The organism is Stenotrophomonas sp. CASM110, assembly GCF_049384345.1.
Taxonomy (GTDB): Bacteria; Pseudomonadota; Gammaproteobacteria; order Xanthomonadales; family Xanthomonadaceae; genus Stenotrophomonas; species Stenotrophomonas muris.
This window is the reverse complement of the sequence record NZ_JBMRGI010000014.1, coordinates 1-114,199: the sequence shown is the minus strand read 5'-3', so window position 1 is coordinate 114,199 and position 114,199 is coordinate 1. Positions and strand designations below refer to the sequence as shown.

At 63.8% G+C, this 114,199-nt stretch carries 104 protein-coding genes, 1 tRNA gene and 3 pseudogenes (1 of these 108 cut by a window edge); 45 read left to right on the top strand and 63 right to left on the bottom strand.

The genetic code is table 11. The annotated features are described in order from the left end of the window. Positions 1–376 carry the final stretch of a sensor histidine kinase gene (locus VG561_RS13850; RefSeq protein WP_423179687.1) on the top strand. The gene continues 953 nt to the left of window position 1, outside the view, so the window shows 376 of its 1,329 coding nt (coding positions 954–1,329); its start codon lies beyond the left edge, outside the window; its stop codon occupies positions 374–376. 146 nt (positions 377–522) lie between these two features. Here VG561_RS13850 and VG561_RS13845 read toward each other — a convergent pair whose 3' ends face one another. Together VG561_RS13845 and speA are read right to left on the bottom strand one after the other, a co-directional pair. Next, positions 523–843, bottom strand: a complete 321-nt coding sequence (locus VG561_RS13845; protein ID WP_005411369.1) for a DUF6122 family protein — start codon at positions 841–843, stop codon at positions 523–525. Positions 844–880: 37 nt separating this feature from the next. Beyond that, complete coding sequence (gene speA, locus VG561_RS13840) at positions 881–2,770, bottom strand: arginine decarboxylase (RefSeq protein WP_014648708.1); 1,890 nt, start codon at positions 2,768–2,770, stop codon at positions 881–883. A 191-nt stretch (positions 2,771–2,961) separates the two neighbouring features. On the opposite strand from speA, the gene speE reads away from it, so the two are divergent. Then, positions 2,962–3,816: a polyamine aminopropyltransferase gene (gene speE / locus VG561_RS13835; protein ID WP_008268330.1), complete on the top strand. Its 855-nt coding sequence runs from the start codon at positions 2,962–2,964 to the stop codon at positions 3,814–3,816. A gap of 124 nt (positions 3,817–3,940) precedes the next feature. On the opposite strand, the gene VG561_RS13830 is transcribed toward speE, so the two are convergent. After that, the gene (locus tag VG561_RS13830; protein WP_168708244.1) at positions 3,941–4,846 is read right to left on the bottom strand and encodes an aspartyl/asparaginyl beta-hydroxylase domain-containing protein; all 906 of its coding nucleotides are present in this window, start codon (positions 4,844–4,846) and stop codon (positions 3,941–3,943) included. 436 nt (positions 4,847–5,282) lie between these two features. Here VG561_RS13830 and VG561_RS13825 point away from each other — a divergent pair, with 436 nt between their 5' ends. After that, positions 5,283–5,942, top strand: a complete 660-nt coding sequence (locus tag VG561_RS13825) for an RIO1 family regulatory kinase/ATPase (protein WP_032958814.1) — start codon at positions 5,283–5,285, stop codon at positions 5,940–5,942. Positions 5,943–6,067: 125 nt separating this feature from the next. On the opposite strand, the gene VG561_RS13820 is transcribed toward VG561_RS13825, so the two are convergent. Further along, positions 6,068–6,406, bottom strand: coding sequence for a P-II family nitrogen regulator (locus VG561_RS13820; RefSeq protein ID WP_005411374.1), 339 nt, complete (start codon positions 6,404–6,406; stop codon positions 6,068–6,070). A gap of 155 nt (positions 6,407–6,561) precedes the next feature. Between VG561_RS13820 and ubiK the strand changes: the two genes are divergently transcribed. Then, positions 6,562–6,813 (top strand): ubiquinone biosynthesis accessory factor UbiK, encoded by a 252-nt coding sequence (gene ubiK, locus VG561_RS13815; RefSeq protein ID WP_005419983.1) that lies wholly within the window; start codon positions 6,562–6,564, stop codon positions 6,811–6,813. A gap of 126 nt (positions 6,814–6,939) precedes the next feature. Continuing rightward, positions 6,940–7,374, top strand: coding sequence for an NAD(+)--rifampin ADP-ribosyltransferase (arr, locus tag VG561_RS13810; RefSeq protein WP_329768128.1), 435 nt, complete (start codon positions 6,940–6,942; stop codon positions 7,372–7,374). On the opposite strand, the gene VG561_RS13805 is transcribed toward arr, so the two are convergent. The 4 genes from VG561_RS13805 to VG561_RS13790 all read right to left on the bottom strand — a co-directional run bounded on the left by VG561_RS13805 (position 7,367) and on the right by VG561_RS13790 (position 9,161). Further along, positions 7,367–7,813, bottom strand: a complete 447-nt coding sequence (locus VG561_RS13805; protein WP_423179686.1) for a DUF4279 domain-containing protein — start codon at positions 7,811–7,813, stop codon at positions 7,367–7,369. The two genes, arr and VG561_RS13805, sit on opposite strands and share 8 nt — an antisense overlap. Positions 7,814–7,939: 126 nt before the next feature. Then, positions 7,940–8,092, bottom strand: a complete 153-nt coding sequence (locus tag VG561_RS13800; RefSeq protein WP_322540415.1) for a hypothetical protein — start codon at positions 8,090–8,092, stop codon at positions 7,940–7,942. Between the two features lie 24 nt (positions 8,093–8,116). Next, on the bottom strand, positions 8,117–8,662 hold the full coding sequence (locus VG561_RS13795; RefSeq protein WP_143570820.1) for a hypothetical protein: 546 nt from the start codon (positions 8,660–8,662) through the stop codon (positions 8,117–8,119). Positions 8,663–8,762: 100 nt separating this feature from the next. Further along, a complete protein-coding gene (locus VG561_RS13790; RefSeq protein WP_329768126.1) occupies positions 8,763–9,161 on the bottom strand; it encodes a hypothetical protein in 399 nt (132 codons plus the stop codon). 454 nt (positions 9,162–9,615) lie between these two features. Here VG561_RS13790 and VG561_RS13785 point away from each other — a divergent pair, with 454 nt between their 5' ends. Together VG561_RS13785 and VG561_RS13780 are read left to right on the top strand one after the other, a co-directional pair. Continuing rightward, on the top strand, positions 9,616–10,815 hold the full coding sequence (locus VG561_RS13785; protein ID WP_329768125.1) for a phosphoribosyltransferase-like protein: 1,200 nt from the start codon (positions 9,616–9,618) through the stop codon (positions 10,813–10,815). A 181-nt stretch (positions 10,816–10,996) separates the two neighbouring features. Beyond that, entirely contained in the window at positions 10,997–12,244 is a 1,248-nt protein-coding gene (locus tag VG561_RS13780) for a reverse transcriptase family protein (protein WP_329768124.1), read from the top strand. Between the two features lie 227 nt (positions 12,245–12,471). On the opposite strand, the gene VG561_RS13775 is transcribed toward VG561_RS13780, so the two are convergent. Further along, positions 12,472–12,837 (bottom strand): hypothetical protein, encoded by a 366-nt coding sequence (locus VG561_RS13775; protein ID WP_053495275.1) that lies wholly within the window; start codon positions 12,835–12,837, stop codon positions 12,472–12,474. Positions 12,838–12,892: 55 nt separating this feature from the next. Next, positions 12,893–13,495, bottom strand: a complete 603-nt coding sequence (locus tag VG561_RS13770) for a DUF998 domain-containing protein (RefSeq protein WP_329768123.1) — start codon at positions 13,493–13,495, stop codon at positions 12,893–12,895. A 643-nt stretch (positions 13,496–14,138) separates the two neighbouring features. On the opposite strand from VG561_RS13770, the gene VG561_RS13765 reads away from it, so the two are divergent. Together VG561_RS13765 and VG561_RS13760 are read left to right on the top strand one after the other, a co-directional pair. Then, the gene (locus tag VG561_RS13765) at positions 14,139–14,495 is read left to right on the top strand and encodes a hypothetical protein (protein ID WP_329768122.1); all 357 of its coding nucleotides are present in this window, start codon (positions 14,139–14,141) and stop codon (positions 14,493–14,495) included. Between the two features lie 45 nt (positions 14,496–14,540). Then, positions 14,541–15,071 carry a cold-shock protein gene (locus VG561_RS13760; protein ID WP_329768121.1) on the top strand — a complete coding sequence of 177 codons (531 nt, stop codon included), beginning with the start codon at positions 14,541–14,543 and terminating at the stop codon, positions 15,069–15,071. Positions 15,072–15,411: 340 nt separating this feature from the next. Here VG561_RS13760 and VG561_RS13755 read toward each other — a convergent pair whose 3' ends face one another. The 5 genes from VG561_RS13755 to VG561_RS13735 form a co-directional block, all read right to left on the bottom strand. Then, entirely contained in the window at positions 15,412–15,681 is a 270-nt protein-coding gene (locus VG561_RS13755; protein ID WP_329768120.1) for a hypothetical protein, read from the bottom strand. A 78-nt stretch (positions 15,682–15,759) separates the two neighbouring features. Further along, positions 15,760–16,167, bottom strand: coding sequence for a hypothetical protein (locus tag VG561_RS13750; RefSeq protein ID WP_141750818.1), 408 nt, complete (start codon positions 16,165–16,167; stop codon positions 15,760–15,762). Between the two features lie 26 nt (positions 16,168–16,193). Beyond that, a complete protein-coding gene (locus VG561_RS13745) occupies positions 16,194–16,634 on the bottom strand; it encodes a hypothetical protein (protein ID WP_329768119.1) in 441 nt (146 codons plus the stop codon). Between the two features lie 42 nt (positions 16,635–16,676). Beyond that, the gene (locus tag VG561_RS13740; RefSeq protein ID WP_134709220.1) at positions 16,677–17,015 is read right to left on the bottom strand and encodes a hypothetical protein; all 339 of its coding nucleotides are present in this window, start codon (positions 17,013–17,015) and stop codon (positions 16,677–16,679) included. 110 nt (positions 17,016–17,125) lie between these two features. Next, positions 17,126–17,524, bottom strand: coding sequence for an Imm10 family immunity protein (locus VG561_RS13735; protein ID WP_101766221.1), 399 nt, complete (start codon positions 17,522–17,524; stop codon positions 17,126–17,128). A 754-nt stretch (positions 17,525–18,278) separates the two neighbouring features. On the opposite strand from VG561_RS13735, the pseudogene VG561_RS13730 reads away from it, so the two are divergent. The 5 genes and pseudogenes from VG561_RS13730 to VG561_RS13710 form a co-directional block, all read left to right on the top strand. After that, a pseudogene (locus VG561_RS13730) lies at positions 18,279–19,326 on the top strand (YifB family Mg chelatase-like AAA ATPase); the annotation flags it as partial. 376 nt (positions 19,327–19,702) lie between these two features. Further along, a complete protein-coding gene (locus VG561_RS13725; protein ID WP_164124060.1) occupies positions 19,703–19,900 on the top strand; it encodes a hypothetical protein in 198 nt (65 codons plus the stop codon). 1,798 nt (positions 19,901–21,698) lie between these two features. Continuing rightward, the gene (locus VG561_RS13720; protein ID WP_115875109.1) at positions 21,699–21,968 is read left to right on the top strand and encodes a helix-turn-helix domain-containing protein; all 270 of its coding nucleotides are present in this window, start codon (positions 21,699–21,701) and stop codon (positions 21,966–21,968) included. A 1,435-nt stretch (positions 21,969–23,403) separates the two neighbouring features. Next, on the top strand, positions 23,404–27,183 hold the full coding sequence (locus tag VG561_RS13715) for a hypothetical protein (protein WP_423179685.1): 3,780 nt from the start codon (positions 23,404–23,406) through the stop codon (positions 27,181–27,183). Positions 27,184–27,401: 218 nt separating this feature from the next. Next, the gene (locus VG561_RS13710; protein WP_164241597.1) at positions 27,402–28,025 is read left to right on the top strand and encodes a tyrosine-type recombinase/integrase; all 624 of its coding nucleotides are present in this window, start codon (positions 27,402–27,404) and stop codon (positions 28,023–28,025) included. A 114-nt stretch (positions 28,026–28,139) separates the two neighbouring features. Here VG561_RS13710 and VG561_RS13705 read toward each other — a convergent pair whose 3' ends face one another. From VG561_RS13705 to VG561_RS13680, 6 genes are all read right to left on the bottom strand, one after another. Further along, the gene (locus tag VG561_RS13705; protein ID WP_164124062.1) at positions 28,140–28,505 is read right to left on the bottom strand and encodes a hypothetical protein; all 366 of its coding nucleotides are present in this window, start codon (positions 28,503–28,505) and stop codon (positions 28,140–28,142) included. Further along, positions 28,502–28,945: a hypothetical protein gene (locus VG561_RS13700; RefSeq protein ID WP_164124063.1), complete on the bottom strand. Its 444-nt coding sequence runs from the start codon at positions 28,943–28,945 to the stop codon at positions 28,502–28,504. The genes VG561_RS13705 and VG561_RS13700 overlap by 4 nt, the downstream gene beginning before the upstream one ends. Before the next feature lie 650 nt (positions 28,946–29,595). Continuing rightward, positions 29,596–30,111: a hypothetical protein gene (locus VG561_RS13695; RefSeq protein WP_164124064.1), complete on the bottom strand. Its 516-nt coding sequence runs from the start codon at positions 30,109–30,111 to the stop codon at positions 29,596–29,598. A 314-nt stretch (positions 30,112–30,425) separates the two neighbouring features. Continuing rightward, the gene (locus VG561_RS13690) at positions 30,426–31,220 is read right to left on the bottom strand and encodes a DUF6602 domain-containing protein (RefSeq protein WP_313470026.1); all 795 of its coding nucleotides are present in this window, start codon (positions 31,218–31,220) and stop codon (positions 30,426–30,428) included. Positions 31,221–31,535: 315 nt separating this feature from the next. After that, positions 31,536–32,015, bottom strand: a complete 480-nt coding sequence (locus VG561_RS13685; RefSeq protein ID WP_115875139.1) for a DMT family transporter — start codon at positions 32,013–32,015, stop codon at positions 31,536–31,538. 8 nt (positions 32,016–32,023) lie between these two features. Further along, a complete protein-coding gene (locus VG561_RS13680; RefSeq protein ID WP_423179684.1) occupies positions 32,024–33,421 on the bottom strand; it encodes an amidohydrolase family protein in 1,398 nt (465 codons plus the stop codon). A 140-nt stretch (positions 33,422–33,561) separates the two neighbouring features. Here VG561_RS13680 and VG561_RS13675 point away from each other — a divergent pair, with 140 nt between their 5' ends. After that, positions 33,562–34,467: a LysR family transcriptional regulator gene (locus VG561_RS13675; protein WP_115875143.1), complete on the top strand. Its 906-nt coding sequence runs from the start codon at positions 33,562–33,564 to the stop codon at positions 34,465–34,467. 191 nt (positions 34,468–34,658) lie between these two features. Here VG561_RS13675 and VG561_RS13670 read toward each other — a convergent pair whose 3' ends face one another. Further along, positions 34,659–35,285, bottom strand: coding sequence for a cation transporter (locus VG561_RS13670; protein ID WP_164124066.1), 627 nt, complete (start codon positions 35,283–35,285; stop codon positions 34,659–34,661). An 85-nt stretch (positions 35,286–35,370) separates the two neighbouring features. Between VG561_RS13670 and VG561_RS13665 the strand changes: the two genes are divergently transcribed. Both VG561_RS13665 and VG561_RS13660 read left to right on the top strand, forming a co-directional pair. Then, the gene (locus VG561_RS13665; RefSeq protein WP_115875147.1) at positions 35,371–35,781 is read left to right on the top strand and encodes a MerR family transcriptional regulator; all 411 of its coding nucleotides are present in this window, start codon (positions 35,371–35,373) and stop codon (positions 35,779–35,781) included. 72 nt (positions 35,782–35,853) lie between these two features. After that, complete coding sequence (locus tag VG561_RS13660; protein ID WP_197576656.1) at positions 35,854–37,830, top strand: TonB-dependent receptor plug domain-containing protein; 1,977 nt, start codon at positions 35,854–35,856, stop codon at positions 37,828–37,830. Between the two features lie 57 nt (positions 37,831–37,887). On the opposite strand, the gene VG561_RS13655 is transcribed toward VG561_RS13660, so the two are convergent. Next, positions 37,888–38,346: a cyclin-dependent kinase inhibitor 3 family protein gene (locus VG561_RS13655; protein ID WP_258870158.1), complete on the bottom strand. Its 459-nt coding sequence runs from the start codon at positions 38,344–38,346 to the stop codon at positions 37,888–37,890. A gap of 591 nt (positions 38,347–38,937) precedes the next feature. Between VG561_RS13655 and VG561_RS13650 the strand changes: the two genes are divergently transcribed. The 5 genes from VG561_RS13650 (at position 38,938) to VG561_RS13630 (ending at position 45,264) form a co-directional block, all read left to right on the top strand. Then, on the top strand, positions 38,938–40,200 hold the full coding sequence (locus tag VG561_RS13650; RefSeq protein WP_423179683.1) for a site-specific integrase: 1,263 nt from the start codon (positions 38,938–38,940) through the stop codon (positions 40,198–40,200). A gap of 209 nt (positions 40,201–40,409) precedes the next feature. After that, entirely contained in the window at positions 40,410–41,933 is a 1,524-nt protein-coding gene (locus VG561_RS13645; RefSeq protein WP_331601391.1) for a hypothetical protein, read from the top strand. Beyond that, positions 41,930–43,972, top strand: coding sequence for a hypothetical protein (locus tag VG561_RS13640; RefSeq protein WP_164124071.1), 2,043 nt, complete (start codon positions 41,930–41,932; stop codon positions 43,970–43,972). The genes VG561_RS13645 and VG561_RS13640 overlap by 4 nt, the downstream gene beginning before the upstream one ends. 148 nt (positions 43,973–44,120) lie before the next feature. Continuing rightward, positions 44,121–44,603, top strand: a complete 483-nt coding sequence (locus VG561_RS13635) for a hypothetical protein (protein ID WP_164124072.1) — start codon at positions 44,121–44,123, stop codon at positions 44,601–44,603. Positions 44,604–44,718: 115 nt separating this feature from the next. Next, positions 44,719–45,264, top strand: a complete 546-nt coding sequence (locus tag VG561_RS13630; RefSeq protein ID WP_423179682.1) for an ATP-binding protein — start codon at positions 44,719–44,721, stop codon at positions 45,262–45,264. A 25-nt stretch (positions 45,265–45,289) separates the two neighbouring features. Here the strand turns inward: VG561_RS13630 and VG561_RS13625 are convergent, their stop codons facing one another. The 4 genes from VG561_RS13625 to yidA form a co-directional block, all read right to left on the bottom strand. Further along, positions 45,290–45,724 (bottom strand): NUDIX hydrolase, encoded by a 435-nt coding sequence (locus VG561_RS13625; RefSeq protein WP_111205634.1) that lies wholly within the window; start codon positions 45,722–45,724, stop codon positions 45,290–45,292. A 93-nt stretch (positions 45,725–45,817) separates the two neighbouring features. Next, positions 45,818–46,207 carry a hypothetical protein gene (locus tag VG561_RS13620; protein WP_111205635.1) on the bottom strand — a complete coding sequence of 130 codons (390 nt, stop codon included), beginning with the start codon at positions 46,205–46,207 and terminating at the stop codon, positions 45,818–45,820. A gap of 177 nt (positions 46,208–46,384) precedes the next feature. Then, the gene (locus VG561_RS13615) at positions 46,385–48,703 is read right to left on the bottom strand and encodes a TonB-dependent receptor (protein ID WP_423179681.1); all 2,319 of its coding nucleotides are present in this window, start codon (positions 48,701–48,703) and stop codon (positions 46,385–46,387) included. A 580-nt stretch (positions 48,704–49,283) separates the two neighbouring features. Continuing rightward, positions 49,284–50,117, bottom strand: a complete 834-nt coding sequence (yidA, locus tag VG561_RS13610; protein WP_142235086.1) for a sugar-phosphatase — start codon at positions 50,115–50,117, stop codon at positions 49,284–49,286. A 149-nt stretch (positions 50,118–50,266) separates the two neighbouring features. Between yidA and VG561_RS13605 the strand changes: the two genes are divergently transcribed. Then, positions 50,267–50,929 carry an exopolysaccharide biosynthesis protein gene (locus VG561_RS13605; RefSeq protein WP_032958795.1) on the top strand — a complete coding sequence of 221 codons (663 nt, stop codon included), beginning with the start codon at positions 50,267–50,269 and terminating at the stop codon, positions 50,927–50,929. A gap of 131 nt (positions 50,930–51,060) precedes the next feature. Here VG561_RS13605 and VG561_RS13600 read toward each other — a convergent pair whose 3' ends face one another. The 3 genes from VG561_RS13600 to VG561_RS13590 all read right to left on the bottom strand — a co-directional run bounded on the left by VG561_RS13600 (position 51,061) and on the right by VG561_RS13590 (position 53,323). Further along, positions 51,061–52,371, bottom strand: a complete 1,311-nt coding sequence (locus tag VG561_RS13600) for a PQQ-dependent sugar dehydrogenase (protein ID WP_423179680.1) — start codon at positions 52,369–52,371, stop codon at positions 51,061–51,063. Then, on the bottom strand, positions 52,364–52,804 hold the full coding sequence (locus VG561_RS13595; protein ID WP_041863928.1) for a DUF2231 domain-containing protein: 441 nt from the start codon (positions 52,802–52,804) through the stop codon (positions 52,364–52,366). The genes VG561_RS13600 and VG561_RS13595 overlap by 8 nt, the downstream gene beginning before the upstream one ends. Before the next feature lie 108 nt (positions 52,805–52,912). Then, positions 52,913–53,323 carry a hypothetical protein gene (locus tag VG561_RS13590; RefSeq protein ID WP_142235084.1) on the bottom strand — a complete coding sequence of 137 codons (411 nt, stop codon included), beginning with the start codon at positions 53,321–53,323 and terminating at the stop codon, positions 52,913–52,915. A 248-nt stretch (positions 53,324–53,571) separates the two neighbouring features. Between VG561_RS13590 and VG561_RS13585 the strand changes: the two genes are divergently transcribed. Beyond that, positions 53,572–55,338, top strand: coding sequence for a S8 family serine peptidase (locus VG561_RS13585; protein ID WP_049408020.1), 1,767 nt, complete (start codon positions 53,572–53,574; stop codon positions 55,336–55,338). Next, on the top strand, positions 55,338–55,916 hold the full coding sequence (locus VG561_RS13580) for a hypothetical protein (protein ID WP_014648726.1): 579 nt from the start codon (positions 55,338–55,340) through the stop codon (positions 55,914–55,916). The genes VG561_RS13585 and VG561_RS13580 overlap by 1 nt, the downstream gene beginning before the upstream one ends. 259 nt (positions 55,917–56,175) lie before the next feature. Here the strand turns inward: VG561_RS13580 and VG561_RS13575 are convergent, their stop codons facing one another. The 5 genes from VG561_RS13575 to cyoA are packed head-to-tail and all read right to left on the bottom strand — an operon-like array spanning position 56,176 to position 60,721. Then, positions 56,176–56,856 (bottom strand): SCO family protein, encoded by a 681-nt coding sequence (locus VG561_RS13575; protein WP_014648727.1) that lies wholly within the window; start codon positions 56,854–56,856, stop codon positions 56,176–56,178. A gap of 11 nt (positions 56,857–56,867) precedes the next feature. Continuing rightward, complete coding sequence (cyoD, locus tag VG561_RS13570; protein ID WP_006399830.1) at positions 56,868–57,200, bottom strand: cytochrome o ubiquinol oxidase subunit IV; 333 nt, start codon at positions 57,198–57,200, stop codon at positions 56,868–56,870. 1 nt (position 57,201) lies between these two features. Next, positions 57,202–57,837, bottom strand: coding sequence for a cytochrome o ubiquinol oxidase subunit III (cyoC, locus tag VG561_RS13565; RefSeq protein ID WP_423179679.1), 636 nt, complete (start codon positions 57,835–57,837; stop codon positions 57,202–57,204). Next, on the bottom strand, positions 57,834–59,810 hold the full coding sequence (cyoB, locus tag VG561_RS13560) for a cytochrome o ubiquinol oxidase subunit I (RefSeq protein ID WP_032958781.1): 1,977 nt from the start codon (positions 59,808–59,810) through the stop codon (positions 57,834–57,836). The genes cyoC and cyoB overlap by 4 nt, the downstream gene beginning before the upstream one ends. Before the next feature lie 5 nt (positions 59,811–59,815). Next, positions 59,816–60,721, bottom strand: coding sequence for a ubiquinol oxidase subunit II (gene cyoA / locus VG561_RS13555; protein WP_014648731.1), 906 nt, complete (start codon positions 60,719–60,721; stop codon positions 59,816–59,818). A 182-nt stretch (positions 60,722–60,903) separates the two neighbouring features. Between cyoA and VG561_RS13550 the strand changes: the two genes are divergently transcribed. From VG561_RS13550 to VG561_RS13535, 4 genes are all read left to right on the top strand, one after another. Further along, positions 60,904–62,319 carry a PLP-dependent aminotransferase family protein gene (locus VG561_RS13550; protein WP_262093680.1) on the top strand — a complete coding sequence of 472 codons (1,416 nt, stop codon included), beginning with the start codon at positions 60,904–60,906 and terminating at the stop codon, positions 62,317–62,319. Positions 62,320–62,390: 71 nt separating this feature from the next. Then, positions 62,391–62,651, top strand: coding sequence for a hypothetical protein (locus tag VG561_RS13545; RefSeq protein WP_262093681.1), 261 nt, complete (start codon positions 62,391–62,393; stop codon positions 62,649–62,651). Next, positions 62,651–63,250 carry a DUF6436 domain-containing protein gene (locus VG561_RS13540; RefSeq protein WP_032958773.1) on the top strand — a complete coding sequence of 200 codons (600 nt, stop codon included), beginning with the start codon at positions 62,651–62,653 and terminating at the stop codon, positions 63,248–63,250. The genes VG561_RS13545 and VG561_RS13540 overlap by 1 nt, the downstream gene beginning before the upstream one ends. Positions 63,251–63,259: 9 nt before the next feature. Beyond that, positions 63,260–64,774, top strand: a complete 1,515-nt coding sequence (locus VG561_RS13535; protein ID WP_180835006.1) for a PLP-dependent aminotransferase family protein — start codon at positions 63,260–63,262, stop codon at positions 64,772–64,774. Positions 64,775–65,140: 366 nt separating this feature from the next. Here the strand turns inward: VG561_RS13535 and VG561_RS13530 are convergent, their stop codons facing one another. From VG561_RS13530 to VG561_RS13520, 3 genes are all read right to left on the bottom strand, one after another. After that, on the bottom strand, positions 65,141–66,442 hold the full coding sequence (locus tag VG561_RS13530; protein ID WP_262087793.1) for an aminotransferase class V-fold PLP-dependent enzyme: 1,302 nt from the start codon (positions 66,440–66,442) through the stop codon (positions 65,141–65,143). Beyond that, positions 66,442–68,844 carry a TonB-dependent receptor gene (locus tag VG561_RS13525; RefSeq protein ID WP_262093682.1) on the bottom strand — a complete coding sequence of 801 codons (2,403 nt, stop codon included), beginning with the start codon at positions 68,842–68,844 and terminating at the stop codon, positions 66,442–66,444. The genes VG561_RS13530 and VG561_RS13525 overlap by 1 nt, the downstream gene beginning before the upstream one ends. A 217-nt stretch (positions 68,845–69,061) precedes the next feature. Beyond that, positions 69,062–69,463: a hypothetical protein gene (locus tag VG561_RS13520; protein ID WP_014648738.1), complete on the bottom strand. Its 402-nt coding sequence runs from the start codon at positions 69,461–69,463 to the stop codon at positions 69,062–69,064. 186 nt (positions 69,464–69,649) lie between these two features. Between VG561_RS13520 and VG561_RS13515 the strand changes: the two genes are divergently transcribed. The 3 genes from VG561_RS13515 to VG561_RS13505 are packed head-to-tail and all read left to right on the top strand — an operon-like array spanning position 69,650 to position 72,296. After that, a complete protein-coding gene (locus VG561_RS13515) occupies positions 69,650–70,477 on the top strand; it encodes an AraC family transcriptional regulator (protein ID WP_197561240.1) in 828 nt (275 codons plus the stop codon). 13 nt (positions 70,478–70,490) lie between these two features. Beyond that, complete coding sequence (locus tag VG561_RS13510; RefSeq protein WP_423179678.1) at positions 70,491–71,570, top strand: alpha/beta hydrolase family protein; 1,080 nt, start codon at positions 70,491–70,493, stop codon at positions 71,568–71,570. Between the two features lie 54 nt (positions 71,571–71,624). Further along, positions 71,625–72,296 (top strand): VOC family protein, encoded by a 672-nt coding sequence (locus tag VG561_RS13505; protein WP_169411277.1) that lies wholly within the window; start codon positions 71,625–71,627, stop codon positions 72,294–72,296. A gap of 1 nt (position 72,297) precedes the next feature. On the opposite strand, the gene VG561_RS13500 is transcribed toward VG561_RS13505, so the two are convergent. The 3 genes from VG561_RS13500 to VG561_RS13490 form a co-directional block, all read right to left on the bottom strand. After that, positions 72,298–73,698: a TPM domain-containing protein gene (locus VG561_RS13500; RefSeq protein ID WP_423179690.1), complete on the bottom strand. Its 1,401-nt coding sequence runs from the start codon at positions 73,696–73,698 to the stop codon at positions 72,298–72,300. A gap of 2 nt (positions 73,699–73,700) precedes the next feature. Continuing rightward, positions 73,701–75,539, bottom strand: a complete 1,839-nt coding sequence (locus VG561_RS13495; RefSeq protein ID WP_169411275.1) for a M3 family metallopeptidase — start codon at positions 75,537–75,539, stop codon at positions 73,701–73,703. A gap of 73 nt (positions 75,540–75,612) precedes the next feature. Continuing rightward, positions 75,613–76,125 carry a hypothetical protein gene (locus tag VG561_RS13490; protein WP_032958753.1) on the bottom strand — a complete coding sequence of 171 codons (513 nt, stop codon included), beginning with the start codon at positions 76,123–76,125 and terminating at the stop codon, positions 75,613–75,615. Positions 76,126–76,207: 82 nt separating this feature from the next. Here VG561_RS13490 and VG561_RS13485 point away from each other — a divergent pair, with 82 nt between their 5' ends. Then, entirely contained in the window at positions 76,208–76,834 is a 627-nt protein-coding gene (locus VG561_RS13485) for a YiiX/YebB-like N1pC/P60 family cysteine hydrolase (protein WP_053495303.1), read from the top strand. Positions 76,835–76,888: 54 nt separating this feature from the next. Here VG561_RS13485 and VG561_RS13480 read toward each other — a convergent pair whose 3' ends face one another. The 3 genes from VG561_RS13480 to ubiA all read right to left on the bottom strand — a co-directional run bounded on the left by VG561_RS13480 (position 76,889) and on the right by ubiA (position 80,020). Further along, positions 76,889–77,053: a hypothetical protein gene (locus VG561_RS13480; protein ID WP_005414774.1), complete on the bottom strand. Its 165-nt coding sequence runs from the start codon at positions 77,051–77,053 to the stop codon at positions 76,889–76,891. Between the two features lie 273 nt (positions 77,054–77,326). After that, positions 77,327–78,751 (bottom strand): short-chain fatty acid transporter, encoded by a 1,425-nt coding sequence (locus tag VG561_RS13475; RefSeq protein WP_181454184.1) that lies wholly within the window; start codon positions 78,749–78,751, stop codon positions 77,327–77,329. A gap of 375 nt (positions 78,752–79,126) precedes the next feature. Continuing rightward, complete coding sequence (gene ubiA, locus VG561_RS13470) at positions 79,127–80,020, bottom strand: 4-hydroxybenzoate octaprenyltransferase (RefSeq protein WP_005411493.1); 894 nt, start codon at positions 80,018–80,020, stop codon at positions 79,127–79,129. A 149-nt stretch (positions 80,021–80,169) separates the two neighbouring features. Between ubiA and VG561_RS13465 the strand changes: the two genes are divergently transcribed. Beyond that, positions 80,170–80,246 (top strand) — tRNA-Arg (locus tag VG561_RS13465). An 82-nt stretch (positions 80,247–80,328) separates the two neighbouring features. Here the strand turns inward: VG561_RS13465 and VG561_RS13460 are convergent. The 13 genes and pseudogenes from VG561_RS13460 to VG561_RS13400 form a co-directional block, all read right to left on the bottom strand. Continuing rightward, a complete protein-coding gene (locus VG561_RS13460; RefSeq protein ID WP_053495183.1) occupies positions 80,329–80,778 on the bottom strand; it encodes a hypothetical protein in 450 nt (149 codons plus the stop codon). Beyond that, positions 80,775–81,209 (bottom strand): hypothetical protein, encoded by a 435-nt coding sequence (locus VG561_RS13455; protein WP_046433006.1) that lies wholly within the window; start codon positions 81,207–81,209, stop codon positions 80,775–80,777. Before VG561_RS13455 ends, VG561_RS13460 begins: the two co-directional genes overlap by 4 nt. A gap of 957 nt (positions 81,210–82,166) precedes the next feature. Continuing rightward, positions 82,167–82,664 (bottom strand): hypothetical protein, encoded by a 498-nt coding sequence (locus VG561_RS13450; protein ID WP_423179677.1) that lies wholly within the window; start codon positions 82,662–82,664, stop codon positions 82,167–82,169. A gap of 563 nt (positions 82,665–83,227) precedes the next feature. Continuing rightward, positions 83,228–83,491 carry a hypothetical protein gene (locus VG561_RS13445; protein ID WP_164077373.1) on the bottom strand — a complete coding sequence of 88 codons (264 nt, stop codon included), beginning with the start codon at positions 83,489–83,491 and terminating at the stop codon, positions 83,228–83,230. Between the two features lie 264 nt (positions 83,492–83,755). Beyond that, entirely contained in the window at positions 83,756–84,121 is a 366-nt protein-coding gene (locus tag VG561_RS13440) for a hypothetical protein (RefSeq protein ID WP_111205652.1), read from the bottom strand. A gap of 773 nt (positions 84,122–84,894) precedes the next feature. Continuing rightward, positions 84,895–85,191, bottom strand: a pseudogene (locus tag VG561_RS13435) (hypothetical protein); the annotation flags it as partial. Positions 85,192–85,864: 673 nt separating this feature from the next. Further along, positions 85,865–86,242 (bottom strand): DUF6869 domain-containing protein, encoded by a 378-nt coding sequence (locus VG561_RS13430; protein ID WP_134967363.1) that lies wholly within the window; start codon positions 86,240–86,242, stop codon positions 85,865–85,867. A gap of 262 nt (positions 86,243–86,504) precedes the next feature. Beyond that, positions 86,505–86,960, bottom strand: a complete 456-nt coding sequence (locus tag VG561_RS13425) for a hypothetical protein (protein WP_164077372.1) — start codon at positions 86,958–86,960, stop codon at positions 86,505–86,507. Positions 86,961–87,012: 52 nt separating this feature from the next. Then, positions 87,013–87,580 (bottom strand): annotated as a pseudogene (locus VG561_RS13420) (RHS repeat protein); the annotation flags it as partial. Between the two features lie 562 nt (positions 87,581–88,142). Next, complete coding sequence (locus VG561_RS13415; RefSeq protein WP_239508259.1) at positions 88,143–88,679, bottom strand: hypothetical protein; 537 nt, start codon at positions 88,677–88,679, stop codon at positions 88,143–88,145. Positions 88,680–88,994: 315 nt separating this feature from the next. Next, positions 88,995–90,350: a Gfo/Idh/MocA family protein gene (locus VG561_RS13410; protein ID WP_169411271.1), complete on the bottom strand. Its 1,356-nt coding sequence runs from the start codon at positions 90,348–90,350 to the stop codon at positions 88,995–88,997. A gap of 65 nt (positions 90,351–90,415) precedes the next feature. After that, complete coding sequence (locus VG561_RS13405; protein ID WP_423179676.1) at positions 90,416–93,391, bottom strand: TonB-dependent receptor; 2,976 nt, start codon at positions 93,389–93,391, stop codon at positions 90,416–90,418. A 134-nt stretch (positions 93,392–93,525) separates the two neighbouring features. Further along, the gene (locus tag VG561_RS13400) at positions 93,526–96,885 is read right to left on the bottom strand and encodes a TIM-barrel domain-containing protein (RefSeq protein WP_169412616.1); all 3,360 of its coding nucleotides are present in this window, start codon (positions 96,883–96,885) and stop codon (positions 93,526–93,528) included. Between the two features lie 322 nt (positions 96,886–97,207). Between VG561_RS13400 and VG561_RS13395 the strand changes: the two genes are divergently transcribed. The 6 genes from VG561_RS13395 to VG561_RS13370 all read left to right on the top strand — a co-directional run bounded on the left by VG561_RS13395 (position 97,208) and on the right by VG561_RS13370 (position 104,537). After that, positions 97,208–98,362, top strand: a complete 1,155-nt coding sequence (locus VG561_RS13395; protein ID WP_423179675.1) for an SIS domain-containing protein — start codon at positions 97,208–97,210, stop codon at positions 98,360–98,362. After that, positions 98,355–99,293, top strand: coding sequence for an ROK family protein (locus tag VG561_RS13390; protein WP_046433033.1), 939 nt, complete (start codon positions 98,355–98,357; stop codon positions 99,291–99,293). Before VG561_RS13395 ends, VG561_RS13390 begins: the two co-directional genes overlap by 8 nt. A 16-nt stretch (positions 99,294–99,309) precedes the next feature. Continuing rightward, complete coding sequence (locus VG561_RS13385) at positions 99,310–100,644, top strand: D-tagatose-bisphosphate aldolase, class II, non-catalytic subunit (protein ID WP_423179674.1); 1,335 nt, start codon at positions 99,310–99,312, stop codon at positions 100,642–100,644. A 33-nt stretch (positions 100,645–100,677) separates the two neighbouring features. Beyond that, positions 100,678–101,454, top strand: a complete 777-nt coding sequence (locus VG561_RS13380; protein WP_014038836.1) for a DeoR family transcriptional regulator — start codon at positions 100,678–100,680, stop codon at positions 101,452–101,454. Beyond that, complete coding sequence (gene nagA, locus VG561_RS13375) at positions 101,451–102,566, top strand: N-acetylglucosamine-6-phosphate deacetylase (protein WP_423179673.1); 1,116 nt, start codon at positions 101,451–101,453, stop codon at positions 102,564–102,566. The genes VG561_RS13380 and nagA overlap by 4 nt, the downstream gene beginning before the upstream one ends. A gap of 192 nt (positions 102,567–102,758) precedes the next feature. Continuing rightward, positions 102,759–104,537: an MFS transporter gene (locus VG561_RS13370; RefSeq protein ID WP_423179672.1), complete on the top strand. Its 1,779-nt coding sequence runs from the start codon at positions 102,759–102,761 to the stop codon at positions 104,535–104,537. Positions 104,538–104,589: 52 nt separating this feature from the next. Here the strand turns inward: VG561_RS13370 and VG561_RS13365 are convergent, their stop codons facing one another. The 6 genes from VG561_RS13365 to VG561_RS13340 form a co-directional block, all read right to left on the bottom strand. Further along, positions 104,590–105,060, bottom strand: a complete 471-nt coding sequence (locus VG561_RS13365; protein WP_142235064.1) for a SecDF P1 head subdomain-containing protein — start codon at positions 105,058–105,060, stop codon at positions 104,590–104,592. After that, positions 105,057–105,608: an HdeD family acid-resistance protein gene (locus tag VG561_RS13360; RefSeq protein ID WP_014648758.1), complete on the bottom strand. Its 552-nt coding sequence runs from the start codon at positions 105,606–105,608 to the stop codon at positions 105,057–105,059. The genes VG561_RS13365 and VG561_RS13360 overlap by 4 nt, the downstream gene beginning before the upstream one ends. A 58-nt stretch (positions 105,609–105,666) precedes the next feature. Next, the gene (locus tag VG561_RS13355) at positions 105,667–106,362 is read right to left on the bottom strand and encodes a ComF family protein (protein WP_126411480.1); all 696 of its coding nucleotides are present in this window, start codon (positions 106,360–106,362) and stop codon (positions 105,667–105,669) included. 93 nt (positions 106,363–106,455) lie between these two features. Beyond that, positions 106,456–107,796, bottom strand: a complete 1,341-nt coding sequence (locus VG561_RS13350) for a chloride channel protein (protein WP_014648760.1) — start codon at positions 107,794–107,796, stop codon at positions 106,456–106,458. A 123-nt stretch (positions 107,797–107,919) separates the two neighbouring features. Beyond that, a complete protein-coding gene (locus VG561_RS13345) occupies positions 107,920–108,480 on the bottom strand; it encodes an HAD family hydrolase (RefSeq protein WP_197605272.1) in 561 nt (186 codons plus the stop codon). A 115-nt stretch (positions 108,481–108,595) separates the two neighbouring features. Next, positions 108,596–109,216: a DUF3658 domain-containing protein gene (locus VG561_RS13340; protein ID WP_414611551.1), complete on the bottom strand. Its 621-nt coding sequence runs from the start codon at positions 109,214–109,216 to the stop codon at positions 108,596–108,598. A gap of 103 nt (positions 109,217–109,319) precedes the next feature. Between VG561_RS13340 and bioB the strand changes: the two genes are divergently transcribed. The 5 genes from bioB to bioC all read left to right on the top strand — a co-directional run bounded on the left by bioB (position 109,320) and on the right by bioC (position 114,158). Next, positions 109,320–110,363: a biotin synthase BioB gene (gene bioB, locus VG561_RS13335; RefSeq protein ID WP_414611532.1), complete on the top strand. Its 1,044-nt coding sequence runs from the start codon at positions 109,320–109,322 to the stop codon at positions 110,361–110,363. A gap of 67 nt (positions 110,364–110,430) precedes the next feature. Then, the gene (bioF, locus tag VG561_RS13330) at positions 110,431–111,654 is read left to right on the top strand and encodes an 8-amino-7-oxononanoate synthase (protein ID WP_423179671.1); all 1,224 of its coding nucleotides are present in this window, start codon (positions 110,431–110,433) and stop codon (positions 111,652–111,654) included. A gap of 18 nt (positions 111,655–111,672) precedes the next feature. Next, a complete protein-coding gene (gene bioH, locus VG561_RS13325; RefSeq protein WP_142235063.1) occupies positions 111,673–112,452 on the top strand; it encodes a pimeloyl-ACP methyl ester esterase BioH in 780 nt (259 codons plus the stop codon). A 29-nt stretch (positions 112,453–112,481) separates the two neighbouring features. Then, positions 112,482–113,261 carry an SDR family oxidoreductase gene (locus VG561_RS13320; protein WP_014648765.1) on the top strand — a complete coding sequence of 260 codons (780 nt, stop codon included), beginning with the start codon at positions 112,482–112,484 and terminating at the stop codon, positions 113,259–113,261. 12 nt (positions 113,262–113,273) lie between these two features. Beyond that, positions 113,274–114,158: a malonyl-ACP O-methyltransferase BioC gene (bioC, locus tag VG561_RS13315; protein WP_014648766.1), complete on the top strand. Its 885-nt coding sequence runs from the start codon at positions 113,274–113,276 to the stop codon at positions 114,156–114,158. The last annotated feature ends 41 nt before the right edge of the window (positions 114,159–114,199 follow it).

Below are 114,199 nucleotides of genomic sequence, written 5' to 3'. Positions count from 1 at the left end.
TGGCATCACGTTCACGGCGGCAGGCATCGATCCGGCGCTGCAGTTCGCCGGCGCCAGTGCGGATCTGGAGGAGATGCTGGGCAACCTGCTGGACAATGCCGGGCGCTGGGCGCAACAGCAGGTCACTGTCGAAGCGGAAACCAGCGAAGGGCAGCTACGCGTCGAAGTGCGCGACGATGGCCCCGGCCTGGCCGCAGACGCGCTGGAACGCGTCACCCAGCGTGGTGTGCGGCTGGACGAGCGCGAAGGCAGCAGCGGGTTGGGCCTGGCGATCGTGGGCGATATCGCTGCCAGCTATGGCGGGCGGTTGCAGCTGGAGAATGCGCAGCCGGGCCTGCGTGCGACGTTGTGGTTGCCAGGCATCGTCAAGCAATAGATCGACCTGGATGCGCCGTTGTAGAGCCGAGCCCATGCTCGGCTCGGGGCAGTGCGAAACGGAGCCGAGCGTGGGCTCGGCTCTACAGGCAGCGCGAAGAGCGCCGACCAAGGTCGGCATCTACCAGAGCAGGTGTTCGCTGCAAATCAACGGTGATGCATCCACCAGCAATCAATCGCGTCCAGCACGATGTGGATGATCAGACCGATACCGAACAACCGCGTTTTCTTCGGCACGCACAGCCCGGCATAGACCGCGATGGCCGGTGCGGTGTGCAGCGGGTGGAACCCGATGCTGCAGCGGTTCGGTGCATAGATCGGGTCGGCCAGCAGATGGTCCAGGTCGATGATCCAGCCCAGCAGCATCAGCAGCCACGCCGAGGCAAAGCGCTTGCGCCAGAACAGCCATGCCAGCAACGCTGGCACGGCGGCATGCAGGAACAGGTGGAAGATCGCGCGCGCGCTCATCGGCAACGGTGGCGCCGGGCAAACCCGGCGCCGTCCATCACACCAGCGGTTCGTCGGACAGGTAGGTGTAACCGGTCAGGCCGGCTTCCAGCGCGTCCGACAGTTCCTGCGCGCGTTCCGGCGACAGCTGCGCTGCAGCCACGCGCTGCGCATAGGTCGCACGCAGTTCGTCCAGGCGGTAACCCACGTAATCCAGCATCACGTCGGTGGTGTCGCCGCGGCGCTGCTGGGTGATGGCGTAGCCATCGGCATCGGCCAGCACTTCCACCGCGTCGGTATCGCCGAACAGGTTGTGGATGTCGCCCAGGATTTCCTGGTAGGCGCCGACCATGAAGAAGCCGATGCGATAGCTCTCGCCCGGCCTCATCTTGTGCAGCGGCAGCGAGCTGTCCAGGCTCTCGTTCTCGACATAGGTTTCCACCATGCCGTCCGAGTCGCAGGTCATGTCGGCGATGATGCCGCGGCGGTCCGGGGTTTCATCCAGGCGCTCGATCGGCACGATCGGGAACACCTGGTCGATCGCCCACACGTCCGGGATCGATTCGAACACGCTGAAGTTGACGAAGTACTTGTCGACCAGGCGCTCGTTCAGTTCGTCCAGCACCGGGCGATGGCTCTTCTCGTCGTAGCTCAGGCGCGCGCGCACGCCGTGGGCGATGGCGTAGAACAGGTCGTCGATGCGCGCACGCTGCGGCAGATCGATCTGGCCCAGCGCGTAGCTGGCCAGGCCTTCGGCATGGAAATGCTGCGCTTCCTGGAACAGTTCCACCGCCGGGCGCACGTCCAGTTCGTCGTGGATCTCGCGCAGGTGGCGGATCGCTGCCGGCTCGTCGTCGTGCTGGTCCGGCACGCGGCCTTCCTGTGCCTCTTCCACTTCCGACACGTTGGCGATCAGCACCGCGTGGTGCGCGGTCATTGCGCGGCCGCACTCGGTGACGATGCGCGGCGGGGTGAGGCCGAACTCTTCGCAGGCATTGGCCAGCGGCTGCACGATGTTGCTGGCGTAGGAATGCAGGCCGTAGTTGATCGAGCAGAAGCTGCGCGAACGGGTACCTTCGTAATCCACGCCCAGGCCACCACCCACGTCGACGTGGGTGATCTTCGCGCCCAGGCGCGACAGCTCCACGAAGTAGCGGGTGGCTTCGCGCATGCCGTTGGCGATGTCGCGCACGTTGGAGATCTGCGAGCCCATGTGGAAGTGCAGCAGGTTCAGGCAGTCGGCGTACTCGGTGTCACGCAGCGACTTCCACAGGTCCAGCAGCTGGCGCGGCGACAGGCCGAACTTGGCCTTGTCGCCACCGCTGTTCTGCCACTTGCCGGCGCCCAGCGAGGCCAGGCGCATGCGCACGCCCAGGCCCGGCTTCACGTCCAGCGCCTTGGACTCTTCCAGCACCAGCTTCAGCTCGGACGGCTTCTCGATGACGATGAAGGTCTGCAGGCCCAGCTTGCGGCCGATCAGGGCCAGGCGGATGTACTCGCGGTCCTTGTACCCGTTGCAGACGATCAGGCCACCCGGGCGGGACAGCGCCAGCACGGCCATCAGTTCGGGCTTGCTGCCCGCTTCCAGGCCGAAGCCTTCGCCGTGGTGGCTGGCCAGGGTGCCGGCCACGCCGCGGGTCTGGTTGACCTTGATCGGGTACACGGCGGTGTAGCCGCCGCTGTACTCCCAGTCCTGCTGGGCCTGGGCGAAGGCCGCCTGCAGCTTGCCCAGGCGCTGGCCGAGGATGTCCGGGAAGCGCACCAGCAGCGGCAGCTTGGCACCGGCCGCGCGCGCAGCGTCCACCACCTTGGGCAGCGATACCACCGGGCCGTCCGCCCCGGTCGGTCTCACCACCATGTGCCCGGCCTGATCCACGTCGAAGTAACCGTCCGCCCAATGCGGGATCGAGTAGGTCTTGCGGGCTTGGTCGAGGGACCAATCGGTCATTTCAGTCGGCCTTGTTGGCAATAAAAGGGGGGGCATGATAACGCCTATATGCCCACAGGTTCGTTATCATGCGCGCCCGCGCCCGTGACAGGTTCCAACCTGAACGGGCCGATCCGTCCGGATGTGGCATCTGTGCCACGCGGCCCCGCCCGCCAGCCCGGCTCCACCCCTCCGAACAGGACTGTTTTCCAATGACTGACAGCAACAACTGGTACATCGAACACTTCGAGCGCACCGGCTCGGCCATCGGCTACCGCATCACCGGCAAGCTGGACGAGGTGCAGTCGCCGTTCCAGAAGATCGAGATCTTCCAGACCACCGACTGGGGCAACCTGATGACCATCGACGGGGCCATCATGCTGACCAGCAAGGACAACTTCTTCTACCACGAGATGATCAGCCACCCGGTGCTGTTCACCCATGCCGCACCCAAGCGCGTGGTGATCATCGGTGGCGGCGACTGCGGCACCCTGCGCGAAGTGCTCAAGCACAAGGGCGTGGAGAGCGTGACCCAGTGCGACATCGACGAGCAGGTCACCGTGATGGCGCGCAAGCACTTCCCGGAACTGTGCGACTCCAACGACGACGCCCGCGCCGAGCTGCTGTTCGACGACGGCGTGGCCTACATGGCCAACTGCCCGGCCGGCAGCGTGGACGTGGTGATCGTCGATTCGACCGACCCGGTCGGCCCCGGCGAAGGCCTGTTCAACAAGGCCTTCTACGAGAGCTGCTTCAAGGCCCTGAAGGACGACGGCATCCTGGTGCAGCAGTCCGAATCGCCGCTGATGCAGCTGGACCTGATCAACGAAATGCGCACCGAGATGGGCAAGGCCGGCTTCGGTTCGTTCAAGACCCTGCCGTTCCCGCAGCCGTGCTACCCCACCGGCTGGTGGAGCGTGACCATGGCGCGCAAGGGCGACAGCAGCTTCGACTTCCGCCAGGCCGACTCGGCCGCCAAGACCTTCAACACCCTGTACTACACCGCCGCGCTGCACACCGGCGTGCTGGTGACCCCGCCGTTCGTACAGGCGGCATTGAAGGGTTGATCCAAACAAAAACCCGCGCTGGCGACAGCGCGGGTTTTCTGCCTTCTGTAGAGCCGAGCCCACGCTCGGCTGCTCTTCGGACAGGTTGCGGTAAACCCAGCCGAGCATGGGCTCGGCTCTACAGTCAAAGCGCCCAGATGCCCGCAATCACCGCCACCACCAGGCCCCACTTGATCAGCTGGTAGGCCACCACGCTGCGCTCTCTGAGCGCCTTGGCCTTCAGGCGTACCTTGTACAGGCCGCCGAACGCCTTGTTGACGCCACCGGTCGGGTCACCCGGCAGGTTCGGCGATGCACCACCGGCCAGCAGCGTGGCCGCCACCGCGCGGTTGAACAGGCCCGGCAGGCCGAAGCGCAGCGGGCGGGCGATGTCGCAGAACAGGATCACCCGGTCCTGCTGCGTCTCGTTGTGCGCATGGTGGATGTAGGTCTCGTCGAACATCATCCACTCGCCGTCGCGCCAGCTCTTCTTGATGCCGTCCACTTCGATGTAGCAGGCATCGTCGTTGGGCGTGCTCAGGCCCAGGTGCAGGCGCAGCGAGCCAGCGAACGGGTCGCGGTGCGGGCGCAGCTCACTGCCCGGTGGCAGCTGCGCGAACATCGCCGCACGCACGTCCGGGATCGACTCGATCAGCGCCGTGGTCTTCGGGCACAGCGTCTTCGCCGACGGGTGCGACGGGCCGTACCACTTCAGGTAGAAGCGCTTCCAGCCACGACGGAAGAACGAATTGAAGCCGGCATCGTTGAACGTGCTGGAGGCAGCGATCTTCTGCGCGTCGCGCAGCGCCAGCGCCTCGTCGCGGATCATCTGCCAGTTCTGGCGCAGCGGCTCCAGCTGCGGGAACTCTTTGCCCGGGTCCAGGAACGGCGTGGTCGGCACCTTCGAGAACATGTACATGACCACGTTGATCGGGGCCATGAAACTGGAGTGGTCCAGCAGCTGGCGCGACCAGCGCGCGCGGACCTTGCCACGGAAGTGGATGTACAGCACGCAGGCCACGAACAGCGCTGCAATGACGATTTTGATGATCAAAGCACTTTCCTCCAGCCGCGGCCGGAACGGGAAACGGGGCGATGCACGGCCAGGCGGCCAGCACCGGTTCGGAACGCGGCAGGGGACGGGGACGTGCCGGAGGGGGGCGGCCGCCGATGTCGCGGGTTAACAGCTTATGGTCGGCAGGGCGTGCGCCGGGGTCAAGCTGGACGTGCGTGGCGTTCAGCGCGCCGCCGATGAATGGGCTGGAAGCGCGCCCAACTCATTGATCCAGCGGGGCAATCCTTATAAGTGAGACAGAATTGTCCGATTCTGCGTGACGAACTGTTCCAGCCACGACCCCGACATTTCTCCGACAAATCGTGGAATAGCGAACTGGCGAGTACTAAAATTAACGAAAACTTAGTAACTCCCTGTAACACCGGTTCGCTTGACGCTTTGCGCCACCCACCGGGTCGTTCGAGACCCCGACATGCATCTTCCTGCTCTTCCCCCCTCCTCCTGCGGCAATGATGCCGCCTCCCCGCTGCTGCTCAAGCGCGGCGAACGTTTCCTGGCCCCCGACGTCTACCGCACCTGCCTGGACGGGCGCGAGGCGGTCATCAAGGACTACTCCCGCTACCGCGGCACTCCCGTTTCGCTGATCGCGCGACTGATGGTGCGCCGCGAGGCCCGCATGCTGCAGCGCCTCGGCGGCTGGAAGCATGCCCCCGCGCTGCTCGGCACCCTCGGTGGCCTGGCTCTGGGTATGGAGTTCATCCCCGGCCAAACCCTGAGCACCGCGCAGGCCGTCGGCAATGACGTGTTCGAGCAGCTGCAACACGCGCTCAGCCGTCTGCACGCCGCCGGCATCACCCACAACGACCTGCATGGCACCAACGTGGTGGTCAGTGGCGGCGTGCCGGTGCTACTGGATTTCACCTCCGCCTGGCGCGTACCCCGCTGGCTGCGCCGCGGCCCGCTGAGCCGGCAGATGCGCCGCAGCGACATGAAGAACCTGCTGAAGATCCGCCAGCGCGTGACCGGCCAGGCGCCGAGCGCCGCGCAGGCCGCATTGGTGGCCGACCCGGGCTGGGTCGCCGCCGTGCGCCAGGGCTGGAAGCGGTTCTACAAGTGGGCCAAGCGGCGGTAGGGGTCGAGCTCGCTCGACCGCTTTACCGCTCTTTGTAGAGCCGAGCCCGCGCTCGGCTGCTGTTCCTGCATCGCGCGAAATGCAGCCGAGCATGGGCTCGGCTCTACAACATCCCGCCGAGCGGGTTACAACGCGTCCGCGTCCAACTCGCCGGTACGGATACGCACCACGCTGCCCAGGTCGTACACGAACACCTTGCCGTCCCCAATCTTGCCGGTGCCGGCGGCCTTCACGATGGCCTCAACCACCGCCTCCACCTGGTCATCGGTTACCGCCACTTCCAGCTTCACCTTCGGCAGGAAATCGACCACATACTCCGCGCCACGGTACAGCTCGGTATGGCCCTTCTGGCGACCAAAGCCCTTCACTTCCGTCACCGTGATCCCGGTAACCCCACGCTCGGCCAGCGCTTCGCGCACGTCGTCGAGCTTGAACGGCTTGATCACCGCCATGACCATCTTCATCGTCTATCTCCTGTCTTCCGGCGTGGAGGATAGCGCCTGAACACGGCCCGTGCGAAGCCGCTGCCGCCTGTCCGGGCAGTGGGTGCCGGCAGTATCCTTGTGCCCGAACGGCCTGCCCGCGCCGGATGCACGGGCCCACCCCCACGGAGCACCCCATGATCGACCTGAACCAAATCGATGACCTCGCCCGTCGCCTCAGCGACCTGGTGCCGCCGGGCCTGCGCGAATCGCGCGAGGAACTGCAGGCCACCTTCAAGAGCGCGTTGCAGGCCGGCCTGGCCAAGCTGGACCTGGTCACCCGCGAGGAGTTCGAAGTGCAGCGCGCCGTGCTGCTGAAGACCCGCCAGAAGCTGGACGCGCTGGAAACCGCCGTGCGCGAGCTGGAAGGGCGCGGCGCCGCAGAATGAAAAAAGGAGGCGCACTGCGCCTCCCGTTTACAGATTATTTCCCGGATGGGGCCTTGCAGCAAGGCCCACCGGGCGCCCTAGACTCGCCGGCCTGTCGATCCGGCAGGACACGCAGGGGCAGTGCCGATGGCGCAGGACACCGAATGGACACCCGTTTCGCATGACACCTGCGACCAGATCGCCGGCCCGTTCTATCACGGCACCCGCGCTGACCTGGCCGTGGGCGACTTGCTGAGCGCGGGCTTCCGCTCCAACTATCGCGACAGCGTGGTGATGAACCACATCTACTTCACCACGATTGCCAAGGGCGCCGGGCTGGCTGCGGAGATGGCCCGCGGTGAAGGGCGGCCGCGCGTGTATGTGGTGGAGCCGACTGGACCGTTTGAAGACGATCCGAATGTGACCAACAAGAAGTTTCCCGGGAACCCGACGCGGTCGTATCGGAGTGCGCAGCCGTTGCGGGTTGTGGGGGAGATTGTGCAGTGGGAGCTCTACGACGCGGAGTTCGTTCGGCAGTTGAAGGCGTTTGTTGCTTCGGGGAGTGGGGAGATCATCAACTGATGGCCTGCTGGCGCTGGGCGTTGCGCACTTCTTCATCGGCTTCATAGATGTCCAGCCCGAGCTCAATGCCGCGCTCACCCAAGGCGAGCAGCGCGCGAGGCGATAGCGAGACACCACCGTTGCTGCTGCCCATGAAAAGGCCACAGAACAGATCAGGTCGGAAGCGTGCCAGAGCCTGCCATACGGCGAGATCGCCGGTGAGTTGATCGAGGATTTCGAAGATCTGCGCTTCCAGATCTTCAGGCTCACGACGCGCCGCATCAAGTTGCCAGCTTCCAGTCCTGGCGATACGCACGGTGCCTGATTGGTTGCCTCTGAGTTCCTGGCCCTTGTGATGCGATGCGGTTGGAGTCGCCCCGAGCAAGGCACTGACTTCTTCGGGCAGGAGGTCGTCGCCGAAGAATCGGAGGGTCACCAGGGAATGATCGAATGCTGCCATCGGAATTCAGTTGTCCTTTTCGGAATCTCTTCCAATCTATATGTCTCATCGACGTCAGGTCAGCTTTCGGCCAAAAGCGGACGCCCCGTACACAAGTCTGAGTGGGCTCGTAGGCGATCGTGCGGTTCAGCACATCGCTCCAGCTTGCCGCGAACTGTTCGCCAGCCAGGCTTGCGAGACCACCAGATTGAGACGGGGCAACGCGCTGTTGTCCGGCATCTGTTCGCGGTTGAGCAGTTCGATGGCGACGATCTCGTAGACGGGCAACCATAGGTGCACGTTTTTCCTATGTTGCGCGAGGTCTCAAAACCTTTGGTTGCAAGGGCCCGCGGATAGGGCAGGCGTCAGCTGCGGACTGGCCCTAGCCATCCACCGATGGTGCAGAGCATCGTCCTCATGCCGCTCCAAACTCGCCGATCCTTGAAAAATGAGCAGATCTCTTGAAGAGCTGGAGGAGGGCGACGGTCGCGCAATGCGGACGAAGCATCCGAATAGTGCCAGCCACTCAGGAGCAACGGGGGCCGTGATCGCCAAAGTGGCGCTCGCTTTAGATCTCGGGCTGTCGCCATCCGCATCGGTGATGAAACACTCGATCTTAGTGACATCAGCACCGTCGCTCGCCAATTGCCACAGCGCCGCCCGCCATGCCACTAGGTGCGCATCGGCGGCCAGCTTTTCCATGATCCGCATACGCCAGCTCGATACGTTGAGCTTCGGGAAAATGGTCTTGAAATCTGCATCCAGCTGTTCCTCGTGCGAGGACATTGGAATGACCCGTAATGGTCGCTCTTGTTCGTAGCATGTGGAGACTGTCGTTGAATCCAACTCAACCGAGATGGAGGCGCACATGCAGCAATTTTTCTGCCGGCGTGCTTACAAGCTCACGAAACTGCCAGGGCAAGCCCCCAGTGGTGAACTGGCGCACTCCCGATTTCGCGCCGGACGTCCATCAACCGAGTCGCCGTACAACATGCTTCCCATACGAAAAATAGAGGAATCCGATAATCATCGCGTGCACGACTGCAACTGGTATGTACTGCTTCCAGAGAAGAGTCAGCGCCAAGCCCACCCCTGGTATAAGGTAGATCGCAAGAATAGTTGCCCACTTTCCGTCATGCCCCACAGCTAGAGATTCGCCATTCTTGGCGCCTGACCCGGAGATGAACCAAGCCAGCGCAAACGCCGAGACAAGCATGATCCAGAATGGCGGATTACTTCGACCCTCCAGGAAGTCAGCTCCTAAGTATCTCAGCAGCATGATCACGAAGATCGTCTGAAGGACCATAAAGATTGCGACAAGAACCGAACCGCCGAAGCGACGCCAACCTGCGTCGAACTCGGCCCACATCTCCAGGTTGCTCGCAACGAGAAATGCATATGAGTATGGAGCCCGCAACATTCGCAGCACCCTGGTAGACAATCCTATCGAGCCTCTTGGTGCTTTCCCGGACATCCCAGTAGTCCTCAGCCTGCTGCAATTCGCTTCATATCGGGCCTCTTCCTCATGATCTGAAGAGCACCATCACGCCGTTCCTAATTCTTGACTTCTAAGGACGCCTGCCATTCAGAGAGCTGCTTCCCGGCATTCGGCCCAATGGTGGGAGTGTACTTCAGGTGCCGCATCGGCATGTCGGCCATGCTCTATGTCCGCTTCCGGCCAAGAGCAGACATTGGCGAACTGGATATTCTGGCCCCCCTACCCGGAAGCGGCTCAACTGAACCTCACTGGGCCGAAAGTGGTACTGGATCGCGCGCAATGATTCATGGAAACTCTACGCATCACATACAGAACTCCGCTTCCTATGTTGCTCGAAGCCACCCCGCATGCCCAAGAGTGGCTCCAGCAGTTTCACGTCGTCGATCGACAGGTCGCACGCCAGCTGCTGCGCCGGCTGACATTGGTTTCCCAGTCAGATTTCGACCAGCATATCCAAGCTCTAGTGGAAGACATCTTGGCGAAGAACCCAAGCGAGAACTTCGCCGTGCTCATTGTCTCCGAGCCACTCCCAGGTAAGTTCGAAGCGGACAAGGAACGACGTGTTCCCGGAAGTAGTGCCGATCGCATCAAGCACATCATCGAGAATCTCAGTCGAGTTCATGGAAACCGGGTCAGAGCTAATCCAACGGTAGATAGTATGAGAGCGGACCGGATTCGAAACGTTTTACTCGTCGAGGATTTCATTGGATCGGGGGACCGAATCACGGGCTATTGGCGCGAGCGGGCGCCAAAATCCATCAAGAGCTGGATCTCCTACGGTTGGACAAGGCTTTGGGTGGCTGCCTATGCAGTGATGGACGAGGGTCTTTATGCCATGCGAAGGGGGCTGCCGATCGACGATGCGCGCGTTGCCACAGTGATCCCGAAGAAGCACAAGAAGCTCGGATTAATCGGCCCGATGGCACTTGTTGCCCAGAAGTATGGCGAGCGCCTCGTCGGTCGAAATTGGCGGGGGTACGGCAGTGGCGGCGGCCTGACGGTGTTCCAGCATGGATGCCCCAATAACACGCCCGCAATCCTGTGGTGCAGCAAGGGCAGATTCAAGGCGCTGTTTCCAGATCGCGGCATCCCACCGGAACTACAGAAATCGTTTGGCCAACTCAATGTTCCAGCCGCAGCGGAAGATCTCTGGACATTCAAACAGTACCAACTGGCCCTCTCGCTGCTCGATCGACGGCCAAGCGGCGTCATGCCGCCGGATCACATCCAGTTGGCGATCGCTCTGGGATTGGCCAGCGCGTATGGTCGGTGGAGTGACGAGCGCCTTCAAGCGCAAATGACAATTCCGATTGGCGACATAAGGGAGCTACGTTTCGACGCGTACCGGTTGAACCTGATAGACAAATCCAATCACCGCTTGACGACCTTCGGTCGAGCGCTCCTAGACCACATGCGTAAACCGCCCACTGCCCATCGTCGTGCAAAGCCTACTCGCACAAAGAGGCTTCCGCAATTGTCGGACCTGTACTACCCTTCCAGCTGTGGAGGGGTGTCCCGGGATTAGTCGGATCGAGCCGAACCTTGGCTCGTACCAGTCACGTTGGTGACAGGGTTCGGGGAGTCCCCGAACCTGGAAGCTTGCGCGTCTTCATCGAAGTTACTTCGCTCCTCAGAGCTTCGATGGAACGCCTTTACCTCTGAGGCGCGAAGGAACCACGCTGTCGCGGGTTCGCGGAATCAAAGTAATGATCGGGCCACCCCTCCATGCTCTCGCTAAGAACCTTTCAGCGCGCGGCTACCCGGCCGACTATGCGGCGCGCGTACTCGATGCGGCGCGCGCGATGGACGCCAAGCGGGTCCCCACCATCTTCAGCCTAATGCATCTGGCGGTGTTGACTCGAACCCGATGGTTGGACCTTCGTAACATCGTGCTGCGCAAGGGAGAGGCCTACCGAACGTTCACCATCGGTAAACGGGCTGGCGGACGCCGCCTGATCTGCGCACCTCATGAAAACCTTCGACGAGTCCAGACATGGATCCATCAAAACATCCTATGCTCGCCGGGCGCTCAAGCGCTCCTGCACCCGGCTGCTACTGCTTACAGGCCGCAAGCCTCGATCCTTAAGAACGCCGGAGCCCACGCGGGTGCCGAATGGATGGTCAAGCTTGATATCAAGGACTTTTTCGAGTCTATCTCGGAACGGCAGGTCTACTACGTTTTTCGCAAGCTGGCCTATCCGGCCTTGCTGAGCTTCGAGCTCGCACGACTGTGCACGAGGCGGGTCCCACCGCGTAAGGACGGCCATCCACGTGTGCGCGACCAGTTAGCTAGATGGGTTAACTGGGACCCAGAGCGCAAGGGAGGACCCTATGCATTCGAGACGCAGGTGGGTCATCTCCCTCAGGGGGCGCCGACAAGCGCGATGCTCGCCAACCTTGTCGCGAGCGACCTCGACGCAAAAATCGCGCCTGTTGCGGCCTGCTATGGTGCAGCCTACACGCGTTATGCCGACGACATCGTGCTGACCTTCTTGGATGGCTCCAAAGAGACATGCGCGGTAGTGTTCCGAAAGATTGCGCAACTAATCCAACGGGAAGGGTTCCGAGTCAATCGCAGCAAGTCTCGTGTAGTCGGCCCAGGGGGACGAAAGGTCGTGACCGGACTGGTCATAAATGACGTGAGGCCGCGTTTGCCTCGATCGTTCAAGAGCGATATCGAGCTCGCGATCTATCACATCGGCAAGCATGGGCTCATGAGCCATATGAAACGCCGTGAATCCAGGCGGCCGCTCGGATATCTCAACCATCTAGTGGGAAAGATCCTTTACTGCCATTCGGTCGAACCGGCCTTCGCCGGTGTTGCGATGACTAAGCTGCGGCAAGCGCTCGCGCCTCAACGCGAGCTACTGGAGGTTGCGATGGCATTCGAGTCTCCGGAAGCTTCGCCGGCAAAGTTTCACTCGCTCTATCGGATAATCTTCGCCCCCTCCTAGTGACACCAGCGCAGGGGCGCTGACTACTCAACGCTACAATTGAGCTTGCCCTAGATGCCCTGCATTTCAGCTTGGGAACAAAAAGTTCTCCTTCTTACCCTGATAGATTTTCCCAGTACTTACTCCCCCCCCTGATGCCCGCTCCCGGCCAGAAGCGGACGCTCACAATATTTCAACCACGCCCAATCACGAAGCGGTTTGGCCCTGAGATAATTTCCGAGCCAGCCTCACTTGAACATCTCCAACAGATCCCTGTCTTCATGCCGCTGCTCCCACGTGGAGAGAAAACAGAAGCTCACACCACTTCGCATGGCAGCCTTCTGAAACCCGGCAAGTTCCTCCTTCGTAACCGGGTACTCAACCGGATCAAAGTGCAGAATCCCCCACGGCTTGACGAAAGAGAACCCAGGCAGGAGTTCCGAGAAGATCGCCTTGAGCTGGGGCTGGAGAGTAGAGAAGTCCTTGATCGGACCCGCGCGATTGCCAAGGGCATGGCACTGGCGACGGATGGTCCTGTCTCCACCCACCACGCGCGCGATGAAGTGGTCCTGGTGCACTTGAACGTAGATCAGCTGACGGCGAAACATACTCATCCCCTTCTCAACCCCACACGCTCAATAGCCGTCCACGTGCCTGCATGCCTTTCCATCAAAGCGCCTGGGGCGCCTTTAGCGCGCTTGAACCCCGGCGCAGCAGATGCAACGCAACCAGGAACGGCCACAGCGAGTTGATCGATGAGAACAGCCGCTGTGTCAGCCCCCTGAACCCTTCCGGATCCATCCCCACCACGTTCAACCAGAGATACACAATGCCCGCGATGCTCACCAATGCGGTCACGGCGTACGCCCTTCGGTTTGCAGACCACGCGCTCAATTCGATATGCGACATCGCCGGTGCAATGATGTTTGCGATACCGATGGTGTAGAAGCCGTGCATCGGATGGCCCATGGGCCAGAGCCCGTTGGTCAGCATGGAGATGCCAAATACCAACCAGCAGATCGCGCCTACGGCAATCCGGCGGCCGGACTCCCGCCATACCCCGATGGCAAACGCCACGAAGCTCACGCCGGAGCCGATGGCGGCAATCCTGGCGCAGATGCTTGCGAGCGTTGGCGCCTGCAGCAGCTCGCTGGCGTGCTGTGCAAGCGGGTTGTAGCCCGGCGCAAGCACGGCGGCAACGCTGGTCCAGAACAGGAACCACGGAAGCGGGATCAGACCCGCAGACAGAAGAAGTCGATTGCGGCGTAGCACGTACAGTGATCCTTGTTTGGCCTGCGCCAGTGGGTGGAATCCGTTCAGACGCCGCGAACCCGTCCTGCTCCGGGCAGGACAGCTCCGGTTGACTACAGAAGTAGTCAGATTGCGCGCGGCACTCGGTAGGTTCAATAGGCAAGAAGTCATTTAAACCATCCAGCGGGTGTCGCAGCGGTTCGGTTGCATGAGCGATCACACATGTCCGATGGGCGAGTGCTGTCGCATTTGCCGCGCCTTACATCTCTGACGGAAGGTTCTGTCGACTCCGTTCCAGAAGTGCCGTTCCGCCTAGCGCGCCAATGCTCTAGCCGCTTTCCTCGCTATGCGACAATGCCAAAAGCGTCTCGGGTTTTGGCGGCATTGACCCCTACCCGTTGGCATTCCGAACAACTGCAGGTAATCGTTACCGCGCCACCGTGCATCGGTGGTCGGGACTCGAAAGCCCGTTTTGTTGGGAAGTAGTTTGCGCTTGCCAGCCGGCACCATCGCGCGTGGTGCCGGCTGGCAATCCGTCTGCCGGCTATGGCGGGCGGGGCGTGGGGGTCTTGTACCCGCCGGTTCCCAACATCCGGTTTTCGAGCCACGCTCTGCCCGCCACCTTTATCGGTGGCGGCGTCCGCCTGCATGCACGGAGCCCGCCATGTCTACACCGCACTCCCCGCCCCCGCCGCCCATCCAGCAAGTGCCCTCGGCCGCGCCAGCCTTGGATCCCAACAGCCTCATCGCCATCCTGCACGCCATCGGCGCGGGCCCTGCGGCCGATGGCCGGCCCTGGCCCGAGCAGCACCCTCTACGCAGCCGGCAGATGCAGTTGTCCGACGCCGACTGCGCCCTCACCGGCCAGCGCGTCGTGCAGGAGATCCTGCTGGCGGCCGAGCGCACGCGCCAGAACGGCGAGCCGGAGCAGTACGTCGGCGACCGGGTAATGGAGGGGCTGGTGATGGCCGATCTGGCGCTGACCGCCTTCATCCACGAGCGGATGCGACCCAAGGACTGAGCGCGCTTATGGCGCGGACCTTTCTGCCTGTGTGCGGGGTGACGAATGAAGATGCATGGCCTGGCCGCTGTAGCGGTGTGCATCGCGGTGATCGGCGCGATGTGGGTGGAGTGGCCCGAGCCCGCGGGCGATCAGGTCTGGGCCTACCAGAAGCTGCAGCCAGCCGATTACCGCCTGCTGCACAGTGATGCACTCGGCTTCGTGACCGCGAAGGCCCACGAGGGTTTTGAACTGCACGCGCGCTATGCCGGGGTAATGTCCTTCGAGATCCGCTGCAAGGGCGTGCTGGTGATGGAGGTGGAGAACGCGCCCTCGCGCGTGCTGATCCGCATGCCCGCCGATGCACGGTGGCGGGCGCCGGATATCGAACGGCTGCGCATCAGCTTCGAGCGTTGGCTGGATCTGCACCAGAGCCAGGGGCGATTGCTGGTGGAAAGCGCGGGGCCTTCGTGGGTTGAGGCACGGTTCGGGCGCTTCAATGGGTTGGTGCTGGATGAGCAGCGGTGTCTGCTTGGGGCGCCAGCCCACCGCCAGGCCGCTCCCACCAATTACCTCAGCGCTGAAGTGCCCTCGTAGGCTGACGCTCACGGTTGCGCTGTGCCTGCACCGCATGCGGCACAGCAACTGGTCAGGGGCCAAACCCCAGCGCCATCGCAACCACTTTCCCATCCCGAACGTAGAAGCAAATGCTCGATCCACCTTCCGAGAACCCACAGGTGCGCTCGACATCGAAGTCCCCCAGCGTTGCCTGCTCTGTCTTCCCCTGGCCATATCTGCGTGCTGTGCCGATGGCCTCGGACGCCGGATCACCCATCGCAACGCCTTTCAGCTTCACGCCGCGCAGGCTCTCGGTTCTACCTGCAGTGGGTTGCGCCGCGCTGATCGATGAAACGCGGATCTCATCAATGGTTCGGAACTACGGAGCCACGTCAGGGTTGGAGGTGATCAGCACCTCCAATCGGGTAGTGGGATCCAGGTATCTACGCCGCATCAGTCCTGTGGCATCCACGACCAGCTCGCCATCACCATAGCGGCGCAGGAAATCCCTCTCGCTGTAGACATGCGGGATGAAACTTCCATCGCAGAAGGCTTTCGATACAAAGTCCACGCGTGGATTCCCTGCGGGGAAGCCTGCTGCTGCAGGCAACATACCCAGCGCAATCAAGATGAGTCTGCGTGTCTTCATGACAACTTCGTCCATCCATCTGAAAGAATGATCACAGAGCATTCTTGACTCGGATAGCCCACTCGTTCCAGAGGCGTATCACCATTCCGGATGATAGCGGTCCTTGTACTCGTCTTGAATCAGTCCTTGGTTCACATAGCGCCCCTGACTGGTCCTCAGCACGTCCCGCGCGAACCTCAAGGCGCCGTCAACCGAATCAAACGTCCACTCGGTACCGAAGGGATGATCCGGATCCACCGCCTCGAACTCGTACACATCGATGAAGCCAGGCGCTCCATTGTCAAATACTTCGCAAAGACGAACCCTCCAGGCGTTCAGATTGGCCTGCTCAATGGAGACAAAGCGAATCACACGCTGATCCAACTCATATCGATCGGGGAGCAGCTGCTCGACATCGCGGCCCGCCGAAAGATTGCCTGTTACATCCAGATCACAAAGATAGCGCTGCAATGGATCCCTCATTCCGTTGAGAAAATTGACCAGCAAGTGAGCATCGGCGACTTCCGGAGCGACTAGGACGCCTCGCCCGAGGCATAGTGCCATGCACCCGACGATTGGCCGTTGTAACGGCTATCGATGTCCTCCAGCCATACCTTCAGATCCATCAGAAACCTTGCATGGTCGAAGTCCTTGAACTTCACCCTGCCCAGTTGCTCCGCCAACTGCTCAAGCAATTCGCGGGAGACATACCGCATTTTCTCCTTCATCGAGAGCGGAACGATGGTCGGCAGGTCAAGCATCACATCGGTATAGAACTCCGCCTTCTTTCGTCGAAACTGCACTCTTCGCTTGAAATCCAGCTCGGGATCTCGACACACGAAAAGCAATGCCACAGAAGCCACTTCGTTCCCGTAGCTCCTGGACTCGAATGTGGCGGAGCGCTCTACGTAATGACTTTTTATCCTGCCAACATGCGACTCCCAGTCGCTGTCCGCCACGAAGTTCAGTTTCATCAGTCCCACGCTCCATGTCAGTGCTGCGCGCGCATCCCGCACCTATTCGAGCAGGTCGTGTAGATCGATGCCAGACGGATTCACCAGGCGCTTCTCGCGACCCACATGGTGAAGCTCGAAGGTGCCTTTCTCTGAATCGATGACACGGGTGCCATCAAGCACCGCCAGAAACCCGAAGACCGCCGAACGGGCAGCTTCACCGGCAACGGCTCGCAACATGTCGGCTTCTACAGCGGACAAGCTGTTGAACCATTCGGACCGTGCCAACAGGTCTGGGGCCACCCGACGGCCCGGTGGATACGCCAGGTTCGAGATCGTACTACCCACGGATGATTCAAGCACATAGCGCTGGATAGCGGATACAAATTCGTCAGCTTTCATGCCACTCCCCCGGCTTCGAAAATGAGCCGGAACACATTCGCCTGTCCGGACCTGCTGCCTCTTGTCCCCGCTCAGCCCGCCTCTCGCAGGCAGTGCGGCACAGCATGAACTCAATCCCGTCCAGACGAGTTCAGATCAAGCGGAATACCCTCCGCAACACAGATTTTCCGCAACGCGGCCTCCAGCTTGCTGCCGTTTTCCAACGTTTTCAGTGTCACTGCAATCCCACCAGTGATCCCAAGCTTCCTCTGTGCACTTTCGGAGAGAGACAGCTCAAGCTCCATGCGCCGCAGAGAGATATGCACCAGACCGCCATAGCAAGGCTCAAGACCTCCACCGACCTCGATATGGGCGTGCGCCATGCCCAACTCTTCGTCCTGGTCGTCATACGCCTTCGCGTTCTGCAATACCACGTAACGAGACGGATTCGTCGAGCTGTCGGCCAAGCCAACTACGATGCAGTAGTCATCTTCCTCTATGGAAACGACTTCGGCCTTGAATCTGTACATTTCCCGGGTACTCCTGACATGTGGAAAACTCAATGTCTACTCCGCCGCTGTCCTGGTGCCGCTCTCAGCACGCAGGGTCGTATCGTTGTCACCCTTCCAGCCCACCTGGGTGCCACTCGCCCCGCCTGCGAGCCCATCCGTACTTTTGTCTGTTCCCCCGCCGCTCGATCATCAAGGGCGGCGCCAACGTCAGGGGCGGTCTGTACTGACGGAAACCGAGCCGTCTTCCAGCAGGTGGACGCTTACATATGCGTCTGGCGGAGGTATCCGATCGATCGACGCCCCTGCGGGGAGAATGTCCCAACTTGTGATCGGGCCGCAGACTGTCCTATGCACCAATCGGCGACTATCCAACCCTCGCTTGGCAAGCTCGGCCACAACTACTTCAGGCGGCTGGCGGTCGAAGCCCTTGTAGGCTGTGCACGTCTCTCCCGTCTGGCCAATGGGATACGTTGAACTCTCCACCTCATCCCGGCACCCCGGCAGGCCCATGGCGAGCGAGAGGGCCATCAGTACTCGAATGCACTGCATTTCAGCTCGCTCCTTTCCTTCACTGCCCTGTAGTACGCCTTGTCTGACGCAAGACCTGCGAGACCGCCATCGCAGAGCCGCGCTGCACAGATCATTTGCCCTCGATGCGCACGCTGCACCCTTTGCAGGCAGAAATACCCCGAGACGCATTGCCGGCAAACCCCGATAGTCCCACGCAGATTACCTGCCGCACCATCAGGCGTCTTTCTGCAGGAATCCACACATGAGCCTGGCGCTGGTCCACAGCCGTGCCCGCGCCGGGGTCGATGCCCCGCTGGTGCGGGTGGAAGTGCACCTCTCTGGCGGCCTGCCTGCCACCCAGATTGTCGGCCTGGCCGAGACCAGCGTGCGCGAATCGCGCGAGCGCGTGCGTGCCGCGCTGCTCTGTGCACGCTTCGACTTTCCGCAGCGGCGCATCACGCTCAACCTCGCGCCTGCCGACCTGCCCAAGGAAGGTGGGCGCTACGACCTGGCCATCGCGCTGGGCATTCTTGCCGCGAGTGGCCAGGTCGATCCGCAGTCGCTGCTGCAATACGAGTTCCTGGGCGAGCTGGGGCTGACCGGCGAACTGCGGCCGGTGGCCGGAGCGCTGCCTGCTGCGATTGCGGCGGCTGATGCCGGCCGCATCCTGGTGGTGCCGCCCGGCAATGCCGCCGAGGCGGCGCTGGCCGAGCACGCGGATGTGCGCGTGGCGCGCACGCTACTGGAGTGCTGTGCCGGTCTGGGCAATCCGCGCCTGCTGCCGCCCGTGGAGCGCGTGGACACGACACCGTTGCCCCTGCCCGATCTGGCCGAAGTGCGCGGGCAGGCGCATGCACGGCGCGCGTTGGAAGTGGCGGCCGCCGGTGGGCACCATCTGTTGTTGATCGGCAGCCCTGGCTGCGGCAAGACGCTGTTGGCTTCGCGCCTGCCCAGCCTGTTGCCGGATACTGAGGAAGCCGAGGCGTTGCAGCTGGCCGCGATTGCCTCGGTGAGTGGCGAAGGGCTGGACCCAAGACGATGGCGGCAGCGGCCCTTCCGGGCACCGCACCACAGTGCGAGCGCGGCGGCGCTTGTGGGTGGCGGCAATCCGCCCTGCCCTGGCGAAATCTCGTTGGCCCATCACGGCGTGCTGTTCCTGGATGAGCTTCCGGAGTGGAACCGCAGTGCGTTGGAGACCCTGCGAGAGCCGCTGGAATCCGGCCACATCCGCATCGCCCGCGCGGCACGCAGCGTGCAGTATCCAGCGCGATTCCAGCTGGTGGCGGCGATGAATCCCTGCCCCTGTACCTATGACATGAAGTTGCTGCTTGCTACACCTGACGTGACACAGTGTCGTGACATTGGGGGCCTATCTAAGAGACATTCAGATCACTTGGTTGGGAACTTGGTCTAGGACCACGCTCTGGTTGTATACGCAGGCGGCGCCGAGAGGTAGCCCAGGCTTGAATTAGCGACGTCATCAGGCCGCGTACCAGTAGGCTGACACGATAGACACCGGACAGCTAAGACGACAACGTGAGACGACCGATGGCAGGGGTAGCATTTAACGCTTTATTGGAGGAGGTCCCTCTAAGCGGGTAGACCCGCGCCTGAGCTCGTGTTCTGACGCGTCGATGATCGTAACTACTTCCAACGGACGGCTTCTCATAGCGGAGACTACTAGCGATGCGCATCCTGTCGAACCTCATAGTTGAAGTTGGTGGCTCCAACGCCGCTGAGCGGATCCTGCAAGACTCCGCTACCGTACGCGAGGCGCTGGCGTCCGAGTGGCTGAGTGCGTTCCAGATCGGCGTAGAGTTGGGTGCCCAGCCCTGGGAAGCAATCACGCCGCTAGCCAACTACGCCGTGAGGACAAGCTTCTAGGGGTTATGTAAAGCAGCCAGTGCCTAGTTACAGATATCCGACTTGGCAGCTCCAGCCCGCTGAGCGACCCGTAGACCACTTGGCAAGGATACTGGAACTGATGCGCGAGTTAGGTCCATTTCAGCGTGAACTGAGTGATCTTCGTCGCACCACTGGTTGGGGTAAGGTCGAGTGTTTCCTGTCACCCCACACGCTGCTCGATGACGCGCCCCCGGCTGAGCTGCTGATTGCTGATCCGCTCCGGGTACTGCATACGGCTCACTTAGAGTTGCAGGAATATCAAGGGAAACGCCAACTGTCCGGATCACAGAGGGGCAGGCGTCCTAAGCGCAAGCCACTTCAACCGTGCTCAAGCCGCTTTCTCTTCAGCTGAGGTGATTTGGTGCCGGCGGCTCACTACGCGAGCTCGAAAGCAAGGACAATCTCTGCTCGATGCGTCTCTGCGAGATCCGCATACCTGCGTCTTCAGCAGGATACGGCGACGCGAACAGCGGGGCCTCGACCCACAGGGCGTGTTGGCCAGGATGGACATACGGCTCATGGTCGTCTAGCAGGAGAGCCTCGCCCAGTTGCGGCGACACTAGTAGCAGATTTTTTGTAGATCCTGTCCAGTCGATGTAGCGGACCTCTGCGAACCATTGCGGCACGTGCCCTTCGCTTGCCAAGAGCGACGCGATTTTCAGCGCACTGGGTTTCGGTACCGTTGTGAAGAGGACAACTTCCTTGAAGGCGTCGCGAGCAAATTGAAGGAAGCTAAGCAACTCGGGCCGAGGGATCTGGCTGACCGCGTTAGATATCAGTGTCCCCTCCAAATCGAGTGCAAGGATAGTCGGGCGCATACGTTGGGTGCCTCCCAGGATAGAGTAGGTTGCCGGGCTGGTGCTCTGGCTCGAAGCTTCGCTTACTTACTGCCGAGGACAGGTGGGGCAAGCCAGTACTCGTCGCCGATCGGCAATAGGCACTCGAGAGCGACATCGACCATTAGCGGGCGCCGCCACGAGCGATCTGGCAGGAAGCAGTACTCAGCATTTCCAAGCGAACCTGACGCTTGCTTAAGAGAAAGCCAATGAGTCCGCCGTCGAATCTCGCGGCCCAATACGGCCAGTGTCGCTGCCTCGTCACCGCCAGTGCTCAGGAACTCACTTGCGGCGCCACGAACGGATGACCAGAGTACGTACCGCTTGCGCCCCAAGCTCAACTCATTCCAGTCGTCCTCCTCAAACCTTAAAAGCTCTTCAACGTTTCGAACGCCAATTCGGTGTCTGCGGAGTAGCGCTCCGAGGTAGGCGCCAGCTTCACGGTTAGATAGTTGACGCCAGAGCCACTCTTGGTCATTTGAATCAAGCAGGGGGCGCCAAGCACTCAGTGCTTGGGTGAGCAAGGCGCTTAGATTGCCTGATAACCCGGCGCCGTCCTTGTAGCTCCAGCTAATGGGATCGTAAAGGGAGCGCCTTGTTGCACCATTCGATGACTCGCCCTCGGCAAGGACGCCAGCTGCCTTAAGGAACAACAGCAATTGCTGCGCAATCGCTGGATCAGCCGCCACGGGAGCAGAGACTGAGATCGAGCGCTCAAGAGCGCACCACGCACATGCGTAGAACGGGCCAAGTGACACGAGCAGCGCATCTAGCGCTGGCCACGAGGGGATGAGGGTCTGTTGGTCACGCCCATAGATCACTCGATCCCCGGCAGTTCAACCAAAGCTGATGCTAGCAAGCTCCTGAGGTGCCGTCTACACAATTTTCATGTAGGCCCGGACTCCGCCATAGATTTCGTTCCGCTCCTACAGGCGGGTCCGATGGCTACGAAAACGATCTACCAAAGTGTGTACCTGCGGTTGGTCGGCCAACTCCGTGAGCGACGTGAGTCACTGGGCATTAGTCAAACCAAGCTGGCCTCACATCTGGGATGGCCCCAACAAAGGATTTCAGCCGTCGAGTCTGGAGCCAGACGCTTGGACGTGCTGGAATTCTGCCTCGTTGCATCAGCACTAGGGTTCTCCTCTACTGAAATATCGGATCACGTCCTGAAGATGGTGCAAAGTCTACGCATGAGCCAGATCAAATAGAGGCAGTAGTGCAAAGTCACCAAGCGGTGTCAGGTTGCGATTGAAGTGCTCTCAGTGTCGCCCCCTCAGCACGCATCCAGGCCACGGCATTTTCGTGGTAAGGCAAAGGTAGAAATCCATCCGGTCCCGCCGATCAATTCCGGACGGATCAGATCGGTGGCAGTTTCGCCGGCAGGTCATTGCCGCGTCCTTGCCTCAGTGCCTACCGGGCCATGAGGTTGGTCTGGACGGGATCAACTCCTCCGCGAGAGATGACCCTCTCCGTCGCCATGCAATCGGCGGTCCCGCAGGCTGAAAAATAGAAGCGAAGTCCTGGTACACGCGTCAGTGGGCCGCGAACTAGTACCCCAGCCACTGAGCAAGTACGGCGCCCACCGATCCGAAGCAACCCGGCGGAAACTTCCAGGCGATGAGCGCCGTTCCGATGCACGGAGGTATCCATGCAAGCACATGGAACGTTGCTACAGCCCTCCTGGCGAAAGTGAGCCTGTCGAGAAAAGTCGTCTCCAACTGTTTGATAGTCCCGGCAACCTCGCCAACTTCGTTGGCGCGCATCCGAAAACTTTGCAGTACACCGTCGAAGGCACTGGCGGTCGAGTCGAGCTGGTAACCAACGGCTCTGGCCACGCCCCAACCACTACGCTCACTAGCAGGGCACCCAGGCACACTACTACGTCGCTTGAGATTGAATCGCTGGAGAGAACCGCCGCCAAGGCAACCAACGAAAGTGGAATGCCGACCGCCAAACGGCCATCGCCGCACCAGAAGGAGGGGCCGCTGTCAAGTTTCCGTAGACACCCGGATGGGGCGTTTCAAGCTGCGCCCCGTTTGTAGCCAGCGGGCGAGCCGTAGCCCAGCATGGAATAGAGCCGGTGGTTGTTGTCCGCTTACGGCCAATAGCTGACATTCGGCTATCACCGGGGCGACCTACGGGAAAAGGCGAAAACTGGGCTGGAACCACCCTGACTGCTTCTGAGCCGCAAATCGTGCTGAATGGACATTCGTTCAGGCTGGCCCTTTCGAGGCCGCCGATCATTCTCGAGGAAACAGCACAAGCAGCACCACCGGCGGCGCCGATGCCAGCGTCACCGTCAATCGGTTCAAGAAGTTCTCCGGCGACGTGAAAGGCAAACGCTTTTTCTTCACGAGCGGACTGGATAACGCGGCGCTAAAGCACCTCGAGACGCTTCAGGTGCTCCGCACCTAGAAGAAATCGCGCAGATGGCGCCCCCACAGCCTCTCCGCCGGATCGCGCGGGTTCGCGCTCGTGCCGTGGCCACCGGCGCTGGAGCGCCAGCTCAGCAAGCCAGTCGCAGGCATCATGCGTGGCGATGGAACAACTGGAAGTTCGTCGCGGCCGTGGCGGACCAGCTATCGCTTGACCGCTCTTTATTCTCCCGCATGCTCTCCTATACTTGATGAAAGGGGGGGAAGAATGATGTTCGAAATTACTGGCGCACAAGTCGCCGACCTCAATGACGCCGATCTACGGACACTCGTCGCACGTCTCGCTTTGGCAGAATTGCGGGCGCAGGGTTGCCCCAGTTCGTCGGTGACCGCTGGCGGCAATCAGGATGCGGCCGATGGCGGGCTTGATGTCCGGGTCGAGTGCCCGTTCGCACTGCCGATGCCGGATTTCGTGCCGAGCCAGCACACAGGGTTTCAGGTAAAGAAGCCCGACATGCCGGCGAGTGCAATCCGCAATGAGATGCGTCCTGGCGGCGTACTACGGCCGGTCATCGCCGAACTCGCCACTCGCTCGGGCGCCTACATCATCGTCAGCGCGCAAGGGTCGGTCGCAGACAAGCCGCTGAGTGATCGTCGCTATGCGATCCGGGCGCAGCTCGATGATCTGCCTGAGGCCGGGCAGTTGCATAGCGACTTCTACGATCGCGACCGGCTGGCTACATGGGTCAATCACTATCCCGGGATTGCCGCCTGGGTCCGCATGCGGCTCGGCATCGGTGTGTCGGGCTGGAGCAGCATCGGCGATTGGTGCGGCGTCGGCGTGAGCGAGGAGACGCCCTATCTCTTCAATGACAAGGCTTGCCTAACTGATGAGCGAACGAGCGACCGCGAGCACCTCACCATCGGCGAGGGTCTCGCCCGGCTTCGCGTCTCTCTGACCCAAGCTCGCCAATGTATCCGGTTGATCGGCTTGTCCGGTCTCGGAAAGACTCGTCTCGTGCAGGCACTGTTCGAGGATGGTGTCGGTGAGGCGCCGCTGGACCCGGGGCTTGCCGTTTATACCGACTATTCGGTCGAGACTAACCCGACCGCCCGGGACATGGCGCGCCAGCTAGTTATCGCACGGCAACGTGCGATCCTGATCGTCGATAACTGCAATCCGGCGACACACAGCGAACTTGCCCGCATCTGTTCGGAAGCGGGGAGCCAGGTCAGCCTCCTCACGGTCGAATATGATGTTCGCGACGATGAGCCCGAGCGTACCGAGGTCTTTCGCCTGCAATCAGCACCGCCCGAAATGGTGGAACTGTGGCTGGAAAAGACCTTCCCCAATATGACGCAGGTGGACCGGCGCACGATATCGGAATTCAGCGACGGCAATTTCCGCGTGGCGCGCGCCATCGCCGAAACCCTCGGGAAAGGCGAGACCTTGGGAAAGCTCAAGAGCCGTGACCTCTTCGAGCGGATTTTTCACCAGCGCAACGAGCCCGACCGGGATCTCCTTTCCGCCGCCGAAGACCTTGCGCTGCTCTATTCGATCGATGGCGAAGACACGTCGGAAAGCGGCGAACTTGCGCGGGTTGCTGCTATTCGCGGCGCTTCCGTGGCGACGATGTATGCGGCGCTGAACACGCTTCGTCAGCGCGGGATCGCGCAGCTGCGCGGAAGGTGGCGTGCGATCCTGCCGCACGCGATCGCCAACCCGCTCGCCGGGTTCGCCCTCGAACGCATGCCCCCGGCCGATTTCGACCGCTTCTGCGCGTCGCTCACGGCGCGGATGCAGAAGTCCCTTTCGCGCCGCCTCGGCTATCTGCACGACAGCGCCGAGGCACGGGCCGCGGTCGTGCGCTGGCTCGGTGCCGACGGTCTTCTTGGCGATCTCGCGGCGTTGGGCGAAGACGGCCTCCAGATCATCACGAATATCGCTCCGGTCGCACCGGATGCCGTGCTCGCAAGGATCGAGCGAGACGTAACTGGGCCACGCGGCGCCGAGATACTCGATCCGCAGTCGAGCGACCGGTGGCGGTGGATACGGTTGATCAAGCTCCTCGCCTACGATCCACCGCTATTCGACCGCGCGGCGACATTGCTTGCCCGGTTCCTTTCCGCTGAACCGCCCAATCACAACAAGAACTCGGCATCGGAAATGTTCGCCGAGCTGTTTCACCTGCACCTGTCCGGCACCAAGGCTTTGCCGGACCAGCGGCGATCGCTTGTGCGCCGGTTTGCGCAATCTGGTGATCCGGCTTTGATGCGCTGCGCCGGCGTCGCCCTCGATGCGCTGCTGAAGGCGCACTATTTCAGTTCATCCAGCGACTTCGACTTCGGCGCCCGGTCACGCGACTATGGCTGGCACCCGCTGACCAATGGCGACATCTGGGCCTGGTACAACGGCGCGGTCGACTTGGCGGTCGAGCTTTCGCCAATCATCGAGCATACCCGGGACCACCTTGCCCATAGCGTAAGGGAGCTGTGGCATTTCGGCGCCTGTCACGATGCGCTCGAACGGGCAGCGACCCACTTCTCTTCCGAGCGGCCCTGGATCGAGGGGTGGAGCGGCTTCCGCACAGCGCTGCGCTTCGAGGGCGACGCTATGCCTGATGAGGTGCGCGCGCGTCTCACCGCGCTCATCGACCGCCTGAAACCCACCGATCTTCTCCATCAGGCCCGTGCGGTGGTACTGGGGCGCAGCAGTTTCGGCTGGGATGTCGCTGACGGTGATGTCGACGACGGCGATGTCATGAAGCCGTATGAGCGCGCCTCCCAGCTCGCGAAGGAGATCGGAGCCGCGCTCGCGCACGACCCGGAGACGCGCGCTGCCTTCATCGCCGAACTGCTCGTTGAACAACATCCGCAGCGCGCCTACGAGTGCGGCACCGGCCTGTCGGATGGTGCCGCCGATCTTGATTCGATGTGGCGGGAACTGCTGGGCCTCTTTTCTGCCGCCGATGTGGAAAGCCGGAATGCGACGGTGCTGGGCGGGTTCATCTATGGCGCACACGCCAGGGATTCGGCCTTCGCCGACGCCGCGCTGGAGGATGTGATCGAGAATCCCGATCTCGCCGCGAGCTTGCCATATCTTCAGGCGCGTGTTGCTATCGACACTCAGGGCATTGCGCGGCTTCGGCGCGCGATTGAACGTGGCGTCCTGTCGGCGCGGACTTTTCACAGCATCGCCAATGGCAGCGTCGGCGAGTCTCCACCCGACGCGCTTGGCCCGCTGCTCACCGACATCGCCAGTCTCGCCGACGGCGTGGAGATCGCGCTCGATATCCTTCACATGCACTTCTACCGCGATCGGGAGGAGGGCGGACAACACGCTCCATCCTTGATTGCCGTCGGCCGTGAGCTGCTGCTGCGCGCAGACTTCGGGAAGAAGCAGTCGCTTCGCGATTTCGGGCTGCATACCGTCATACGGGTCTGCTGCGCCGGACCTGATGGTGCGGCGACGCTGCGCGAGATCTGCGCGCGGGTCCGAGTCGGGCTGGAGACCGTCTATCTCTCGTCCTACGATATCGGTTATGTCCTGAAGGCGCTCTTCGAAACGCACCCCCTCATCGCTCTCGACGAATTCCTGCTTCCTGAGCTCCGGCCGAGTAATCGGGGACTGTTTGAGGGGGGCTTTGGGTCTGGCACGCCGGTGGAGGATGTCGGCGCCGAGACACTTGTTCAGTGGGCGAATATCGATCCGGATCGGCGCTATCCGCTGCTTGGCAAAAGCATCTCCATGTTCAAGCGGCGGCAGGGTGAAGAGGAGAATGATGTCTCCACGCTTTTCCTGGAAATATTGGGCCACGCGCGAGACAAGCGGGCGTTTCTCGGTGATAGGTGGTCGCGGCTGCATCCGCGCAGCTGGTGTGGCTCGCTCGCCGATATTCTGGTTCGGCGTCGCGCAGCTATCTCAACGCTGGGTGACAATGTCGGAGGCGAGGTTCGGCAATGGGTCGCCGACATTCTGCCCGAACTGGACCGCTGGATCGAACATGAGAGCAAGCGCGATCGGGAAGGTGAACAGAGTTTCGAATAGCTGCTGATCCGAGCATCCTCAGCGGGGCTCTGACGCCGATCGCGGCTCTCGCGGAGTCTTAGGCCGGACCCGCCGCCCTTTGCATTTCTGCCGAGGGCTTCGCGCTGGGCGAATGGCAGGTTTTGGCACACCGCTGCCGGACGGCTGCTTAGGGTCGCAACACCCCCAGCTTCTCGAGCTAGGCGAACGCTGGCCCATCCCTCTACCGGAAGTTGGCCATGGTAATTATTCACACACCTCAACCCTTCGAGCCTTGGAACGAAGGAAAACTAGTCGGCCAGAAGGCTCCACTGAAGCTGAAAGGCATTTGGGCTATCCGGATCAGACTTCAGCTCGGCCACAAGATCCGCGACCTCGCTCTGTTCAACCTAGCGATTGATTCGAAGCTACGCGCCTGCGATCTGGTCAAGCCTCGGGCATCTGACGTCTCGCATGGCGGCCAGATAGCATCTCGCGCAATCGTGATGCAACAAAAGATGGGGCGACCTGTCCAGTTCGAGATCACCCAATCGAATCGCGAGGCCGTCCAGGCTTGGATCGCCTATGCCGACCTCAAAGCCTCGGATTTCCTGTTCCGCAGCCGCGTGGCGGAATCATCCCACCTGTCGACGAGGCAGTACGCCCGGATCGTCCATCGCTGGGTGGAAGACGCCGGCCTCGAGATGGGCTCCTACGGCACGCACATGATGCGCAGGACCAAAGCTTCGTTGATCTACCGACGCACGCGAAACCTTCGGGCCGTTCAGCTCTTGCGTGGGCATACGAAGCTGGAGAGCACCGTTCGCAATCTGGGCATAGACGTGGAGGACGCCTTGGAGATCGCCGAGCGGACTGACGTCTGAGCCCGGAAAGCTGATCCTCGTCCTGCAGAATGTCGAGGATCGGCCACAAGCGGTCGTTCAAAACGCTATCGGTTAAGCTTCTGCCACAAAATGGCAGTCGGCTTGACTGAATTGCTAAGCCCACCCCGCCTTGCCAATGATGTCCTGAAGAACGTCATCGATGTCGTACCGACGTTCCTGCACGACGCGATACAATTCAGAGAAGGTGGCCAGTGCTTCCTTTGTTCCGAGTTCTTTCGATGAGTACCGAACAAATTCGTTGAAGTCGTGCCAGTCGTCTTCATCCCAAGAGGCGAGTTGGCCGAGTTCATGCGGGCCCGGATAGAAGAAAAGATTGACATCATCCCCGAACTTGTTTACAGACCACTTATATTTACCGTCATACAGAAAGTAAATCTCGCTCCCCTGTCGACCTGGAGTCACGCCGGTGATGAGCTTCGGATTAGCAATCATCGCATTTGCTGCAGTTACGACCTTCATTTCTTGAAATCTCCCATTGCTTCCGAATAATTCACTGCGTCGAGGTGACGAAGGCATTCCCGCAGCTCGCTAACCAAAGCGCGCTTTTGTGGCTCGGATATCGGTCGCTTCATGTTGCCAGTGGCGCGACGGACTCGGATGGCGAAGTCTGAGAACCTCGCACTTAGTTGAGGATTGCCGTCGATTCGGCCGCAGATATCGTGGAATACGCTTGCCACCTCGGCCGCTTGTTCCGCATCTGCAGCGTTGAGGCTACTCAGCTCCTCGAGCTTTTGCCGCACCTCCGCAAGACTGGTTTGATTGGTAAAGTTAACGACCGCGCGCAAAAACGCGCTGATGTCGTTTCGCTTGAATAAGAACAAAAAGATCGCGATCCCCGATGCGCAGATCGTGAACATGTCAGCGGCCACAGATATCGCTTTATCAATAACTTCCCACATTACGCTCTGTACCCTCCTGGTGGGCCCAACTACCCAATAGACTGGCCCGCGGGTTCCGCTATATAACTTATCCACGAAGCGCCGTATGGTGTGCTTTTCCCCTTGATACGGCCCGATTCTAGGGCGACCGGGTCCGCCGAACAAGCCGAGGTGTGGACGGAGTTAGCGCGAGGATCGGGGGCTGCACTAATTGTAGCTATGGGTAGCATGACGCCCTGCCGCCAGAAGCGGACATCAACGCCTGAACTAAGCCGAGCCGGGAAATGACTTCGTCTTGAATGAGTTGTTAGGCGTGCCCAGACGACTGCCGCCCACGAACGATGGCCGAAAGCCTGAGTGGAGCGACCGAGCCAATGGATCAGGCAACCCACGAGCCAACTTTGAGGTGCCCCCAGGATGGAGTAGTGGGGACGCCCGTGACCGCCACAGACCAGAAGGGACTGGACTCGACAGATGCGGTAATTGGACCGATTAATGGGCAGGCAAGAAATTCGCCGCCAGCGATCAAGAGCATTCAGGTAAACGATGCTATTGGCAGAAGTGCTCTCGAGAGTGACTCACATCTCCCCTTGGCCGCTTAAAGCCTAGCCACGCCCGACACAGCTCCGTTCGATCCGAGACTGCGAAGCGGGTTCGGATTGAACGAATTGTTAGGGTTCAAGTATGCTTTGCAGTGCATTCGCCATGCCAAGATTGTTCATGACGTGCAAGTAGCATCTCTTCATGCGTTCAAAGTGAGTCGCATCAAAGTGCATGATGTCATTTGGGAAGCCACGAGCCACCACGATGGATCTCTGGCTTTCATTCCACTTGCCATGTATGTAAGCGTTGCGGATGTATTTGATCGCCAGGTAGTCCTGGAATGCCTCTGGGTCAACTGGCAAGCCCCGAAGCTTGAACGCGTTCTCTAGCCGTTTAAGTCGTTCGTCATTCGGCCCTTCTTGGAAGTACCCGTAAATGTCTGAAAGGCCTGGACGGCTTGCTGTCCATTCTTTGATCATGCACTCGACGCCACCGACCATCATCACCGCCCACAAGCGTGAGAACGAGGAGTACTTGATGCTGTCGGGCACATTCGCTTCGACAGGGTGAGCGTTCACCAAGCTCTCAAGCATGTGCAGATAAATCTGATCGTCTGAGTAGGCGTCTATAAACTCGCTAGTCACTTGAAAGCCCCTTAACTACCTAATAGCCGGATCCCTGCGTCCGGGTGTACGACTTATCCACAGTGCACCATATGGCGCACTTTCCCTTTGATGCGGCTCGATCTTAGGGCGCTTGGGTCCAGCTAACAAGCCAGCGTAAAACTGGGCCCAGCGGTAGGATCGGCGCGGACACGAATGGCCGTTATGGATCGAGATCCGGCTCTAGCACTCTTAATCGCGTTGCTTGGCGCCGGCGCGTCTGCTTTCGGCCAGAAGCGGACATTGAGTGCCTGAGTTGAGCCGCGCCGAGAGGCGGCGTCGCGTTGAACCAACTGTTAGCTACCATCACTGAGCTTCTTCCAGCCGCCAGTGCCGCGAGATGTGTAGATCTGCCAGTCAACTTGGGGTCTTCTGGTGCTTTCTCGTGAGAGAAAGTTCATGAGGTGTAGGTAGTACTCAAGGAAGATGCTTTCGTTGTCATCCGTGATCTCCTTTCCGGTTGCTGTTGCTGGATTGATAAGTCCACGACCAAGCACAACCACTCTTTCAACGACATCACGGGCCGCGCCAGCAGCGTCAAGTGCGCCGATAGTGCGCATGTATTCCTTCTGTAGCCAGTCGGTCGCACCTAGATTCGTTGAATAGGCAAAAATTGAGTAAGCACAACGGCATTTTCCGTCTTCCGCAGCAATACCATCGCGTCGCGGTCCAATAAACGGCTCCTTGAAGGGCCTCAGGCTCCTAATCGTCTTCGCTGCTTCAACGGATTTCTCTAGCTCGTCCTTCGAAAGGACGCTCTTTACTTCGATCACGGCATAAAGCGCCTCAGCGGGCACGAGTACATTTTCTCCGCCGGTGAAAATTGGGGCGGATGCACTCTTGTCATAGATAATTAGATCTAGTTGACCTGACCGCTCGTCGCGAAAATCGATTGCTTCACCCTTGGCAATGGCCATGGTGATCGGCAGGTGGGACTGCAGGAAGCGCATAAGAGATGCGGCCCGTTCGTCCCCCCGAATACCGTTGTGATGGAAGTCGCCAGCCTTCTCCGAGCCTAGTGCTAGTTCCTTCTCTGCACGCGACAGTACTGACTTGAAAACACGGCTGGATCTTTGAGTGCCTCGTGGCATGGGCGCTAAACACCTAATAGCCGGATCCCTGAATCCGGTCACACGATTTATCAACAGCGCACCGTGCGGTCCGCTATCCCCCTTGATACGATTCGATGTTAGGACGGCCGGGTCTGGCTAGCAAGCCGATGTAGAGCCGGACTTTGCCGGGTGCCAAGCGTGCGCTTCGGGGGATGCCAGCTCTGGGTGGGGAGTGGACTTTACCACCTGCGCAAGAGTGCCCTCCCGAAGGGACGTCCGCTTTCGGCCAGAAGCGGACGTTTTCGGTCAAGCCAGGGTTCGAGCGCGCGGCCGCCTGCACCGTTCCTCGAGCAATCACACAAGCAACCTGGACCAGCGATCTCCAAACAGCGAGATTGCAAGTCCGGCCAGCATGACCAGCGCGCCTGCAAGCTTGATGAGGGAGACGGGACGATGGGCAGAACCCATCAATGCGAAATGGTCGATGGCCAACGAAGACAGCAGCTGCCCGGCGATCACCAGCCCCACCAGGGCGGCCATGCCGATACGGGGCACCAGGATGACGTTGCTGAGCAGCGCAAATGCGCCCATCACTCCGCCCAGCAACACCCAGGCCGGCTGCGCCGGGATGCCTGCAAGCAGGCCGAGGGTGTTGCCCCGTACGAGACCGACGAGAGTGAGCGACAACAGCCCCACCATGAAGGAGAAGATGGCGGCTGCAACAGGATCGCCGCCCAGGCCCTTTGCCAACTGACCATTGAACGTGGTCTGCAATGTGACGGCCATTCCCGCAACCATTGCCAGTGGAAAGGCCCAGGCACCGAAGCTGTTCATGTTTACTCTCAGTGATTGGTTAGAACGGGGAAGGAAGTGCCGAACACGTCCGGCGTGTAGCCGGCAGCCGAGAACAGGTGCGCGCAGGATTCGTCCACCGCAGCGCGCAACTTGCCCATGTCCAGGCCGCACATTTCGCCGCCCCGCTTCAGCACCCGGCCGCCGACCATCACGGTGTCGATGTTGCTGCGCTCCGCCGCATGCACCACTGTTCCGAACGCATTGTTGGACGGATACAGGTTGATGTCGCCGGTGCGGAACAGCACGATGTCGGCCTGCTTGCCCGGCGTCAGGCTGCCAATCCTGTCCTGCAGCCCTGCGCAGGCCGCGCCATCAAGCGTGGCGGCTTCAAGCAGGCGGTGGGAATTGAGCGGATCCTGTGGGGTGCCGGCACTACGCGGGGGACGTGCATTGACGCGCAGCACGCGCTCTAGGTAATAGGCCACGCGCATTTCCATGAACATGTCGCCGCTGTAGGACGTCTCGTTGTCAACGCTGAAGCCGGGTCGCAGCCCGTGCCGAACCGCCGCATCCCAGGCGAACATGCCATCCTCGATACCGTAGTGGGCATCCGAGCGCGGGCAGACATTGATGTGCACACCGGCATCGCGAAGGATCTCCCAGCCCTCATCCTTCAGGCAGGTGCAGTGGTTGAAGATGTTGTCCGGGCCCAGCAGCCCTTGCGCATGCAACTGAGGGAGCTGGGCGCCCATCTGTTCACCGAAGAACTCGGTGACGATCGGGATACCCAGGCGGCGTGCTTCGGCCCAGAGCTCCGGCTCGATGTTGGCCATGGTCGCCAATGTGACCAGGTCGTTGGCCGGGTCCTTGAAGTACTTTTCCTGCAGGCGGGCGAGGTTTCCCGGCCAATGCGCGCGGTCCCAAGTGCCGGACACGGGAGCGCCTGATGCATGCAGCGCACGGATGCCGGCATCGAGCAGAGCTTCAACCGATGCATCGGAGTGCGCGGCTGTGCGGCTGTTGTGGGAGTTGTCGATGACCGTAGTGATGCCAGCATCAATTGCGCCCAGCGCGGACAGCAAGGTGCCGACATACATGTCCTGCGGACGGTAATGCTTGGCGAACGAGAAATGCGTGGCGTTGGAGTAGTGCTCCAAGGTCTCGGCGTTGGAGTTGATCCGGCGCAGCTGACCCTCCCAGGCGTGGCGGTGGGAGTCCACCATGCCCGGGATGGCGATCATGTCCTTGGTATCGATGACGAACGCGTCCTCGGCGCTGAGGTTCTCGCCAACGGCAGTGATGGTCCGACCGGAGACCAGGATGTCGCCCTTCACGAGGTTGCCCACAGCCGGGTCCATGCTGATGATGGTTGCGCCACGGATGAGCGTCTTTTCGGCCGCTGCGGTTGTCGGTTGCTGAAGAATGTCTCGCGGGAGGGTGCTCATTGGGGCAAGGTCGATTTCTGGAATGGCGTGAACTCTATGCCCCGCTGACCCTGCGAAAAATCCATGCTCTTCGTTTTTATTATTCGTAGAACGCGCATAATCGGGATCGAGGTGACCGTCAACTGTAGGGTGGAAGCGAAATGGATCGGATTCTGGCGATGCAGGCGTACGTGCGGGTGGTAGAAGCGAAGAGCTTTGTGCGTGCCGCCGAGGCTCTCTCCATGCCCCCCTCCACCGTCACGGGCTTGATCAAGGGCTTGGAAAAGCACCTGCGCGTCCGCCTGCTCAACCGGACCACGCGCAGCGTCAGCCCCACTTCGGAAGGCGAGCGCTACTACCTGCAGTGCCGCGAGATCCTCAACCAGATCGAACAGGCGGAAACCGGCCTGAAGTCGTCGCCACAGGGCCTGCGGGGGCGGTTGAGGATCGACATGCCAGGCGGCCTCGCGCACTCGATACTCCTCCCGAACCTGGACAGCTTTCGCCGTCAGTATCCCGGGGTCCATCTGATGATCGGCGTGGGTGACCGGCCGGTCGACCTCGTCCAGGAGGGTGTGGACTGCGTGATCCGGACCGGGCCGCTGGAAGACTCCAGCCTCGTAGCCCGGCCGCTGGGGAACTTCCGCTGGATCACCTGCGCCGCACCAAGCTATCTGGAGGTGTATGGCGTCCCACAATCACTTGAAGACCTCGCCGGGCACCGCGCAGTCCACCATTTTTCCTCTGGTTCGAGGGGCGGTGGCAGCCTGCTCTTCTCAGCTGATGGGAAGAGACAGGTAGTACCAGTGGAGGGCTCGGTCGCCGTCAATGAGACCGAGCTGTACATCAAGCTGTGCATGAAGGGATACGGCCTGGCACAGTTGCAAGGCGTACTGGTCGAGAAGCAGTTGCAGGATGGCAGCCTGGTTGAGGTGCTTCAGCGGTGGCGTCCGCCGTCGGTGCCGGTTTCGATCCTTTACCCGCACCACCGTTATGGATCGCCCATCGTCCAAGCGTTCATAGCATGGGCTGCAGAGCTTTTCTCCGCCAAGAGCGAGAAAGCATAGATCGCGAAGTCAGCCGTCGCGTCCAGAGATTCCGAGGCGGTGTCGAGCATCTATCTCTCGGGTGGACTGCTAGAGATAGCGTATCCCTCAGACAGATGCCTCCCGGAAGCCGCCGGGCAAGGTGTCCGCTTCCGGCCAGAAGCCGACATCCGCTCGGCAAAGTCCTAACCAGCGCTTGCCCCAACGCCTTGCTACTTCACCGCTGCACGCCACGCGGGCCACGCCTCGCCGATCACGCCCAGCGCGGATTTCAGGAACAGCAGTGCGATCACCGCGCCTGCTGCGATGTCCGGCCAGCCGCTTCCGGTCAGCGCTACGCCACCGGCAGCCACCAACACACCGATGTTGGCGGCGACATCATTGCGGGAACACTCGAAGGTGCTTTTCATGTTGATGTTGAGCGCGCGGAACCGCCACAACAATGCCAGGCACACCAGATTGGCCACCAGCGCGATGGCTCCAAACCCCAGCATCAAGCCGCTGGAAGGAGGCACGCCGTGGATCAGCTTGCTGAGCACCTCCACCACGATGAAGACAAAGAAGGCCAGGATCAGCAGCCCCTTGGCGAGGGCCGCACCGGCCTCCCAGCGCGCCCCCCGGTTCACTGCCCACAGGCTCAGGCCGTAGACGATCGCGTCGCCCAGCATGTCCACGGCATCGGCCTGCAGGGCACTGGAGTGCGCCACGATGCCCGCGCCGAACTCGATGAAGAACATCGTCAGGTTGATGATGAGTACCGCCACCAGTACGCGCCGCTGCGCACTGTGAAGGGCCAGCGCTTCCAGTTCCTGGCGCTTGTGGCCGCAGCAGTGGTCCATGGATGTCTCCCGCCAGGCTGTGGCCGGGCTTGAAAAAGGGTGGGAGAGTCGTTATCAACCCTGTAGCCCCTACAAGGTCAAGCCCATGCCCAGCCACCTCACCATCGGCCAGCTGGCCCGCCAGACCGGCACCAAGGCCGAAACCATCCGCTATTACGAAAAGATCGGCCTGCTGCAGCCGCCGCTGCGCTCGGAGGGCAACTACCGCTACTACGGCGCGCAGGACCAGAGGCGCCTGTCGTTCGTGCGCCGCGCCCGCGAGCTTGGCTTCTCCATCGAACAGATCCGCGAGTTGATTGCCTTTGGTGAACAGCGGGAGCACGAGTGCAGTTCGGTGGACGATGTGGTGAGAGCGCACATCGCAGACATCACGCGCCGGATCCAGGACCTGCAGGCGTTGCAGGGCGAGCTGGAGCGGATGATCGGCAATTGCCCGGGCGGCCGCGTGGCCGACTGCAGGGTGCTGGAAGCCCTTCAGCCGCAGCCTGCCGCTTGACCTTGTAGCCGCATCAAGGCTTACAACGCCCGGCCACTTCGCCACCGCGCGGCCTTGCCGCCCTGACGACCCATGACCCTGCTGCCCCATCCGCTTGCCCTGGCGCTGAGCGCCACCCTGCTGTCCGCCGTTGCCCCGGCCAATGCACATGAACCGCCCGCCGCGCACGACGACCACCACGATGAGGCCGTGGAGCTGGATGCGGTGGCGGTGCAGTCAACCCGGTCAGGGCGCCGCGTTTCCGACGAACCGATCCGGGTAGACGTCGTATCGCAGGAAGAGATCGAAGAGAAGCTGCTGATGTCGCCGGGCAACGTCTCCATGCTTGTGGCGGAGACGGCGGGCGTGCGGGTGCAGAACACTTCGCCTGGCATGGGCGCATCCAACATCCGCATCCAGGGCCTGCGCGGCCGGTATACCCAGCTGCTGGCCGATGGTCTGCCGCTGTACGGCGGCCAGTCATCGTCCATCGGCCTGCTGCAGATTCCCCCGACCGATCTTGGCAGTGTCGAGATCATCAAGGGCAGCGCGTCGGCGTTGTACGGTCCGGCAGCGTTGGGCGGTGTGGTGAACCTGATATCGCGCCGGCCCAAGGAAACCGCCGAGGCCGAAATGCTGCTCAATGCCACCAGCCGTGGCGGGCAGGACGTAACCGGCTACGCAGCAGGGCCGCTGGCCGAGCACTGGGGCCTCTCGGTGGTGGGTGGCTACCATCGCCAGGACCGCCAGGACCTGGACGGAGACGGCTGGGCTGACATTCCCGGCTACGAGCGTGCCACGGTCCGGCCGCGGTTGTTCTGGGAATCGGAAAACGGAGCGCGCGCACTGCTGACGGCAGGCGCAATGCGCGAGAGTCGGCTTGGCGGAACACTGCCTGGTCAACGGGCGCCCGACGGGCAGCCCTTCGCTCTCACGCAGCGCACGGAGCGCGTTGATGCCGGCGCGGTGATCGATGTTCCGGTGCGCGAGAGCGACCGCCTGCAGCTGCGCGCATCGGCCATGTCCACCGATCACGACCACGGGTATGGCCCTGACCAGGACAACGACACCCATCAGACCGGATTCGCGGAAATCAGCTATGCGTCCGGCATAGGCGCCACCAGCTGGCTGGCGGGCATTGCCGCGCAGCAGGACCTGTTCCGTTCCGCCCGATACCCGCAGTTTGATTACCGCTACACCCTGCCCGCCCTGTTCGTGCAGGCCGAGCAGGCGCTGCGCGATGACCTCACGCTTTCCGGCAGTGCTCGCTGGGATGACCACAGCGTCTATGGCGGGCACTTCAGCCCCCGCGTGTCACTGTTGTTCCGCCCTGACGAGTGGACCCTGCGCGCGTCCATCGGCAGAGGCTTCTATGCGCCTACACCCTTCGTCGAACAGATCGAGGCCGCTGGCCTGTCACGCCTGGAGCCGCTCACCGGCCTTCGCGCGGAGATCGCTACAACCGGGTCCATCGATGCAGGCTATGTGCATGGCCCCTGGGAGATGAACCTCAGCGTGTTCGCATCCGATATCGACCATGCGGTACGCCTTGTGGAATCTGCGAACGCGCCGGGTGAACGTGTGCAACTGGTCAATGTGGCGGGCGTCACCCGCACCCGGGGTAGTGAGTTGCTGCTGCGCTATCGCTGGCAGGACATCACGGTGACCGGTAGTTATGTCTACACCGATGCGCGCGAACCTGATGAGGAGGGCACCGGCCGCCGCCTGGTCTCACTCACACCCCGGCATAGCGCAGGCCTGGTTGCCATGTGGGAACAGCATGACCGTGGCCGCATAGGTCTGGAAGCCTACTACACCGGCATCCAGGCGCTTGATGACAATCCCTGGCGCCGACGCAGCCGACCGTATCTGGAAGTCGGTGCACTGGGAGAGATCGTGCTGGGAAGAGTCAGCCTGTTCCTCAACCTGGAAAACATCCTCAACGTCCGCCAGAGCGGCTACAACCCGATGCTGCGTCCTCGCCGTGCCGACGATGGCCAGTGGACCGTGGACGCATGGGCGCCGCTGGAAGGGTTTGTGGTGAACGGTGGCGTGAGGCTGAAGTTCTAGGGTTGGGCTAATACGGCAGGCGGTTTCCGTTTCGGCCAGAAGCGGACAGCGTTGCGGCTACCAGTCACGTCGGGCTCGGCGATCAGGCCAGTTCAGGATGAATTCCTCCTGCTCCGGAGTCTCCACCGCAGCAGGTCGCACTGCGCGCACTTTAGAAATTGCATCGGTGCCGTCCGAAGCGCAGCCTGTTTCAATGAGAAGCATCGACGCCACGGTCCCCGCCCGACCCAAGCCTCCCTTGCAGTGCACTACGATCCTGCTTCCGGACAAGAGTTCGGCTGCGAGCTGAGGTCCTAGGGACTTCCATGGCTCAAGTAGTCGCGCGTCTGGGGCCGCGCCATCCGTAATCGGCAGGCCGTGCCACTTCAGCCCGTGCGCTTGGGCACGCTCTGCCAACGAGCAGATTCGCAGCTCTTGGAACTCCCATGGCTCAATCAACGTTATCAGGTGCTGGGCTCCCCACCTAACTATCGACGCTAGATCGAGGTCCAAATCTCGAGCCCAAGACCCCGTCATTGCGACTTCTTGATGCTTTCCCGGTGCAAAGGTGACACCGATCCCGCCGCCGTTCATCCCGACGGGCAAGGTCGCAATCTGCAGTGGGTGGGAGACACTTGTTCTGCTCATCTGCGCTCTCCGAAATCGATTGCCACTGAGGGCGGGAAGCAAACGCTGCCCGCTTTTGAACTGAATGTCCAACCGTGAGCCTAGTGGTGCAGCTAGCACCTGGCTGAGTGCCGGAAGCAGCTCACAGTCCCCCGAGTTCTGAGAAGGGATCCAAGCCACATTTGTAATGACCGACCGCCTTCTGCTCAGATCATGCGGTTAATGTAGCGGCATAGGCCGCGTCCGATGGATCACACCTTGTCATCACGCTAGATGCGTTTCGACCAGAAACAACCCGCGCACGTGATCATCTCCGTCGCTGGCTGCCACATTTCCCGGAAAGCGTCAACAACCTAACCAATACTCAAAAGACTGAGGTTACGGTGTCGAAATATTGCTGTGCGTGTCTTAGCCTTTTTCGTAAGCACTCTGGCGAGATCCGTGTCAAATCGGGCCTTTGCGAACTCTAACGAATGACAGCAGATACGGATTGGGCAGCTCGTGGCCACTGTAGAAAGAATTGCCTACACGCACCCATCTCCTATCGTGGATGCGAAGCTTGAGACCATCACCTGGTGCGAAGGTGTCAAGGGCCAAACCGTGTACATTCCACAGATCTTCTGGCGTGACAGCACTCCGTGGCGCGAAGCCAACATGTGGGTCATATGGCAAATCACGCGTGGCTCCAAGAAAGTAGACACGGCGCACAGCGCAATAGGTCACTTGCGAGCCTTTGCCGCATGGCTTGAAGAAAACGGGATGACATGGACTCACTTTCCCGAGAGGGAGGATCAGCGTTGTCTGACGATATACCGGGGTCACCTGATTAGACAGCGCGACACGGAACAACTCATGCCTTCCACAGTCTCTGCCCGGATGACTGCGGTACTCCGCTTCTATCGATGGGTGATGGGGAATGGCCTGATAGTGGCCGACCAGCCGTTATGGAAGGACAAGTCGGTACTTGTGCAGCTCGATCAAAAGTACGGAATGCGGCGCAGTGTTCTTGTCACATCGAGCGAACTTAGCATCCCAAATTCAAGAGCAAACCTCCTGACACTTGAAGGCGGCGTCCTCCCAGTCTCGGTAGAAGTCAGCCAGAGAATCGTCAGCTTCGCCTCCAGACATGGTTCACCCGAAATTGCCCTTCTGCTTCGCACCGGCTTCGGTACGGGCATGCGTGTAGGAACCGTCCTGTCACTAAGAGAAAGGACAGTAGAAAGGGCAGCGCCCCATCCCTCGTTTCGAGGGTGGTTCACAATCGCCGTGGGCCCAACCGGTGCAGTGCCCGTAGACACCAAGTTCGGCAGAAGCGGCGAGATCCTCGTCCCGGGCGCAGCGATTGAGGCCCTGAGGGGCTACATCCGATCTCCAAGGCGCTTGCTGCGTATGGCATTGGCCAAAGCTGAGGATCGCGACCTGATCTTCCTCACGAAGTCAGGGCGCCCATTTGGCAACAACTCCAGCAAGAGTATGGCTATGAATACCCAGATTAGCCGACTTCGCAAGAAGGCGTCCGATATAGGAGAAAGCTGCCTCGTCGGTTTCAACTTTCATCGCGCGCGCGCCACCTTTGGAACCGAGTTGGCCAAAGCTGCCCTCAAGCATGGCGGCATAACTTTCGCGATCTGGCTTGTGAAAAGTGCGCTCATGCACAAGAGCGAGAAGGACACCATCAGATACATCAAATTTGTGCAGTCTATTTCAATTCTCGAAGAGACTTCCGACCAGTTTTCTCACGAGTTCTTTGGGATGCTTCCATGACAATGAAAATGCATCCTATGGAGTTCCCTGAGATCCGTCAGAGCTCTTCACAGCGACTCTTCGACCTCCGCTTCCTGGCGTACAGAAACGGGGCGTCACTAGACTGCGTCGCGTTCCGCTTCAGAACTTTCGATCAAGCAAAGTCCAAGGGACTGCTTGGTCAGTTCTTACCGCACCGCCTACCTCTGCTCTTGAAGTTATACGAGACAATGAAACGCGGCGTTGCTTCCGGGGATGCAAGTCCGACCACCTACTCGAGGCTTCGGGCCGCTTTCAAATTCTATGAATGGGCCGATGACGAGCAGCGCCGCGTCGATCTATCAACAGCCGCCGACAGTTTTTTGGACTGGTGCGAACACGTCCATCAAAGAACTCTCAAAGGGAGTGAAATGAGGATATCCCTGAATACCGCCCATAGTTTGGTCGGCAGGCTGGACACCGTATTAGTGCGCTCGCTTGGCTTTAACCGCTCTTTACTAGCCGCGACCAGTCTTTCAAAGCGCCCTCCACGACAAACATTCCTCGCTGATAGGCAGGACATGCGATCCCTCGAGATCTTTGGCAGATCCTTGGTGGCGATCTGCGATTCCTTGACGCCGGAGTTGACTCTTGGCCGCCTTCCGGTTGTTGTAAGTGTTGGCGACAGCGGATCCATCTCACACTGGTGCGGTCTTCTGCCGCCGGAGAATGTGGCTGCGCAAAGTATGCCTGCGAACAGCTACAAGAAAGCCGAGTCAGACCGAGCTCGGCTTGCTTGGGAGCTCGATCCGAACCCTCTCAAGCGGCTCACCGTATTCAACATGCGAATCCGTGCAGAAATGTTGATTTTTATAGCTCAGACATCCATGAACTTGGCCCAAGCCCAAGCACTGAAGCGCGAAAAGCTTCGCAGCTATGTGGAAGGGGAAATGGTGGCCTATGTCAGAGCATACAAGGGACGCCGCCGAGGTGAAGTTGTCTTCCGCGCGTTTCGCTCCTATCGAACACATTTCTCTCGCTACCTGGATTGGCTTGACGCTTGCTTCCCTGATCGGCAGGAACTGTTGTTTCCTATTGTCGGTCTGCAAAAGCGAACCACATGGAAATCCCAAGGATTTCAAAAACTGAAGGAAGAGTTGCTGGGAATTGGCGTCCCCTTCTTTGGACCCATGATCCTGAGGAGAGTGAAGGCAAACTGGCTTGCAGAGAGGATCGGGAACCGATCTGTATCCGTGGAGGCAATCCAGCACCTTGAATCGACGAACGCTGCCTATCAGCGCCCAAATCTGTCGAGGGCGATGGGCGAGATATCCGAATTCAATAGGATGATCGAGCAGGCATTGGATTCCGCTGGTCCAGGCCAGTGTACTGTCCCGTTTCAGCCTTGGCAGATGCAGACGTCGGCGGCGAATGCCCCCATCCCTGACTGCGTCAATCCTGCCGGTTGCTTGTTCTGTGTCAACCATCAGGACATCGAAAGCCTTGACTACATGTGGTCACTCGCAAGTTACAGAGCACTTAAAGTACTCGAAGTAGCGAACCATCGGAATGCTCCTTTCCCGTCGAGCGTCCCTCCAAGTGAAGACAGGCCACCTGCTGTGCAGGCCGCCGATCAGGCGTCAAAGAAGCTGATAGAACTTAGCGCCGTCAGCCTAGTGGCCGCAGGTTGGGCGAAGGAGGCAGAGGAACGAGTCCGGGAAGGTAACTTTCATCCCAAATGGGCTGGATTCATAAGATTAATGGAACTCGGATGAACTCTAGAAACTTCTTTCAGATCAAGTCTGAATTCGCCTCTCGATCGCACGATGCAGCAAACAGTGCTATCGAATCTTGGCCGCCACCAGATGACTACCCGCTGGTCGTTGATGAGTTTGGGTCCGTTGTTTCTCGGATCGGAGATCCTTATTGGAACTTCACTCCTTGGACGCGCACTCCTACCCGGCTCAGCTTTGAGAGCGTCTCCAGCAGAAGGCGCTCGGTTCCGTTGGATCAAGCCAACGCCAAGATCTTCAAGTATGTGGTACTAACGTGGCTCTTCGGTCCCAACAGGGCCCAGAAGCCAAGTTCGGTGGTTGGAAAGTTTGAACTCATGAGGCCGCTGTTTGTCCTCTGCACGCAAACAGGGATTTCTGCGGCGGATCTCTGGCGTTTTCCGGCCATCGTTTCGAGAGTCAAAGACTGCTTTTCGCGTGCCCGTGCCCGCGAGAGCATTACTATTCTTCATCAAATATATCTACTTCGCCGGGAGACTGGGTTCTTCATCCTACTGCCTGAGCAGATCAATGAACTTGCAAGCAACATTCCTAGGCACGAACGCATCCAGACACCATACATCCCACCGAGAATATGGGTGCACCTGATGCAGAGATGCAAGTCCTGCCTAGAGGATTTTATAGACAACTCTAGTCGAGTGGAGGATCTCTTCAAGTTCTCGATTGAATCCTATCGGGTAAACTTGATGGAAGGCAAGAATCTCTATGTCGATTCTTTCTCAGCCGGCAGGAATCCGTTCTCCACTCCATCGGGGAATCGCGGCACTCGCACGTCTGTAGTGATACACGGACCATTCCAGCATTGTGCTGAGCAGTTTGGCGTACGCAAGTTGCTATCAAAGTGGATAAAGGGAATGCCGACAGAGAACGTGGCTCTAAAGGTCAGCGATCTGTCTAAGTACCTGTCCCTTGTTACGCTTTGCGGCGAGGTGTACATCTCGTGCTTCGCGTTGGCGCGAGTGAATGAGGGGAGGAGTTTACGCGCAGGCTGCATTGAACAAAGAGTCGACAGCCTCGGGCTTCCCCTAACTCTGATAAAGGGGCAGACGACCAAGACGATCGAGGAGGATACTTATTGGATCGGATCAGATTTTTGCAAGAACGCTGTTGTCGCAATGGAGCGGGTTAGCCTTCTACGGATGTCGTGCGCAATCGAAGACCCCCGGTCTCCTGCTACGGAGGAAGACCTCGACACCAGACCGCTCAGACTTCGCGCGTATGAACCCTGGATACCCAATTCCGGAGATGTGGGCCTTCCTATCGACTCGCTTCCCGGAGCACAGGCTCTGGGGAAAGCCTTGGATGATTTCGAGTACCTACTGGATGACAGGGAGCTCCAGATCACGTCCGAAGACCTTAGCATCGCTCTGTCCGTTACCCCTGGATTGGACCCTGAGAAGTTCGCAATCGGCAAGAGATGGCATTTCGCATGGCACCAGCTTCGTCGGACTGGAGCAGTCAACATGAACAGTTCGTCGCTCGTCAGCGATAAGTCCCTCCAACTTCAGCTCAAACACTCTGCTGAAGCTATGACAAGATACTACACACAAGGATACTATCATCTTGATTTGGTTCTAGATGAGGGTTCGAGGAAAGAATTCCTTCTGGCACTTTATGATGGTGTAGCGAAGGACATGACAGCCTTACAAGAGCCGTACTTCTCCAGCCCATTCGGCGACAATCACAAGTCATCTCTTCTGAACCTTGTTTCCGAAAAGAAGCATAATCAGCTGGTCAATCTCGCTCGCCAGCAGGACATACCTTATAGGACCACATTGCTCGGGGCCTGCACCAATCCCTCACCCTGCCAATTCGGCGGAGTAGATGCCTTGGTTGAATGTGCTGGCCGCTCAGATTTCTGCGCGTTCGTACTGTTAGACCGCAGGAAAATTCCCGCCTTGGGCGAACTTAAGGCTGACCTGCGCCGAACTGCCAGAGAAGCCAACCCTGACAGCCCACTCTATGCCAGCCTCACAGCTCAAGTAGCCGCTATTGAGCGAGTGGAAGATTGCTCGCGTTAACTTGCTGCTGAAATTCAAATACCAGCACTCTCTCACGGGTGATGGTAGGTGAGACACTCGTTCACGTGATTCCGCGCCACGTCATCTCCATTCTGCCAGTCAAAATCGACAGGACAACTGTAGTTTCAACAATTTGGGCTCCATCTAGATGAAAAAGAAAAAACCAGTTGGAGAGGGCGTCACGCCCTCTTCCAAAGTATCTGCGGAGAGCAAGTTTCGGGCGGCGCTAGCCAGAATCATCGATGGAAGCACACTTAACGTCGAAAGGAATGCAAGGATCACTCAGAATAACGTTGCGCGTGAAGCGGGGGTCGATCCATCCGCATTGAGAGCCAGTCGCTACCCTGCATTGGTAACGGAAATTCGAGACCTGGCTGATATCGCAAGGGCAGACGTGGTGCGCATGGGACAGAAGCCGCATCGTCCGGGAAGCGAGGAGCGCCGCAACGAGAAACAGCGCTATCAGGACATGAAGCGTCAACGTGATCATGCCGCCGCGCTTCTTGCCAGCGCGGACAGCGAGGTTCTGAGGCTAATGCTCAGAGTACGGGACTTGGAGAGGCACATCGAAGAGACTTCCCCTGGAGCGGTTCGCCCGCAGGTGACCATGTTGCGCATGCCTAAGCGCTAGCATCGCCCTCAAATCATCCTCGCGCGTCCAAATATCAGGTCCACCATTGGGCCGTGGCTTCTTGCCCCCAACCTAGCTCCGTTGTCATGAGGCCGAACTTAGGTGTCATGTCACTATGGACAATGGACGTTCCTTGAATTCTCACGTTTCTGCGGCCTTTTGCTTAACTCAATCCATGTCATGTCACAGGTACACGGCCGGCTGGGCTGGCGACCGCAGCAACCGCTGCCTGTGCAGTGATGAGCGCATCAACCGCTACCGTGCGCGCGTGTCCGGCCCGTTGCTGGACCGTATCGACCTGCATATCAGTGTGGCCCGTATGGACGCAGTGGAGTTGCGGGAGAGCACGCCGCTGGGGGAGCCCAGTGCGGCGGTACGTGCACGGGTGGAAGCCGCCCATGCCAAGCAGCAGGTGCGTGGCGGGCTCAACGCGCATCTGCCGCCGGCGGCACTGCGGGCCTGTACCCGACTGAGCGAGGCAGATCAGGACATGCTGGAACAGGCCATCGAGCGCCTGCAGCTGTCGGCGCGGGCGATGCACCGGATTCTGCGGGTGGCGCGCACGATTGCCGATCTGGCGGGTTGCGAAACGATCCAGACGGCGCATCTGGCCGAGGCCATTGGCTACCGGCAGCTGGACCGGGGGAAGGCGAGCACGTAATCGCAGCGGGCAGAATCAGGCCGCGTCATGCGGGCACACGTTCAAAAAGATCCGGCAGCCATTCCGGCTTGAACAGGGAAGCAGGCTGTTCTCTCATCTCTTCTACGCGCCACCATTTCCACGCCCTGATCGTGGCATTTTCCTCCTCCGTCCACCCGTCACGCTGGATGTCGGGCTGGTTGGGGCTGCGGACCAGAAAATACTCTTCCAGCCATCGCGCGGGCGTTGATCGGGCGACCGCGTAGACGGCATCGCGCGTTTCCAGCCGCACGCCTATCGGCAGATCCAATCCGGTCTCCTCCCTGAGCTCACGCCGTGCGGCGTCCGCATATCCCTCCCCGGGCAGAAGCTCCCCGCCCGGTGTAGCCCAGAAGGGAGCGTGGTGTTCATCGTGATACCGGAACAGCAACACCGCATCCTCAGCAACGATCACAAGGCGTGCAGATCGTCTGATTTCCATCGTTTCCCGTCCTTACCAGCCCGCCCCAGAATAGGCCAAAAGCAGGCGGACCAAGAGAAAGCCATCAACGCGTGTCGATTCCTGGCCAGTGATTCACTTTCCCAGGATGGGCGCCTGTCGCCGGACGGCAACGGACGCCATGCGGCGGCTGACAAGGCCGAAGAGGTCCTGCAGTTCGGCTGCGCGCTCGGGCGTGCTGTTGCTGCCGAAAAGCACACGCGCCAGCGCGGCTTCACGGGTGTCATGCGGGAACCGCAGGCGGTCCCGGTACACCTTCTGGCACACCAGCCAGGCCCGGCGCAGCCCACCGCCGGGCAGCGGGCGGACCACGCGTTCGTAGACCTGCCAGAACTGGTACTCGCCCTGCAGATCGATCGCCGGCGCCACGGACAGAGCCTGCCGGGGCCATCCTGGGCCCCGGATGCCGAACAACGGGGTTCGCGGGTTGTGCTGTGCCATGCCAACAGGATGACCCAGCAACATTGTGGGAACCTTGCGTCGCCGCCAGAAAACCCCTGTTGTTTGCGCAAGGCGGGTTTCTAGGCGGGTTTTGGGGGTCAGAGCCCTTTGCTGCGCAAAGGGATCTGACCCCGATCACGGGGTGGCTGCGGGGTCGGATCCCTTTGCGCAGCAAAGGGCTCTGACCCCACCTTCATCGCCTCAGAACGCCATCGAGGTACTGAACATCAGCTGCCGTGGCGCGCTGCGCTGCAGGGTCTGGTAATCCCCCGAGAACGACGAGCCGGCAATGGTGGCGGTGCCGATGTTGTGGCGGTTGAACAGGTTGCTCACGTCCAGCCGCAGCTCCAGGCCGGGCACCGCGCTGTCGGCACCGAAGCGGTAGGCGGCATAGGTGTTGACCTGCCAGAACGTCGGCACGCGGATGTCGTTCTCGTAGGTGAAGGGCTGGCGCAGGTAGGAGGTGCTGGTGGCGCCAAAACGCCAGTCACCGAAATGCGCTGACAGGTCGCTGACCAGCGAGATCTGCGGGTAGCCCGGCTGCGCGTTGCCCTTGATCGGGTACACCGTGTCGCCCACCACGAAATCGCTGTCGTAGTACGAACGGGCCACGGCCACGCCCTGGTAGAACTGCAGGTGGTCAGTCAGGTCGGCGGTGATGCCGAGGTCGGCACCGATCACGTGCATCTTCGGCATCAGCCGCACGGTGTTGATCTGTGCGAACTGGGTGCCGATGGCGGCCGACAGCAGTCGGTTGCGGATGTCGTTGTAGAACACGTCGCCGGTGATCGTCAGCCGGTCGAAGCGATGCGATGCGCCCACGGTGAGGTTCCAGTTCTTCTCCGGGCGCAGCGTGCCGGCCACGCGGTCGAACTCCTCCTGGTCGGTGATGGTCCACGCCGAGGCGGTGTAGCCGATGTTGCCGCGCTGGGCCACGCGATAGCCGTTCATGGTATTGGCCAGGTCGATGAAGGCATCGGTGGATTCGGTCGGGCTCCAGAACAGCGAGACGTGCGGCAGGAAGTTGCTCTTCGCGCGCAGCGTGCCGTTCACCGGCCGGTCCTTGGCGTCACCGAGGCCGCCGCCGCGGGTGCGGAAGTCCACGGCCTTGAAGCCGACACCCAGCTTCAGCGTGTCGTTCAGCACGATGTCGTCCTGCAGGTAGAACTGGCGCGAGCGGGTCACCCAGCTCGATGCGTTGTCGGTCTTGAACGCGGGGCCGTACACATCGAACGGACCGGTGGCCTTCAGCGGCGGGCCCTCGCCCAGCAGCGGCTGCTGGTACCACTCGGTCTTGGCGGCGGCCTTGCTCTTCTCCTGCCAGAAGCCGGCGGTGACGGTGTGCGCGCCGGTCTCGAACTGCAGGTTGACCATGCCGCCCAGCCGGTTGAGGCGCGGGGTCTGCACCTGTTCGGAGAACGGCGCGCCGTTGGGCGACGGCACGTTCGGGTCGGTCAGCGTGGCCTGGGTGTGGCTGTTGGCGTTGTACAGCTGCACGTTGCCGCTCAGCGCCGGACTGATCTGGAAGCGGTGGTTGATCGAGGACACGTGGTCACGCGTGCTCTGGCCGGTGTCGTAGGGAATAAGCCCGGACAGTTCACCACAGGTATAGGCGCCGCAGGATTTGTCTGCGTTCTCCGGCGAGGCCACGTAATACGCCCAGGCGTAGTCCGGGTAGAAGATGTCGGCCTTCCAGCCCAGCTTGCGGATCATGTCGAAGGAAATGTTGTTGTAACCCCAGACCTTGGCCTTGCTGTCGGACAGGAACACGGTGACATCGCCCCAGGCGACGTCCTGCTGCAGCTTCAGGTCGCCGCGCAGGAAGTTCTGCGTGCCCTCGCCCTGGTACTTGTCGGCGGACACGCGCTGCAGGTCGACCAGCACTTTCGGGCCATGCTCGCCGAGCTGGCCGCTCTGCCCGGATACGGTGGTGACCAGCGTGCTGTTGCTGCCCACGCCCTGCTTCACGCGCAGGCTGGGCGTGTCCTGCAGGTCGCGCAGGCGGTATTCCAAGCTCCCGCCGTTGACGCTGCTGGAGAACACGCTGACCGGTGCGCCACCGGGGCTGACCGTGATCGCGCCGATGCCATCGGGCACGCCCACGTTCACCACGCTGGTGCCGGTAAGCGAGAGGAAGCCGTTGTCATTCAGCGGCACGCCTTCGAAGGTGATGCCCATTTCGTTCATGCGGAAGCCGCGCACGAACAGGCTGGTGGCGGAGATATCCAGGCCCAGCCCATCGGTGGCGGTATAGCTCGCGCCCGGCACCTGCTTCAGCATGGCCAGGCCATTGTTGCCGGTGACCATCGCGTCGAGGTCCTCGGCCTTGATGATGTAGCGGTTGGGACCGACCACCTGGGTCGGTGCCACGGCCGCGCCGCGCGGCGTGGCGATGACCTGCAGGGCGTTGAGCGTGGTGGGCGTGTCGAGCGCGGCGTCCTGCGTTTCTGCAGCGTACGCAGGTGCGGTGATGGCCGCGATGATGGCCAGGGCGAGGCGCGTCGTGGGTGGGGTGTTCATGGCAGTAGATCCAGGGTGCAGGGAGAGAGCCGCGCAGGCGCACGCCCAGCGCGTTGCAGCGCCGGTGTCGGCGCCCTGGCTGGCGGTGCGATTGCGTTGAGAGAGCGACGGCGCGGTGCGCGCCGGTCAGCAGAGGAAGACGATCATCTGCCGCAGGATTCGATGGCGTGATTTCGACGTGCGAAATTCTTGCATCGCGCTGCCGCATCCGCCATTGCGCGGTGGTACAGCGCCGATGGCGGTGGGGATGGGTGGGCTATACGTGGGTATAGACCCAGGTCGGCGCTGGCCGCCTGCGTGTGCCAACCAAGGTTGGCACCTGCCGGGGCGAATGGGGCCTGGTAGAGGCCGACCCTGGTCGGCGCTGGCCGCCTGCGTGTGCCAACCAAGGTTGGCACCTGCCGGGGCGAATGGGGCCTGGTAGAGGCCGACCTTGGTCGGCGCTTGCCGTCTGCGCGTGCCAACCAAGGTTGGCACCTACCGGGGCGAATGGGGCCTGGTAGAGGCCGACCTTGGTCGGCGCTTGCCGATTGTGTGTGCCAACCAAGGTTGGCAGCTACCAGAGCGTAGGGACGCGCGGTTACTGCAGGACGAAACGCTCGATCGCGCGCGCCACGCCTTCATCGGCATTGCTGCTGGTCTCAAACCGCGCCACCGCCTTCACCGCATCGATGGCATTGCCCATGGCCACGCTGGTACCGGCGTACTGCAGCATGGTGAGGTCGTTCTCCTGGTCGCCGATGGCCATCACGTTGGCGCGGTCGATGCCCAGGTGCTCGGCCAACTTCTGCAGGCTCGGCCCCTTGCCGGCGCGGTGGTCGAACACTTCCAGGAAGAACGGCGCGCTCTTCAATACCGCGAAGCGCTCGGTCAGCGCGCTGGGCAGGCGCGCGATGGCAGCGTCCAGCACCTCGGGTTCGTCGATCATCATCAGCTTGATGAAGGACATGGACGGGTCCATGTCTTCCACGCGGCGATACGACAGCGGCATCCGCGAAAGATGCGAGTCGGCCACGGTGTAGTAGCTGATGTCCTGGTTGGGCGTGTACATGCGCTGGCTGTCCAGCGCCTGGAAGTGCACGCCCAAGTCGCGGGCGACCTGCTCGCAGAACAGGAAGTCGTCGAAGCTGAGCGGATACTCGACCACGGTTTCGCGCGTGCCGATGCGCTGCACCAGGCCGCCATTGCAGGCGATGCAGTAGTCGTCGTTGCCGGTGATGCCGAGCTCGTGCAGGTACGGCGCCAGGCCGGGAACCGGGCGGCCACTGGTCAGCACGATGTGCACGCCCAGTGCGCGCGCCTGCGCGATGGCCTTCCTGGCGCGGGGGGTGAGCTGGTGCGACGGGTCCAGCAGCGTGCCATCCATGTCGATGGCGACCAGTTCGATGGTCGATTGCCTGCGGCCCATGTCCATTGCGTTCAACTCATGCGGGGCACGGCAGTTTACCCCCTCATGCCCGGTTCACCTCTTTGCCCACCTTGGCCGGGATACTGCAGGAGCCTGTGCGTCCCCCACCGCAGGACGGCCCATTGACCGCCCTTCCCTGGAGAACCTTGCGACGCATGACCTACCGTGCCCCCGAAACCAATGACAGCGCGCCCCTGGCCCAGCAGATCGAGCAGATGATCGACGAGCTGCCCGGCGACCAGGTGAGCGTCGGCACCCTGCTCAGCGCGCTGGGCGATGAGGGCCTGCTGCTGGTCGTGATCCTGCTCTCGGCCATCTTCATCATCCCGGTGTCGATTCCCGGGCTGAGCACGGTGTTTGGCGCCTCGATCCTGCTGATCGGCCTGAGCCGGGTGCGCAACCGCCCGCTGTGGGTGCCGCAGAAGCTGGCGCGCCGCGGGATCGCCACCGACAAGCTGAAGGCCAACCTGGGCCGTGCGCTGAAATGGGTGCACCGCATGGAGCGGCTGTCGCGGCCGATGCGGCTGGCGGTGATGGTGCGCTCGAAGAAGATGATGCGCCTGAACAACCTGATGCTGGTGTTCGCGACCCTGCTGCTGATGGCACCGGCCGGGCCGATTCCCTTCAGCAACACGCTGCCGGCGCTGGCGCTGATGTCGTTTGCGATTGGCTTCATCCAGCGCGATGGTGCGGCGGTGGCAGCCGGCTACGGCTTCGTGGTGGCCACGGTGGTGTACTTCGGCGTGCTGCTGGGCGGCGTGGGATTTGCCGCCGAATCGGTGTTCAGCGGGTTCCGCAGCAGTACCGCCGAACTGTAGAGCCGAGCCCATGCTCGGCTGCTGTTCGCTCGGTGCACGGAAACCCGCGCGCTGCGCGCGTAAGCCGAGCATGGGCTCGGCTCTACAAAGGCCGGATCCACAGCAGTCGAGCGTGGCTCGACGCTACACAGCTATTTCGCCGACACCCGCCACACCACGTCGCCCACGTCGTCGGCCACCAGCAGTGCGCCCTCGGCATCCATCGCCATGCCCACCGGCGCACCCATCAGGGTCTTCTCGTCCTTCGAGGTGAAGCCGCTGACCACGGTCTGCGGCCGCCCGGTCGGCTTGCCGTCCTTGAACGGTACGTAGACCACTTCGTAGCCACTCAGTGGCGAGCGGTCCCAGCTGCCGTGCTCGCCGATGAAGGCGCCGCCGTGGTACTGCGCCGGCAGTGCCTGGCCGGTGTAGAACAGCAGGCCCAGCGGTGCCACGTGCGAGCCGATGGCATAGTCCGGCACGATCGCCTTGGCCACCAGGTCCGGCCGCTGCGGCTGCACGCGCTCGTCCACGTGCTGGCCGTAGTAGCTGTAGGGCCAGCCGTAGAAGCCATCTTCCTTCACCGAGGTGAGGTAATCCGGCACCAGGTCGGCACCGATCTCATCACGCTCGTTGGCCACGGCCCACAGCTGGCCAGTGCTCGGCTCCCAGTCCAGCCCGGTCGGGTTGCGGATGCCCGACGCAAAGATGCGGCTGCCACGGGTAGCTACGACCACCTCCAGCACGACCGCGCGGCGGTATTCGACGGCCAGGCCATTTTCAGTAATGTTGCTGTTGGAGCCGACGCCCACGTACAGCTTGCTGCCATCGCGGCTGGCCAGCAGTTCCTTGGTCCAGTGGTGGTTGATGGTGCTGGGCAGGTCGGTGAACTCGCGGCCCTTGTCGGACATGCGGGTTTCGCCGGGCACGTAGTGGTACTGCATGATGTTGCCGGTGTTGGCCACATACAGCGTGTCACCGATCAGCTGGATGCCGAACGGCGAGTGCAGGCCTTCGATGTAGACGTGCTGGGTCCAGGTGTTGGTGCCTGGCGAGCGGCGCAGCAGGGTGACCCGGTTGCCGCCCTTGCCAGCCTTGCCCGAGCGCGCCTTCACCTTGCCGGCGATCCACTGCTTGGGTGTGGTGACCGGCTCTTCGCCGGGGCCATTGCCTTCCACCACCAGTACATCGCCGTTGGGCAGGGTCAGCAGCCGGCGCGGGTGCTGCAGGTTGGCGGCGATGCGCTCGATCTTCAGGCCTTCGGCCACCGTGGGGGCCTGGCCGTCGGCCCAGCCCACGCCCTTGGGCACCTGCATCGGCGGCATCAGGAAGTTGGCCGGCTTGGGCAGTGGCGGCTGCGGTCCCGACTGGTCGGCCGGATGGTATTCGGCCTTGCCGGCGCAGGCCGACAGGGTGACGGCCAGTGCCAGCGCGGCCACGGTGGGCAGGATGTGCTTAGCCATGACGACCTCCCTGCAGCACCGGCGGCTGCAATGACAACAGGATCAGGCCCAGGGCGATCAGGGCCACGGTCAGCGCCGACAGGATCGTGCCCGGCACAGCAACGGCATACGCATCGCGGCTGTGCACGAAGGCGTTCCAGATGGCCAGCACCACCGCGACCAGGTTGAGGAAGAAGTCGATGCGGTCGATGCGGGTGGCCGTGCCGTTGCGGCGCCAGACCGCGAACAGGTTGATCAGGCGCGGCACGATGGCGATCAGCAGGCCGAACGTGATCAGCCAAGCGGCGGCCTTGCCCCACATCACCTCGGCGCTGTTGAGATAGATCGCGTCGAAGATCAGTGCACCGACGAAGAAGCCGAAGGGTATCGGGTTCAACAGGCTGAACAGCGTGGTGCCGAGGCCGCGATGGGCCTGGGCGAGCGGATTGACCATCATCGTGCTCCGTGCGGAAGGGTGCACGGGCTGTAGTAGCACAGCGCGATGTGAGGGCGCGCGATGATGCCCCGGCGGCGCTGCCACACCCACCGGGCAGGCACCGCGTTACGCGGGTTCGTCCTCGCGCACCTCGTGGAAGGGCAGCATCGTCTCGAAGCCGAATTCGTGTTCCATGCTGGTGCGGACCAGGCCGCCGATGGCGTAGTAGCTGGTATTGGCGTGTACATCGATGCCACAGGGACCATCCTCAGCCAGCAGGTGCAGTGTCTGCGCCCTACGCATCTTCACTCTTTCCTCCTGCAGCAGCGCGCGTCGGTGCCGCTTCATCAGCAAGCGCAACTGTTTGATCGTCGTGATATTGAATGTGGCGAGCGCCGGCAGCAGCTCGGCGATATCCGCATCGGTCCAGTAATCATGGCGACGGTGGTACATCGACAGCACCACCTTGCGGATGGCGGCAACCGAGAGCGGGGTCTGGTCTGCGCGCGCACGTGCACGCTGGCGTTCCTTCTTCATGTGTCTTCACCTGCATGTGGTTACCCGAGTTTCCCGCACCCGAAGCAAGCGCGCGAAGATGGCGTGAAGGCATTCGCGCGCCCTGTCATAACCTGACGTACTAAGTGTTTGTGACGCAATTTGCATATTCGTACATTGCGGATGTGAAGAGGTAGGGGGTTCTCCGTTGTGTCGCGTTTGGCTCGTTGCGATGGGGCAGTTCCGCCCCGCCGTCCTGCCATGCCGATTCACAACAGAAGGATTCGTGTATGAAGCGACACACGCAACGCTCCGCGCCACCGCGCTCTGCGCGCCTGGCCCTTGCCACTGCCCTGGTGCTGGGCAGCCTGGCCGCCACCGCGCAGGCCCAACAGGCCGATCCGCTGGCGGGTATCCAGTGGCACCTGCTCAACACCGGGCAGACCGTCCCGGCCGACACCCTGCCGGTGGCCGGCAACGACCTGAACGTGGATGGCCTGTTCCGCAACGGCATCCGTGGCCAGGGTGTCACCATCGCCATCGTCGATGATGGCCTGCAGATCGCGCATCCGGACCTGGCGGCCAACGTGGCGGCGGTGGCCGGCAAGAACTTCACCAACGGCTCGAACAACCCCACCCCGACCAACCCGGACGTCGACAACCACGGCACCATGGTCGGCGGCATTGCTGGCGCGGTGGGCGCCAACAACCTGGGCGTACGTGGTGTGGCGCCGGCGGCGACGCTGAAGGGCTTCAACCCGATTTCGCGCTCAGCCCTGGGCAACCAGCAGAGCAACATCGAGTACGCCTGGTGGGACGGCGCGGAGTCGGCCGACGTGCAGGTGTTCAACAACAGCTGGGGCGCCGGCCCGGGCAATCCGAACCTGCCGCTGGCGTACAGCGAAAACACGATTCGTTCGTATGAGCAGGCACTGTCTGGTACGCGCGGTGGCCGCGGCGGCATCTACGTGAAGTCGGCGGGCAACAACTTCAACAATGCCTCGATCAGCCAGACCCAGGATGTCTGCACCACCGACACCAAGAACCGCAACACCGGCTGCGTGCCGGCCGGACGCGATCCGCGCAACAACCTGTTCAACGTGATCACGGTAGGCGCGGTGCGTGCCGATGGCGTGCGCTCGTCGTATTCCTCCACCGGCTCGGCGCTGTGGGTGTCGGCCTTCGGCGGCGAATACGGCCTGCAGGCCCAGTACGCCCCCGGCCTGGTGGCACGCGCCTACGACCCGGCCATCGTCACCACCGACGTGACCGGGTGCGCGCAGGGCAGCAACAAGAACACCAACCGCCAGAACACGCTGGACAGCAACCTGTCGGCCATCGACAGCACCTGCAACTACACCGCCAAGATGAACGGCACCTCGGCGTCAGCGCCGATGGTCTCGGGCGTGGCGGCACTGGTGCTGGAAGCCAATCCGAACCTGTCCTATCGCGATGTGAAGTACATCCTGGCCACCACCGCCACCCGCAACCACCCGAACCAGCCGGCGGTGACGCTGGCCGACGGCCGCACGCTGGTGCCGGGCTGGACGGTGAATGCTGCCGGCCGTGCCTACAGCAACTGGTATGGCTTCGGCGTGGTCAACGCTGCACGCGCGGTGCAGGTGGCCGAGAACTTCCAGTCGCTCGGTGCGCTGGTCGACAGCGGCTGGCGCAACACCACGCGTACCGTGGCCATCGGCAACACCTCGGCCGCCGCTGCACGCCTGACCTTCCAGTTGGCCAACGGCGCGCGCAACATCGAAAGCGTGCAGCTGGGCTTCCGGGTCAACCACCGCAACACGCGCCAGCTGCAGTTCGTGCTGGTGTCACCCAGCGGTACCCGCAGCGTGGTGCAACCGGCGTTCACCGCGATCGGTTCGGGCACGGGTGGCGCGCAGAGCAACTTCACCAGCTGGGACCTGCTGTCCAGCAATGCCTTCCTGGATGAGAACGCCACGGGCACCTGGACGCTGGAAGTGACCGACATGGGGCAGGCCGCGACCGCTGCATCGCGTGGCAACCTCGAATTCTTCAAGATCCGCGTTCTGGGGCACTGATGATGAAGACCACCATTCTGTTGAGCACGCTCGCCTTCGCGGCGATGACCTTCCCTGCCTGGGCACAGAGCTCGGGGCAGACCCCTCCGGCCAGGACCCTGTCGACCGTGGATGCTCAGGAACTGAAGGCGTCCGCTACCGGCCGCTCGTTCGATGTGGGCGGCACGCGTTTCCAGCTGTCGCCCTCGGCAACGGTAAAGCAGGCCAGCGGCGGCCAGTTCACGATCACACCGCAGGCGGCGGCGACCACCAGCTCGCGTACCAAGCGTTCGCTGGATGGTGCCGCGGCGGCGCCTGCTGATGCCGGTGCCGGCAAGTTCGCGGCGGCGGTCTCCCGTGACGGAGCGCCGGTGGTGGCGACCTCGCGGGTCAAGGTGTTCTTCACCGATGCAGCATCGGCCCAGCGCGCGGCTACGGCCACCGGTGGCACCGTGGTGAAGGTGTCGAAGGCTTCGGGCCAGGCCATCGTGGAGTACCCGTCGGTGAACGCGGCACTGGATGCGACCACCAGGCTGCTGTCCACCGCCGGTATCCGCGCCACCGAGCCGGACGTGGTGCAGTGGGAAGAGACCAAGTAAGGCGTTGAGCGGTGCCCCGGCCGGCTGGCTCTCCTGGCCGGCCGGGGATTGGTGTGGGGGTGTGCCGACCAACGGTCGGCACCTGCCGGGGCCGCGCGCATGTAGAGCCGAGCCGATGCTCGGCTGCTGTCTACGGGGTGCCGCAGGCGCGGTGCGCGCGGCGCCGAGCATGGGCTCGGCTCTACAGCTGTGCCAACCAAGGTTGGCATCTACCAGGAGCAGATTCGGACGTGCCAACCAAGGTTGGCACCCACCGGCGTTACCGCGCGGCCAGTGTGCCGCTGTGCTTGAGGTGGCAGCTGGCCAGCGCGTCGTTGCCGGCGGCCGGGTGGCCGGGCTCGAGCAGCAGGCGCTGCACGTCCGAGAACAGCTTTTCCACCGGCATGCCGTACGGCGCGAACAGGCGCAGGCGGCCCTGGCGGTCGAACACGTAGCCGCCGGCAATGTGGCTCATGGTGTAGGTATCCGGTACCTGACCGGGTTCCTTTTCGTAGAACGCCTTGAAGTCGCTGGCCATCGCGGCCAGCTGCGCATCGTTGCCAACCAGCGCGATTGCCTTGGGATCGAACGCTTCCACATAGGTGCGCGCGACCTCGGGCGTGTCGCGGGCCGGGTCGACGCTGACGAACACCACCTGTAGCTGATCGGCATCCTTGCCCATCAGGTGCTTGACCTGGCTCAGCTCGACCATCGTGGTCGGGCACACGTCCGGGCAGCTGGTGAAACCGAAGAACAGGTAGGTCACCTGCCCCTGCAGGTCCTTCGGGCCACGCACGGTGCCGTGGCTGTCGGGCATCGACCACTGCTGGCCAAGTTCTTCGCAGGCGATGTCCTTCGCATAGAAGTCCATGCGCGACTGCGCGCTGCAGCCGGCCAGCAGGCCGAGCAGCAGGCCTGCGGCCAGGCGCAGGCCACGATGGGGGAACGCAATGCCTTTCACGGTTCGCAGGCTCAGTTGATCATCATGTGGTAGTGCATGCTCCAGATGATCCAGACCGACAACGCGACGACGATGAACAGGATCACCAGGGTGAACACGAAGCTGGCCAGGTTCCAGCCACCTTCGGACTTGCGGTCCATGTGCAGGAAATAGACCAGCTGCACCAGGATCTGCGCCACTGCGAAGCCGACCAGCAGGAACAGCGTGAGCGGCCGCGACAGCACCGGATTCATCACCAGTGCGAACGGCACCACGGTCAGCAGCGCGCACAGCACGAAGCCGATCAGGTAGGACTTGGTGGAGCCGTGCGCATTGCCGGCGCGCGAGGTTTCGACGTGGGCCATGTCAGAAGGCTCCGATCAGGTAGACGAAGGTGAAGACGCAGATCCACACCAGGTCCAGGAAGTGCCAGAACAGGCTCAGGCACGACACGCGGGTGATGTTGGTCGGGGTCAGGCCACGGCGGTAGACCTGGTGCATGACCACCGCCATCCAGATCAGGCCGCTGGCCACGTGCAGGCCGTGGGTGGCGACCAGCGCGAAGAACGCCGACAGGTAGGCACTGGTGCTCGGGCCCGCGCCTTCGTGGATCAGGTGCGAGAACTCGTAGATCTCCATGCCGATGAACGAGGCACCGAGCACGAAAGTCACGCCCAGCCAGCGCAGCACCGCCGAGGCATCGTGGCGATGCATGGCCAGCACGGCCTGGCCGTAGGTGATGCTGGAGGCCAGCAGCAGGAAGGTCTCGGCCATCACGAACGGCAGCGAGAACAGGTCCTTGCCGGTGGGGCCACCGGCGTAGGCGGTGCTGAGCACCGCGTACGAGGCGAACAGCGAACCGAACAGCACCAGGTCGGACATGAGGTAGACCCACATGCCGAACACCTTCATGCCGCCCTGTTCGTGGCCGTGGTCGTGCTCGTGGTGGTCCTCGTGCGCCTGCGTGTCGCTGGCCAGCTCGGGGCGGGTCAACAGGTTCATGCGCGTACCTCCTTCAGCTTGGCAAGGTTGGCCGCTTCGGTGCGCGCCACCTCTTCGGAACTGACGTAGTAATCCACGTCCTCGTCGTAGGACCGCACGATCAGGGTCACGATCATCGCGATGAAGCTGGCCGCGGCCATCCACCAGATGTGCCAGACCAGGGCGAAGCACAGCACCAGGATCCAGATGTTGAGGATCAGCGGCACGCCGGTGTTCTTCGGCATGTGGATAGGGGCGTACGTCTTCGGCGGCGGCGGCAGGCCGCGCTTCTTCGCTTCGTGGAAGGCATCCAGCTCATCGGCCTTGGGCACCACGGCGAAGTTGTAGAACGGCGGCGGCGACGGCGTGGCCCATTCCAGCGTGCGTGCGTTCCACGGGTCGCCGGTCAGGTCCAGGTTGCGCTTGCGGTCGCGCACGCTCACGTAGATCTGCACCAGCATCAGGATGATGCCCGCGAACACGAACAGTGCACCGATGAAGGCGGCGATCAGGTACGGCGTCCACGCCGGGTTGTCGTACTGGTTCATGCGGCGGGTCATGCCCATGAAGCCCAGCATGTACAGCGGCATGAAGGCCAGGTAGAAGCCGATCACCCAGCAGGCGAACGACCACTTGCCCAGGCGCTCGTTGAGGGTGAAGCCGAACACCTTCGGGAACCAGTAGGCGAAGCCGGCCAGGTAGCCGAACAGCGCGCCGCCGATGATGGTGTTATGGAAGTGGGCGACCAGGAACAGGCTGTTGTGCAGCAGGAAGTCCGCGCCCGGGATGGCCAGCAGCACGCCGGTCATGCCACCGATGGTGAAGGTGACCAGGAAGGCGATGGTCCACAGCATCGGTACGCTGAACTCGACGCGGCCGCCGTACATGGTGAACAGCCAGGTAAAGATCTTCACGCCGGTGGGGATGGCGATGATCATCGTCATGATGCCGAAGAAGGCATTGACGCTGGCACCCGAGCCCATGGTGAAGAAGTGGTGCAGCCAGACGATGAACGACAGGATGCCGATCGCCAGCGTGGCGCCCACCATCGACTTGTAGCCGAACAGCTTCTTGCGCGCGAACGTGGCGGTGACTTCAGAGAAGATGCCGAACGCCGGCAGCACCAGGATGTACACCTCCGGGTGGCCCCAGGCCCACACCAGGTTCACGTACATCATCGGGTTGCCACCCAACGTGTTGGTGTAGAAGTTGAAGTCCAGGTAGCGGTCCAGGGTGAGCGCACCCAGCGCCACGGTCAGGATCGGGAAGGCGGCGATGATGATCACGCTGGTGACCAGCACGGTCCAGGTGAACACCGGCATCTTCATCAGGGTCATGCCCGGCGCACGCATGCGCAGGATGGTGATGAACAGGTTGACGCCGGTCAGCAATGTGCCGATGCCCGAGGCCTGCAACGCCCAGATGTAGTAGTCCACGCCTACGCCCGGACTGAACTCGATGCCCGACAGCGGCGGATAGGCCACCCAGCCGGTCATGGCGAACTCGCCAACGCCCAGCGAGATCATCATCAGCGCGGCGCCAACCACGAAGATCCAGAAGCTGAAGGCGTTGAGGAACGGGAACGCCATGTCGCGTGCGCCGATCTGCAGCGGCACGATGATGTTCATCAGGCCGACCACGAACGGGGTGGCCACGAAGAAGATCATGATCACGCCATGCGCGGTGAAGATCTGGTCGTAGTGCTCCGGTGGCAGGAAGCCATCACTGCCTGGCCCGGCCGCGGCCAACTGCGCGCGCATCATCAGCGCGTCGGCGAAGCCACGCACCAGCATGACCAGCGCCACTACCACGTACATGATGCCGATCTTCTTGTGGTCCACGGTGGTGAACCAGTCGCGCCAGAGCACGCCCCATAGCTTGAAGTACGTCACCGCGCCAAGCAGCGCGAGGCCACCCAGCACCATGGCCGCCAGCGTGACCACGACGATCGGCTCGTGCAGCGGCACGGCCTCCCACGTCAATTTACCCAACATGTTCGTTACTCCTGGGAAACCTGGGCACCACCGGCAGCACCCGCCGGGGACGCAGCAGCGGTGTTCTCACCGACGCCGATGAACTGGTCGATGACCTTCTTGAACAGCAGCGGTTCGACGCTGGAGAAGTGCTGCACCGGCGCGTTCTTCGACGGTGCGGCCAGCGCCTTGAACTGGTTGAAGTCCAGCGCCTGTGGTGCGCTGCGTACCTCGGCCACCCAGCGCTCGAACTCCTCGTTGCTGCTGGCGGTGGCAATGAACTTCATGTTCGAGAAGCCATGCCCGCTGTAGTTGCCGGACATGCCACGGAACTGGCCGGGCTCGTTGGCGATCAGGTGCAGCTGCGTGCGCATGCCGGCCATCGCGTAGATCTGCCCACCCAGCTGCGGGATGAAGAAGGTATTCATCGTCGAGTTGGAGGTGATGTTGAACGCCAGCGGGCGGTTGGCCGGGAAGTTGAGCTGGTTGACCGTGGCGATGCCCAGGTCCGGGTATACGAACACCCATTTCCAGTCGGTGGCGATCACGTCCACGTGCAGCGGCTCACCGGCCACGTCAAGCGGCTTGTACGGGTCCAGTTCGTGGGTCGACTTCCACACGATCACGGCCAGGCCGGCAATGATCAGCAGCGGCACGCCCCAGACCACGATCTCCACCTTGGTGGAATGCGACCAGTCCGGCGTGTATTTCGCCTTGGTGTTGCCGGCGCGGAAGCGCCAGGCGAATACGAAGGTCAGCACGATGGCCGGTATCACCACGATCAGCATCAGGCCGATGCAGATCAGGATCAGGTCGCGCTGGGCGAGCCCGACCATGCCCTTCGAATCCAGCAGCACCCAGTCACAGCCCGACAGGCCGACGCAGGCCAGGGCGACCAGCGCCAGGCGGATGCGGTTCCAGCAGATATTCATTGGAGGTCAACCCTGTTGAAGAAGCGCGCTTGACCGGCTCGCCTGCGCGCAGCGCCCGGGCGTGGAGCGGCTACACTGTGGGTACGAGGTCGCCTACAAGAGAGCGATCCACTCCAATCAAGCCCATACAAGATACATCATTGTATGGACTTGTGCATCTGCACGTATGGAAAAACTGACCGATGACGCCACCTGCCGCCGGCCGCCGCCTGAAACACCCCAATCGCACCTGGGTTCGCCCCTTCCGCGAGGGCGCTGGCCCGCTGTACCTGCAGATCGCCCAGCAGGTGCGCGAGGCAGTGGATGACGGTGTGCTGCGTCCGGGCGACCGGCTGCCGCCGCAGCGCGACCTGGCCCAGCAGGTGGGCGTGGACCTGACCACGGTCACCCGGGCCTTTGCCGAGCTGCGCCAGGCTGGCCTGCTGGATGCGCAAGGCGCCGGCGGCACCTTCATCGCGCTGTCGGCCGGCAACCGCAGCACCTCGGTGGACCTGAGCATGAACATCCCGCCGCTGCTGGGCAGCGCGCCGTTCGCACAGGGCATGGAGGCCGGTTTCCAGCACGTGGGCCAGCAGCTGGGCCGGGGCGAACTGATGAGCTACCACGTCGGCGCCGGCACCCGCGAGGACCGCGCCGCCGCCGTGCAGTGGCTGTCACCGGTGCTGGGCACGGTGGGTGCCGACCAGGTGGTGATCTGCCCCGGCGCGCAGACCGCACTGTGCGCACTGATCCTGGCCCGCACCCAGCCGGGCGAGCTGATCGCCGCCGAGCAGCTGACCTACCCGGGCCTACTGGCCGCCGCGCGCGTGCTGCAGCGGGGTGTGGTGCCAGTGGCGATGGATGCCGAAGGCATGCTGCCCGAAGCGCTGGAAGAGGCCTGCCAGCTACGCCGCCCGCGCCTGCTGTACCTGGTACCGACCATCCAGAACCCGACCACGGCGACGATGTCGGCACAACGCCGGCAGGCCCTGCTGGCGGTTGCCAAGCGCCACGATCTGACCGTGATCGAAGACGATCCCTACTGGTTGCTGGCCGGGGACGCCGCACCGCCGCTGGCCGCCCACCGCGACGCCGGCTGCCCGGTGTATTACATCTCCACCCTGTCCAAGTGCCTGGCACCGGGCCTGCGCACCGCCTACCTGGTGGTGCCGGGCGGCGAACCGATGGAACCGGTGCTGGACGCCCTGCGTGCGATCGCGCTGATGCCGACCCAGTCAATGGTGGCGGTGGCGTCGCAGTGGATCCGCAGCGGCCAGGCCCAGGACATGGTGCAGCGCTTCCAGCAGGAGCTGCGCGAGCGCCAGGCGATTGCCGCGCAGTACCTGCCGTCCCGCGCGCGGGCGCACCCGGCCGGCCTGCACGTATGGCTGCCGCTACCGCCGCGGCTGGACCAGTACCGGCTGATCCAGGCCGCACAGGAACAGGGGCTGGGCATCGCCAGCTCGGACGCCTTCAGCGTGGAGGAACCGCCACCGGGCAACGCGATCCGCCTGTCGCTGGGCGGCGCAGTTGACCAGGATGCGCTGGCCGGGGCGCTGGCCAAACTGAACGAGATCCTGTCTGAGGCCCCCGAGGCCCGGCACAACGCCATCGTCTGAACCGGGCGCATGGCGCCGAATCCATACAAAATGATATTTTGCATGCAATGTATGGATGAAGGGACGCGTCGATGCGCGCCGAGAGACTGAAGTTCCACCTGGTAATGGCCGGCTGTGGTGGCTTTGTGGTGTTGATGCTGGCCGCGCTGGCCTGGGTCTGCCTGCAGCCGCAGACCGTGGATGTGCAGGCCGCCGAGCGCCACGCCATCGAGCAATGCGTGCAGCGCAGCGAGGATCCGTCGCGTAGCGAGATCCAGCGTCGCGCGCAGGCCGACTCCTGCCGCGAGATGCGCAAGCAGTACGTGCACAAGTTCGGCGGGGAGGCGTCCTGATGGGCGCAGCCGCGCCGCGCCGCCGCTGGCTGCTGCCGACGATGATCGCCCTCGCCTGCCTGTTCATGGCCGGCGTGGCGGCTGCGCTGTGGCAGTACTTCGGCTACAGCGCGCAGTCGACGTTCACCGAACAGGCCATCGTCTTCGACGACTCGCAGCTGCGCCTGCCGTCCGATCTGGCCGGTGATACCGGCCGCATCCGCGTGGTGCACTTCTGGGACCCGGCGTGTGCCGTCTGCAACCGCGAAACCGGCGCACACCTGAGCTACCTGATCAGCATGTACCGCCGCGCCGGCATCGACTTCTATGCGATCCGCCGCCCCGGTACCCACGGCGAACTGCCTGAGCCGCTGCGCAACAAGGTGATCAACCTGCCGACCATCGACGGCATCGAACACATCCCGGCCAGCCCTGCCGTGGCGATCTGGGACCGGCAGGGCCACCTCGCCTATGCCGGCCCGTACAGCATCGGCATGGTCTGCAACTCGGCCAACAGCTTCGTCGAACCACTGCTGGACAGACTGGTGCGCGGCGAAACCGTGCGCCCGAAAGGACTGCTTGCCGTGGGCTGCTACTGCCCCTGGCAGGCCAAGCGCTGAGGACGCGCAATGACACCACTGACGCTGGCCGCTGTGGCCGCCACAAGCAATAACGGCGGTCACCTGTCCGAACCGACCGATGGTTATGGACAGGCTCCCGCCGTTGGAAGCAACGATACGCCCCGACATGCTCCGTACATGCCGCGACCGGATGTCGCAGCCCGCGAATGGGTGCAGGACGTGCTCGCGCACAACGGTCCGATCTACCTGCGCATCGTCAATTCGCTGGAGCGCACGGTGCGTCGCGGTGGGCTTGCACCAGGACAACGCCTGCCCTCGCAGCGTGCGTTGGCGCAGCAGCTCGGCGTCGACCTGACCACGGTAACGCGGGCGTTCGACGAAGCGCGCAAGCGCGGCCTGATCGAGGCACGCGGGCCACAAGGCAGTTTCATCGCACCACCCAAGGCCGGCTTCGACCAGGTGGTGGACCTGAGCATGAACGTGCCGCCGGTGCCCGATGCCGATGCGCTGGCCGAGACCCTGCGCCGCGGTGCCGCCGCCGTGCTTGCGCGCAGCAACGCGCCGAACCTGATGACCTACCACCTGGGCGGCGGCAATCCCACCGACCGCCACGCGGCAGCGCGCTGGCTGCAACCGATGCTGGGCGCGGTGGAGGATGCCAGCCTGTTGCTGACCGAAGGCGCGCAGGTGGCGCTTGCCGCGATCCTGGTCAGCCAGGGCCGCGACGATGATGCGATCCTCTGCGATGCGCTGGTCTATCCGGGCCTGCTGCAGGCCGCCGCCGCACTGGGCCGGCGGCTGCTGCCGGTGGACAGCGACGAACACGGCATGTGCCCCGATGCGCTGGCCCGGCTGGCACGCGAAAGCGGCGCGCGGTTGGTCTATCTCAACCCCACCTGCCAGAACCCGACCGCGCTGACCCTGCCGCTGCAGCGGCGCGAAGCGCTGGCGCGTGTTCTGGAGAGGGAAGGCCTGCTGGCGATCGAAGACGATCCTTACTGGCACCTCGCCGAGGATGCACCGACACCGCTGGCGGCGCTGGCACCGCGCCATGTGTTCTACGTGGCGACGCTGTCGAAGGTGATCAGCCCCGGCCTGCGCACTGCGTTCGTGCAGTGCCCAAGCGCTGCGCACGCCGAGTCGATGACGGCTGCATTGCGGGCGACGCGGTTGATGGGTCATCCGCTGGTCTCGGCGTTGGCCAGCCAGCTGCTGCTGGATGGTTCGGCGCAGTCACTGCTGGCCCAGGTGCGCACCGAGGCACGCGAGCGCATGCGCATGGCGCGCTACCTGCTGGCGCCTTCGCTGCTGCTGCGCGCCGAAGGCCTGCATGCCTGGTGCCGGGTACCAGCGCCATGGACTGACGCCACCCTGGTGCGTACCGCACAGCTGCAGGGGCTGGCGATCGCGCCCTCATCGGCGTTCTGCCCGCCGGGGGTGCAGCATCAGAACGGCGTGCGGCTGTCGCTGGGGCTGGCGGCCGATCGCCGGCAGCTGGAAAGTGCGCTGCGACGGATTGACCGGTTGTTGTTGTCGGACGCGTTGCCGGCGATCGAGCGGTAGCCCTGGAATGGGATGTGCCGACCAACGGTCGGCACCCACCCGACCGGTAGTGCCGGCCGCTGGCCGGCGGAAGACTCCTCAGCACGGTTGGAATGTGCCAACCAACAGTTGGCACCCACCCGACCGGTAGTGCCGGCCGCTGGCCGGCGGAAGATTCCCCGGCACGGTTGGAATGTGCCAACCAAGGTTGGCACCCACCCGATCGGTAGCGCCGGCCGCTGGCCGGCGGAAGATTCCCCGGTACGGTTGGAATGTGCCAATCAAGGTTGGCACCCACCCGACCGGTAGCGCCGGCCGCTGGCCGGCGGAAGATTCCCCGGCACGGTTGGAATGTGCCAACCAAGGTTGGCACCCACCAAAGCAGGGTCAGGCCAAGGCGGAGAGGGCCTTCACCAGCGCATCCATCTGCTGCGGCCGGGTGAACACCGACGGCGTCACCCGCACGCAGGCGCCGGAGTCCAAGCCGTCGCGATGGGTGGTGAACACGCGATGCTCATCCAACAGGCGCTTCTGCAGCGCGATGTTGTCAGCCACGCTGGTGCGCCCGCGCAGGCGGAAGCTGGCCAATGCACTCGCCAACGCCGGATCCGGCGAAGACAGTACTTCGATGTGCGCCATCTGCCGCGCCGGCAGCGTCCAGCGCTCGCGCAGGTAACGCAGGCGCGCCTGCTTGTTGTCCGCACCGATGCGCTGGTGCAGGGCAATCGCCTCCGGAAGTGCCAGGTAAGCGGCGAAGTTGACCGTGCCGGTATGTACGCGGCTGCCCACGCGGCCGTCGTCGGTCTCGCCCATGTACGGGTCGAGGTCCGCAACGCGGCCCCTGCGCACGTACATCGCGCCGACACCGACCGGTGCGCCGATCCACTTGTGCAGGTTGATGCCGACGAAATCGGCCTTGAGCTGCGGCACCGCGTAGTCGATCTGGCCGAACCCGTGCGCCGCATCGACGATCACGTCGATACCGCGTGCGCGTGCACGCTCGGCGATCTCGGCCACCGGCAGCACCAGCCCATGGCGATGGCTGACCTGGGTCAGCAGCACCAGCTTCAGGCGTGGCAGCCGCGCGAACGCGGCCTCGTAGGCCTGCAGGATCTGCGCATGGTCGGGCACCACCGGCAGCGTGATGCGCTCGACCTGCACGCCACGGCGCTGCTGCAGCCAACGCATCGCACCGATCATGCTGTCGTAGTCGATGTCGGCGTACAGCACCTGGTCGCCGGGCCGCAGGCGGTTGTAGCCACCGATCAGCGCCAGCATCGCTTCGGTGGCGCCACGGGTCAGTGCGATCTCGTCGGCGCCCACGCCCAGCAGTTCGGCCACCTGCCGCTGCACCGCCATGTACTGCACCGGGAACTCATGACGGCCGTACCAGGCGTTACCACGGTTCACCTCGGCGGTGTGGCGCTGGTAGCTGGCCAGCGTCTCGCGGCCCATCGCGCCCCAGTAGCCGTTCTCCAGGTGGTTCACTTCATCGGTGATGTCGAAGTGGCTGGCCACGGCGGCCCAGTAGCCTTCATCGCGGGCCAGCGCGTCCGGCGCTACGGTCGTTGCGGGAATCTGCATGGACGCAGCGTAACCCGCGGCAGCCATGGCGGGCAGTGAAGACAGCGCAGCTGCAGCCGGCAGCAGTGCACCGGCACGCAACAGGACGCGGCGGTTGCGGTCCATCAGAAGCTCAGCCGGTACTGTGCGTACAGGTTGGCACCGTCGGTGTCGTACGGCGCATTGCGCGAGTAGACCAGGCCGCGACTGGCCTGGAAGGTGGCTTCGTCCGGATAGCGGTCGAACACGTTGTCGGCACCCACGCGCAGGCTGTGATGTTCGTTGATGCGATAGCCGACGGCCAGGTCGAGGAAGCTCATCGCACCAAAGCGCTGGTAGATATCGCCCACCGCATTGCCGCTGGAATCGGTCCAGGCACCGTAGTAGCGCATGCGCGCCATCAGCGACCAGGCACCGATGTCCCAGCTGCCGGTCAGGCTGCCCTTGTGCTCGGGCAGGCGATCTTCGAACAGCACGCGCTGGGTCTCGTTGGTTGCCACCGAGGTGCTGCCGTTGTCCACGCGGGTGCGGTTGTAGTTGTAGGCCAGGGTCAGCGTCATGCGGCCCGCGCCGAGGTCGCGCAGGTAATTGCCGACCACGTCCACGCCGGTGGTGGTGGTGTCGAAGTCGTTGGTGAAGTAGTTCACCGAGGTATAGCCCAGCGGATTGGGCGTACCGGCCGGAATGGCGAAACTGGCCGACTGGCTGAAGCGGTCGGTGAGCTTGATCTGGTAGACATCCACCGAGCCGGACAGGCCCAGGTCGGTGCGCCAGGTCAGGCCCAGCGATGCGGTACGCGATTCTTCCGGCTTCAACGGCCTGGCACCGAGCAGCTGCGCCAGCGGATCGTTCGGCGACAGGCGGCCGCTGGTGAAGATCTGCAGCGTGCGCGTATCCAACCCCTGGGTGGTGCTGGTGGTGTTGAGCTGCGCCGGCGTCGGCGCGCGGAAGCCGGTGGACACGGTGCCGCGCAGGGCGACGTCCGGGGTGATCGCGAAGCGCGCCGACAGTTTGCCGTCCAGTGTGCTGCCGAAGCTGGAGAAGTCCTCATAGCGGCTGGCTGCACCGATGCTCCAGCGCTCGCCCAGCGGCACTTCCATGTCCACGTAGGCGGCCTTGCTGCGCTGGCTCCACTGCCCGGCCTGGCTGGCCGAGAAGCCCGGCGCGCCATTGGAGTTGGCCTCCAGGCCCCCGGCCGCGCCCGGACCCACCGCGTACGAGGCCGGATCACCGGCGCGCACCTGGTAGGTTTCCTGGCGGAACTCGCCACCGAAGGCGACGTTGATCGGCTTGGACAGCGCAGCCACGTCCCATTCGTAGTTGAAGTCGGCGTTGGCGTTCTTCTCGGTCTGGGTCAGGCGGCCGAGATCGAAGTCGGTCGGGCTGGCCGGGCCGAGCGAGGCATTGATCGAGTTCTTCAGGCGATAGTCGATGGCGTTGCGGCCATACGAGGCGCTGACATCCCAGCGCAGCTTCGGCGTGATCTCGCCGCGCAGGCCACCGACCAGCTGCAGGTCGTTCTGCACGTTGCCGTACTGCGGGCTGAAGCCGACCGGATACAGCGAGCGCAGGTTCCAGCCCGGGAAGATGGCGGTGGTGCGGTACGCGCCGGTGGTGGTGTCCGGGTTGCGCCAGTTGAAATCGCTGACGCCATCGCTGTGGCTGTACAGGCCAAAGGCATAGAGCTCCAGCGTATCGCTGGCGTTGGCCTTTACGTTGAAGCCGACGCGGCGGCTTTCCAGTTCCGGCTGGCCCCAGCGCTGCACCGGGTTGGGCACCTCGAGCTCCGGATGCGCGGCCTGGAAGGCGATGGCATCGGGGCGCTGGCGGGTGCGCGAGGTGGCGTCGGAGGTGGACGATTCGGCGAACAGCACCAGGCTGCCATAGTCGCCCAGCGACCAGCCGGTGCGCGCACTGAAATCGCGCGAAGCACCGTCGCCCTGCGCGTACTGCGAGTAGCCGGCGGTGATCTCGCTACCCGGCCCATCCTCCAGGATGATGTTGATGACGCCGGCGATGGCGTCCGAGCCGTACTGCGCCGACGCGCCATCACGCAGCACCTCGATGCGCTTGATCGCGCTGGTTGGAATCTGTGCCAGATCAGCGGCCTGTGCACCACGGTTGCCGAGCAGCGCGCTGCGGTGGAAGCGGCGACCGTTGACCAGCACCAGGGTCTGGTCCGGCGACAGGCCACGCAGCGTCGCCGGACGCACGAACACCTGGCCGTCCGCCATCGGCAGGCGCTGCACCACGAACGACGGCACCAGCTGGGCCAGCACGTCCTTCAGGTCGGTGGATTCGACGGACCTGATGTCTTCCTTGCTGAACACATCCACCGGCGCCAGCGTTTCGAACTGGGTGCGGTTGGACGCGCGGGTACCGGTGACCAGCATCGCGTCGAGCTGGGTGGGCGCGGCGCGGCTGCCGCCGGCGGCATCGACCGCATCGGCCTCCGTTGCGATCGCGCCTCCTGCGCTGGCCATGGAAAGGGCAAGGAGGATGGAACGCGAAAGCTTCGAACGATGCACGGCAGGGCTCCGGGAGGACGCGACAGGGCCAGCACCTGTGCGCACACAACAGGCCTGGACAAGGCGCGCAGTCTCGGCGCGATGTGTGAAGAAGGCATGACGTCAGTACGACAGCTTGATGCGCCAACCAAGGTTGGCCCCTGCCAGGGCTCATCCGTAGATCCACGCCATGCATGGGTGGCAATGCAGACCCACGCCCCATCCCCGCACACAGCGGCTAGCCGTTGGCGTCGTCGCCAAAGCCGAAACGGGCCGGCCGTGCCGTTCGCAGCGGAACGAACATCATGGCGGCGAACACCACCAAGGCGGGGGTGGACATGATCCAGATGCCCCTGTTGCGAATCCCGATCCCCATGAAGTCGACCTGCAGATCGCCGATCCATTGCAGCTGCGTCAGTATCATCACCAGCCCGCCGATAGTCGCGCACGGCAACCCACCGTGACCGGCCCCCAACAACGTCGGTGTCAGAAACCCGCCCAGCAACGCGAAGCCGACACGGTACACCCAGGGATTGCCGCGCCACCGTGGTGCGCCGAACAACATCAGCAGCATCAGCGCCAGGGTCAACAGACTGGGAAGTACCCAGAGGGCAAGCAGCATTTCGATCATCTCGATCATCGGCCGGGCTCCGCTGGCCTGGCATCCCCCGTCGTCGATCGCATCTCCCTGCCCCCCATCACGTCCATGAAGCGCGCATTGTTGCCGGTACGCAGGCAGACGCAAAGCCCCGGCAGCGCAAGAACTGCTAAACGCCGTGCCTGCCGATCCGCTACTGTGCCGGCATTGGATGCGGGGAACGGCAGGATGAGCGCGGCAGGCAAGGCGTTGTGGTACATCGAAACCCATGCGGACCAGCCATTGGCGCTGGCCGACATCGCCGCTGCGGCCGGCCTGTCGCCGTTTCATCTGTCACGCCTGTTCCAGGCCCGCACCGGCACCTCGGTGGTGCGCTACCTGCGCGGGCGCCGCCTGACCGCTGCCGCGCAGCGGTTGGCCAACGGCGCGGGCGACATCCTGCAGGTGGCGCTGGGGGCCGGCTACACCACCCATGCTGCCTTTACCCGTGCCTTCAGCGAACAGTTCGGGCAGACACCGGAACGGGTACGCGAACAGGGCACCGATGGGCTGACGCTGGTGCAGGCGATCCGCCTGGACGAGGCCCCGTCAGCCTGCATTGAAGCCCCCCGGCTGCTCGATACGCCCGCGTTCCAGGTGGCAGGCGTCGGCATGCGGCATACCCGCGACAGCAGCGGCGCGATTCCGGGCCAATGGGCCCAGCTCAACCGCGAGTGGCCGACGCCGGCACCGGTCAGCTTCGGCGTGTGCTGCAACAGTGATGACGATGGTGGCTTCGACTACATTGCGGCACTACCGGCAAGCGCGGTGCCGAGCGTGCCTGCGCACTGGCGACGCGTGGACATCCCGGCGCGCCGCTACCTGGTGGCTTGGCACGGCGGACACATCTCGGCCATCCGCTCGACCTGGTTCTGGTTGCTGGATCATTATCTCCCTGCGTCCAACCTGAGCCTTGCCGATGCGCCGGACCTGGAGCGCTACGACGCCCGGTTCGACGAGCACAGCGGCAACGGCGGCGTGGAGATCTGGCTGCCGGTGGAAGAACGTCCCCACTGACAAGGAGTTGAAGATGCGCATGACCGCTGCTGTGCTGGGAGGAATGCTGCTGGCGTTCGCGAGCGTCGGCGCCGCCCGCGAAAACGGCGTCGCCGGCGAGCGCCACGGCACGACGACGCTGGCCAGCGCCGCCGTGCGCGACGCAGGGCACCGCGACGCGCTGCGCTACACGGTCTGGTATCCGGCACAGGCCGGCAGCCGCGAAAACGCGCTGACCATCGGTCCACCCGACGCGCCGCTGTTCGACGTCGGCCGGTCGGCCAAGGATGCGCCGGTCGCGGGTGATCGCCTGCCGACCCTGCTGCTCTCGCATGGCAACGGCGGCAGCGCGCGCATGATGGGTTGGCTGGGCACGGCGCTGGCGCGGGCCGGGTATCTGGTGATTGCGGTGGATCATCCAGGCAACAACGGCGTTGACACCATGACCCTGCCCGGCAGCCTTCTGACCTGGTTGCGCGCCGATGACCTGCGTGCCGCACTGGCGGCCGTGCAAGCTGATCCGGTGCTGGGCCCGCATGTCGATCCTGAGCGCCTGGGGGTCGCCGGCTTCTCGGCCGGTGGCTACACCGCGCTGCTGGCAGCCGGTGCGCGACCGGACCTGCAGCGATTGCGGGACTTCTGCACCGCACATCCGGATGACGGCGTCTGCCGGCCCCAACAGGAGGCGGCAACGCACACGATGGAGGCGCGCGTTGCCGCTGCGGCGTCGCCCGAGCTGTCGCCATGGATGTCCCACGCCAACGACGCACGCGCCATTCCCGGCGTGCGCGCGGTGTTCCTGCTGGCGCCGGCAATCGTGCAGGCCTTTGCGCCCGAGCAGCTCTCCTCGCTGAAACAGCCGGTGTCGATCGTGCTGGGCCAGGCGGACACGGTCGCGCCACCACAGACCAATGGCGAGGCTGCGCGTGCGGTGATTGCGGGCGCTGCACTGCAGGTGCTGCCCGGTGTCGGCCATTACGATTTCCTCGCCGCATGCACCCCGGCCGGACAACAGCGGCTGCAGGACCTGTGCAGCACATCGGTGCCGAAGGCGCAGACCCACGCGCAGGCAGCGGACGCGGCAATACGGTTCTTCAACCATTCGCTGCGCTAGTGGCCGCCGGGCATCGCCCGGCGCTACAGTGGGCGCGTCCACGGAGAATCGATCATGCGCCTGCTGCACCTCACTCTGCCGGTATCCGACGTCGCTTCCGTGGCCACATATTTCCACGATGTGCTGCAGCAGCGCGTGGTCGGCAACCATGTGCACGTCGGCTGGAGCACCCTCGAACTTCAGCCTGCGGCGGGGCGTCCGGTGGGTGGCGTGCATCTGGCCTTCAACGTGCCGGACAACCGCTTCAGCGAGGCAATGACGTGGTTGCGTGAGCGCACGCCGCTGCAGCGCAATCCGGCGGGGCTGGACTACTTCGCGCTGGAGAGCAGCTGGCAGTCGCAGTCGGTGTACTTCACCGGCCCGGACGGCCTGATCCTTGAACTGATCGGCCGCCGTCGCCTGCCGGCCAGCGCTCGCGAAGGCGTGTTCCATGGCAGCGAGCTGACCTGCCTGAGCGAAGTCGGCCTGCCCAGCCGCGATGTCGACGCCGTACGCGAACTGTCCAACCAACGTTTCGGCCTGCAGCCGATCAGCCCGGCTTCGCCGCAGTTCGCACCGATGGGCGACGACGAGGGCCTGCTGATCGTGGTCGCGGCCGATCGACGGTGGTTTCCCGAGCAGAAGGACCTGCCCAATGCGCAGGGGCTGTTGCTGCAGGTGGGCGACGTGGCTGGCCCCGGTGTCGTGGAGGACGTTGTGCTCGGCTGGCGGGTACAGGCAGCCTGAACTACCAGCTGCCCGACGCACCACCTCCGCCGCTGCGGCCGCCGCCTCCGGACCAGCTGCTGGAGCTGCTCGCAGACGAACTTGACGACGGGCAGCTGGACGCGCTGCGGTGGCCGACGGATGATCTGCGGCTGCCGCGTGCCTTCTCACCGGGCAGCATGGTGAAAATCCAGGCGAAGTACAGCACGACCGTGCCGGCACTCCACCCGATCGTCGCGGCAAGGCGTGCCACCGGGTCGGCGCGATCAATGGCCAGCAGTGCGAAGAGCACGTAGCCAGCGGTCAGCAGCAAGAGCACTGCGAACCTCACCCCGAAGCTGCTGCGGTCCTTGTGCCAGCGCGCGCGGCACGCCTGCACGAGGAAGAACAGCAGCATGGCTACGATGCCTGCCGCCAGGTCCAGCAACGTGTGCAGGGCCAGACTGGGCGGCAACTGGCCACGCAGCATCATCACCACCAAGAGCCCCGAACGGACCCCGAGCATGCCGAGCAGCACCACGCGCACACCTCGGCTGCGGCGCCAGCACCAGCCAAGCAGGCTCGCCACCGGTACGCACAACGCCAATACGAGGCAGACCGCTGCCAATGCCTGGCGTGGCGCCCACATAGCCGCCGACAGCAGACCCGCGGCTACCACAGCCGTCACCAGCAGCGGGCGACCCCAGGCCGGCAATCGCTTCGGGCGCGCCTGCGGCGTGGTGACCTCGCGTGGCGCTCCACGCTGGCGCTCGCGATGCCTGCGTGCGAGGTCGTCCGGCATCCTGGCCGCGGGCGCCGAGGGCGGTGAGCGCCACAGACCCGCAAGGAAGCCGGCCAGCAGCGTCAGTGCAACCACGGAGTCCGCGCTGCGCCAACCGGCCGGCAGCACGTCGCGCATCGATGGCGCTTCCCAGGCCGGCAGGTCCTCGCCATCGATCAGCGCGACCACGACCTTCGTTCCATCCAGCAGGCCCTGGTCAAGGTCGCCATCGCGGAAACGCGGCACGATCGCCTTGTCGATGATGCGGGCGGCATAGGCATCTGGAATCGCGCCCTCCAGACCGTAACCGGTCTGGATGCGTACACGGCGGTCCTGCACGGCCACGAGCAGCAGCACGCCATCGTCAACGCCTTCGCGGCCCAACTGCCACTGGTCGAACACCCGCTGCGCGTAGGCCTCGATGCCCTCGTCGCCAGCATGGTCGACCACCAGCACCTGCAGCTGCGCGCCGGTGCGCGCCTGCAACTTGAGGGCCTGCGTGCGCAGTATGTCGCGGGTATCCGCCGAAAGTGCGTTGGCGGCGTCCACCACCGGGTCATCCAGCGCAGGGACCGCAGCACCGGCCATCACCACCATCGGCAACAGGCACAACAGCATCAACAGCCATGCCTTGACCCGGGTGCACGTCATCCTGCGCAGCATCTTCACGTGCCCTGCCCTGCCTCGATCCGCGCATGCAGCGCCTGCAGCTGCGCGACCGTCTGGTTGAACACCTGCAGATCAGCATCAACCAGCGCCGGCCAATCGGGCGCGTGCCCCAGCAACTGCGCCACCTGCTCGGTCGGCGCACGATCAAAGCCTTCACCCAGCACCGCGAGATAGCGTTCACGGAACCCTGCCGGGTCGCGTTGATCCTGCACGAACAGCTGCACGGCCAGCAGCCCTGCATAGAGGTAGTTCACCAGATAGTTGGGGTCGTCATACATCAGGCGCTTGCCGATCCAGCCGTTGCACAGCTGCGGATAGCGCTCCGGGTCCTGACCGAAGCGCGCCAGCACCCGGCCGGTCAACGCGTCCAGGTCATCGGCGGTACCCAGCGTGTTGTCCGCCACGCCCTCGTAGATCGACTGCTCCAGCTGCGCCTCTTCGGAAGACGTGAACAGCTGCAGCACCATATCGTCCAGCAGTGACTTCAGGTAATAGGCCTTGGCCCGCGGGTCCTCTGCCTGCTGGTACAGCTGGTCGCGGAAGCGCAGTTCGTTGTAGATGGCAAAGGCCTCGGTCAGCCACTGGCTGCCATTGCGCTGCAGCGGCGAGGCATGGCCGCGCTGCATCCACTCACCGTGCATGGCATGACCGGCTTCATGGGCGATCTCGACATCGCTTTCCAGATCACCACGGCGCACGCCAACGAACAGCATTGCCGGCACGCCGGGAGCGCTTACCGAGAACGCGTCCTGGCTGCGGTCACCACGTTCGGTGGCCAGATCCATGCGCCGGTTGGCCGGATCGAGCAGCGCACGCAGCTCACTGACGTATGCCGGCCCCAGGTGCTGCATGGCATCGGCGGCATTGTCGCGCAGCTGCGCCAGCGTCAGTACCGGCGGCATATAGCCGGCATCGGGCAACGTGGTATCCCAGAGCTGCGGCGCATCGATGCCTGAACGCGCGGCGTGGCGCAGCAGCATGTCCTGGTAGGCGCGACGGTCCCGTGCATGGCGTTCGATCGCCTGCAGCGTAGCATCCACCGCCGATGCATCCAGGCCCATGCGCTGGTAGCCCCGCGCCGGTGCAGAACCATCGCCCTGCAGGCGCGCGGCGGCATCGTTCACCTGCACCAGGCCCAGCAGCACCGAGGCCATCGGCTCGCGGCGCGAGTGCAGGCCCTGCCAGTAACCCTTCCAGCCCGCTTCCCGCAACGCGCGGTCCCGCTGCTGGGCCAGTGCCTGCTTGTCGTGCCCGGTGTCCCAGTGCCGACCATCACGCTCGATCTGCGGGTACTCGGCACTGCGCAGGATCTGCCCACGCAGCCGTGCGAAACTGTCCAGCGCCGGATCGGCCAGGGCCTCCACGGCCTCATCCAGTGCGGTACTGGCCGGTGCTGCGGCGTCCTTCAGCGCACGCGCGCGCAGGAAGGCATACGGTGCTGCCCACGCCGCGTCTGCGGGCGCTTCGCGCAGCGCCGCGCGGCCGGTGTGGGCGATGCGGCTGCACAGCCCCATCACCTGGTCCAGCGCCTGCGTCGGGCGATGGTCACGGGCGTTGCGTGCGGCCTGCAGATGCAGATAGCTGTGATGGCGCAGGCACTGCGCCTGCAGTGCCTCGGCCTGATGGAAGCGTTGCGCAGGTGCAAGCGCGGAAGCCTGCTGCAGGGCCTCGACACGCTTGCCCAGCTCGCCGCGCGCGGCCTGTTCGGCTGCCGCACTGGCGAAGTAGGCGCTATCGTCGGCCGGCAGCGACTGCGCCTGGACGCCGGTGAAGGGTGCCATCGCCAGCATGACAGTCATGGTGGCGGTGATGGTGCACATCCTGCGAGCCTGCATCGGCGTCTCCTTGCCTGGATCAGGCTCCGAGCCTAGCAGCCCCCGCCCGGCCGCGCCTGTGCCGGGACAGGCATCAGATCGACTCATCCTCGCGCTTGACCAGCGTCCAGCAGGGCGACTGCGCGAAGGTGTAGGTCTGCTGGTCGCTGCTGTCCGGCGTGCGGATCTGTACCTGTCGTTGCCCATCGGCCAGCGTGCTGACCTGCATCTCGCGGCCCTGCCCGGCCAACGCGGCGGGATCGGGCATCACCGGCCACTCGACATCGGCCAGCGCCAGGCGGCTTTCCACCTTGCGCGGTTCCGGCTCGGCCTCGGCATCGATGTAGCTGTCCAGCAGCGGATCGGCGGTGGCCTTTTCCTGCAGCGCGATCTCGTTGCCGAAGTGCTTCAGGAACGCATCGAACTGCGAGTAGGGGCATTCACCGCTGGCAGGCACCGGTGCGGGCTGGACCGCTGCCGCCGTGGACGACGGCGCGGGATGTGCAGGCGCCACTTCCGTGGGCGTCACCTGGGGCTCGGGCGTGCAGGCAACCAGGGCCACGCCACAGGCAAGCATCAGCACGGCAGCGGAACGGTTTCGACGCATGGGCTCATCCTGAATCCGGTTGGGTCGTCCCATGCTACCGCGCGCCCTACAATTCCGGCACTCCGCCTGTCCGAGACTCTCCATGCGTCGCCTCCTGCTCATGATCGGCCTGCTGTTGCCCGCCCTGTGGCCAGCGCTGGCGATGGCCGTCGATGTCCACGAAGGCGATCTGCTGTTCGTCACCGCCGGCCGCAGCGGCCTCAGTGCGGCCATCGACGATGCCACCGGCAAGCAGGGCGCGCCCAGCTTCGATCACGTCGCCTTGGTCGCTTCCACGCCGAAGGGCTGGGAGGTATTGCATGCGGACGAGAAAGGATCGCGCCGGCAATCGCTGGTCGAGTTCCGCCAGGACGCCCGGGCCAAGCAGCGGCAGATCGTGGTCTATCGCCTGCGGGCACCGCAGCAGGCGGCGATCAAGGATGCGGTCGCCACCGCGCGCATGATGCTGGGCAAGCCGTACAACACGTCGTATGTGTTGAACGAGGACAGCTACTACTGTTCCGACTTCATCGAGCGTGCGTTCCGTGCGCACCATGTGTTCGCGCTGCAGCCGATGAACTTCCGCAATCCGCAGACCGGGCAGATCGCACAGCATTGGGTCGATCTGTACCGCGGCATGGGCATGGAGGTGCCGCAGGATCAGCCCGGCACCAATCCCAATGACATGTCGGCCGCGCCGGTGCTGCAACGCATCGGCGTGCTGGAATAAGCGAAGCCCCGCGCGCGGCGGGGCTTCGGGGGTTGCCCAGGGTGGGTACCGACGTCACTCTTCCTCGTCCTGCCCACCTTGCTGCTGATTGCGCTGGTTGCGCTGCTGCTGTTCCTGCTGCTGTTGCTGCTGCTGGTCGCGGCCACGGCCCTGCTGCTGATCCTGCTGGTTCTGCTGGCCCTGCTGCTTCTGGTTCGGGTTCTGGTTCTGCTGTGCCATGTCCGATCTCCAAAGCCACGCGCGGAATGCGGTGGACGGGGCCATCGTCTGCAGCGAAGAGTTAATCGCGCGTTGGCGGACGGCTACACCTGTGTGTACGCGCGTGAATGAACACGCGAAAGTCCTTGCGGCACAAGCCGCTGAAGGATTCATGCGGGTTCGGCATGTCCTCATGCCATCCTCAGCGTTGCTCGTATTCATGGCGCTCGCAGCCGGAAACACGCGCTGAACGAGGCTGGTTTCCCGGCGCGTGCAGGGAAGACAGCTCTGCATTCATGGCATCACCGGTGGCACATACGCCAGGGTCATGCCCAGCAGCCACAACAGGCCCAGCACCAGCGGGATGTGCACCAGCAATTGGATGAAGGTGAAGCCCACGATGTCGCGTGCCTTCAGGCCCAGCACGCCCAGCAGCGGCAGCATCCAGAACGGGTTGATCAGGTTGGGCAGGGCTTCGGCCGCGTTGTAGACCTGCACCGCCCAGCCCAGGTGCGCCTTCAGTTCGTTGGCGGCCTGCATCACGTACGGCGCCTCGATGATCCACTTGCCGCCACCGGACGGCACGAAGAAGCCCAGCACGGCCGAATAGACGCCCATCACCAGCGCGAACGAATCGGTGCTGGCCACGTGCACGAACAGGCTCGACAGCCGGTGCGCCAGGGTCTGCCCGTCACCGCCAGCGGCGTGGGTGAGGATCATCGCGATGCCGCCGTACAGCGGGAACTGGATCAGCACGCCGGTGGTACTCGGCACCGCCTTGGCCACCGCGTTGAGGAAGCTGCGCGGGCGCCAGTGCAGCAGCAGGCCCAACGAGATGAACAGGAAGTTGTAGGTATTGAGGTTGGCGATGGCGGTGATCACCGGCTTGTTGGCGAACTCGTTGAACAGCCAGCCGAACGCCAGCAGCGAGAGCAGCACGGTCAGGAGGGGGCTGTATTCCAGCCATTCGCCCGGGCGCGTGCGTCGCTGCAGCGGTTCCGGCTCGGCCTGTGCAGCACCGGGGAACGCCTCGGCGGTACGCGCACTACCCGCCGCGGGTGCCGTCAGCCAGGCGATCAGCAGCGAGACCAGGATCAGCACCGAGGTCAGCGCGATCGACTGCCACAGGAAGATGGTTTCGGTGAACGGCAGCACGCCGGTGATCTCCACCAGCCCCGGCGGCATGCTGGCCGGGTTGGCCTGCAGCTGTGCGGCCGAGGAACTGAGCCCCATTGCCCACACCGCACCCAGGCCGAGGTACGCCGAAGCACCGGCGGCGCGGTAGTCCATGCGCAGTTCGGTACGACGGGCCAGCGCACGCACCAGCAGGCCACCGAACACCAGCGAGAACCCCCAGCTGAGCAGCGAGGCGAGCATGCTGACCAGGCCCACGTACACCACCGCACCGCGGCCGGTACGCGGCACCCGGGCGAGGAAATCGATGAAGCGTGCGACCACCGGCGCCGTCGCCACGGCGTAGCCACCGATGACCACGAAGGCCATCTGCATGGTGAAGGGAATCAGGCTCCAGAAGCCGTCACCGAAGGCGCTGGCGGTGGCCTGCGGGGTCGAGCCGAAGCCCATCGCGGCCAGCGCGACGATGACCACGCCCAGCACCGCGAACACATACGCGTCGGGGAACCACTTTTCCGCCCAGGCGGCCGAACGCAGCGCTGCGCGCGCCATCCAGCCGTCCTGTACTGCTGCCGTAGAGGCCATCGCCTACCCTCCCAGGTTCGATGGCCCGATTCTGGGCGGTGGGGTGCGGGCTGTCAGCCACCTATTGGTCGTAGGCGGCACAGAACGGTAGTGCCGGCCGCTGGCCGGCAATTTCCCAATCGGGATGGTCGTGCAGCCGGCCAGCGGCCGGCTCTACCAGATCCAGGCATCATCGCAGGTGGTGGAAGGCGGTGGTGCCGGCCGCTGGCCGGCAACCTCGGGATCGCGCACGGGTGCAGCCGGCCAGCGGCCGGCTCTACCAGATCCAAGCATCACCGCAGGTGGTGGAAGGCGGTAGTGCCGGCCGCTGGCCGGCAACTTCGGGATCGCGCACGGGCGCAGCCGGCCAGCGGCCGGCTCTACCAGGCCTTGGGATCAACGCAGCGCCAGGTCCACGGCGATGCCGGCAAACAGCGCGGCACCCACCCAGTTGTTGTGCAGGAACGCCTTGAAGCACGGGCCGCGTTCGCGGTTGCGGCAGATCCAGAACTCGTACACCACCAGCGCGGTGGCCACGGCCACGCCGGCCAGGTAGTACCCGCCCAGCCCGCCGCGCACGCCGACCAGCGCCATCGTGGCCAGGAACAGTGCGTACAGCACGCCCTGGATGACCAGGTCGAGATCACCGAACAGGATCGCGGTGGAGTGCGAGCCCATCTTCAGGTCGTCCTCGCGGTCGACCATGGCGTACCAGGTGTCGTAGGCGGTGGACCACAGGATGTTGCCGGCATACAGCAGCCAGCCCAGCATCGGCACCTCGCCCTGCACGGCGGCGAACGCCATCGGGATGCCCCAGCCGAACGACATTCCCAGGTAGACCTGCGGCAGATGGGTGTAGCGCTTCAGGTACGGATAGCTGGCAGCCAGGAACACGCCGATGAAGCTCAGGCCGATGGTCAGCCCGTTCAGGGTCAGCACCAGGCCGAACGCCACCAGCATCAGTACGGCGAACAGCGCCAGCGCGGCGCGGCCGCTGATCGCACCGGTGGCCAGCGGGCGCGCCTTGGTGCGCTCCACATGCGGGTCGAGCCAGCGGTCGGCGTAGTCGTTGATGACGCAACCGGCCGAGCGGGTCAGCCACACGCCGGCGGTGAACACGAACAGCGTCCACAGCGGCGGCAGGCCGCCCGCGGCCAGCCACAACGCCCACCAGGTGGGCCACAGCAGCAGCAGCGTGCCGATCGGGCGATCAGCGCGCATCAGACTCCAGTAATGCCGCCAACGCGGCGTCGCCGGCGACTGCGGCGAAGTGAGGGGGGTATCAGCCATGGCGATAGGATACTCCTGCCCCTCCGGCACGGCTTTGCCCGTGGGGGGAGATTTGTTCGGCGAAACTGGATAGAATGCCGGTCCCGCACCGCTTCATGGCGCTGCGATGCCCGCCCCGGCACCGGCCGACGGCGCGGCGGTTCTACAACGCGCCCGTAGCTCAGCCGGATAGAGTAGTGGCTTCCGAAGCCATTGGTCGGGGGTTCGAATCCCTCCGGGCGCGCCATTTTTCCTTCATTGCCTGTACGCAGTGTCCCAACTGGGCGATGCTGCGATGTCGCGAGGTGTCCGGCACGTCGCCAGGAATGTCAGGGAATGAACGTTGCCGAGCGATGCTCGCAACCGGCTGCATCCCGTACCACCATGGAGTACTCCTCACCCGCGCTGGATTGGCCGGGCAGGAACACGCCATCACCATCGAACAAAACGCTCTGCTGTTCACCCTGCCCGATCGACAGCCCGATCGCTCCCGGTGTGATTTCCTCAAGGATCACGTTGTAAGGTCGCCAGGCATCCTCGCCTTTACGCCTCATCTCTGCGCGAGCGGTCCTTGAGTTCAACCTGCGTCTCTCATCCACCCACAGCTGAAGCGGCTGATCAGCGTTGTGGGTGATCTGGAAGCGCCCGTAGGTCAGTCCGTCGACTCTCTCGGTGCCGACGTAGGTGAAATGGGCCGGTGGACACTTCGTGGTGCGGTTCGGATGCGCCGCACAGGATGTCAGTGCAACCACGAGGCAAAAGGCAGTCAGGCGCTTCATGGGTTCGAGGCCTGATGTGGGTTGTTGTCGCGGCGGCAAGCGGCAGTGAGGGCAACCAGCACTGCGCCCCAGAGCGGCGTGAGCAGCACGACGCTCATCACCGTCAGCGAAACCGGTACCTGCCAGAGCAGCGATGGCCTGAATCCGCTGAATCTATAGGCTTCCAGTACAAGCACCACGACCTGGGCCAGAAGGCCCGCGAGCAGCCCTAGGCCTGCCCCCTTGGCAAGCCGCTTGATCGTCAGGCGGCCCGCGGCGGGAACTCGTGCGCCAATTCCCAGCAACAGAAGGCTGACGGCATACAGCCAGAAGAAAACCTGATGTGAGTCGAAGGCGTAAAGCGCCCTGCCCACAAAGTGCAGGAACAGCCAGAGTGCTCCACACGACACCGCGTAGGCCAGCCCGTACCGAAGAATCTGCCTGGCTTTCATCTTGTACCTCTCCGAGGGCGTGCAGACCGATCGCGTTCTTTTGTGGAGGAGTGCGGGAGCTCATGCACCTTGCCTCCCGCTTGGCGCCCTACTCGCGCAACGCATCGCGCAGCGCTCGAGAGTACCTGCCTGCCTCCAGCGTTCGCAGCTGGGCCAGTGGAATCCGATACCTCCTGAACAGTGCGGCCAGTTCTCTTGCAAGCCCCTGGAGCGGAGCGCGTCGAACAATATTGATGAGACCTTTTCCAAGGTATCCAAATTCATCTTCATAATAGACGCCGAATTCGAGTTTCTTAAGGCCAGGCTGGCACTGAGAAGAAGATTGCGACTGCCGGCCCACAGCGGGCATCTGCGCCCCCCCAACAGTGGAGGTCATACGGAGAATATCTGAAAATCACTATCTGCATATTTCCCGCGCCCTGCCGAGAACTGCCGCACTTGCCCGTCCGACTTCGAGCTTCCGTATCAATCCAGCACATTCAGGCCGATCCCCAGTTTTCGCTCCATAGATCACGGGCTCACCCTTCCTATCTACTCCGTCCAAATAGAGCACTGCGCAATCACCAGCGATCGTACCAATGCGCACCGCACGAACCTTCTCGATACTGGCGTCTGGACCGGCTGCACCCTCGCACATCCCACCGTAATACGCACTACTCAGTTCCGCGTAGATGGGTTTCAGCTGCAGCTCCCCTAAGCGGTCATTCTCGCATGCGCTCAGGGCGAGCACACAGACGGACGCGACAGACAAAGCGCGCAGGAAGAAGCCTTTGGCATCGAGAGAACTCTTGAGCAACCCCGATTTCCTTTGACTGTTTTCCATTACCTCCCCAGAACGATCTGCTCGAACGCATTGGTCGCGCTGCGCCGATCTCCCTTGCGGTTGCTGAGCGCGCCATTGGTCGCACACCTGGCGTCATCCGCCAGGCAGTAGGCGGAGCTCGGCGCTTCAGCGCACTATAGCGCCGCCGAGCATCGACCGAATACGTTGGCGGGCTTCTCCCGAAGGCTCACGGCAACCACCCGTTGCTTCTGCTCACCGCAGCCCCCCATCACCCCGTACAGGATGAGAAGTCCCTTGTCGTTGACGTAGCCGATGAACTTGCCCCTACCTTCATCCGAAGCGGCCCTGACGAGATAGACGCTCTCCCCGGCCGCTGGCTTCAGGTCACTCAACGGCATTGGACCGATCTTCCCTTCAACCTCTGATGCCGATACCACGGCCAGCGAATGCTCCAACATCCACTCCGCAATGGCTGCTTCACTATCAGGATCAAGTATGGAAATGCGGTCAAGCGGCAGAGTCGTTGAATTGCTAGGGAAAATCGCATCGGACGAAACATCTACCCAGTCCGACTTCCATTCCGTATGTTGAAACTGGTGAATGCTGCAGCCCCCTAGCATTGGCAAGAGCAGCACCGCTGCACGCAAGATACCAGCCTTCGGCATAGACATGAAAGCCCCAGAAAGGGCCGGCCAAATGCTAATTATCATCTGCAACCCGTTCTGCAAAATGATCTATGATTTGTACCTCGTGCCCAAGATGGCATGTCATTTCTTGACTTCCCTATCATGGGCTGGCGCTTGGCGTGTCGCTACTCTGCCCCGGGTTTGCGGCAGCGTGCGTAGTCGAAACACCCGGCCTGCGCGCATAACTGTAATCGGGATCCCGGCAAGCGCGCACGATCGGACTTCGTGCGTGCCTGATCACGCCGGGGAACCAGCACAGCACCAGCACTACCAGACAGATCATTCCCAGCCGTGCCCATTCACCCGCGACACCGGCCCCGACCAGCGGCAATGCCGCCACCAGGATGATGACCTGTGCGTACAGAAGATAGAACGTGTACGTGCCCAACCGCGGGTCTGAACGAAGCTCGACGTGACACCCCCGGCAGGACGTCTTCGCTTGACGCTTTCCAGCAGATCGCAGCGGAAAGCGCTGCCCGCTAGCGCCACAAAGTGGGCAGATGAAGGTCATCAGGCGCATCGGTAGAACCTCTTTTCAGAAGTTTCCATCACCAGGCTCCATCTGCGGTGTCGACCATACGCACCGCATCATCAAACCTCGGGTCCTGGCACATCATTTCCAGTGGTGTCCGATCAAGCTCATTCCCTGCGTGCGGGTCTGCACCACACCAGAGGAGATAAGCCGCTGCCGCGACGCTGCCATGTGCCACCGCACTTGCCAGCGGCGTCAGATCAAGATCACCACGCACATCGATGTTGGTCACGAAGGGCATCAATGCGCTGCGGAGGGCCACATCGTTGTAATAGGCCACCACATGCAGGGGCGTGTCCTCATAGGCCCTTGGGTCTCCGGACAAGTCAGCACCGCGTCGCCGAAGTCAGTGTCGACACCGAGCCGGGAAAGCAGTTCGCTGAGTACAGGATCGATGATGTTCATCGGGCTGCACGCACGGTAGAGCCCATTGCGTTGGCCCGATGGTGATCCGTCCTGTAATCCATCTCTCTGTCAGATCCCTGTCGACCTACAAGCCAGGCGGTGCGTGCGTCTTGGAGCGATGCATTCGACAGATCAAGAATCATGATTTGACCGGGATCAACCGGCTTTCCCAAGTCCCCTCTACTAGAAGTGCAATTTCTGCGCCGACAGAGGCCTCAATGAAGACCAAGGTGTCGCCATCGACAATTTCCCGGGCAGCCACTGGGTCTAGACCAAGGAGAAAGCAACACCGCTGGAATTCAAAGGAATCATCCTTTCGATGGAAGACCTTGAGATCGAGTACGACATTCTGGCTAGAGAAGCCATCAATGCTCGCCTTCCTGACTCGGCCAAAGACCAAATCATAGGATCCCTGCACAGAGTCATCAAACAGAGAAACAGTCACTCCGGACACCGGATCAAGACGAATTCCGGTCATCTTGAAATCATGGATAGTGATACCCATCGGCTCATCTCCTTGGCCAATCACTTGACGGATCCATACGTCGCGCGTGAACTTCCAGGTGGAATCTATTGATTGGATTTTACGTTCTTAAGAACAATTGCCACAAACATGCCGCAGATCAGGAGCGAACCCAGCGCCAGAGGCAACATTACAAAATAATCGCCCCTCTCAAGGTGACCAATCGCATACACCTTCAATGCGAGATAGGACGATGACCTCAGAAAAATTAGCGAAAAAAACAGCAAACCGAGCCAATTCAGTATTCTATTGCGCATATGCATATCATCTCAATTATCTGCAATTGCACCCAGACCCACCCCAAACATCCTTCACCACCTTCATGGCATCCTTGTCAGTAGCTACGCGTTGCAGCAGTTCTGGTGTGACCTGAAGGCAACTGCTCAATGTGAAGCCGAATGACAACAGCTCTCCCGCATTCGCGCCAAATACCACAGCAATCCCCCGCCGCCTCGGTGTAGGTGGATTCTCTTCCCTTTCCATCCTGTGCGGTTTGTATCGCTGATACTCCATCGTACGCCGTTGCCACACCATTCACCATTACCAGAAATCCGGGGATTGCAACTTCGGGCTGCAGAGACAAAACACCGGCAATGGTGACTCCTGCGCCATTCACAGCTTCCAAGCCTCCAAAGGTGAGGCCTGCCACACCGAACGTTATGCTTAGGTAGTCAACGCACTCGTCGCAGGGACACATACCAAGTTGATCTACCAAAGACGACGGGACGCCACCTGCGTATCCGAAAGTGCTGATCTAGCTCCGGTATACCGGGGCCCGGCACATTGATCAACGCCACCGGGTAGTTGTCCAGCCAGATGGCCTGCCGTTGCGCTTGGCCCGTGCCCGAATAGTTCCCCAGCCACTACCCAGCCTCGTCGTACAACGTGATCTGTGCTGCGCCACTAGCCTGAGTACACAGTACGCGTCACCGCGGTGGTTGTAGCTGCCGGTGCTGGTGGTATTGCCCACTGCGTCATGGTTGCGCGCTTCGCCATCCACCGCAGTCACGATGGCCGGTTGCGGGACCGCTCCGAGGTGCCCTGCCATCACTGTGTCTTCCCAACCTGGCTGGGGTACGCCCTGGCCCACATCCAACTAGGTAATTCACGCAGTGGCAGCTCCTGTTTCGCCACAGTCTCCAACTTGATGATCTCAGTTTCGCCTCGTTTAGTTAACTCTAGTCCGCGCTCCTCGCGGTTTCCGGGCAGCATGACCTCGGGTTTACTGCTGCCCTTAGCTCCCGTATTCCATCCCGCACATATCCTATGTGACCCAGATGGCAAACCTTCAGCACGTAACGAGTCTTGTCCGGATAGACATATCCAACAACCGGAACCGGAGTAGTACTTGTACCAATTACGGCACCCCCCTCTGCCGAATCATAGACTTCGATCACGCCCTCCGGCACAACTTCCCTGCCCTTGCGATCGCAAGAGGTGATAGTGAAGACTGAGCAGATAAAAATAATAGGAATAAATTTCATCATCTTTGCCCGCGCTGAATGGTTGAGTCATCAGACATCCACCAAAGCAGGTGGTTTATTGATTCCGGAAGATTCATTTTCGCGGGCTGAAGCTCCTTGCCAATCTCCCGCATGCACTTCCGCAACGGCCTCCCGCAGTTATGACTTATTGCACTGCACTCCCCCTGCGGCCTCGCGGGCCATGCCGATAGCGAAGCTGCCAAGCGTAGTCATAAGGCGTTCGAGCGTTACCCATGGCAGCCTAACCTGATGTGGCAGCACGTTGTACCCGCCGCCACACCTCATCCGACATCGAGTTCTTCCACGTCTGAGCGAGGAGATCCCGAAGAGACGGGTCGTGTTTTGCCAAGCGTTCAACCCTCTCGATCTCGGTTTCGCCGTGGGCAACCAGGTAGTCCTCCAAAGGTCCGGCAGCAAGATTGGAAAGTAGGTGCGCATCTACATCCATCCGCCTGACAGCCTCAATGAATTTCCAACCTTCGCCAGGATCTCGCTGGATGATGTCATCAACTTCATCCAGCCCGCCTGTGAGCGGATCCCGCTCAATCGCATCGATTGCGAGCCGATTAAAATTGACCCAAGCTTCAGCTATTTTTTCCACGCGCTCTTTATCAAACATTATGTATATCTCAAATTGGTTGAGCCATAGTCACCCATTGCCAAGCCTCATTGCTATAACCTGCACAGCGCTTTGCTGCAGAATCAGCAAGCAATCGCCTCAACCGCGCCTGCTTGTTTTGAAGTTGCTGCACATGCCCATCTATTGACATACGACCGGTAGCCGGAAGCCCACGCCCATCCTCTGCGCACCATGTGAGCCTGGGGACTTAGTGGGTAGCTGGACGTTGCTAGCCCTCAATCGGCAAGTGACCTCTCTCTCCCTATCGTTTACTACCGCATCGTTGAGCTGCTATGCGGGCCGCTCGCTCAAGTTCAGAGTCCGCGGCTCTCACCCCCTTCAACGCGGCACTCTTGAGCCATGCGTATGCCTCACTTGATGACGCGCAGTCCTTCTTGTCCTTCAACATGAAGAACACGTTGTACTGTGCAATCGGGTGCCCCAGTGCTGCGGCATAGACAAGCCACATGTGGGAGCTGCCAGCCGTGCCTCTGCCCTCAAAGTGGCGTGAGATTCGAAACGCTGCCTCAGCGTCGCCCGCGTCTGCGCGGCCAGTCAACGCAAGTAGCTGCTTATCATCAAGCTCAGCGCCACTATCCGTCGCGATCGAGCCGTCAAGCTCAACCACCGGCCTTTCCGGCTGAGGGGGCACCTGCGCATTTACATACCCTGCACCCACCAGATACAGGAGAAGACCAGTCTTCTTGAACATGCTCATTTGACCCCACCCTCTTTCATGAAATTCACCCACTCTCCAGGATTGCTTTTTATCCGTCTTGGGTCTGGGTCAGGCGACCCAGCGCGTCATAGGCGTACTTGGCCAGCGCCGTCGAGCCTGTGCCGTTCTTCAGCTCGGTGATCGAACCGACGGGATCATAGCCATAGCCCAGCGACAGGCCACCGGCGGCCGGGTCATGCACCGCCTGCGGGCAATAATCCAGATCCAGCGGACGCTGCAGCTGGCGGCCGTTGCCATATGTCCAGCCAGTGGCCGGACCGAAGGCCGCGTAGGTCACGTTGTTCCCCACGAACTGGCGCGCCTGGCCGGGCCGGGTCAGGCCGATCTGGCTGATGCGGCCCTGGGTATCGCGCACGTAGTCGGCCACGCTGCCACCCGGGTAGGTCAGCGCGGCCAGGCGGCCCGCCTTGCTGTAGGCATAGCGCAGCGTGCTGGCAACGCCGTTGACGGTCTGCACCTTGCGGGTGACCTGGCCGAAGCGGTCGTGGCAGTAGTGGGTGCAGCCATTGGCGTGCAGCACCTGCCCCAGACGCCCCTTGGCGAAGCCGCTTGTCTGCGGCCCAGGCAGCGGGTGCTACGTCACAGCTATAGCCCATATCCGGAGGATTCGACAGGCAAGCGCATCGCAGCTGTGGAAGGCGATCACGACACGGGCGCGCTGGCCTAAAGCCCTCACACTCGCTCCCGCGACCGACGACCTCGCAAGATCTATGACTCCTTCGCTTGCCGGAGACGGAGCAGGCCGACAGACCCGATTTTCCACATGGCAAAAGCTATGCAAAGAGAGAAAGCGACAAACGCCAAGCCCGTAAATCCATAGTCTCGGCCTCCATCAGCAAGATCAATCAGCACAAAAGCAAGGATTACTATATTCACGGCAGCTGCAAGGCAAGCAACTAGCCTGAGTGCCCAGAAGAACATGATGTAGTAAGCCCGAAGGAATCGATTGTATTTATTCATCTCAAGGACACCCGCACCCATTTCCAGTCGGCGTAGCTATCTGCCCAGAAACTGTGTAACCAGATCCCGACATGACGCCAAACCCAACTCCAGGCAGCGGAGGAACAGAAAGGGATCCACCACCCACCTTATCTCTTCCCATATCGTCCAGTGAGAACAGGCGACGAAACCACGCCCAATTATCACCGTCCTTATTGCCCTTCATAAGATTATCTGAACCTTGAATGGAGCCGCCAATCGATGGCCCCCAACCGCCCGCCATTTCAGAGTATCGATAGACGCCCCAAGATTTCTTTGGCAGCGGCCCTGAGCTCTTCGAAGCATTGGCTGACGTCCCTGCGCCAAGATACGCCCCACCGCCCGCGGGTCGCTGACGCGGGTGGCGAGGATCACGCTACGAATCTGATCTTCGGAGGAGTACTCCTGCCCTGAGTGGATGTAGACCCAGTCGGTAGTAACGATCTTCTCGGGTCTCACCCGGTAGTCGTAGATGACCTTCTTTCCAAGGACGCGTTGGCGTTTGACATGCCAATCGAAGGGTTTGTCCTTTTCGTACTGGGAAAAGAGCGACTTGATGTCCTTCTGCACCGCCGCTTCGGTGGCTCGCGGCTGGCCCATCGACAGGTAGCTCTCCCACTTCTTCTGCACCTCCTGCGCCTGCGCAGCCCAAGGAGCCAAGCTCCCTAGCGCGATCATCGCCAGTGCGGCACACGAAATGGTCTTCAGTCGTTCCAACATCCCTGTTCTCCTTCCTGGACGAACGCAGCACCGGCAGGAACGAGAACGTGGGGCTAATGCCTCGCCACGTCATGCTTCGGATCGTCCCTGGTCCGGAATGCGGCCTGACCGCATGGAGGACGTTATCTCCGATGTGGTTTACACATTCAAGTCAGAAACTGTGGAGTGGGTCGGATTTCAGAGTTTTCTGATAAAGCGAGCGGCCGACCGCACAAGCAGCCGGGCGTGGGCTCGGCTCTACAAGGCGAATGCCCACAGAAACAGAAACGCCGGGCATGGCCCGGCGTTTCCATCACAGCAGGGAAGGGATAAACCTCAGTACTTCCCGTCGAACGCGAAGATCGGCTTGCGCGTCTTCCACGCACCAGCAGTAAAGTCCGGGAACTCCAGCGTCTGGAAGCCGTTGGCGATCGACTGCTCGCTCAACGGGGTAATCGCACTCCAGGTCACCGCGTCGTAGATGTCGATCGGCATCGGTGCCTTGGCCTTCAGCGCTTCCACAAATGCATGGATGACGAACCAGTCCATGCCACCATGGCCGGCACTGGCGGCAGTGTCGGCATTCTGTTTCCACAGCGGGTGCTCGTACTCGTCCTGGTACTTCTTGAACTCTTCCCACTGGTGCGGCGGGCTGCGGCCTTCGATGTGGATCGAATGGTTCACATCCATCCACAGGCCCTTGGTGCCTTGCACACGGAAACCCATTGAATACGGGCGCGGCAGCGAGGTGTCGTGCTGCAGCAGGATGGTCTCGCCGTTCTCGCAGGCCAGCGTGGTGGTCACGATGTCGCCGAGCTTGAACTTCACCTTGGTGCTGGGGTGGGTGGTGCCGCCACTCTTGGCCACGGTGTATTCGTGCAGGCCGCGTGCCTTGGTCGCGAAGGCGTTGATGTGGGTGAAGCGGTTGCCACGGTTGATGCCGGTGTACATCGCGCACGGGCCGATGCCGTGACTGGGATACAGCTCGCCGTTGCGCTCCACCGAATGCTCGGTGCGCCAGCGTGCTTCGCTCCAGCCCTTGGGACCGAACTCCACGCCGCTGTCGTAGGGCTGGTTGGGATCGCCGGAATTGAACTTCACGCCGCGCAGGTCGTGCTGGTAGCCGGCCTGCAGATGCACCAGTTCGCCGAACAGCCCCTGGCGCACCATCTGCAACGCCGCCATCACGTCGCGACGGTAGCAGACGTTCTCCAGCAGCATGTACGGGGTGCCGGTGCTCAGCTGGGTCTTCAGCACGTCCCAGTGGTCCTGCAGGGTGATGCCGGCCACCACTTCGCAGCCGACGGCCACGCCGGCCTGCATCGCGGCTATCGACATCGGTGCGTGGTATTCCCACGGCGTGGCGATGATCACGCCATCGATGCCCTTCTGTTCCAGCAGGCGCTTCCACGCGTTGGTGTCGCGGTCCTGGCCATAGGTCTTCGGCGCGGGCTTGCCGGCCTTCGCCACCATCTCTGTGGCACGGCCCAGCATGATCGGCTCGATGTCGCACAGGGCAACCACTTCGACGTCGTCGCGACGCACCAGCTCCTTCAGCAGCACCAGCCCGCGCATGCCGGTGCCGATCATGGCCAGACGCACCTTGCGTCCGCGTGCCCAGGCGGGGGTCTGCGGCAGCAGGCTGCTGGCGGCAACAGCGGCACTGGCCGCGATGAATTCCCTACGCTTCATGGCAAACATCTCTCCTCTTGGCAGCGTGCCGGCCGCAGCCGGCACGCCAGGTCACGCAAACGGAATTACTTGAACCGGTAGCCGATGGTCACACTGTAACCACGACCGAAGATGGTTGCGTAGTCACTGGAGTCACCCAGGAAGCTGTTCGGATCGTAGAACGGCAGGCGGTTGAACAGGTTCTTGACGGTGAAGCTCAGGTTCCACGCATCGTCCGGGCGCCAGGTGACGCTCATGTTGGCGGTCCACCACGACGGTGCACCATCGCACTTGCTCTTCTGCAGGGCCAGGTAGCCGCCGGTGCAGGTTTCCTTGTTGTTGCTCTCTTCGTCGACCTGGTCGGTGGCCCACTTGGTGCCGCCGACATAGTTGACGAACATGCTGGTGGTCACCTGCTTGTAGGTCCAGTCGGCATTGAGCGTGGCACGCAGGCGCGGGTTGTTGTAGTAGCCCACCACATCGCCGTAGTACCAGCCGTTCTCGGCATCCATGTAGAAGCGGTTGCGGTTGGCGATGGTGGCGGCCAGGCCGATGTTCAGGTTGCCCCAGTCACCCAGCGAGAAGCGGCTGCGCGCGTCGATGTCGAAGCCGTCGATCAGGGTCTTGCCGCGGTTCTTGTACTGGCCCACCACGCTGGCCACGTTGCCGGCGGAGTAGCCCGGCAGGGTGGCCGGGCAGCTCACACCGCTGGCCGGATCGGCGCACATCGCCGCCAGCTGCGCCAGGTTGGCGCGGTCACTGTCGGTGATCGGCGAGCGCGACATCGAGATGATGTCTTCCATGCGGCGATAGTCCGGCGCGACGATTTCGTTGTTGCGGTAGATGAACCAGTAGTCGGCCGACACCGACAGCCAGCTGGCCGGCTCGTAGACAAAGCCGAGGGTGGCGATCTTCGCCTTCTCCGGCTTCAGGTCCTTGTTCGGCTGGGTCATGCGCGCCACGGTGCGGCTGCAATCGACGTTCAGCAGGCTCTTGCCCAGATCGACATCGCCCGGCCGCTGCGACTTCAGCAGCAGGTTGGCGATGGCGTTGGTCTCGCCGCAGCGCAGTTCGTCACGGAAGCCACCGAGCTGGGCGAACACGCCGCCGTTGCCGGACTCGGCCAGGCTCGGTGCGCGGAAGCCGGTGGAATAGGTGCCGCGCAGCATCAGCTGATCGAACGCCTGGTACTTGAAGCCTATCTTCGGCGCGATGTTGGCGCTGAAGTTCGGGTACTTGTCCACGCGCACCGCCGCATCCAGTTCCAGCTTGTCGGTGATCGGCGCCACGGTCTCGGCGAACAGCGCGTAGGTGTTGCGCTTGCCGTCGAACCACGAGCCGCCCTGCTGGGTGATCAGGCCATTGGCCGCATCGGCGTTGCCCGGGGTGTAGAAGGTCTCACGGCTGGCGTTGAAACCGAACGCGGCGCGCATCTCGCCGGCTGGCAGCTGGAACAGCGGTCCTTCGATCTTGCCGTCCAGGGTATGCAGGCGGGTCCACGACTGGATGTCGAAGGTCGGGAACGCTTCACGGATCAGCGCGGCGTTGGCGTCGCTGATCTCGCCGAACTTGTAAGCCGGGTGATCGGAGATGATCACCCGACCGGTGCCCGGATCGATCGTGTATGGGCCGAAGGCCTTCTCGAAGCCCTTGGTGTTGACGTTGATCGTCTGGTAGGTGGTGGAGTGGGTACCCGCGCTGGCGAATGCGGTTTCCCAGTTCCAGTCGCCCCGGTTGCCACGCGCACCGGCCAGCACGCGGTAGCTCTTGTCGGTGTTGCGCTGGCCGAAGTAGTTCGGACCGGCATCCTGCAGCAGGTAGTTCAGGCCAACCACCCCGCCCATCATGGCCTTCAACTGCGGACTGGCATGGTTGTATTCGTTGTTGGGGCCCAGGAACGGGTACAGGAACTGGTTGACGGTGTTGCCGGTGTTGCGCGAGAACCAGCTGGTCGGGTTGCCGGTCGTGGTGCCATAGGTGCGCGGCGTGCCGCCGTTGGCGCGCAGGTCGATGTCGGTATAGGTCGCCTCGGCGAAGATCTCGGTGTTGTCACCGACCAGGAAGGTGCCGTTGAGGTAGGCGGTGTTGCGCTCGGACTTGGCGCCCGCATCGATCTCGTTGTTCATCCAGGTTTCCCAGACGCAACGCGGGCCGGCCGCTTCACTGGTCAGCACGTTCCTGCAGCCCGGCGCAGCTTCCTGCACGCGGCGGCCGGTGACCGGATCGAAGGCGAAGTAGGTGCCCGGGTTGAACTCGCCCGGCTTGCTGCCCACGCCCAGGCGCAGGTTGTTGAGGTAGTTCGGGTTGTTGACGTAGTACTGGTCCGGACGCTTGTCGTAGAAATCGCTCAGCGGAATCGCGTCGCGACGGTACATGTTGACCGCGCCATAGATATTGAAGCGGTTCTCGGCCAGGTCACCGAAGCCGGCGGTGATGCTGGCCTGGCGCTCACCGTAGGAATCGATGCGCGAGGAGGTGTCGTTGGTGAAGCTGACCTCGGCACCCTGGAAGTTGCGCTTGGTGATCACGTTGATCACGCCGGCCACCGCGTCGGTGCCGTACACGGCCGACGCGCCGTCGGTCAGCACTTCCATGCGCTCGATGGCCGCCGCCGGGATCGCATCGATGTTGACGAACTGGGTCTGGAACCCGGCCGGTGCACCGTAGTACGACAGGCGGCGACCGTTCAGCAGCACCAGCGTGCCCTGGGCACCGAGGCCACGCAGATTGGCCTGCGAGGCACCGTCGGAACCGGTGAACAGCGAGCGCGCGTCCTGCTGCGCCGGGCGGGCGGCCGGCAGGTTGTCGAGCACCTGCAGCAGCGTGCGCGCACCCATGTTCTGGATGTCCTGCTTGCTGATCACCTGCACCGGCGAGGCGGTTTCAACGTCGGTGCGGCGGATGTTGGAGCCGGTGACCTCGATGCGGGCCAGGTCGGTGGCGTTGTCCTTGCTCTCCTGGGCGAAGGCAGGAGCGGCAAGCGAGAACAGCGCGCCGGCAATGGCCAGCGTCAGCGGAGCGATCGGGCGGCAGGGGGGGCGGTGGTGGCGGGCGGGCAACATCGGGGTTCTCTCCTGGCAAGGGTGCGGCGCAACTGAGTGAGCGCGTGGGCGTTCGGCGGGCAAAACGCTCCCGGGCCACGGCCATGAGGGCCGTAGTCGGGATGGGGCGGGGGAGGAGCGGTGTTACGTGGGGGTCATGGGGCGACGATGCTGGCGGAGTCGCCCTCCTGGCCGATCAGTACGGCGTTGGCCCAGTTGGCACAGACCTGGGCGGGTTGGCTGCCCTGCGCACCCAGCGTGCGCAGGCTCAGGGTGGAAAGGCCACGGATGTCCAGCTCCGGCTTGACCACGCCGGGCGCCTTCACCAGGCCGCTGTCGTACAGCAGGCGGTTGTCGCCCCATACCTGGAACTGCAGGCCGCCGGCGTTGCGGCAGGCGTCGTCGATGCCGAGGTCGGCACGCAGCAGGTGCCAGCCGCCCTGCAGGCGCAGGTCGATGCGGCTGTTGGCGCCGACCCCCAGGCCACGGCGGAACTGCAGGCCGTTCATGCGCATGCCGGCGTCGCCACGGAAGGACTGGTCGGTACGCAGCTGGCTGGCCAGCGCGGCCGGCACCGGCAGCTCGGAGAGATAGCGCTGCCGGGCCGGTCGCTCCGGTTCCTGGTGTTCGAGAATGTGGAAGGTGGACAGGGCGATCGGGCCGACATCGCGCGGCTGCAGTGCATCGAACGCGCGGGCGCTGCCCTGTGCGGCGGTGACCATCGGGTCGGTGCTGCTGGCGCCGTCGCCTTCGGGGTTCTGCACGCTCAGCACGCGGAAGCGCAGCAGGCGGCCGGCGTGGGCCGGGAAGTCGATGCGCTGCACGCCTTCCTTCAACTGCAGGCGGCCACGGGCGATCGGCTCGCCCCACTCACCGTTGCTGTCGCCCAGGTAGACCTCATAGTCACGTACCTGCCCGTGCTTCCAGTTCTTGTCATTGCGTGGCGCGATGTCGATGCCATCGATCATCTTCCGCTCGCCGAAGCCGATCACCCACTCGTGGGCGCCGGTGCGCACGGCCTGGTTGCGCACGCTGCGGAACCAGGTGGCCGGATCGTCGTCGAAAGCATTTTCCAACGCATGGCCAGGCTCTTCGGCCGGGCGGTTGACCACCAGCAGGCTGTCGGCCGGCAGTTCGCGGCCCAGCACCGGTGCGGCCGGATAGGCATCATCGGTGGCTGCGGCAGCGACTGCGAAGTCCAGCTGCAGCTGCAGTGGCTGGCGGATATCCTGGGTGGCAGTGCGCACATGCACGGTGCCGCGGCGGTCCTTGGCATCGAAGTACCAGCCCTCGTTGGCGCTGTTGAAGGCGGCAGCATCGGCCAGCGCCGGCAGCGCGCGGCCACCGGCCTGCACCGCACGTGGTGCCTGCCGGCTGAGTACGCGCAGGCCGTAGCGGCGCTGCGCCAGCTGGCCGTTGTACTGGCCCTGCACGGCGTCGATCTGCACCTGCACCGGGCCACTGCCCTGCGCCGGCGCCTGCACGCGGATTACCTGCGTGCTCGACTCGCCCTGCTGGTAGCGGCGCGTGTTGCCATCGTCTTCGTACAACGTGTACTGCGAGTCGCCCTGCGGGTACAGGTCGAAGGTCACTTCATCGAGCGGTTTTTCGCCATCGAACAGCATCGACGGGTACATCGGCAGGATCGCACCGGCACGCACGAACACCGGCAGCGTGGCCAGGTCCACCTGGCGGTCGAGCTGGCGGCCATCGGCGGCGGCCTGCACGCGACGGCCATCCCAGTAGTCGATCCAGCCGCCGGCCGGCAGGTGGATGTCGCGGCGCCAGCCACGGCTGGCGGCCTGGCTGCGGTACACCGGCGCCACCAGCAGGTCGCGGCCGAGCAGGAACTGGTACTTGTAGGTTTCATCCTGCGCATGCGGATCGCGCGGGTTGTCCCACATAAGGCCACGCACCGGCGGTGCACCGGTCTGCGCGGCCTCGTGCACCAGCCCATACATGTATGGCGTCAGGCGCATCTTCAACTTCAGGTAGTCGCGGTTGATGCTGCGGTAGGGCTCGTCGTACCACCACGGGTGCTTGCGCGCGTTCGACGACCAGCCGCTCATGCCCATCAGCACCGGCGTGAACGCCTTCCACTGCAGGTCGCGGGTGAAGGTCTCGGCGCTTCCGCCGAAGATCGCATCCACATCGCCGCTGGCGTAGGCCATGCCGGACAGGCCCGAACCGACCAGGGTCGGCACGTGCCAGCGGATGTAATCCCAGCTGCTGCTCTGGTCGCCGGTCCATGCCACCGCGTAGCGCTGGATGCCGGCCCAGCCCATCACCGTCCACAGGAACGGGCGCGAATCGGAATTGTCGAGGATGCCGTTGAATGCCTGGCGGTTGGCGTCCATCGCGAACTGGTAGCCCTTGCCGGTCCAGGCCACGTCCAGCTTCTGCACGCGGCTGCCGGCCTTGCCCACTTCCCACGCGATCTTGTCGACGCCGTTCTCGGTCCACAGGCCGGTGCGGAAGCCATAGCCGGCCAGCCCCTTCACCGTTTCCGGCAGCTGCTTGTAGCCGCAGCCGTAGCCATCGTTGGGCAGAATCCAGCCACCGGGCATGTCGTGGGCGCGGTACTGCTTGGCCACGCTGTCGATCACATCGGGCGTGGTGCCGGTCGGGCCGTCGCTCCAGCCTTCGGGCACGGTGCCGGGCTTCCTGCTGTTGTCGCCGTCGTTGTAGCAATCGGCATCGCCGTAGGACAGCGCCCAGCGCGCGACCATGTTGGGGCGGCCGGTCAGCTGGGTGTAGCGTTCGATCAGCTTGGGCAGGTCGGCGCCCACGAAGTAGTACGCATCGAAGCGGTCTTCGCGATGCAGCAGCGTGGCCTGGTCGCTCTGGCGCAGGTCGTAGCTGCCATCGCTCCATGTATTGCGCAGCATGCCCCAGCCGCGGCTGCTCAGCAGCATCGGCGCCGGGCTCGGCCGATCACCTTCTTCCCAGCCACCGGAATAGGACACCTCCAGCTCGCGGCCCTTGAACTGGTAACGGCCGTTCTGCTGGCCACCACCGAAGTAGCCCTCATCGGCCTGCGAGGACAGCACCTGCACGCTCTGCGTGGCATCCAGGTCCAGCGGTTGCAGTTCCTGCCACAGCGCGGTGGGCTGGCCATTGTCCAGCCGTTCCAGGCGCAGGCGCAGCGGCTGCCGCTGTACATGCAGTACCAGTGCCTCGGTACGCACGCGGATTTCCTGTGCGTCTTCTTCCAGCTGCGCCTGCACGCTCGCCTTGGGCTGCGGCAGCACGATCGGCGCGGCCTTGTCGCCGGCGCCGGTCAACGTGCCGTTGCGGCCGGCCTGCACGCGGATGATGTCGGTCGCCGGCAGTTCAATGCGGATGCGCGCGCCCTTGTCGGTCTGCAGGTCCCAGCCCTGCACGCCGTCGCGGCTGGCGCTGGCGCTGACCGTACGCAGGTTGCCGACCGGCTCGGCGCGGGCCGTCATGGACGCCAGCATCAAGGCCGGCACCAGGGCCAGCATCAGCGGCGAGCGACGAACGCAGTTTTCCACGCGGACTCCCAACCCGTTCACCGGGCGTTTCGAAAGCGATTGGGCCGACTCTAGGGCAGCGATTCGAAAGATGTCAACAAATTGAAAGGAAAAAGGAAGATATATTCCGTTGAAACGAAAGTTGTTGCGCCGCAATACTTTGTGTAAGCGCTTGCAGGTGCCTGTTAAGCATTGTGCGATACGGAATTCCGTCGGTCCTTTCGTTTTTCCCGGCATCGCGGGCAAGGCAAAGCCACCCACCTTTTTTCTTTCTTTTTACTTTCGATGTTTGACATTTCGAAAGAAAACGCAGATGGTGCGCTGGCCCAACTGGAACCTCCGAATGGACGTCACCCTGCTTTCCGATGTGTCCGCCTGGCAGCGCCTTGGCGGAGCCGATACCGCTACCGAAATCGCCCAGCAGCCTGCGCTGTGGGACGCCCTGGCACAGGACCTGTCGCGTGCCCGCGACCGCCTGCAGGCCTTCCTCGGCGACAGCCTCAACGATCCCAACCAGCGCGTGCTGTTCACCGGCGCCGGCAGCTCCGGCTTCATCGCCGAAATGGTGGCCGACGCGATCAACGCGCAATGGCCCGCCGAGGTGCGCGTGGTGCACACCACCAGTCTGCTGACCCACCCGGCGCTGTACCTGCAGCGCGACCGTCCGACCCTGCTGGTCTCGTTCGGCCGCAGTGGCTCCAGCCCGGAGAGCGTGGCGGCGGTGGACCGCGTGCGCAGCGACGTGGATGACGCGCGCTTCCTCGACATCACCTGCAACGCCGATGGCGAGCTGGCCCGCCGTGGCGCCGGCCGTGCCGACACCTGCACCCTGCTGATGCCGTCGGCCAGCTGCGACCGCGCCTTCGCCATGACCAGCAGCCTGACCTGCATGCTGCTGGCCGCGCTGACCGTGTTCGATCGTTCGCCGTGGGATGCGCGCGTGACGCGCCTGAAGCAGATCGCCGCGCTGGCCCGCGAAGGCCTGGCGCAGTGGGATGCACCGGTGGCGACACTGACGCAGCGCCCGTTCAACCGCATCATCTACCTCGGCAGCGGCCCGCTGGAAGCACTGGCACGCGAGTGCGCGCTGAAGGTGCTGGAGCTCACCGCTGGCCGCGTGCTGGCGCTGGCCAACACACCCCTGGGCTTCCGTCATGGCCCGAAGTCGACGCTGGATGGCAACACCCTGGTGGTGGTGCTGCGCAGCGTGCAGCCGCTGGCGCGCCGCTACGAACAGGACCTGCTGGAAGAACTGCGCCGCGACGGCGTGGCCGGCCAGGTGCTGGCGATCGGTCCGCATTCGGACATCGGCGCCGACGACGAATACACCCTCACCGTGCCGGCACTGGACGATCCGTGGCTGGCACCGGTGTGGCTGGGCTTTGCGCAGCTGTTCGCACTACAGCGCTCGGCCGCGCTGGGCCTGACCCCGGACAACCCGTTCCCGGACGGCACCGTCAACCGCGTCGTCAAGGGCGTCACCATCCACCATGGCTGAGCTGATCGCCCACGCCTGCTACGGCATCGACATCGGCGGCACCAAGATCGAGCTGGTGGCGTGCGATGTGGCGATGCAGGTTACCTGGCGCCGCCGCGTGGCCACCCCACAGGGTGACTACGACGGTTTCCTGCAGGCAGTCGTGGCGCTGGTCGCCGAGGCCGATGCCGCACTGGGCCGCAGTGATGCGGCGATCGGCATCGCCCTGCCCGGCGTGCGCGACCGCCGCAGCGGCCGCCAGCTCAGCGCGAACGTGCCTGCGTTGACCGGCCACAGCGTGGCCGCGGACCTGCAGGCGCGGCTGCAACGCCCGCTGCATTTCGGCAACGACCTGCAGTGTTTTGCCCTGTCTGAAGCACACGGCGGTGCCGCCGACGGCTACCCCAGCATGTTCGGCGCCATCCTCGGCACCGGTGCTGGCGGTGGTTTCTGCGTGCAGGGCCGCCTGCTGACCGGTTTCAACGGGCTGGCCGGCGAATGGGGCCACTGGAGCGTGCCCGGTCATCTGCTGCAGCGCCACGGCCTGCCGCTGATCGACTGCGCCTGCGGCCTGCAGGGCTGCGTGGAGCGTTATGTGTCCGGCAGTGGCGTGGCGATGATCGAGCGCCACCTTGGTGGCAGCGCCGCCGACGCCAGCGCGGTGATCGCCCTGGCCGAAGCCGGTGATGCCCGCGCGCGCAAGGCGCTGGACATCCATCGCGACCTGCTCGGCCACAGCCTGGCCGCGCTGGTGCTGGCGCTGGACCCGCACGTGATCGTGCTCGGCGGCGGCCTTTCGCAGTACGCGCCGCTGTACCAGCACCTGCCCGCCGCCATCGCCGCCCACCTGTTCAAGGGTGTGCAGGTGCCACCAATCGTGCCGCCACGCTTCGGCGATGCCGGTGGCGCACGTGGTGCCGCCCTGCTCGCCTGCCAACCCTCGTTTTCCTGATGTCCGGAGCCTGACCATGTCCCCGTTGCAGACCCTGCTTGCTTCCCACCGCGCCGGTGCCAATGTCGGCCTGTACAGCGTCTGCTGCAGCAACGAGCAGGTGCTGCGCGCGGCCATGCACGTGGCACAGGCACATGGCACCGTGCTGCTGGTCGAGGCCACCTCCAACCAGGTCGACCAGTTCGGCGGCTACACCGGCATGACCCCGCCGCAGTACCGCGATTACGTCGGCACCCTGGCCGATGAGGAAGGCTTCCCACGCGAACGGCTGATCCTGGGCGGCGACCATCTCGGCCCGAATGCCTGGCAGAAGCGCCCGGCGGCCGAAGCGATGACCCACGCGCGCGTGCTGATCGAAGCCTACGTCGCCGCCGGTTTCCACAAGATCCACCTCGACTGCAGCATGTCCTGCGCCGATGACCCGGTGCCGCTGCCCGATGCCATCGTCGCTGCGCGTTCGGCCGAGCTTGCCGAGATCGCCGAACGCACCGCCGCCGAACACGGCCTGCCGCCGCCGGTCTACGTGATCGGTACCGAGGTGCCGATTCCCGGTGGCGAAGCCTCGCTGGCCGAAGGCCTGCAGGTGACCACGCCGGCTGCCGCCGCGCAGACCCTGGCCATCCACCAGCAGGCGTTCGACACGCCACAGCTGCGCGATGCGTGGCAGCGCGTGATCGCGATGGTGGTGCAGCCGGGCGTGGACTTCGACCACAGCAGCGTGCATGAGTACAACCCGGACGCCGCCCATGCGCTGGCCGACTTCCTCGAGCGGCAGCCGCGCATCGTGTTCGAAGCGCATTCCACCGACTACCAGCGCGAAAGCGGCCTGCATGCGCTGGTACGCGACCACTTCGCCATCCTCAAGGTCGGCCCGGCGGCCACCTTCGCCTACCGCGAGGCGCTGTTCGCGCTGGCCGCGATCGAGGCCGAACTGCTGCCGGCCGCACAGTGCTCGCACCTGCCGCAGGTGCTGGACGAGGTGATGGTGGCGCAGCCGAAGTACTGGCAGTCCTACTACCAGGGCGATGCCGCCGCGCTGCGCCTGCTGCGCCGTTATTCCTTCAGCGACCGCTGCCGCTACTACTGGGGCGAGCCGGCGCTGGTACAGGCGGTGCAGACCCTGTTCGCCAACCTGGAGCAGCATGCGCCGCCGCTGGTGCTGCTCAGCCAGTACCTGCCGGAGCAGTACCGCGCCGTGCGCGAAGGCAGCCTGGCCGACACCCCCACCGCGCTGGTGCAGCACCGCATCGGCCTGTGCCTGGGTGAGTACGCCCGTGCCTGCAGCGCCAACCAGGCCGGACCCCGCACGCAGAACGCAGGTTCGGCTGCCGGCGTTCCTGCGAACGGCTAATCTCTACCTTTTCCCGCAAAACCGAGAATGGCCATGCGCAACACCCGCTCCCGCCGGCAACAGATCCTGCAGCTGCTGATCGAGCACGGCTCGGTGCAGGTGGCCGATCTGGTCGAGCGCTTCGGCGTGTCGGCGGTGACGATCCGTGCCGACCTGACCCACTTCGAATCGCAGGGCCTGGCCAACCGCACCCACGGCGGCGCGACCCTGGTGCGCACGCCGCCGCAGGAACAGGACATCCATGAGAAGGACGCGCTGAACCTGCCACTGAAGGAATCGATCGGTGCGCGCGCTGCGCGCCTGGTGCAGCCGGGCGACAACATCATCATCGATTCCGGCTCGACCACGATGACGCTGGCCCGCCACCTGCGCGCGCATCGCGACGTGACGGTGATGACCAACGGCCTGAACATCGCCTGGGAACTGGCCAATGCCGCGGGCATCACCGTGCTGCTGACCGGTGGCCTGCTGCGCCAGCAGTCGCTGTCGCTGCAGGGCAGCCAGGCCGAAGCCAGCCTCAACTCGTACAGCTTCGACACCCTGTTCCTGGGCGTGGACGGCCTGGACCTGCAGTTCGGCCTGACTACCCACGACGAGGCCGAAGCCCGCCTCAACCACCGCATGGTCGAGCGTGCGCGCCGCATCGTGGTGCTGACCGATGCCTCCAAGTTCGGCCGCGTCAGCCTGCACCGCATCGCCCTGCTGGACCAGATCCACGCCATCATCACCGACGCCGGCATCGACGATGCAACCCGCGAAGGGCTGCAGCGGCTGGGCATCGAAGTGATCATCGCCGAGCCCACCGCATGACCGACACCCGCACCCTGCATGGCCGCATCCTCACCCCGCTGGGCTGGCGGCGCGGGCACGTCCACTTCGATTCACGCGTGCGCCGGCTGCAGGTGGACGAACACAGCGGCGCCGACGACCTGCAGCTGCCGGTGATCCTGCCCGGCTTCGTCGACCTGCATGTGCATGGCGCGGCCGGCGTGGACCTGATGCAGGGCGGCGACGTGGCACGCACCATCGCCCGCACCCATCTGCGCTTCGGCACCACCACGCTGCTGGCGACCACCATGACCGCCGGGCTGGACGAGATCGAGCACGCGCTGCACGGCGTCGCTGCGGCAATGGCGGCGCCTGATACCGACGCCGCCAGCATCGTCGGCGTGCATCTGGAAGGACCGTTCATCAGCCCGCAGCGGCTGGGCGCACAGCCCAATCGTACGATCGAGGCGACGGTGGCACTGGTGCAGCAGCTGCACGCGCTGGCGCCGATCCGGGTGATGACGCTGGCACCGGAGATCGGCGAGCACACCGCGTTGATACCCGCGCTTTCGGCGATGGGCATCCGCGTGCAGCTGGGCCACAGCGCCGGCACCTACGAGGAGGGCGTGGCGGCGCTGCAGGCCGGTGCCTCCGGTTTCACCCATCTGTTCAACGGCATGACCGGCGTTGACCACTATCGCCCGGGCATTGCGGCGGCGGCGCTGGCGCATGCGCAGTACGCCGAGATCATCCCCGACCTGCAGCACATCCACCCCGGCGTTATCCGGCTGGCCGCGCGCGCGATCCCGCGCCTGTACGCGGTGACCGACGCGACTGCCGCCACCGGCATGCCCGACGGCGAGTACGCGCTGGGCGAGCAGCGCGTGCACAAGTGCGGCGGCTGCGTGCGCCTGGCGACGGGTTCGCTGGCCGGCAGCGCACTGACCATGGACCAGGCGCTGCGCAACCTGGTGCGCGTCGGCCTGGACCTGGCCGACGCCTCGCAGCGGGTTTCCACCTTCCCGGCCGACTATCTGGGCCTGGGCGATCGCGGCCGCATCGCGCCCGACGCCCGCGCCGACCTGGTGGTGCTGGACGCCGAACTGCGCCTGCAGCAGGTGGTCATTGGTGGGCGCGTGGTCGATCTGACCTGACGCAAGCGATGCGGCCCGGATGCCGCATGGGCTCCCTGTAGAGCCGAGCCATGCTCGGCTCACCGCGCGAAGCGCGGCATGGGGAACCTCGATATCGGAACGGAAAGCAGCCGAGCATGGCTCGGCTCTACAGAATGCACTCTGCGACGAACCGCCGCCGGGCCTGGCCCGGCGCTACCACAGGAACTGCCGATGACTGCAAGCACCGCCCCGCGCTGGCCCGTACGCTACCTGCTCTTCATCGGCGGCCTCGGCGGCCTGCTGTACGGCATCGACATCGGCATCATCGCCGGTGCCCTGCCCTACCTGGAGGCAACGGCCAGCCACGCCTGGCAGCTCAGCAGCCAGCAACTCGGCTTCGTGGTGGCGGCGGTACTGCTGGGCAGCGTGCTGTCCTCGCTGTTCGCCGGCATGGTCGCCGACCTGATCGGTCGCCGCGGTGCGATGCTGCTGGCCGGCCTGCTGTTCACCACGTCGATTCCGATCATGGCGCTGGCCTCGGGCTACACGCCGCTGCTGCTCGGGCGGCTGCTGCAGGGCATCAGTGGCGGCCTGATCGGCGTGGTGATCCCGCTGTACCTGGCCGAAGTGCTCAGCCCCGAGCGGCGTGGACGCGGTGCGGCGATGTTCCAGCTGCTGCTGACCATCGGCCTGGTGTTGGCGGCACTGATCGGGCTGTACCACGCACACGCGGTGGATGCCGCCGCCGAAGCCGTGCGCTCGCTGCCGCTGGCGCAGCAGGCGCAGGAACTGTTCACGGTGAAGGACCAGGCCTGGCGCACCATCTTCTGGAGCTGCCTGGCGCCAGGCCTGCTGTTCTGTGCCGGCATCTTCTGGCTGTCCGAATCGCCGCGCTGGCTGGTGCGCCGCGGCCGCGTCGATGATGCCCGCCGCAGCCTGCAGCGGGTGTTGCCTGCTGCCGACGTGGAACCCACCCTTGCACAGATCCAGGCGCCGGAATCGAGCAGCAGCGACGGCAAGCGCGACCCACTGCTCAGCCGACGCTACGTGGTGCCGTTCGTGCTGGCCTGCGTGGTGCTGGCCTGCACCCAGGCCACCGGCATCAATTCGGTGCTGGCCTACGCGGTAAACATCCTCAACCAGGCCGGCCTGTCCGGCTCGGTGGCCAACGGCGCCGACGTGGCGATCAAGCTGCTCAACGCGGTGATGACCGTGGTCGCGCTGCTGCTGGTCGACCGCAAGGGCCGCAAGTTCCTGCTGATGCTCGGCAGCGGCGGCATCTGCGTGGCCCTGCTGGCCGCCGCCACGCTGTTCTTCCAGGCCGAGCGTGGCCGCGCCGACGTGCAGCCGCAACTGCAGGCGGCGGTCAGCGGCGACGGCCTGCGGCTGGTGCTGGACGACGCACAGTGGCAGCGCCTGGGCGGTGGCATAAACAGCGAAGGCCGGCCGATGCAGCTGACCGTGTCGTACGCCTACGGTGACTTCACCAATGTGCGCGCCCTGCGCAGCGACAGCCTGACCGACCGCGAGCTGCGAATCGAGCGTGCCGGGACCGTGCAGCCGGACAGTGTGATCGGCGCGTTCTTCCGCAAGCTGCATCTGAACCCGTTCGCCGACCCGGCCAAGGCCGCACAGGCACCGCTGCGCATCGAGCAGGCCCGCATCGGCCCGGTGCCGCCGCCGGCGCATGGCTGGGCGGTAGCCGCCTGCATCCTGGTGTTCGTCGCGTTCTTCGCGGTCGGCCCCGGCGTCTGCGTGTGGCTGGCACTGTCGGAACTGATGCCCAATCGCATCCGCTCCAACGGCATGAGCATCGCCCTGCTGATCAACCAGTTCGTGTCGACCACCATCGCGGCGATCTTCCTGCCCACGGTGGGCCACTACGGCTACGCCAGCATGTTCCTGTTCTGGGCGGCGTGCACGTTCGTGTTCTTCTTGGTAGCCGCGTTCTGGCTGCCGGAGACCAAGGGCAAGTCACTGGAGGAGATCGAGGCACGGTTCGCACGGTAGCGGTCGACCTTGGTCGACCTCCGCGCGTAGCGTGGTGGTGTTGGCGCGCCCGTCACTGACCGGTGATGTGCCTGGCCAGCGCCTGCGCCTCGGCAATGCTCGGCAGCCCGCTCAGCATCATCGATTCCCCGAAGGGGCCTTTCACCGTCGCCACCATCAGCACGCGGCCGTCCACGATGATCGCCGCGCGCTGGCCCACCAGGGCCGAGGTGCCATCGTGGATGCGCTGATGCGCTTCTGGCCGATAGCGGATCTGCAGGCCTGGCTGCTTGGCATCGTCCAGCACGTAGCGCACATCGGCGATGTCCGCACTGCCGGCAATCGGCGGCTCGCGCAGGGCCAGGGTTTCACCTTGCCAGTGCGCCGGAGTGCCGTTGCCAGCCGCATCGACCGCGCTCAGGCGCACATCCACGCCGGCGCGCGGCGCATGATCCTTGCCTGCCAGCGCACCGGGCGTGGCACCCGGCATGCATCCGGCCAGCACCAGCGCCGCGCCCAGCAGGAGCGGAAGCGCGCCCCTCATTTCAGCTTCCGCAGCTTGAATGCCACCAGCACCTGCAGCAGCCCGTACAGCAGGCTGCCAATGCCGATCCACAGCGTGGTCACCGCCACGCCTGCGTATGGATTGGCCGCGAACAGCAGCCCCAGCACCACCGCCAGCACGCCACTGAGGATCAGCAGCCACTCGCCCTGGATCTGCTTGCGCACGCGGATCGCGAAGACGATGCGATAGATGCCGGCTACCAGCAGCCACGCCGCCAGGAACAGCACCAGCACGCTGGCGGTGGCCAGCGGGTTGATCACCGCCAGGATGCCGAAGCCCAGCGAAGCGATGGCATACAGCGCCAGCCAGCCGCGCGAGGCGCCGCTGCCACCACTGATCAGTGCGAACAGGCTGATGACCCCTTCGATGATGGCCATCACGCCCAGCGTCCAGGCCAATGCCATGGCTGCGGACAGCGGCCAGCCGATGGCGATGATGCCGAAGCCGAGCGCGACCAGGCCATACAGCAGCAGGATCCACCAGCTGCGGCCAACCGCTGACAACAAGGGAGACAAGGGGGAATTCATGGTCACTCCTTCGATCCGGAACCGGGTTCATCCTAGCCCGTGGCGATGAAGGGAGCGATCACGGCACCCGCGCGCACACCCATACCCGCACCTCTCTGGCGCCAACGCAGCGCAGGGTTTCGGCGATTTCCATCACCGTGCTGCCGGTGGTCATCACGTCGTCGACCACGGTCAGATGCGTGGGCACCGGCCCGTGGACATCGAACGCATCGAACAGGTTTTCCCTGCGCTGTTCGGCCGTGCGTTCGGACTGCGGTGCGGTGTGCCGCCGCCGGTACAGCCCCTGCCAGACCGGCAACGGCAGCAGCCGGCAGAGCTCGGCAGCTTGGTTGTAGCCGCGCTGGCGCAGGCGCCGGCGGTGCAGCGGCACCGGCACCAGCGGCGGGCAGGACCAGGGCGGTGGTGCGCGCTGCATCAACTGCGCCAGCAGGCGACCGGCCGCCAGGTCCTGATGGAACTTGTAGCGCAGCAGCAGCTGGTCCACCGGCGGCAGGTACAGCAGGCTGGCGTGCGTGGCCGTCTGCGGTGGTGCTTCCTCGCGGCAGCTGCCGCAGACGATCAGGCCCTCATCCGGCAACGGCAGTGCACACCGCAGGCAGGCGCGACCGGCCCAGGGCAGTCCGGCGAGGCAGCCGCGGCACAGATCGAGATCATCATGGCCCGGATCGCCGCAGACCAGGCAGCGCAGTGGCAGCAGGACACCCAGCAGTGCGCGGGAGACACGGGTTGCCGAACGCAGGAGATCAATGCGCATTGCCCATGCTTCATCGCGCTGCCCATGTGCGGCCATCGGCGAAGCACCGATCGCAGTGTCGGGACTGCCCGCAACTGCAGAGGGTGCTGCCGATCAGGAAAGGCGTCCGCCCTGCCCAGGCCCGGTTGATGCAACGGCCGACGCCGTCAACACCTCCGCCAACCCACGATAGATCGGCACCCGGCATACCAGACCGGACACGCCCCGCGCGATCAGCACCGTGGCCAGGATCGGCAGGAGCAGATCGCCGCTGTCGGTCAGCTCCAGCGAGATCACCGCCGAGGTCAGCGGTGCCTGGGTGACGCCGGTCAGGTAGGCGCACATGCCCAGCAGCACGAACGCACGTGGGTCCACGCCCGGCATCAGCACCGCCAGGTTGTGGCCCAGCCCCGCGCCGACCGCCAACGCGGGCGAGAACAGGCCGCCGGGTATGCCGGCCACGTACGATGCCAGGTTGGCCAGCAGCTTCATCAACCCGAACTCGTGGCCGACCAACGCCTGCCCCTGCACCAGGCTGCGCGCCTGTTCGTAGCCGGTGCCGAACGCGCCGTCGCCGAACGTCAAAGCCAGTGCCACCACCGCCAGGCCGCAGCCTGCGGCCAGCAGCACCGGATGCCGCTGGCGCAGCTGGCCCAGCCAACGCGGGCGGCCCGCCGCACTGGCCAGCACCGCGCGCGCGAACAGGCCGCCCAGCAGCCCGGCCACCACGCCGCACAGCAGGATCGCCAGCCAGCCCTGCCCCAGCGGCAGCCGCGCGCTCACATGGCCGAAGTAGGTGTAGTTGCCAAGCAGGCCCAGCGACACCACGCCACCGACGATCACCGCCGTCAGCAGGGTGCCGGAGAAGCGATGCTCGAAACGGCCGCTGAGCTCCTCGATGGCGAATACGATGCCGGCCAGCGGCGTGTTGAACGCCGCGGCAATGCCCGCTGCACCGCCGGCCAGCAGGAAGTGCGAGAGCTCGCGAGGATCCTTGAAGCCGAACCAGCGGCCGAACAGGTACATCAGGCTGGCACCCACATGCACCGTGGGACCTTCGCGTCCGACGGACGCGCCGCCGAGCAGCGACAACGAGGTCAGCAGCAGCTTGCCGGCTGAGACCGCAGGGGAAAGATTGGTCTTCCGGAATGGCTCATCGGGCTTGTCCAACGCAGCGATGACCTGCGGAATGCCGCTGCCCCGCGTGGGCTTCAGCACGCCACTGGTCAACCAGGCCAGCAGCGCGAAGATGCCCGGCGTGAGCAGCAGGGCCCACCACGGCGAGTGCGCGGTGATGCGCTGGAACAGATGGAAGGCCGCGTCGCTGGCCTTGGCGAACAGGATGGCCACCAGCGCTACGGCCACAGCGCCGCCCCAGAGCGCGGCGCGGCGGCGCCAGGCCTCGCTGAGAACCAGCGCGGTGATGCGGCCGCGGAGGCGATGGAGATCGGTCATGGGGCACAGTCTGCGCGCCAGCGCTTGCGTTGGGCAGCGGCTATTGTGGCTGCAGGCCTTGCAGGATGCGGTGAAACGCGCGAGTGCGGGTGCTCGCCGATAGCACCTGCCCTGTGCAGCTACCTATGCCTGCAGGCGCTCCCGCCACCGGCGCTTCTCCACCGCTCGCACGTTGGGCTGCTGCCGCAGCCACTCCAGATACAGCTGCAGATGGGCCAGCTCGTCATCAGCCGGATCACCGGTGAACTCACGCACCGCGACCAGATTTCCGTAGTTTCTGGCGTACTTGCCGGGCGTGTCATCGATACCGATCATCTGCTCCAAACGGAAGCCGTGGCGCTTCAGCTTGCCCAGCCGCTTCTGCGAGGTGTAACCGCCGGTTTCCCAATCACGGGCCGTGCTGCACCGCGGCGCGGACCACAGGAACGCCAGCGGACGCCCCGGCATCAGCCGGTCCACCAGCGGTTCGGCGTACAGTTGCCCGGACGACGTCCACACACCCACCGTGAAATGGGCAAAGGCATAGTCGAGGAATGCCTGCAGATGGGGCCGCAGGTAGACGTGGTAGCCGACGAGGCGGAAATCCGCGGCTCGCTCCAGTTCACGCTCGCTGGCATGCACCAGCGTCTCATCCAGATCGAGTATCAGCAGCTTTCCGCCCTGCGGCATCGTGTCCGGTTCCATGCGCATCCTTCTTTCATTGCCTCAGCTGCCGCCATCTTCTGGATGGACTTCAGCATGTGTCCTTCCAGCAGGTAGATGTAAGCACAGTTACAGCCAGGTCCTGGTGGGCGCAAGCCTACTGCCGGACGCGCACTTCGCAACAGCCCATCCGCGCGAGGTCGCCCTGTGCCTGCAACATGCCCCGTTCCACCAGCATGCGTACACGCCCTGCATAGAACACATCGGGAATTCCCGATCGGCACTTCGGCTGCAGCGACATGACCATGCCCACAATGTAGGCGATCTTTCGGAACTGCCCGTCGCAGAGGGAGAACAGCTGCTCATCGATCGAGGCGATGTCCTCGCTGGTCAGCGCGGCGATGTTCTGCCGCGCCAGGTCAGTGAGATGGGCATCGTTGTCGGAGCGCTCGTCCGTATCGCGCAGGCAGCCATTGATGGCCAACAGGCGAACCAGCACATAGTGGCCGAAAGCCTCGAGCTCCTCCTTCGGCAACGTCGCCGGATCGAGCTGCCCTGCCGGGTAGTCCTTGAAGGTCACGAAGACGTGGTTCTTCCACTCCCCTGGCGTGTCGGACTGGCGCAGATCATCCAGCACCACGCGCAGGCCGCCGTCGGGCAGTTCGGCAAGGCTGCACAGCACCGCGTCGCGGCGGATCGGGTAGGGCTGGTAGCTGTTCATGGCACGTGCTCGCGCGTCCGTATGCAGCAATGAACTTACACCGTAGCGCCCATTCATGGCGGTCAACCGATGTAAACCACATGGGAATCAATCAAGTTGACAGGGCTCACCAACCCACCGACACTGCCGCCCTCGCTCCACTCGTACCCAAGGTCCCGCCATGGCTGCTGCCATCCGCCACGACTGGCAACACGACGAACTGCAGGCGCTGTTCGATCTGCCGTTCCCCGAGCTGCTGTTCCGCGCTGCCGCAGTCCATCGCGAGCACTTCGACCCAGCGCAGGTGCAGGTGTCCACGCTGTTGTCGGTGAAGACCGGCGGCTGCCCGGAAGACTGCGCGTACTGCCCGCAGGCACAGCGCTACAGCACCGGGGTGAACGCGCAGAAGCTGATGGACACCGACGCGGTGCTGGCCAAGGCACGCCAGGCCAAGGCTGCCGGCGCATCGCGCTTCTGCATGGGTGCCGCGTGGCGATCGCCGAAGGACCGCGACATCCCGAAGGTGGCGGCGATGATCGCCGGGGTGAAGGCGCTGGGCCTGGAAACCTGCGCCACGCTGGGCATGCTCAGTGGCGAGCAGGCGCGTGCGCTGAAGGACGCCGGCCTGGACTACTACAACCACAATCTCGACACCGCGCCGGACTACTACGATTCGATCATCCACACGCGCCAGTACCAGGACCGCCTGGACACGCTGGCGCACGTGCGCGATGCCGGTCTGAAAACCTGCTGCGGCGGCATTATCGGCATGGGCGAGACGCGCGCGCAGCGCGTGGGCTTGCTGCTGGCGCTGGCCACGCTGCCGGCGCATCCCGATTCGGTGCCGATCAACAAGCTGGTGCAGGTGGCGGGCACGCCACTGCATGGCAGTGCCGAACTGGATCCGTTCGAGTTCGTGCGCATGATCGCGGTGGCACGCATCGCCATGCCGCGTTCGATGGTGCGGCTGTCGGCCGGTCGCGAGGCGATGAGCGACGAACTGCAGGCGCTGTGCTTCGTGGCCGGTGCCAACTCGATCTTCTACGGCGACAAGCTGCTGACCACCGGCAACCCGGAGAGCGAGCGCGACCTGGCCCTGTTCGCGCGGCTGGGGTTGCAGCCGATGGCGGTGCAGGTGGATGCCGAGGGCCACGACCACGGCGGCACCGTGCACGCTGATATCAGCGCCGATGCGCCCGCCTGTGGCTGCGCTCACGCGGCCTGAGACGGGCCGCAAGCAGGCGCCGCGGCAACGCGCTACCCTAGCCGCCCCGTCGCCGCATTCAGCCGCCATGGCCCGCCCCGACCTGACCGCCCGCCTCCACGCCCAACGCGCCCTGCGCGATGCCCAAGGCCGTCGCCGCACGCGGCGCACGGTCAGCCGTCGTGATGGCGTCCGCCTGGAGGTGGACGGCCAGTGGCTGACCTGCTTCTGCAGCAACGATTACCTGGGCCTGGCCCAGCAGTTCAGCGTGGTCAACGCATTGCAGGATGCGGCCGCACGCGAAGGCTCCGGCGCGGGCGCCTCGCATCTGGTCTGCGGCCACCACGCCCTGCATGAGGCACTGGAGCGCGAAGTGGCGGAGTGGCTGGGCTACCCGCGCGCGCTGCTGTTCGGCAGTGGCTTCGCCGCCAACCTGGCCGTGCAGCAGGCGCTGCTGAGCGAAGAGAACGATGTGTGCGTGCAGGACAAGCTCAACCACGCCAGCCTGCTCGATGCGACGCGGCTGGCGGGTGCGCGCCTGCGCCGTTATCCGCACCTCGACGCCGAAGGCGCGATGCGCCAGCTCAAGCACGCGCCCGATGGCGCGGCGATGCTGGCCACCGACGGTGTCTTCAGCATGGATGGCGACATCGCACCGCTGCGTGCATTGTCGCTGGTGGCACGCCTGCAGCAGGCGCTGTTCTATGTGGACGATGCACACGGCGTGGGCGTGGTCGGTGATGGCCGTGGTGCCGTGGCCGCCGCCGGGCTGGGCGTGGACGATGTGCCGCTGCAGCTGGTCACGCTGGGCAAGGCACTGGGCGGATCCGGCGCGCTGGTGCTGGGCCGCGACGACCTGGTCGAGCACCTGGCCGAAACCGCACGCCCGTACATCTACACCACTGCGATGCCGCCGGCGCTGGCCGCCGCAGCACTGGAAGCGGTGCGCCTGGCGCGCCGTGACAACTGGCGGCGCTCGAAACTGACCGATCTGATCGCGCTGTTCCGCGGCGAAGCCCGCCGCCATGGCCTGGACCTGATGGCCTCGGAAACGCCGATCCAGCCGCTGCTGTGTGGCGACGACCATCGCGCCGTGGCGATGTCCCAGGCGTTGGAACAGGCCGGTTGGCTGGTCGGCGCGATCCGCCCGCCCACGGTTCCCGAAGGCAAGGCACGCCTGCGCGTCACGCTGTCCGCGCTGCACACCCCCGAGCAGGTGCGTGGCCTGGTCGAAGCCATTGCCAGCGCGCGCGATCGCGTCGACCTGGCCGCGCGTGAGGCCGCGCCACCGCCGCTGCCTGTCTTTGCCTGAGCCTGTTGCCGTTTCCCCATGCATATCGACGTCACCGGCCAGGGGCCGGACCTGGTACTGATCCATGGCTGGGCCCTGCAGGGCGGCGTGTTCGCGCCGTTGGTGCAACGCCTGGCCGGTCACTTCACCCTGCATCTGGTTGATCTGCCGGGCCATGGCCACAGCCGCGAGGACACCACGCCGCTGCGCCTGCCGTTCGTGGTCAATGCCATTGCCGCGGCCACGCCGCCTGCGGTGTGGTGCGGCTGGTCGCTGGGCGGCCTGTTCGCGCTGCACGCCGCCGCGACACTGCCGAAGGTGCGCGGGCTGGCGATGATCGCGGCCACGCCGCGCTTCGTGCGTGGCGACGACTGGCCGCATGCGGTGGAGCCGGCGGTGTTCGAGCAGTTCGGGCGCGAGCTGGCCACCGACTTCGGTGGCACCCTGGAACGCTTCCTGGCGCTGGATGTCATGGGCTCGGCACACGCCCGCGAGGAGCTGCGCACGCTGCGCCAGCGCCTGGTCGAGCGCGGTGCACCCACCGAACGCGCCCTGCTGGAAGGCCTGCGCCTGCTGGAAAGCACCGACCTGCGTGGCGCACTGCCGACGCTGGCCAAGCCCAGCCTGTGGATCGCCGGCCAGCGTGACCGGCTGGTGTCTCCGGCGGCAATGCAGGCCGCCGCGGCACTGGCCCCCGGTGCGCAGGCGCTGACCATCGCCCACGGCGGCCATGCGCCCTTCCTCGGCCATGCCGACGAGGTGGCCGCCGCCCTGCAACACTTCGTTGCCGGCCTGTCACCGGCCGATGGCGGACAATGAGCGCCTTCCTCATTCCGCAGGATTGATGCATGGATCTGGGTATCAACGGCCGCTGGGCACTGGTCTGCGGCGCAAGCAAGGGGCTGGGCCTGGGCTGCGCACGCGCGCTGGTGCGCGAGGGCGTCAACGTGGTGATCGTGGCCCGTGGTGAGGCTGCGCTGCAGGCCGCCGCCGAAGCGCTGCGCGCGCTGCCCGGCGCCGCCGAAGTCCGCGTGGTCGCCGCCGACGTGACCACCGAGGCCGGTCGCTCCGCAGCGCTCGCCGCGTGCCCGCAGGTGGACATCCTGGTCACCAATGCCGGTGGCCCGCCGCCGGGCGACTTCCGCAGTTTCGAGCGCGACGACTGGATCGCCGCGCTGGACGCCAACATGCTGGCGCCGATCGCGCTGATCCGCGCCACCGTGGACGCGATGATCGCGCGTGGCTTCGGCCGCATCGTCAACATCACCTCGTCGGCGGTGAAGGCCCCGATCGACATCCTGGCGCTGTCCAACGGCGCGCGCAGCGGCCTGACCGGCTTCGTCGCCGGCCTGTCGCGCCGTACCGTGGCGCACAACGTCACCATCAACAACCTGCTGCCCGGCCAGTTCGACACCGACCGCCTGCGCGCCAACTTCGCCCACAGTGCGGGCAAGGACGGCAATGCTGCCGAAGTGGCCGAACGCCGCCGCCAGCAGATCCCGGCCGGCCGCTTCGGCACGGCGGATGAATTCGGCGCGGCCTGCGCCTTCCTGTGCAGCGCACAGGCCGGTTACCTCACCGGGCAGAACCTGCTGATCGACGGCGGCGCCTACCCCGGTACGTTCTAAGAGACTTTCGCAATGCCGTCCCACTTCGATGCCCGCCATGTCCGCCGCGCGTTCGCCCGCGCCGCCAACAGCTACGACGCCGCCGCCGCCCTGCAGCGCGAGGTGCAGGCGCGGCTGGTGGAATCGCTGGACTACCTGGAGGCACGCAAGCCCGAGGTAGTGCTGGACATCGGCGCGGGTACCGGCCACGCCAGTGCGCTGATGAAGAAGCGCTGGCCGAAGGCGCAGGTGATCGCGCTGGACGTGGCGCTGCCGATGCTGGATCAGGCCAAGCGCCAGGCCGGCTGGTGGAAGCCGTTCCAGCGCCTGTGCGGCGACGCCGCCGCGCTGCCACTGGCCGACAACAGCGTGGACGTGATCTTCAGCAACCTGTGCCTGCAGTGGGTGGACGACCTGCCGGCAGTGTTCGCCGGCTTCCGTCGCGTGCTCAAGCCCGGCGGCCTGCTGCTGTGCTCCACCTTCGGCCCCGACACGCTGGTCGAACTCAATGAGGCCTTCGCAGCCGCCGATGATCGCCCGCACGTGAGCCGCTTCGCGCAGATCGCCCAGTTCGGCGATGCGCTGATGATGGCCGGTTTCCGCGACCCGGTGCTGGACCGCGACCTGTTCACCCTGACCTACGACGACCTGCCCTCGTTGATGCGGGAGCTGCGCGCGATGGGCGCGACCAATGCGCGGGTGGACCGCCGTCACACGCTGACCGGGCGTGGCCGCTTCGCCGCGGCGGCAGCGGCGTATGAACCGATGCGACGCGCCGACGGCAAGCTGCCCAGCAGCTGGGAAGTGATCTACGCCCACGCCTGGGCACCGGACCCGGGCGCACCGATCCGCGAAGGCGGGCATGACGTGGCCTCGGTGCCGGTGTCGGCGATTCCGATCCGGCGCAAGCAGACCTGATCGCCCGGTCGTGGGGGGGGCGGGGGGGGCGCGCCCCCCAC

Coding starts and splice junctions, on each gene's coding strand:
- VG561_RS13845 (WP_005411369.1), bottom strand. CDS start 843: ATGAGCGCGCGCGCGATCTTCCACCTGTTCCTGCATGCCGCCGTGCCA.
- speA (WP_014648708.1), bottom strand. CDS start 2,770: ATGACCGATTGGTCCCTCGACCAAGCCCGCAAGACCTACTCGATCCCG.
- speE (WP_008268330.1), top strand. CDS start 2,962: ATGACTGACAGCAACAACTGGTACATCGAACACTTCGAGCGCACCGGC.
- VG561_RS13825 (WP_032958814.1), top strand. CDS start 5,283: ATGCATCTTCCTGCTCTTCCCCCCTCCTCCTGCGGCAATGATGCCGCC.
- VG561_RS13820 (WP_005411374.1), bottom strand. CDS start 6,406: ATGAAGATGGTCATGGCGGTGATCAAGCCGTTCAAGCTCGACGACGTG.
- ubiK (WP_005419983.1), top strand. CDS start 6,562: ATGATCGACCTGAACCAAATCGATGACCTCGCCCGTCGCCTCAGCGAC.
- arr (WP_329768128.1), top strand. CDS start 6,940: ATGGCGCAGGACACCGAATGGACACCCGTTTCGCATGACACCTGCGAC.
- VG561_RS13805 (WP_423179686.1), bottom strand. CDS start 7,813: ATGGCAGCATTCGATCATTCCCTGGTGACCCTCCGATTCTTCGGCGAC.
- VG561_RS13795 (WP_143570820.1), bottom strand. CDS start 8,662: ATGTGCGCCTCCATCTCGGTTGAGTTGGATTCAACGACAGTCTCCACA.
- VG561_RS13790 (WP_329768126.1), bottom strand. CDS start 9,161: ATGTGGGCCGAGTTCGACGCAGGTTGGCGTCGCTTCGGCGGTTCGGTT.
- VG561_RS13785 (WP_329768125.1), top strand. CDS start 9,616: ATGTTGCTCGAAGCCACCCCGCATGCCCAAGAGTGGCTCCAGCAGTTT.
- VG561_RS13780 (WP_329768124.1), top strand. CDS start 10,997: ATGATCGGGCCACCCCTCCATGCTCTCGCTAAGAACCTTTCAGCGCGC.
- VG561_RS13775 (WP_053495275.1), bottom strand. CDS start 12,837: ATGAGTATGTTTCGCCGTCAGCTGATCTACGTTCAAGTGCACCAGGAC.
- VG561_RS13765 (WP_329768122.1), top strand. CDS start 14,139: ATGTCTACACCGCACTCCCCGCCCCCGCCGCCCATCCAGCAAGTGCCC.
- VG561_RS13760 (WP_329768121.1), top strand. CDS start 14,541: ATGAAGATGCATGGCCTGGCCGCTGTAGCGGTGTGCATCGCGGTGATC.
- VG561_RS13755 (WP_329768120.1), bottom strand. CDS start 15,681: ATGAAGACACGCAGACTCATCTTGATTGCGCTGGGTATGTTGCCTGCA.
- VG561_RS13745 (WP_329768119.1), bottom strand. CDS start 16,634: ATGAAACTGAACTTCGTGGCGGACAGCGACTGGGAGTCGCATGTTGGC.
- VG561_RS13740 (WP_134709220.1), bottom strand. CDS start 17,015: ATGAAAGCTGACGAATTTGTATCCGCTATCCAGCGCTATGTGCTTGAA.
- VG561_RS13735 (WP_101766221.1), bottom strand. CDS start 17,524: ATGTACAGATTCAAGGCCGAAGTCGTTTCCATAGAGGAAGATGACTAC.
- VG561_RS13725 (WP_164124060.1), top strand. CDS start 19,703: ATGCGCATCCTGTCGAACCTCATAGTTGAAGTTGGTGGCTCCAACGCC.
- VG561_RS13720 (WP_115875109.1), top strand. CDS start 21,699: ATGGCTACGAAAACGATCTACCAAAGTGTGTACCTGCGGTTGGTCGGC.
- VG561_RS13715 (WP_423179685.1), top strand. CDS start 23,404: ATGATGTTCGAAATTACTGGCGCACAAGTCGCCGACCTCAATGACGCC.
- VG561_RS13710 (WP_164241597.1), top strand. CDS start 27,402: ATGGTAATTATTCACACACCTCAACCCTTCGAGCCTTGGAACGAAGGA.
- VG561_RS13705 (WP_164124062.1), bottom strand. CDS start 28,505: ATGAAGGTCGTAACTGCAGCAAATGCGATGATTGCTAATCCGAAGCTC.
- VG561_RS13700 (WP_164124063.1), bottom strand. CDS start 28,945: ATGTGGGAAGTTATTGATAAAGCGATATCTGTGGCCGCTGACATGTTC.
- VG561_RS13690 (WP_313470026.1), bottom strand. CDS start 31,220: ATGCCACGAGGCACTCAAAGATCCAGCCGTGTTTTCAAGTCAGTACTG.
- VG561_RS13685 (WP_115875139.1), bottom strand. CDS start 32,015: ATGAACAGCTTCGGTGCCTGGGCCTTTCCACTGGCAATGGTTGCGGGA.
- VG561_RS13680 (WP_423179684.1), bottom strand. CDS start 33,421: ATGAGCACCCTCCCGCGAGACATTCTTCAGCAACCGACAACCGCAGCG.
- VG561_RS13675 (WP_115875143.1), top strand. CDS start 33,562: ATGGATCGGATTCTGGCGATGCAGGCGTACGTGCGGGTGGTAGAAGCG.
- VG561_RS13670 (WP_164124066.1), bottom strand. CDS start 35,285: ATGGACCACTGCTGCGGCCACAAGCGCCAGGAACTGGAAGCGCTGGCC.
- VG561_RS13665 (WP_115875147.1), top strand. CDS start 35,371: ATGCCCAGCCACCTCACCATCGGCCAGCTGGCCCGCCAGACCGGCACC.
- VG561_RS13660 (WP_197576656.1), top strand. CDS start 35,854: ATGACCCTGCTGCCCCATCCGCTTGCCCTGGCGCTGAGCGCCACCCTG.
- VG561_RS13655 (WP_258870158.1), bottom strand. CDS start 38,346: ATGACGGGGTCTTGGGCTCGAGATTTGGACCTCGATCTAGCGTCGATA.
- VG561_RS13645 (WP_331601391.1), top strand. CDS start 40,410: ATGAAACGCGGCGTTGCTTCCGGGGATGCAAGTCCGACCACCTACTCG.
- VG561_RS13640 (WP_164124071.1), top strand. CDS start 41,930: ATGAACTCTAGAAACTTCTTTCAGATCAAGTCTGAATTCGCCTCTCGA.
- VG561_RS13635 (WP_164124072.1), top strand. CDS start 44,121: ATGAAAAAGAAAAAACCAGTTGGAGAGGGCGTCACGCCCTCTTCCAAA.
- VG561_RS13630 (WP_423179682.1), top strand. CDS start 44,719: ATGGACAATGGACGTTCCTTGAATTCTCACGTTTCTGCGGCCTTTTGC.
- VG561_RS13625 (WP_111205634.1), bottom strand. CDS start 45,724: ATGGAAATCAGACGATCTGCACGCCTTGTGATCGTTGCTGAGGATGCG.
- VG561_RS13620 (WP_111205635.1), bottom strand. CDS start 46,207: ATGTTGCTGGGTCATCCTGTTGGCATGGCACAGCACAACCCGCGAACC.
- VG561_RS13615 (WP_423179681.1), bottom strand. CDS start 48,703: ATGAACACCCCACCCACGACGCGCCTCGCCCTGGCCATCATCGCGGCC.
- yidA (WP_142235086.1), bottom strand. CDS start 50,117: ATGGACATGGGCCGCAGGCAATCGACCATCGAACTGGTCGCCATCGAC.
- VG561_RS13605 (WP_032958795.1), top strand. CDS start 50,267: ATGACCTACCGTGCCCCCGAAACCAATGACAGCGCGCCCCTGGCCCAG.
- VG561_RS13600 (WP_423179680.1), bottom strand. CDS start 52,371: ATGGCTAAGCACATCCTGCCCACCGTGGCCGCGCTGGCACTGGCCGTC.
- VG561_RS13595 (WP_041863928.1), bottom strand. CDS start 52,804: ATGGTCAATCCGCTCGCCCAGGCCCATCGCGGCCTCGGCACCACGCTG.
- VG561_RS13590 (WP_142235084.1), bottom strand. CDS start 53,323: ATGAAGAAGGAACGCCAGCGTGCACGTGCGCGCGCAGACCAGACCCCG.
- VG561_RS13585 (WP_049408020.1), top strand. CDS start 53,572: ATGAAGCGACACACGCAACGCTCCGCGCCACCGCGCTCTGCGCGCCTG.
- VG561_RS13580 (WP_014648726.1), top strand. CDS start 55,338: ATGATGAAGACCACCATTCTGTTGAGCACGCTCGCCTTCGCGGCGATG.
- cyoD (WP_006399830.1), bottom strand. CDS start 57,200: ATGGCCCACGTCGAAACCTCGCGCGCCGGCAATGCGCACGGCTCCACC.
- cyoC (WP_423179679.1), bottom strand. CDS start 57,837: ATGAACCTGTTGACCCGCCCCGAGCTGGCCAGCGACACGCAGGCGCAC.
- cyoB (WP_032958781.1), bottom strand. CDS start 59,810: ATGTTGGGTAAATTGACGTGGGAGGCCGTGCCGCTGCACGAGCCGATC.
- cyoA (WP_014648731.1), bottom strand. CDS start 60,721: ATGAATATCTGCTGGAACCGCATCCGCCTGGCGCTGGTCGCCCTGGCC.
- VG561_RS13550 (WP_262093680.1), top strand. CDS start 60,904: ATGACGCCACCTGCCGCCGGCCGCCGCCTGAAACACCCCAATCGCACC.
- VG561_RS13545 (WP_262093681.1), top strand. CDS start 62,391: ATGCGCGCCGAGAGACTGAAGTTCCACCTGGTAATGGCCGGCTGTGGT.
- VG561_RS13540 (WP_032958773.1), top strand. CDS start 62,651: ATGGGCGCAGCCGCGCCGCGCCGCCGCTGGCTGCTGCCGACGATGATC.
- VG561_RS13535 (WP_180835006.1), top strand. CDS start 63,260: ATGACACCACTGACGCTGGCCGCTGTGGCCGCCACAAGCAATAACGGC.
- VG561_RS13530 (WP_262087793.1), bottom strand. CDS start 66,442: ATGGACCGCAACCGCCGCGTCCTGTTGCGTGCCGGTGCACTGCTGCCG.
- VG561_RS13520 (WP_014648738.1), bottom strand. CDS start 69,463: ATGATCGAGATGATCGAAATGCTGCTTGCCCTCTGGGTACTTCCCAGT.
- VG561_RS13515 (WP_197561240.1), top strand. CDS start 69,650: ATGAGCGCGGCAGGCAAGGCGTTGTGGTACATCGAAACCCATGCGGAC.
- VG561_RS13510 (WP_423179678.1), top strand. CDS start 70,491: ATGCGCATGACCGCTGCTGTGCTGGGAGGAATGCTGCTGGCGTTCGCG.
- VG561_RS13505 (WP_169411277.1), top strand. CDS start 71,625: ATGCGCCTGCTGCACCTCACTCTGCCGGTATCCGACGTCGCTTCCGTG.
- VG561_RS13500 (WP_423179690.1), bottom strand. CDS start 73,698: ATGCTGCGCAGGATGACGTGCACCCGGGTCAAGGCATGGCTGTTGATG.
- VG561_RS13495 (WP_169411275.1), bottom strand. CDS start 75,539: ATGCAGGCTCGCAGGATGTGCACCATCACCGCCACCATGACTGTCATG.
- VG561_RS13490 (WP_032958753.1), bottom strand. CDS start 76,125: ATGCGTCGAAACCGTTCCGCTGCCGTGCTGATGCTTGCCTGTGGCGTG.
- VG561_RS13485 (WP_053495303.1), top strand. CDS start 76,208: ATGCGTCGCCTCCTGCTCATGATCGGCCTGCTGTTGCCCGCCCTGTGG.
- VG561_RS13480 (WP_005414774.1), bottom strand. CDS start 77,053: ATGGCACAGCAGAACCAGAACCCGAACCAGAAGCAGCAGGGCCAGCAG.
- VG561_RS13475 (WP_181454184.1), bottom strand. CDS start 78,751: ATGGCCTCTACGGCAGCAGTACAGGACGGCTGGATGGCGCGCGCAGCG.
- ubiA (WP_005411493.1), bottom strand. CDS start 80,020: ATGGCTGATACCCCCCTCACTTCGCCGCAGTCGCCGGCGACGCCGCGT.
- VG561_RS13460 (WP_053495183.1), bottom strand. CDS start 80,778: ATGAAGCGCCTGACTGCCTTTTGCCTCGTGGTTGCACTGACATCCTGT.
- VG561_RS13455 (WP_046433006.1), bottom strand. CDS start 81,209: ATGAAAGCCAGGCAGATTCTTCGGTACGGGCTGGCCTACGCGGTGTCG.
- VG561_RS13450 (WP_423179677.1), bottom strand. CDS start 82,664: ATGTCTATGCCGAAGGCTGGTATCTTGCGTGCAGCGGTGCTGCTCTTG.
- VG561_RS13440 (WP_111205652.1), bottom strand. CDS start 84,121: ATGGGTATCACTATCCATGATTTCAAGATGACCGGAATTCGTCTTGAT.
- VG561_RS13430 (WP_134967363.1), bottom strand. CDS start 86,242: ATGTTTGATAAAGAGCGCGTGGAAAAAATAGCTGAAGCTTGGGTCAAT.
- VG561_RS13425 (WP_164077372.1), bottom strand. CDS start 86,960: ATGAGCATGTTCAAGAAGACTGGTCTTCTCCTGTATCTGGTGGGTGCA.
- VG561_RS13415 (WP_239508259.1), bottom strand. CDS start 88,679: ATGTTGGAACGACTGAAGACCATTTCGTGTGCCGCACTGGCGATGATC.
- VG561_RS13410 (WP_169411271.1), bottom strand. CDS start 90,350: ATGAAGCGTAGGGAATTCATCGCGGCCAGTGCCGCTGTTGCCGCCAGC.
- VG561_RS13405 (WP_423179676.1), bottom strand. CDS start 93,391: ATGTTGCCCGCCCGCCACCACCGCCCCCCCTGCCGCCCGATCGCTCCG.
- VG561_RS13395 (WP_423179675.1), top strand. CDS start 97,208: ATGGACGTCACCCTGCTTTCCGATGTGTCCGCCTGGCAGCGCCTTGGC.
- VG561_RS13390 (WP_046433033.1), top strand. CDS start 98,355: ATGGCTGAGCTGATCGCCCACGCCTGCTACGGCATCGACATCGGCGGC.
- VG561_RS13385 (WP_423179674.1), top strand. CDS start 99,310: ATGTCCCCGTTGCAGACCCTGCTTGCTTCCCACCGCGCCGGTGCCAAT.
- VG561_RS13380 (WP_014038836.1), top strand. CDS start 100,678: ATGCGCAACACCCGCTCCCGCCGGCAACAGATCCTGCAGCTGCTGATC.
- nagA (WP_423179673.1), top strand. CDS start 101,451: ATGACCGACACCCGCACCCTGCATGGCCGCATCCTCACCCCGCTGGGC.
- VG561_RS13370 (WP_423179672.1), top strand. CDS start 102,759: ATGACTGCAAGCACCGCCCCGCGCTGGCCCGTACGCTACCTGCTCTTC.
- VG561_RS13365 (WP_142235064.1), bottom strand. CDS start 105,060: ATGAGGGGCGCGCTTCCGCTCCTGCTGGGCGCGGCGCTGGTGCTGGCC.
- VG561_RS13360 (WP_014648758.1), bottom strand. CDS start 105,608: ATGAATTCCCCCTTGTCTCCCTTGTTGTCAGCGGTTGGCCGCAGCTGG.
- VG561_RS13355 (WP_126411480.1), bottom strand. CDS start 106,362: ATGCGCATTGATCTCCTGCGTTCGGCAACCCGTGTCTCCCGCGCACTG.
- VG561_RS13350 (WP_014648760.1), bottom strand. CDS start 107,796: ATGACCGATCTCCATCGCCTCCGCGGCCGCATCACCGCGCTGGTTCTC.
- VG561_RS13345 (WP_197605272.1), bottom strand. CDS start 108,480: ATGGAACCGGACACGATGCCGCAGGGCGGAAAGCTGCTGATACTCGAT.
- VG561_RS13340 (WP_414611551.1), bottom strand. CDS start 109,216: ATGAATGGGCGCTACGGTGTAAGTTCATTGCTGCATACGGACGCGCGA.
- bioB (WP_414611532.1), top strand. CDS start 109,320: ATGGCTGCTGCCATCCGCCACGACTGGCAACACGACGAACTGCAGGCG.
- bioF (WP_423179671.1), top strand. CDS start 110,431: ATGGCCCGCCCCGACCTGACCGCCCGCCTCCACGCCCAACGCGCCCTG.
- bioH (WP_142235063.1), top strand. CDS start 111,673: ATGCATATCGACGTCACCGGCCAGGGGCCGGACCTGGTACTGATCCAT.
- VG561_RS13320 (WP_014648765.1), top strand. CDS start 112,482: ATGGATCTGGGTATCAACGGCCGCTGGGCACTGGTCTGCGGCGCAAGC.
- bioC (WP_014648766.1), top strand. CDS start 113,274: ATGCCGTCCCACTTCGATGCCCGCCATGTCCGCCGCGCGTTCGCCCGC.